Genomic DNA, 115,343 nt, shown 5'->3' on the forward strand with positions numbered 1-115,343 from the left:
AAGTAAATCACAGAAAGTATGAAGGGATCAAGCATTCTATTTATGCAAAATCACCATCAGAAGAACTTCCGAGAGTATGGGTTGGAGGAGAACAATGTACACAGCCTTATCATGCTTCTTTATTTAACATCTCAGCAATGAGTTTCGGGGCCTTGAGTGACAGAGCACAGATTTCACTGAATAGAGGCGCAAAAAAAGGAAACTTCTATCATAATACAGGGGAAGGAGGGATTTCACCTTATCACCTGGAAGGAGGAGATCTTTGCTGGCAGATCGGAACAGGGTATTTCGGATGTCGAGACGGCGAGGGAAAATTCAATCCTGAATTATTTACAAAATATTCCACTCTTCCTAATGTGAAAATGATTGAAATCAAATTATCACAGGGAGCAAAACCAGGACATGGGGGAGTGCTTCCGGGAGTAAAAAATACACCGGAAATTGCAGCGATTCGTCATGTCACACCGGGAATGACTGTTATTTCACCACCCTCACACAGCGCTTTTTCTGATGCAGCCGGATTGTTGAGGTTTGTACAGCAATTAAGAGACCTTTCCGGAGGAAAGCCGGTTGGTTTTAAACTTTGTATCGGTGATACCAAAGAATTTGAAGATATCTGTGTACAGATGAATGTTCTGAAAATTTATCCTGACTTTATTACTATAGACGGAGCAGAAGGAGGAACAGGAGCTGCACCACCGGAGTTTTCAGATGGAGTAGGGATGCCATTGGAGCCTGCTCTGATATTTGTGAACAGAACCCTTAATAATTATAACCTGAGAAGCAAATTAAGAGTGATTGCCAGCGGTAAAGTTCTTACCAGTCTTGATATTCTGAGAGCCATTGCTATGGGAGCAGATATGTGTAACAATGCCAGAGGGTTTATGTTCTCTTTAGGATGCATCCAGGCCTTGAGATGTAACTCCAACAATTGCCCTACAGGAGTTGCTACACAGGATAAAATGCTTATTAAAGGATTGGATGTAACAGATAAGGCAGAAAGAGTATATCACTTCCACAAAAATACACTCCATACCTGTAATGAATTAATTGCTGCTGCAGGAAGAAGCTCTTATGAAGAAGTAGATGCCACCATGTTTATGAGAGGCGATGAGTTTGATCACCTTGCAGACCTTTATTTCCCTGATATCTTAGGAAATGTAAAACAGAAAGCAAGACCGTAATTACAGTTTACATCATAAAAAAACACCGTTTGAATAACGGTGTTTTTTTATATAATTATTTTTTATTTTATTGCTGTTGTTCCTGTGTTTGTTTGTCATCACTTGGTCTGTCCTCTCGTCCATAAATCTGAAAGTTGAATACAAAAGATTTATTTCTGTAAGAGGTATTTAAATATGGATAATGGGGGTTTCTTGCAAAAGCAGCTCTGGAAGGAACAATGATTACTCCTTGTAAGTTATAAGGAGTCTCATTTTTCAGATTATTAAATGCTTTAAATTTCTGTAAAGCTTCTCTGAACCCAGGGATTTGATAATATTTTGCTTTTTTTGCAGCATCAGTAGTACCAGCTTCCAGTATTGATCTTTTTACATAATAATATGTAGGATCAATAACAGGAACACCTGTTCCGTCAATAGTATTTAAGAAAGCAGCTTTTGATGTAAATGAAGTGTTTCCGTCAGAATTAACTGCCAGGTAAGAGTATGCTCTTCCCATGATTTTAATAATATCAGTATCTCCGATGGTTTTTGCAGAATCAGCAGGTGTAGGCTGAGCTCCGCTTCTGACAATGTAAATGGTTCCTGAAGGTAGTGTTATGGGACTCAGTTCAGAAAGCTTCTTTTCAGTATCATCCGCAGTATCTGTAGAACTGAAAGCTTTTATATTACCCTGTGCATCCAGATAATTCTCATCCATGAATTTCTTAATGGCCTGATCATCATACGTATTTTGCGTAGCAACATCTTCCGGCTCTACATAGGTTGATACATCATCATCTTTCTTACAAGCAGAAAAACACAAAGATCCTGCAAGGATATATAAAAATATTTTTTTCATTTCAAAAAACTTTAATTACTTTACAAATAATATAACGGCAAAAGTATAAAAAAATATGAGAATAGATAAATTTTTATGGAGCATTCGTTTTTATAAGACGAGAAGTATTGCAGCAGAGGAGATTAAAAAGAACAGAGTTTCTATAGGAACGTCTGCCGTAAAGTCGTCTAAAGAGGTAAAAGAAGGAGATACGATCAAAATCCGTAAGAATCAGATTGATTATAAAATAAAGGTAATTCAGATTCCTAAAAGCAGAATTGGAGCCAAGCTGGTGCCTCTTCACATTCAGGACGTCACAGATAAAGAGCAATACGAATTGCTGAAACTTCGTAAAATGTCACAGGACTATTACAGAAACAAAGGAGAGGGAAGACCTACCAAAAAAGACAGAAGAGAAATGGATGAATATGTAGGCAATGATATCGACTCCGATTTTACAGACTGGGATGATTTCTTTGGTGAGACCGGAGGTGAAGGTGAGGATGAAGATTAGTATAAAAATAAAAAAGCTCTAGAGATAGAGCTTTTCTATTATTTCGTTAACGATGTCTTCCGGTTCTCTGGAATCTGTCCCGACAGTGAATTGTGCTTTGCTGTAAAACTGATTTCTTTCAAATAAATGTTTGGCAATAAATTCCGGCAGGTCTTCATCTGATATATTGGCAATCAGCGGCCTTTTTTCTTTCTGTTTTGAAAGTCTTTCCACCAGTGTTCCCACTCCGGTTCTTAAAAAAACGCTCTTGGAGTTGTGATTAATGATCTCCATGTTATTATAATATACCGGGGTTCCTCCGCCCAGACTTAAAACTACATTTTCTTCAGAAGCCAATATCTCTTCAAGTGCCTCCCTTTCCAGTTTTCTAAAGTAAATCTCTCCCTTTTTCTCGAAAATTTCAGGGATGGTTAATTTATTTCTTCTGGAAATCTCTTTATCGAGGTCAATTAATTTAAAATCGATTTTTTCGCTTAATATTTTGGAAATGTGCGATTTGCCACTTCCCATGTATCCGATCAATGAAATTACCATGAATTTTTTTTAAACAAATTTGCGAAAAAGTTTTGAGATAAAGAAAAAAGTCATATCTTTGCACCACTTAAAACAAGGGACATTACTTAAATGAAAACTTGTTGCACAAGTGGCCGACTCGGTAGCTCAGCTGGTAGAGCAATACACTTTTAATGTATGGGTCCTGGGTTCGAATCCCAGCCGGGTCACTAGCAATAATAATTACTTAATTTGTGATTTTATTGCCTGCGTGGTGGAATTGGTAGACACGCCATCTTGAGGGGGTGGTTTCCTAAGGATGTGCTGGTTCGAGTCCAGTCGCAGGCACTGCAAAGAAAATTTTATAATTAATATTGAAATTTATTTCATTTTAATTGTGGCCGACTCGGTAGCTCAGCTGGTAGAGCAATACACTTTTAATGTATGGGTCCTGGGTTCGAATCCCAGCCGGGTCACAAGTTTACTGAAAAGTAAATTTTTTTCATATTAATATTTTGTGATTTGGTGTTTCAAAGGCTTCCTTCAGGAGGCCTTTGATTTTTGTATGAATCAAGGTTGTGAATGGTGTTAGCCTTACTTTATTCAATAAAAAAATCCCCAACTAAGTCAGGGATCTGATATTTAAATCCGGAAAGATTAATCCAGATGCATATTGTCAATTAATCTTACACCATCTACTACCACTACAATAAATGCTCTGAAGCTTCTGTCTTTATAGAAAAAATCAGTCTCCTGTAATGTTTTTTCATCAGCAATCAGGAAATATTCCAGTTTCATTCCCTGCTGGTCATCAAAAATATCAGCTACTCTTTCCTTGATTTCCGGAATCGTAACAGTTCTGAACCAGTCGTTTACTTTTTTTAAAGTCTCATAAATTACTTTAGAAGCTTCTCTCCGGTCTTCATGAAGCCTTTGATTTCTTGAGCTTAGCGCCAGTCCGTTTTCTGCCCTGTAAATAGGAACTCCGGTTATTTTAACTGGAAGATGCTTTTTCTCTACCATTTTTTTAATAATAGCAAGCTGCTGGAAATCTTTTTCACCAAAATAAGCATTATCAGGCTTTACCTGTCTGAAAAGTTCTTCTACAACAGTTCCTACACCATCAAAATGGCCCGGTCTTGATTTTCCTTCCATCTCATTTTCCAGTCCGTCAAAATCATATCGCTGGCTTTCTGCTTTCTCAGGGTAAATATCTGCTACCTCCGGAATATACACTGCATCTACAAGACCAGAATTCTGAAGAATAAGTATATCTCTGTTGACGTCTCTTGGATATTTTTCAAGATCTTCAGGATTGTTAAATTGAGTTGGATTTACAAAAATCGAAGAAATAACAAGATCATTTTCCTTTCTTGCCTCTTCATACAGAGAAAGATGGCCTTTGTGCAGGGCACCCATGGTAGGGGCAAAGCCAATTCTTTTTCCCATTTCTTTCTGTCTTTCAATGAAATCCTGAAGGACTTTTCTGTTTTTTAGAACTTCCATAGTTTATTTTAATACTATTTCAAAAATACTAAAAATATCGCATAATAATATGTGGTTTTAATAATTTGAAAAGGGAATTTTCGTAAAAAAATGTTAATTAAAATAATGTTGGATGTTTTTTTGTAATTTTGCACATTAAAGCATTTTTACAAAAATTAGATAGAAAGTTTATGCCGAATCAAAAAATACTGTACATTACTACAGAGATGTATCCATATCAGGAAGATACAAATATGGCTGCAGTGGTAAACAAAATGGCACTTAAGATGCACCAAGAAGGCAATGATGTAAGAGTTTTTATGCCAAGATTTGGACAAATAAGTGAGAGAAAATTCCAGCTTCATGAAGTAATCCGTCTTTCAGGGATGAATATTATTATCAATGATCTGGACCAGCCTCTGATCATTAAAGTAGCGTCTCTTCCGGGGGAAAGACTTCAGGTTTACTTTATTGACAATGAAGAATACTTCAAAAGAAAACAATATTATTTCGACGATGAAGGAAACCCTTTTGAAGACAATGACGAAAGAGCTATTTTCTTTGCAAGAGGAGTTATTGAAACCATTAAGAAACTAAACTGGGTGCCGGATGTTATCCATTTAAATGGATGGATGTCTTCTTTTGTTCCAATTTATCTTAAAACGTACTACGAATCAGATACGTATTTCAAAGACGCGAAAATCATACTTTCTCTTTACAACGAGAAAGATGCCGACCTGGATAAAAAGATTGACGAAAAACTGCAGTTTGATAATATTTCAGGATTAAAAGCGTTAGATAACCCAACGATTAAAAGTTTTGTTATCGAAAGTATGAACTATGTAGATGCCGTTGTGAAAGGTGACGAGTTTCTGGATGAAGACCTGGATAAGGCTTTCAATGAAACTGCTACCCAAAAATCAGAGTATCTGGACATAGATTCAATAAATCAACTTTATTAAAAAACACATTTTTAATGACTCATAATCTTAAAAGGACCTTCGCCATACTTTTGATGGCGTTTTTCGGAAGTACATTCCTTCATAACTGTGAACCGGACCCGGATTCTCTTGGCGAGCAGTTGTTTAATGATGATGCAGCACAAGGTAATGAAATTGCATATCCCGTTATCGCATACAATTATAGTAACAACGATTCAATCAGAAGTGATGCTGCCAGATTGATCAGTGCGGTAAGCGAATCTGGTGCGGCTTCCTATGTAGGTGTTCTTGGAGCATTTACTGAAAGCCAGTTTGGAATGCAGAAAGCTTCTTATGTTACTCAGCTGAGAATGCCGGTGGATAATTATGACTTTAACGGAGCCAATCCAAAAGTAGATTCTGTAGTTCTTGTAGTGAGACCACCTGCTAATACTGCTGCGAATACCTACTTCTTTGAAGGCGATTCATTAAAAACAAAAACACTTGAGAAAACTGATTTCCCGGTAGATGGAGTTGCTACAGCAGTTTCCATTGAAAAGAAAACGTATCCTGTTCGTAAATACGGTAAAACAACAGGTTCAAAATCGATGAAAATCAATGTACATGAAGTAACCACGTTCATCGATGCAAATGATGACAGTTTCAAACGTTCCAATAAAACAATAAGTACTGGTGAACTGTTAGGATCAGGAGTATTTGACGGTACTATAAGTTCTACATCTATCACTAAAAAATCTGACAACTCAGTTGTATTTACCGGAAACTTAGGATTCAGAATGAAGCTGAGTAATACGGATTTTTTCCAGACTCATATTCTTGATAAAAAAGGTAAGCCTGAACTTCAGGATGCTTCCAACTTCATCAGATATTTTAAAGGAATAAAAATTTCTGTGGATGAAACGGATAAATATCTTTACCAGTTCTCTCCTAATGATTTGCAGCTTATCATGTATTATAAATATGATAAAACAGAGAACGGAACAACAACAAGGCCACAGACAACCCTTAATTTCAACTTAGGAGGTTCTAATGCTCACCTCGGTCTGTATGAATATAGCAGATCCGGATCATCTTTTGCGGCTGCATTAGCTGCAAGTAACCCTGCTGAAGGAGATGAAAGACTTTTTGTTCAGGGAATGGGAGGACCTTCTGTGGTAGTTAAGATTAAAGATGAGACGATTGCAAAGCTTAAGGATATTTTTGTTAAAGATAAAGCAGGTATTGTAAGTGCTAAAATCAGAATCTATCTTGATGCTGCAACGTGGAAAAATACAGGTTCTACTGAAGACCGCAGATTTTCACTTTTAACCAATACATTAGATGCTGGTGGTAAAATTGATTACAAAAAACTGGCGTTTACTTCAGATCTTACCAACGGGCTTGGATTATATTATTTTAAAGATAAACCTGAGCCAGGTTATTATGATTTTGTTGTAACAAAAACAGTTAAGGATCTTGTAGAAGGTAAGAAAGAAACAGTAGATGGAACTGAACAGCTGGTTGTTAATAAACCTTTAATAATCAGTGCAGGAACATTTGCTGCCAATGCTACAGGAACCCTTTTAGGAGTTCGTAATACAACAAGAGCATTTGATATGAACAGAATTATTCTTACAGGAGTAGATAAAACCAATACGAATCCGAAGAGAATCCAGTTATTGGTGACTTACGGAACGAAAAAATAGAACAACAAACAACACTATACAAAATAAAATATGTGCGGAATAGTAGGATATACAGGATTTCAAGACGCTTATGAAATTGTAATTAATGGTCTTAGAAGATTGGAATATAGAGGGTATGACAGTGCCGGAATTGTTTTAGAAGGTTCAGATAACAAGCTGGAAGTAGAAAAAACAAAAGGCAAAGTGGAGGATTTGGTGAATATTTCCAAAGAGCTAAAAGGAAAGTCTAAAATTGGAATGGGACACACCCGTTGGGCAACCCATGGAGTTCCAAGTGACAGAAACTCCCATCCGCACTTGTCAAACAACGGGAAAATCGCAATTGTACACAATGGTATTATTGAAAACTATGATACCATTAAAACAATGCTTACTGAAAAAGGATTCACTTTCAAATCAGAGACAGATACTGAAGTATTGGTAAACCTTATCCAGTATTTTATGGATCTTAATCCTGAAATTGATTTCCCTACAGCAGTGAGATATGCATTGAATGAAGTATATGGAGCATATGCCATTACTGTACTTCATGAAGATTATCCGGGGGTATTGGTCGTAGGAAGATTAGGTTCTCCTCTTGCAATCGGAATCGGTGATAAAGAATATTTTATCGCTTCTGATGCTTCTCCATTCGTAGAATTTACAAAAGAAGCTATTTATCTTGAAGAAGGACATATGGCAACGATCTCTCTTGAAAACGGAGTAGATATCAGAACCATCAATGAAAACTCTAAAATTGAGCCTGAAATTCAGGAGCTTAAATTAAGCCTTGAACAGATTGAAAAAGGAGGATACGAGCATTTCATGCTTAAAGAAATTTTCGAGCAGCCTAAATCTGTACACGATACAATGAGAGGTAGACTTCTTGTAGATGAAGGAGTTATTAAAATGGCAGGAATCTGGGATCATGTTGAGAAATTCAAAAATGCCAACAGGATTATTATCATTGCCTGTGGTACTTCATGGCATGCAGGTCTTATCGGAGAATATCTGATTGAAGAATATGCAAGAATCCCTGTTGAAGTAGAATATGCATCAGAGTTCAGATACAGAAACCCGATCATTACAGATAAAGATGTGGTAATTGCTATTTCTCAGTCCGGAGAAACTGCTGATACAATGGCTGCCTTAAAATTAGCAAAAGAAAAAGGTGCATTTATATATGGTATATGTAATGTTGTAGATTCTTCAATTGCAAGAATTACAGATGCTGGTTCTTATACCCATGCTGGTCCGGAAATCGGGGTTGCTTCTACCAAAGCATTTACAGCACAGCTTACCATTCTTACTTTAATTGCCTTTAAATTAGGAAAACACAACGGAAACCTGGGAAATGCAGAATTTATGAGCTTAATTGCTGAGCTTGATGCTATTCCTAAGAAAATTGAAGATGTGCTCAATACCACTCACGAGCTTACGCAGAATATTGCAAAAGATTTTGTGAAAGCTACCAATTTCCTTTACCTGGGAAGAGGATACAATTATCCTGCAGCCCTGGAAGGAGCATTAAAATTAAAAGAAATTTCTTATATCCATGCAGAAGGATACCCGGCTGCAGAAATGAAGCACGGTCCGATTGCCCTGATCGACGAAAACATGCCGATTGTAATTATAGCGCCTAGAAAAGGCCACTATGATAAAATTGTGAGTAACGTTCAGGAAATTAAAGCGAGAAAAGGTAAAATTATCGCTGTAGTAAATAAAGGAGACCGTCAGGTGAGCGAAATGGCAGATTATGTTATCGAAATCCCTGAAACTTCAGAATGTTTCTCTCCAATCGTTGCTTCCGTACCTCTTCAACTGCTTGCTTATTATATTGCAGTATATAGAGGAGCCAACGTAGATCAACCGAGAAACCTTGCAAAATCTGTTACCGTGGAATAAAAAGTTGTTGTAAATAAAATAAATTTAGATTTCTTCCGTTATTTCAAAAAAAATCTTAAAAGTTTCTTAAAAAAATTATATATTTACGGCTTAATTATAAAAATTAACATGAAAAGGATATTTCTTTTATTATTGTCTGCGTCGGTAGCATCGGTATCTTGTTCAGGTGGTGGCAGCTCTTCTGTAGGGAAGCCAGGAACAAAAGGAGAATTGATACCAAGAGAAAAAACTAAATCATTTGTTGCGGAAAGACCATACGGAATGGTTGCAATTCCTGCAGGTTCGTTTGTTGCTGGTTTAGCAGACCAGGATCCGACAAATACGCCTGAAAAAGCATCATTGAAGACAGTTACTGTTTCTTCTTTCTTCATGGATGAAGCAGAAACTACCAATGCGGAGTACAGAGTATTTATCAATTATGTAAGAGACTCTATCGCAAGAACTTTACTAGCTGAAGCTGCCGGAGAAGGTGGTGATGAAGGCGGACGTAAAGGAGCAAGCATAGGAGATTACGCATACCTTGCTAAAAAAGAAGAAAATTTAACACCTTATCAAGAATATATGGAAGGCCAGGGAGGCCGTGAAGATGGAAGCTATGATGCCAGCAAAAGATTAGATTGGAAAATCCCTTTACACTGGAGCACATCAAAATATCCGGATGTAGAATACGCAGAAGTTTTAGAATCTATGTATCTGCCTTCTTCTTCAAGAATTGGAAACGAAAGAATTTTAGATGTTAGTAAGCTGAAATATACTTACCGTTGGGGAGATATGGACGCTGCTGTTGCAGATAACGAAAGAGGAGCTAACTACCTGAAAAGTGAAAGTATCGCAATCTATCCTGATACTACAGTTTGGGTAAAAGATTTCCACTTTGCTTACAATGAGCCATTGTTTGAACAGTATTTCTGGCATAAGGCTTATAAAGACTATCCTGTTGTCGGGGTTACCTGGGATCAGGCAAGGGCTTATTGTAACTTCAGATCTAAATTGAAATCAGATTACAACGAAAGTTTAAAAAGAAAAAAACAAAAACCATTAGTATTCCGTCTTCCAACAGAAACTGAATGGGAATATGCTGCCAGAGGTGGTATGCAAAATGCTACTTACCCTTGGGGTGGTCCATATTTAATGGATGACAGAGGTTGCTACCTTGCGAACTTCAAGCCTAAGAGAGGTAACTACATGGAAGACGAGAAAAAAGGTACTTATACATATACAGCTCCAGTTAAGAAATTTAAGAAAAATGGGTTTGGGTTATTTGATATGGCTGGAAACGTTTCTGAATGGACATTATCTTCTTTTAACAACTCTTCAGCTGGATTCACTTCTACATTAAATCCTTCTACTAAGGATAAAAAGGATACGAAGAAATCCGTAAGAGGTGGATCTTGGAAAGATATAGGATATGCACTGATGACAGGTGCCAGAGATTGGGAAAGAAAAGATTCCGCAAGAAGCTATATCGGATTCAGAACTGTACAGGACATTCCTGAAGCAGCCGTTAAACCAAGAAGAGTTAACAGATAACGAATCAGACAATTATTTTTCAATAACAATTTTATTTAACATTAAAAAAACTAACTCAATATGTTTAAGACTAAAGATGCTTGGATGAATTTCTTTTATTCATTCGGTGCTGCAATTGTAATTCTTGGAGCTTGGCTTAAAATTACTCACATTACCTTAGGACCTATTAACGGTAACATGGCTCTTACTGTAGGACTTATTACTGAGGCTATTATCTTTATCATCTTTGCATTTGACCCTCCAAAAACTGAAGAGTCTTATGCCTGGGAAAATGTTTATCCTGAGTTATTAGATAAACATGCGAATCCAAATCCTTTACATTCTAATGTAACAACTAAAAATACAAGCGCTCAATTTGCTGAATTGGAAAATTCTCTTTCCAGCAAATTGGATAAAATGCTTGAAGATGCCAGATTAGACGTTCAATTATTTGAAAGATTAAGAACAGGAATTGATAAATTCTCAAACTCTGTTGATCAGATCAATCAGACTGTTGACGTATCTGCTTCTACTCATAAATATAACGACCAGTTGAATAAAGCAGCTCAGCATATGGAAAGTATGAATGCACTTTATGCAATGCAGCTTGAAAGCGGTAAGAGACAATCTGAATTTGCTAACAAGTATGTTGCTGATATGCAGAAATCTGCAGAGCAGTCTGAAAAATTCAACCAAGAGCTACAAGGTTTAACATCTAATCTTAATAACTTAAATAGAGTTTATGGTGGTATGCTAACTGCTATGAAGTCTTAATTCCTAACCATTTCTAAATTAACTACTTAATCAAAAAAACAAAGAAAAGAGAATGGCACAAGGAAAACAGACCCCTCGTCAGAAGATGATCAACCTGATGTATTTGGTGTTCATCGCGATGATGGCCCTAAATATTGATGCAGAAATCATCAGATCATACTATGACTCTACCAGAGCATTGAATGAAACCAGAACTTTAACAGAAAGAAAGAACGAGAAGATCTTTGAAAGAACGTTGGAAGCTAAAGCTCAGCAAGTTCCTGATACCTACGCACAGCCTTGGGCTCAGTACAAAGTACTGAAAACCAAAATTGATGCATTGGTGAAATCTGCTCAGGATGTTAAAGATTTGTTGAAAAAACAATCTGAGTTTCACGATAAAGATCCCCAAACAGGAAAAGATATTGATGTAAGTGAAAACTTTGCTGCACTTAACAATAATGAAGCGACTACTGAATATTTCTTTAAGGAAGGAGATGAAAATACTCCATCAAAGAATGCACTGGATCTGAAAGCTAAAATTGATGATGTAAGAAACTACATCAACGCTACTTTCGGAAGCAATGCCCAGTTACAGGATTTAGTAGCCAGAGCCAATAAGTCTCTTATTGCGGAGTATCCTAAAGGAACATCTCCCAATGAGAAGACCTGGTTCCAGAATAAATTTTACCATCAGCCGCTAATCGCTGCAATATCTAATTTGGAAATTATCCAAAATGATGCCAGAAATGTTCAGTCTGATGCATTGGCACTTTTACTTCAGGAAAAAGTAGATGCGAATATCAAATTCTCAAGCTATGAGCCTATTGTTTCAGGTCCGGTAGATATCCAGGCAGGAAAACAGGCTGAAGTAAAAGTAATGTTGGGAACTTATTCTAACAGTAACAAGATCAGCATCTCTGGAGTAAGCAGAGTAGAAAACGGTAAAGGTGTTATGCAAATTTCAGGTTCTGGAATTGGTGAACATAAATTAGGTGGTACGATTACATTAACAGATGCTTCAGGGAAACCTCAGTCTTTCCCTTGGACACATACTTATAATGTAATTGCAGGACCAAGAGAAGTAAAACTTGAAAAAGGATTATTGCTTTCTGCCGATAAAATGAACGTTATGTATAGAGGACTTGAGAACCCTGTTTCAGGATCAATCTTAGGTGCTGACAATTCTAAACTTTCATTATCTGCAGCAGGAGCTACTGTGAAGAGTACAGGTCAGGGTAAATGGAATGTTACTCCTACAACAGGAAATGTAGTGAAGTTGACATTATCAGGAACAGATCCATATGGTAAAACAGTTTCTCAGGTATTTGAATACAGAATTAAGAATATCCCTAGACCACAAGGTCAGATCAGAGGTAAAGCTGTAAACTTTATGCCGGTAGGTTCTATTCCTAACCAGATTGTTTCTGCTACTTTACCAGACTTTGACTTCCCTGTTTCATTCACTGTTAACAGCTTTATTATTAAGCTTCCAGGAAAAGCAGGTACTCTGATTCAAGGTAGCTCACTATCAGGAGCAGAAGGTATGCTTAGAAACCTTAGACCTGGTGATGTAGTTCAGATTTATGATATTCAGGCTACGGCTACAGGATTGGGTAACCAGAGACTTAAGGAAATTTCACCTGTAATTATTAATGTTCAATAAGGTTAATTTGTAAAATCATATTATGAAAAAATATATTAGCACCCTTTTAGTTTTAGTTTCGGGATTCGCTTTTTCCCAGACTATTCTGAATGCTGCTTCTCCTGAGGAATTCAGACAAATGAGAGCTGAATCAATGAGAAAAGCAGGGGATACTGTTATCAGCAATAAAGTAAAGCCTCTTGAATATGGTTTCGTTGATGACAAGGATATTTACAAAAGTATGTTTGTTTGGGAAATCATTGATATGAATGATAAGATCAACCAGCCGTTTTATTATGACAATCCGGATGGTCTTCTTTCTAGCTCTACAAGATCATTATATCAATTATTACTTGATGGGGCCCTTAAAGGTGACATCAAAGAAGTTTATGATGACGAAAACTTCGTTACCAGACTTTCACCGGAAGCCATTCAGAAAAGATTGGAAAGTGTAAGACTTGACGAAGAAGCTATCGATATCCTTAACTCTGGAAGAACACTTACAGAAGACGAGAAGAAAAGATTAACAGATATCATCAGAACAACTACTGATAAAGTAAAAGTTCTTAAAGTGATGGGTATGTGGTTTATCGATAAAAGAGATGGTCAGATGAAATACAGACCGCTTGGTATCGCAGCTATGGGTCCGGATCCGACATCTGTTGGAAGAATTGGTCCTGATGGTCAGCCTTTAGCTGGTGCTGATGAACTGATCGATTTGTTCTGGATTTACTATCCAAGTGCTCGTGATATTTTAGCAAACAACTATGTTTTCAATAGAAAAAATTCTTCTGCTGACTTATCTTTCGATGATGTTATCAATGCAAGAAGATTCTCTTCTATTATCTACAAATCTTCAAGCGGTTTAGGAGATGGTACTATTAAAGACTATATTCCTAGAAACGCTGAAGAGCAGCTGGAAGAAAGCGACAGAATCAAAGCACAGATTCTTGACATGGAAAATGATATGTGGAATTACTAGATTTCACTTGATATTTATAGAAAACCTGAGTATTTTTACTCAGGTTTTTTTATGATGAAATCGCCCTTTGTTTATTACCGATCAATAATCAGTGGCATAGGCGATTACATATGACCTTTAAACAAATGAAATTTCTCATATGAAAAATGTAGATTATATTATTGTAGGAGACGGATATGCAGGACTTTTTCTGGCTCACCAGTTAATTAAAAATAATAAATCCTTTGTCATCTTTACGGAAGGAAGAAAAAGTGCTTCCCAGGTTTCAGCAGGTATTATCAATCCTGTGGTCCTGAAGAAGTTTACCACATTCTGGAAAGCGCAGGAACAAATAGATTTTCTAAAAGACAGTCTTAAAGAAATAGAATCATATACCGGGGAAAATTATCTGATCAATGCTCCTATTCACAGAATTTTTCATGATGAGAATGAACAGAACTTATGGTTAAAAAAATCAGCAAATGAAGAATTGTCGAATTTTCTTGATCAGAATTTTGATCGTTTAGAGGTGGTAAAAAACGACTTTCTTACCGGAAAGGTGAATCAATCTGCAAGATTAAATGTTAATGGATTTTTTAATGGTTTATTCAATTATTTTGAAAAAAATGATCAATTGATAAAGGAAAAATTCGATTATTCAAAATTAAATCCATCAGAATCCACTTATAAAGATTATACCTTCAAAAATATTATTTTCTGTGAAGGAATGGGTGTGAAAGACAATCCCTATTTTTCAGAGATCACTGTGAATCCCAACAAAGGCCACCACATCAGGGTGAAACTTTCCCAGCCAATTCCTGAAAACATAACCATTAAGAAGAAACATTTCTTATTTCCAACCGGAAACGGACTGTATTTTTATGGTGGAACTTATGACAGAGAGCAGCTTCACCATCACATTGATGAATCAGCAGTTGACCAATTGATGAAGGGACTTTCAGAATTTTATCCTTATGATTTTGAAGTGGAAGAAGTACATTTTGGATTCCGCCCCACAGTAAAAGATAGAAGACCCATCATTGGAAGACATGAAACATTCGGTAATCTGTACGTTTTTAATGGGCTAGGTGCCCGTGGTATCCTTAACGGTTGCTATTTTGCAAGAGATTTATTCCATTTTATTGAACAGGATATTCCATTACATGAAGAAGTTTCATTGAAAAGATTTCAATAGTGTATCTTAGTATCAATTTCCAAACTGAAGATCTATGGATGAAAATATATTAGGTATCGTTGCCGGAGTTCTCACTTCCATTTCAATGATTCCACAGCTTGTCAAAGTAATCAGAGAAAAAAATGTGGAAGATATTTCCTTACTCATGCTGCTGGTTCTTATTTCAGGGCTTTCTTTGTGGGTATGGTATGGCTTTGCAAAAGATGAACTTCCCATAATTTTGTCAAACGCATTTGCTGTTCTGGTCAATGTCAGCCTTCTGGTATGCTATATTATCTACAATAAAAGAAAATAAAAAAAATACGCCTCATCATGATGAAGCGTATTTTTTTTATGTAAGTGAAATTTAATTATTGAAGAACAAATTTAGCTAAAGGAGCCATTCTTGCTTTGTTTAAAGTAAGGGTATTTCCGTTTACAGAGTAATTATCTGCTGCCAGGATTGCTTTCGTAAATTGATTTTCAATATCAAGATCTTCACAAGCCATCATGGTAGACATTCCCTGATTGAACTTAATTCTCATTACTTCTGGTTTGATCTCAAATGTTCCTCCCAAGCCATTACATCCGGCATGCCCCTGATATCTCATTCCATCCATTTCAAGTTTGAAATAAGGATTGTTTTTAGGATTTTTCAGTTCAATCGGTTTCCCGTTAAGCTCTGTCAGTTTCCACGTTTTTCCTGTAATATCAGTCGTCGCTTTTTGAGCATTTTGTGTTTTACACGAAACAACTAAAAATGTTGCGATAATAAGTGCCGAAAAATAATAATATAAACTTTTCATAATGTTTATTTTTTTAATTAGAATTGCTAATCCCTATGCTAATACGATGCCATTTTTGCAGGACCAGACTCTTTTTTTGCCTGTTTAAGATGAAACAGAACCATATCTACATTCTTTTTCAGGAAAGTGATATTGCCTTTAATATCAGAATATTGATACTCTTCATTAGAGGCTGTATATTCAGGTAAGGCATCACTTTTTTTAAGGTCAAAAGTTTTACCGTTTAAATGTATTGTTGCTGTATTTTTGGTATTGTTGATGGTCACTTCTATTTTTTCTCCATAACTGTCAACATACACATTTTTTGAAATGTCATCTGTATTTTCTGGGGCAGCAGCGGTAATGGTTTCAGCTTCTTTTCCGGGATGCTTACACGCTGTTAGGGAAATAAGGGTCAATCCGAAAAGGATTGGTACTAATAAATTTTTCATAGTGATAAGTGATTTTAAAGTGTTTCATGAATTATGATATTAATGCTATATAAATTTACAAATATTTTTAATAAATATGTGTTAATTTTTCATAAACTAACAGAAAATTAAAATATTAGCTCATTTAACTCACAGTTTTTTGAAACAGAATTCACGAAACAGAAGGTAATAATTATTGTGGAAAATTTAGGATAAACCTTGTTAATTCAGGATTTTTAAAAGGACTTGTTTCGAGGAGGATAGTGTAGTTTTTCTTCATTTTTCATTTGTTGTGTTAATTTTTGGCAAAAATAATTCAAAAAGAAGAGAAGAACAATAAGTTAATGTTAATAATCTGAAATTATGACAAAGTTTAGGTTGGAAAAGAGATGGGCTATAATAGAATACGGGGATACCCGAAAATGTTCAAAAAAGCAACAGCATTAAAATTAAAATTTCCTTAAATCATAAAAAGTGGCTTAATATTTGAAATTTTAAATGAGCACAGATGAAAGATTAGAATTGCTTGAATTATGCTTAAATAAAGGAAATGTTAAATACTTTTCAGTGTTTTATTTTCAGGTATTTTAAAGGAGAGTTAAATTTTGTTAATCTGCTATGATAGTATCATAATCTGGGTGTACATTTGCAACTTCAAAATGAGAAACTTTATAGTATACTTTTTAACCGGTCTTTTTCTGCTCTTTGTAGTGGAAAGCAGACTCAACGTTAAAACGCTTCGAAATGACTATTCCGGTCATGTTTCTCATCATATGCCAAAAAGAGCCAACCGCCTGAATCAGACTTTTGAAAAACTCTCTATTCAGCAAATGGCAGATAATGTAGACAATTCCACTTTAGAACTTACCGAAAATGATTTCCAGCTGTCCGATGTATGGCAGGCTATTGTCGTTTTTGCCGGAGTTTTCAGTCTTGTTTATATTTTTGGATTAAAAAGTTGTAAGCGGTCAAAACCGGATATTCATGGTTTTGTTCTTGGCTTATCCACCAAAAGATTCATTCTTATCCGTTCCATTAGAATTTAAGAATTTCCCGTTTTATTGATTTTCTGCCTGATTCCGGGTAGAAATACTTTGCGCTGTGTATGCCGGTAATCATCACACCGTACCCTTTTATTACCGTTTTTATTTCTATCAAAACATTAACGATTTATATAAACTCTAGAATTATGATAAAGAGAGTTGTTTCGGGAATTGCGCTGAGTGTCCTTCTGCTGGCAGTTGGCTGCAATAAGAAAAAAGAAGAAAAAGAAGAAGTTACCGTATATCCGGTGACATCCCCTGTGGTAATGGATACCGTAATCAATAAAGAATACGTAGCCCAGATTCAATCTGTAAAAAACATTGAAGTGAGAGCTCAGGAAAAAGGTTTCCTGGAAAAAATCTTTGTAGATGAAGGACAGTACGTACAGGCCGGACAAACATTGTTCCGGATCATGCCTAAATTGTATCAGGCAGAATTATTAAAAGCAAAAGCAGAAGTGGAGCAGGCTTCCATTGAGCTGAAAAATGCAAGTACACTTGCAGGAAACAACATCGTTTCTAAAAATGAAAGAGCAATGGCAAAAGCCAAGCTGGATGCTGCCAACGCAGAAATGAAACTGGCTCAGATCCATCTTTCCTTTACTGACATCAAAGCACCGTTTTCCGGTATTATCAACAGAATTCCTCTGAAGTTGGGAAGTCTTGTAGATGAAGGCGATCTGTTGACTTCGTTGTCAGACAATACAAGTATCTACACCTATTTCAATGTCTCCGAACCTGAATATCTGAGCTATCAGACTCATGCTGCAGACCGTGGCAGCAATCAGGTTTCTCTGATTACGGCAAACGGAGAAATGTATACACAAAAAGGAGAAATTCAGACCATTGAAGGAGAATTTGATAATGAAACAGGAAATATTGCTTTCCGTGCCAAATTCCCTAATCCTGATAAACTTCTGAGAAACGGAGAAACCGGAAAAGTACAGATGTCAATGCCGGTTCATAATGCATTGATCATTCCACAGAAAGCAACCTATGAAATTCAGGATCAGAAATATGTATTTGTGATTGATAAAAATGGAGTAGCTAAATCCAGAAATATCAAAGTAGCCTATGAACTTCCGGATTTGTATGTGGTAGGCTCAGGAATTTCAAAAGGCGATCAGATTCTTCTGGAAGGCGTTCAGAAAGTAAAGGATGATCAGAAAGTGAAAACAAAATTCCAGGATCCTAAGAAAGTTCTTCAATCACTGAAACTAAAAGCAGAGTAGTGGTCTCTAAAACGAAACAGTATGTTTAAGAAATTCATTCGCAGACCAGTTCTGTCCATAGTAATCTCATTGATTATTGTATTTATGGGAATATTGTCATTGGTAAAACTTCCGGTGACACAGTTTCCATCCATCTCTCCGCCTAAAGTAAATATCACCGCAGAATATCCGGGAGCTAACAACGAATTGTTGATTAAATCCGTAGTAATCCCCTTAGAAAGAGGATTAAATGGAGTTCCCGGTATGAAATATATGACCTCAGATGCCGGAAATGACGGGGAAGCTTCTATTCAGATTGTATTTGATCTGGGTACGGATCCCAATGTAGCTGCAGTAAACGTTCAGAACCGTGTATCTTCAGTGGTCAATAAACTTCCGCCTCTGGTAGTACGTGAAGGAGTAAAGATCACGCGTGAAGAACCCAACATGTTGATGTATATTAACCTGTACAGTGATGATCCTAAAGCTGACCAGAAATTCCTTTTCAACTATGCAGATATCAATGTAATGTCCGAATTGAGAAGGGTAAGCGGTGTAGGTTTTGCCGATATCCTGGGAACCCGTGAATATGCCATGCGTATCTGGCTTAAACCGGATAGATTAACAGCTTATAATATTTCGGCAGATGAAGTAATGGAATCTCTGAATGAGCAGAGTTTGGAAGCTTCTCCCGGAAAAACAGGGGAAAGCTCCGGAAAACGTTCACAGTCTTTCGAATATGTATTAAAATATCCCGGACGTTTTAATAACGAAAAAGATTATGGAAACATTATTTTAAAAGCCAAACCGAACGGAGAATCTGTAAGGCTGAAAGATGTTGCCGATATTGAGTTTGGAAGTTCCATGTATGATATTTATTCTACACTGAACGGAAAACCTTCCGCAGCGATCACCGTAAAACAATCCTACGGATCCAATGCAAGTGACGTTATCAAAAATGTAAAAGCACTGATGAAGGATCTTGAAAAAAATAACTTCCCTAAGGGAATGCATTACGATATCAGTTATGACGTTTCAAGATTCCTGGATGCATCCATGGAAAAAGTTATTCATACTTTATTTGAGGCTTTCGTTTTGGTTGCCATCGTGGTATTCTTATTCCTTGGAGACTGGCGATCAACATTGATTCCGGCATTAGCTGTTCCGGTTTCATTGGTGGGAACATTTGCTGTCATGTCTGCTTTCGGAATTACCCTGAACATGATTTCCCTCTTTGCCCTGGTAATGGCCATCGGGGTTGTGGTAGATGACGCGATTGTAGTTATTGAAGCTGTTCACGCCAAGATGGAAGAAAAACATCTTTCCCCATTGAAGGCTACCGAAGAAGCAATGCATGAGATCAGTGGAGCAATTATCGCAATTACACTTGTAATGGCATCGGTATTCATTCCGATTGCATTTATGTCCGGACCGGTTGGGGTATTTTACCGCCAGTTCTCCATTACAATGGCTTCATCCATTATTTTATCAGGGGTAGTGGCACTTACTTTGACACCGGCTTTATGTGCTTTGATTTTAAGAAATAATCATGGAAAAGCGAAGAAGAAAACTCCGGTTACTATTTTCCTTGATAAATTCAATAACCTGTTTACAAAAGGAGCCGGAAGATATGAGAAGCTACTGAATAAAACAGTGACAAAAAAGACAATAACCTTACCATTGTTATTGGCATTTTGTGCCTGCACATTCTTCCTGAGCAATTCTTTACCTTCAGGATTTATTCCGGCCGAGGATCAGGGGATGATCTATGCTATTATTCAGACGCCTCCGGGTTCTACATTGGAAAGAACCAATCAGATTGCCAGAGAGCTTTTGAGGGAATCTGAAGATATTGATGGAGTACAATCCGTTTCTTCTCTTGCAGGATATGAGATTTTGACTGAAGGTACCGGATCCAATTCAGGAACCTGTCTGATCAACCTTAAAAGCTGGGAAGAACGTAAAGAATCAGCTGCAGAAATTATTGAAAAGCTTGAGGAAAAAGCCAAGAATATTCCGGGAGCCAATATAGAATTCTTCCAGCCGCCTTCCGTTCCGGGATATGGAGCTGCAGGAGGTTTCGAGCTTCGTCTGCTGGATAAAGCAGGAAGTGGAGATTATCATAAAATGGAGCAGGTAAGTAATGACTTTGTGAAGGAGCTTAAAAAGCGTCCGGAGCTTGGTTCGGCATTTACATTCTATTCTGCGAGTTTCCCGCAATATATGCTTAGGATAGATAATGATCTTGCGGAGCAAAAAGGAGTAACCATTGAAAAAGCAATGGATAACCTGTCTACATTGATCGGTTCCAACTATGAAACGAGTTTCATCCGCTTTGACAGGCCGTATAAGGTCATTGTTCAGGCTGGCCCTCAATATCGTGCACTTCCAACCGACCTGTTGAAGCTGTATGTTAAAAATGATAAAGACCAGATGGTTCCTTACTCAGATTTTATGAGGCTTGAAAAAGTATACGGACTATCGGAGATTACAAGACACAATATGTACAACTCTGCAGAAGTAAGCGGAACGCCTGCTCCCGGATACAGTAGTGGCCAGGCGATCAAAGCGATTCAGGAAGTTGCAGATAAAACACTTCCAAGAGGTTTTGGTATCGACTGGGCGGGGATCTCTAAAGACGAAGTAAGCCGTGGTAATGAAGCCATATTTATCTTCCTGGTTTGTTTAGGATTTGTCTACCTGATTCTTTCCGCACAGTATGAAAGTTTCATCCTTCCGCTTCCTGTTATTTTATCTCTGCCTACAGGTATTTTTGGAGCCTTTTTATGCTTAAAGCTTTTAGGACTTGAGAATAACATTTATGCACAGGTGGCAATGGTCATGCTGATCGGACTTTTGGGTAAAAATGCAGTGTTGATCGTTGAATTTGCCGTACAGAAGAAAGCCGAAGAAGGAATCCCTGTGGCAAAAGCAGCTATTGAAGGAGCTGCCATCCGTTTCCGTCCGATTTTGATGACCTCATTTGCTTTCATTGCCGGTTTAATTCCATTGGTGATTGCAACGGGGCCGGGAGCAATTGGTAACAGAACCATTGGTACAGCGGCAGCAGGAGGAATGCTAATCGGAACTATTTTCGGATTGATGATTATCCCCGGATTGTATTATATCTTCGGAACCATTGCTGATAAGTCACGATTGGCGAGATATGAAGAAGAAAATCCTTTAACAGAACAAACTGAACCTTATGAACATGATGGAAAATTCGAAGACTAAAAATATAATCACAGCCATTGCCTTATCGCTTGTACTCGTAAGCTGTAAGGCGCCGATGGCGACTGTCATAAAAGACGAGGTAAAAGAAAATATTCCTCAGAACTTTAATCAGGAAGAGCAGCAGGATGCTAACAATAATAGCGGAACAACACCGTGGAGACAGTTTTTTACGGATCCAAACCTGGTAACCCTTATTGAAACTGCTTTAAAAAATAATCAGGAGCTGTTGATCACTCTTCAGGAGATTGAGATTGCTAAAAGTGGTGTTTTAGCTAAAAAAGGAAGATTGAGTCCAACTGTTTCTGCAGGAGTAGGAGCCGGTCTGAAAAAATCCGGTCGCTATACCAGCGAAGGAGCCGGAGATGCTACCACAGAAATAGAGCCGGGTAAGGAAATGCCGGATCCGCTTGGAAATTTTGAAGCGGGCTTAAATGCGAGCTGGGAGATTGACATCTGGAAAAAGCTCAGAACGGAAAAAGAATCTGCCGTAGCCCATTATCTTTCTACAGTAGAAGGGAAAAACTTTGTTTTATCTAATCTTATTGAAGAAGTTGCAGATAATTATTATGAATTGCTGGCACTTGATAACCAGTTGGATATTATACAACAGTATATCAAGCTTCAGCAAAGAGCATTGGAAATTTCCAAAATCCAGAAAGAAGCCGCTGCTGCAACGGAACTGGCTGTGAAAAAATTTGAAGCAGAACTGGCGAAATCCAAAGCTGCAGAATATACCATCCGCCAGCAGATTACTGAAAAAGAAAATGAAATCAATGCTTTGCTGGGAAGATATCCACAACCAATTGTTAGAACGAAGGAAAACTTTATGTCTACCATTCCTCCGAGAGTCTATACCGGAATTCCATCTCAGTTATTAGCCAACCGTCCTGATATCAAACAGGCCGAGCTGGAATTGAAAGCTTCAAAACTGGATGTAGAAGCAGCAAGAAAAGAATTTTATCCTTCTCTGGAAATTTCGGCAACATTAGGCCTGGAGGCTTTCAAACCTTCGTACCTTGTTAAAATGCCGGAATCAATAGCTTACAATCTTGTAGGTGAACTGGCAGGGCCATTAATTAACAAAAGTGCGATAAAGGCTAATTTTCAGACAGCAGATGCCAAACAGGTTCAGGCGTTGTACGAATACGATAAAACTATTCTGAATGCCTATCTGGATGTTGCCAATCTGATGTCAAAGGTTAAAAATATAGATCAGTATTATCAACTGAAATCTCAGGAAACGAAAGCCCTGGATCAGTCTATAGATATTGCCAATCAGCTATTTCGTAATTCCAGAGCAGATTATCTTGAAGTTCTTTTAAACCAAAGAGATGCTTTGGATGCTAAAATGGAACTTATTGAGGCAAAACAGAAACAGCTCAGCACAGTAGTTGACATCTATAAAAGTTTAGGTGGAGGCTGGAAATAAAACATCATAATTCTATCAATAAACAGTTAATGTTTTTTGGAAGGGTCAATTCTTTTGAGTTGGCCCTTTTTTATTTTTATGCGACATGCTTTGAAGTTGTGGCCGCGCCAGTTGGAGGATCATGTTAAATGAAACAGGTCATCTCAGAATATTTTAATTTCCTAACTTTGTAATATTCAATAAAAATCAAAACAAAACGATGTCAATCACCAACGAAGATCAGATGCTTGGAATGCAAAAAGTAAGTGAAGCTGTTGCCTATACGCTGAAGAAGATGATGGATTACGCCGAACCCGGTATGACTACCAAAGATCTGGACGAATATGGAGCCAAAATACTGGAGGGTTTCGGGGCAAAATCAGCACCTTATCTGACGTATGGATTTCCAGGCTGGACATGTATCAGTGTGGACAATGAATTCTGCCATGGGATTCCAACAGATCAAAGGATTTTGAAAGAAGGCGATCTGATCAATATTGATGTTTCTGCAGAATTAGATGGATATTGGGCAGACAACGGTGGTTACTTCGTGATTGGAGAAGATATTCACGGACATCAGAAACTGGTGGAGGCCTCCAAAGATATTTTAAGAAAAGCTATCGACAATATCAAAGGTGGTGTGAAAATAGCAGATATAGGGCATTTAATGGAAACAGAGGCGAAGAAAAGAGATTTTAAAGTTATTAAAAATCTTGCAGGCCATGGAGTAGGGAGAAGCTTACACGAACAGCCTGACGAATTGCTGAACTACAAAAACCGCTATGATTCCAGACGTTTTAAGAAAAACTCTGTCGTGGCGATTGAAACATTCATCTCCACCGATTCCAATATTGCTGTAGAATTAAAAGACGGATGGACTATGGTAGGCAATAAAGGCGGTTACATGGCCCAGCACGAGCATACCATCATAATCACTGATGGAAAACCTATCATTTTAACCAAAATGAACGAAATCCTGAATTAAAAGAAACCGCAACGGTGTGAAAAACGATTGCCTTAATATATATCAGTAATAAAAAACTTTGCGCCCTTGCGTTAAAGAAAAATACAAAGTACTAGAAAGCCTCAAAGCTTCATCAATCAACTTGCTGATTGCAGCTTTGCTTATATTCAGTTTTAGGAATAGAAAACTTTGCGTTTTTACTATAAAGCACTCCGTTATCTATACTTCGAAGAATCTGCTGTAAATATTCCATTGATGAAAAAGCCAGGCTTTAAATTGTTGGGCATAAAATACTTTGTTATATTTATAGAATAAAATCACCTCACAAACTATTCACTATGAAAAAATTTCTTTTAATCCTTTTGGGAATCATAGTCATTCTGGCTGCTGTAGTATTAATTAAAACCTATACTTATCCGTTTAAGAAAAATAATATCGGAGCAGGTGAAGGCTGGAAACCGGTAAAAAATGATTCTGCAGTCATGAGACTTTCAGGAGGAATAAAAGTGGCTACTGTTTCTACAGGGAGTTTGGGTGAATTCGACTATGCACCGTTTGAACAGTTCAAAACCTATTTAAAAACCTCTTATCCTTTGGTCTATCAGAACACAGAAAATGTTGAGGTCAACCAGTATGGACTGGTGTTCAGGCTTAAAGGAAGCAATCCTGCTCTGGAACCCATTTTATTCCTTTCCCATATGGATGTTGTTCCGCCGGGAGATGCCGATGTTAAAAATAACGAAGAAAACATATTCCGTCCGGATGATAAACCATTAGAGCCTGTTTCAAAAGTTGCCGAAGACTGGGATTTTGCTCCTTTTTCAGGAGCGGTAGCCAATGGAAGAATCTACGGAAGAGGAGCGATAGATATGAAAGGAATGCTTTTCTCGTTGATGGAATCCATGAATTCTATGATTAAAAACAAACAGATTCCACAGCGTGATATTTATCTGGCTTTCGGTTTTGATGAAGAAGTGGGCGGGCAAAAAGGAGCGATTCAGATTGCCGGTTATTTTAAGAAAAGAGGATTAAAATTCGATGCTGTTTATGACGAAGGAGGTTTGATTATGCGAAAAGGAAATGTAGCAGGAATTGATACAGATGTTGCCGTGGTAGGATGTGCAGAAAAAGGTTTTCTTTCTGCAAAGATAAAAGTTAAAGGACTGGGCGGGCATTCCTCAATGCCACCAATGGAAAGTGCTATCGGGAAAGCAGCTGTTATCATGCAGCGTCTGGAAGATGATCAGATGAAGCCTGTTATTACCCCTTTAATCAAAGAATTTTTTAATAATATTGGAGGTGAAATGCCTTTTGCCACAAGAATGGCACTGGCGAATCAATGGCTTTTAAAACCGGTACTGATTTCCCAGCTTACCAAAAACAATACAACCAATGCTTTGGTGAGAACCACAACAGCTTTAACGATGATGAAAGGAAGTGATGGTACCAATGTACTTTCTCCCGAAGTGGAATTTGTTGTTAATTTCAGATTACTTCCCGGAAACTCGGTGAAAGATGTAAAAGATCATATTGCTAAAGCGACTGAAGGCTTTGATGTAGAAGTAGAAGAAATTGACAATACAAGAGAAGCTTCTGCTATTTCTCCAACCAATACAAGAGCTTTTAAAATGATAGAAGCCGGAGTGAAAGAAATTCATCCCGGAGCCATTGTTACGCCTTATCTTACTATGGCTGGAACCGATGCCGGTAAATATGAAATTGTAAGCAAAAATGTCTACAGGTTCATGCCGATCAAGATCAACAGTGCCGAGCAGCAGAGTATTCACAGCACCAATGAATACCTTAGCATTGAAAACTATCTGAAAATGATTCACTACTTTGAGTACATTATGAAGAATTATGACAGGTAATGTCAATAGTAAATGGTCAATTCGCTGTACTTGTGAATTTTAATAAGCTCACATATTATTAAACGCAGTGTTCGCAAAGCTTCTGTGAGGTTTAATTTTTTTTCGATCGCAGAGGCGTTTCACTCAGCAATGTTAAGGCGTATATCCTGGCTGAACGAAGTGCCTTTGTGAGCCAGTAAAATCTGCATATTGATAAACCTTGCGAACCTTAGCGTTAATAATGATTGACGATTGACTTTGCGAAGCAAAAATTGACCATTGACAAAAATTTTTTTACAAAAAAATATATTGCGTCAAGTTTTGTCGCATTACACATATAGCTTTGTCATATCAAAATTACAGAGCTATGGAATTGCCATTTTACTTAAACTTTAACGACTTTGAAAGTAATTATTACGATAACCTTGAGAAATGGTTTGAAGAATATCATAATACCAGCGAAACAGATTATCTGGAAGCGCTTGCTGAGCTTTACAGGCCCTATGTGTATTATAACTTTGCAGATGATATGCTAAAGCCGGATGCTTCCATTGAAGTGAAAGACTGCTTTTTTCCTTATCATGAAAAAATAGGAATCTCTTTCTGTATTGATTGTGAAAATGAAACTTCTCCATCCAATGGAATGAACCAGGTATTTGAATTTAAAAATATTTCCATGATGGAGTATGCCCAGCATATTCTGGATAAGATCAATAAATTTTGTTCAAAAAATGCTCATGCTCTGGATGGCAGTAAAAATATTCAGGATTATATTAATAACTATACTATTGTTACCTCCATGGAGGGAGTAGGGTATTGTATCAGCTACAACCGTCATCAGAAAGCCATTCCTTTTTTAAAGGCATACCTTCCATACTATGGTCAGACGGTAAACATGGCGCTATACAGAGATTTCCTTTGTTCTGTTGTTCAGATTGCAGAATTTATAGATCAGAAATTAAAAACAGTACACGCTTTTAAACAGACTATCTATGCACGCTCAAGAGCGGAAGCTAAATTCAATGTGCAGCTGAGCCGTCAGTTTCTGACTTTGTGCAACTAAAATTTTACACCAAACATTCATACTTAATTATATTGCGGAAAACTTATGTTTTTCAACCAAAAATCCCGGTCAGTAATGATCGGGATTTTGTATTAATAGCTTATTTAGTATTATCTGTTTTTATTATACGGAATATTCCATACCAGATCGGCCGCCAGATAATGGACACCTCCATGATGAATACTTCTGCTGCCTCTGATCAGATCATCCATATATCCTATATCTACGGTAAAAGGGGAATTGGGAATCGTAAATATATAATAAGCTGCAATACGCATTTCACGATATCCAAACGAACTCCATTCAGAATCCGGCTCATTGAGATGGCTTATAGAAAACAGGGCTTCTGCGCTCAAGGCCAGTTTCTGATTATTTTTGGGAGATATATTATAGGTGAGCTGACTCTTGATCCGTGTTCTCAACTGAAAATCCTCTTCGACTTGATGAAAGTCTGCATCGAAAAACTTCCTGAATTCCTGACGGACGGTACTTTTAAGTTTCCATTTCCTGCCGAAATCAAAAGTATAGGCATATCTTCCGTAAATTCTGAATTCCTGTTCTGTATTTTCCTTAGCATAAGGAGCCGTGTTTTCATATTGTGGCTGACGTCTGTAACTTAATGCATAACTATACTGCTGGTGTGGAGCAAAAGAATGATAAACTTCATGATTTAAAACAATGATCGCTTGCTTCGAAAATAAGTTATGATTTTCCGGACTGCTTTTTCTTCCGATGGCGACATAGCTCAAAGCCTGCTTTTTTCCCAGGGAATCAAGTTGCCGCTTCACCCCGAAGGCTCCCCAGAACGCATTGTTGGCATCTCCTAATCCAGGTGGACTGATCTGCGCTTTGATCGATGTTCCTATACATCCCACTAAAAATAATGCTGCAAAAAATTTCTTCATGCTCAATAATTTGGATACCTGTTTTAGGGGTAATTTTAAATAACTGCGAAACCATATGACTGATGAGAATACTGTTGATACGCAGAGAGAATCTTTCGTGATAGCAAAATTAGAGGCTTTGTTCATAGAGTGTTTATTCAAAATCTTGTAATACTGTTTAAAAACAAGACAAAGTAAAGACCTGATTTAGGATAGAATTAGGAATAAGACTTCTAATGGAAAAACTGGATGTTTCAATAATATTTTAATTGTGGATAAAATGTGAGTAACTTGTTAGTAGTTTGTGGGAAAGTACTGTGGTATTTATTGGTTTACTATATAATTGTTTGATTTTGTATGGTATATAAAGTAAATTGCCACAATATAAATACTGTGGCAAATTGGTTTATGGACTGGTTTATTTACTGTTAATTCTGTCTTACTCCGCACATAGCATCCCATGTTGTCCAGAAATGGGCATTAATAGCTCCGATAGGCGGATTGGTACTGTCTGCAACAATTCCTACCATAGAAGCACAGTTGGAATTACAGCCTATTTCATTATGACTTCCAGCCTGAGGAGGAATCTGGCGCCATGTACCTGTTGAACCGCTTAATAATTCTACTCTGATTTCAAAGATCCCGGAAAGATTGGGAGTCTGAATCTGTTTGGTAGGATTTTCACTTGAGATGAAGTCGCTCCAGTCTCCCTGTGAAAAAGTTACACGCCATGTAGAAATCATTTTAGAGGTATCGTTTTGTGGGGAAAGATACACCCAGAATTGAGCTCCGTTTCCAAGTACTAACTGACCTGAAGAATTTGCATTTACACTTGTTGATGTCATTTTGGTTTGGTTTTTAGTTTGTTAGATTGTATTTCAAAGTAACGAAGAACAAGGCACTTGCAGTAGCGTATAAATGACCAATTATTAAACTGAGTATAAATACTTATAGGAATGCATGTAAAATAATCCGGAAATCTTGATCATAAAAAAAGCCTGTGCTATTCTTAGCACAGGCTTTGGTTTCTTGCAGAAAGGAAGGGATTCGAACCCTCGATACAGTTACCCGTATACTACCTTTCCAGGGTAGCTCCTTCAACCACTCGGACACCTTTCTTTTTGAGATTGCAAAAATAGTGTATTTTCTGGAATATCCAAATTATTCTTACAAATTAATCTGTAATTTCTCCACAAAGGCTTCTGGTGAAATTATCAGCAAAGCTTCCGGAGTAGTTAGGGTTATCTATTAAGTGCATGGCTTTGGTAATCGCTGTTTCCGCTGTCATGTCTCTTCCGCTGATCGCTCCGATTCTGGAGAAAATATTACTGTTTTCATACTTTCCGAATGAGATGCCTCCTGAAATACACTGACTTACCACTACGATTTCAGTTCCGTTATCCCGGATTTCCTGAAGCGTTTCCTGCGTTTTTGCACTGCTGAAAATGGTTCCCGAACCAAAAACCTGAAGAATAAGAACCTTCATTTTAGGAATTTCCCTGAAGTGACTCAGATGCATTCCCGGAAAAATTCTCCAGAATAAAATATCTTCGGAAATATGTTCATCCACATGAAATTCTACGGTCGGATCACAACGGAACAGATTATCTTTAATAATATTCAAATGAACTCCGGACTGCCCGAGAATAGGATAATTCGGGCTTGCGTAAGCATCAAAATATTCTGCGGAATATTTCAGCGTTCTGTTTCCTCTTAATAATTTGTATTCAAAATAAATAGCAACCTCCTGAATGACTGCTTCGTCATTTTCATAAAGGCTGGCATAATAAAGGCTGGTCAGAAGGTTTTCCTTGGCGTCTGTTCTCAGGTCTCCAATCGGAAGCTGGGAGCCGGTCATGATGACAGGCTTTCTTAATCCTTTCAACATGAAACTAAGCGCAGATGCCGTATAGGACATGGTATCCGTTCCGTGAAGAATCAGGAAACCATCGTAGTCGTTATAATTTTTTTGAATATAATTGGCGATCACTCTCCATTCCTCAGGTCCCATATCTGAAGAGTCCAGCGGTTTGGCAAAAGGATGAACAAAGACTTCGCATTCCATAAGCCTCATTTCAGGCATCTTTTCGAATATATTTCCAAAATCAAAGGCGCGGAGACTTCCGGTTTCATAATCTTTTTCCATTCCGATGGTTCCACCGGTATAGATGAGCAGGACTTTTCGCTTCATGTACTAATTTTATTAAGAATTGGAGCCCGATTAGGGTTCATAGGTCAAAATTACGTTAATTTGCAAAGATTTGAAAATGAATGAAACGTTTATCATGAAATTTTATAAAAATAGGATGAGAAATGAAAAGGTTTCATAGGGGCTATTGAAAAAAATAACGAAATGCAGATGAGTGATTTATCGCAAACTTTTGAATATTTAAAACAGTTTTTAACGGAAGAAAGACTGACGAAAATTGAACATTTCTCGCAGGAAAGTTCAGACTTTGTACTTCCGGTTGTAGAAGATGTCTACCAGTTCAGAAATGCAGCTGCAATTGTACGCTCTGTGGAGGCCTGCGGTTTCCATAAAGTAGTGGCATTGCAGGAAGAATACAGCTTCGAACCCAATCTTCGCGTAACAAAAGGGGCGGATACGTGGGTTGAAGTAGAAAAGCTTCCCAGAAATATGGAATCTTTTCAGAATATTAAAGACAGAGGATATAAAATAGTGGCTGTTTCATTGGAAAAAAATGCTAAAATGCTGCCTGAATATGAAGTGACGGAACCTATTGCTTTGGTTTTCGGAACTGAAATGGAAGGGGTTTCCCAGGAGATTTTAGATTTTGCCGACGAGACACTGGCTATTCCAATGTATGGATTTACGAGAAGTTTTAACGTTTCTGTCGCAGCTTCAATCTGTATGTATGAGTTAAAGCAAAAATTGATAAAGTCTGATATTGATTATAAATTAAATGAGGAAAAGCTTCTGAGAATGAAAATCCTTTGGGCTGTCAATTCAATCAGAAGCGGACAGCAGATTTTTGAAAAATATCTGAGAGAAAATAATATTGACTGGAAATAGTAATCTGAAATAAAAATGAGAAGGTTTTGTGCCTTCTCGTTTTGTATTTATATCATATTGTAATAATTCCATGCGGCCACAAAAACTCCCGCCGTTTCCGTTCTCAGTCTTTGATTTCCTAGAGAAACTGCTCTTACTTTGTTTTCTGCCAGAAATGCAATCTCCTTTTCAGAAAAATCACCTTCAGGGCCTATTAAAAAAGTAAGATGCTTCAGCTGAGGAATATTTTTAAGATCAATTCTTTCCAGATTTTGATGACAGTGCGCTACAAAGGTATGTTCCGGATCAATATTTTTCAGAAAATCCGTCAGTTTTACAGCATCATTGATAACCGGAAAATGAAATCTCAGGCTCTGCTTGGATGCTGCAACAGCCTGTTTCCTGATTTTATCGATGTTAATGTTTTTACGCTCCGTTTTTTCAGTGATAATAATGCTTATTTCTGAAATCCCCATTTCCACCGCTTTTTCCACAAAAAATTCAATTCTGTCAATATTCTTGGTGGGTGCAATCGCAATATGAAGTTGAGGATTGAATTCCGGCAGATTTTCTTTGATCTCAGAAACTTCAATCCCCGCTTTCTTGCCTTCTATAATCAGTTTTCCGGAAGACAGGTTTCCTTTTCCGTCTGTCACGTGAATCGTTTCACCATCTCTCATGCGAAGAACTTTTACAATATGCTGCTGTTCTTCGTCGTTGATTATAACTTTATTTCTGTTGATGTCTCCGTAGAATAGTTTCATATATCCTGGTTTATAAATGCTACTCCTGTTTTGATGGTTGTATATATATCTGTATCACATTCCCGGTAAGAACACATGTATATTTCTTCTATCCATACATTATTAATGAAAATCAGATTTAAATATTCCTGTTTTCTCAAATTATTTTTGATGGATAAATAATCTCCTTCTTTTGGAGTATAGGGAAAACTAAAAAGATGTTCAGAATTAATTAATTGTAAAACTTCTTCTTTGATATCCTGAATATATCCTGTCTCAGAACTTTCTCCGTTAAACTCTGAAAAAGTTTCTGAGCCCTCATGTCTTCCTGTGATAGTTTCTAATACCCAGTAATATTTTGAGTTCTTTTTAGAATGTGTTCCCAGTACTTTTTCTTCTAAGAGTATTTTCATAAATCGTATTTTGCCGTTGCGGAAGTTCTCAGATCGGTAAATTCTCCACGTTCAAACTTCAGTTTTGCTACCATGGCAATCATGGCTGCATTATCTGTAGTATATTCGAATTTGGGAATATAAATACTCCATCCCAGTCTTTCTTTGTTGTCTTCCATTGCTTTTCTAAGTGCGGAATTGGCAGATACACCTCCTGCAATAGCGACCTGATTTACATTGAGATCTTTGGCTGCTTTTTCAAGCTTATTCATCAGAATTTCAATAATTGATTTTTGTACGGAAGCACAAAGGTCATTAAGATTTTCCTTAATGAAATCCGGGTTTTTTCTGACTTCTTTCTGAACGAAATACAACACAGAAGTTTTAATACCGCTGAAAGAATAATCGTAGTTTTCAAGCTTCGGTTTGTTGAATGTAAAAGCATCAGGATTCCCTTCCTTGGCCAGTCTGTCGATGATAGGGCCTGCGGGGTAATCGAGGTCAAAAATCTTTCCGATTTTGTCAAAAGCTTCTCCTGCTGCATCATCAATAGTTTTGCCGATGATTTCCATATCAAAATAGTCTTTTACCAATACAATCATGGTATGTCCGCCACTTACAGTAAGGCATAAAAAAGGAAAGGTAGGCGGCACAGGATTTGCATCTTCGATGAAATGGGCCAGAATGTGGGCTTGAAGGTGATTTACTTCAATCAAAGGTACATTCAGGCTCATCGCCAAAGACTTAGCAAATGATGTTCCTACAAGAAGAGATCCTAAAAGTCCCGGTCCGCGAGTAAATCCTATAGCAGAGATAGCATTTTGTTGTATATTTGCTTTAGAAAAAGATTTTTCAACAACGGGGATAATATTTTGCTGATGGGCTCGTGAAGCCAATTCAGGGACAACGCCGCCATATTCTTTGTGGATGGCCTGGTTCGCGGCAATGTTTGAAAGAATAGAATTTCCCTTGATGATAGCTGCTGAGGTGTCGTCACAGGACGATTCAATACCTAAAATTATAGAGTCGCTCATAATAATGGCAAAGTTAGAGAATAATAACGAGAATGAGAATAAAAAATCAGTAGCTGAAAACCTAGGGGATCAGGTACAGAAAACTGTTGAAAATGTAGAGGGAAAAGTACGGGAAACAGTGAAAGAAGCATCTGAGCTTGCTTCGGATGCGATACATCATCCTGTAGAAACAGCTGAAGAGTTTGGGAAACAGGCTGTAAAGGATGTTACCAGCTATACCTGGTGGGCAAAGCTTCTCTTGATTCTCTTTTGGCTGGGAATTTTCCTTGTAGGTGGAGTTCTTATTGCCATCAACCTTCCGGTTACGAAAAGATGGGCCGCTGATCAGGCGCTGAAGCTTGTTAATAATGATTTTAAATCTGATTTTTCTACAGAAAGTGTAGATGTCAATTACTTCGGTGATGTAACCATTAAAGGTTTAAAAGTAAAAGATTATAAAGGTTTTGATTTTATTACAGCCCGTGAATTTCGTGCAGACTCAGACTGGATGTCTCTGGCAGTAAATGCCATCTCAGGAAACAGCAATTCTTTGAGTTTTAACTCTCTGGCTCTTGTGAATGCCGATGTAAAAGTAATTACTTATAAAGGAGACAGTATATCCAATTTTGTAAGGTTTGTAGAACTCTTTGACAACGGTAAGAAAAGAGATCCCAAGAAACCTCCTTTTCAGCTGAATTCCAGAATTCAGATCATTGATTCTAAGGTTTCCATCGTTAATGAAAATTCTCCCGGAGATCAGGGGAAATGGCTGACAGCCACAAAGTTCAATTTAAAAGCACCCAATGTAAAAGTCAACGGACCGAATGTTTCGGCGTTGATTAATAATATGTCATTTGTAACTTCAAGGTGGGGGAAATCTCACTTTGTGGATACCTTTTCAACAGAACTGTCTCTAACGAAGCAGTTTTTGTCGTTAAAAGACCTTACCCTGAATACAGATCATACCTTACTTCAGGGAGATATCAAATTTAATCTTCACGACGGATCCTGGGCAGATTTTGCAGACAAAGTACGCTGGGACATGAATATTAAACAAGGAAGCCAGCTAAGCGGATATGATATCAGCTATTTTGTAACCAACTGGGATAATATTAAACCTTTTAATCTTTCAGGGGTAATGACTGGGCCATTGAATAAATTCCACCTGGAAAACTTTCTGATCAGAAATCCTGACGTCAATATTGCTACCAAAACGATGAAGGTTGACAATCTGCTGAAAGGAAATTTTGCTATTGAAACAAAAGATCTTTCCACAGATTTTACCTACAAGGATTTAAAAGCTATGATGCCTTCATTCATCTCCAAAAAGATGAAGAACTTTGCAGATGATTTCGGAAAACTGAAATATAACGGAACTGCAAAAGTGAATCCGGATCAGATTTATGTGGATAATGGTAACTTAATGACAGGAATCGGGCAGGCGAAAATTTCCAAACTTACCTTGACTGGCTACAGTACTGCTATGCCGAAATATTCCGGTTATCTTGATGTAAAAGATCTGAATACCTCAGTCATCACAAAGAATAAAGCAGTAGGTTTAATTTCCGGTAAATTTGATCTTAACGGACAAAGTTTTGATGTCAATACCATGCGTCTGACAACGAAATCTCAGATTGCCAGTATTGAAATTATGGATAAAACGATCAATAATCTGTATCTGGATGGTTTATTGGATCATAAAAAATATAACGGACTCATCACTGTTAATGATGAGCAGGCTAAAGCTACGGTCAAAGGATTGATCGATTTCAGTACTTCAAGGATTGCTATGGACGTTAATGCAGACGTTACTTACCTGAACATGAATTACTTTACCAACAAGCCCGGCACTCAGGTGGTAAGTGGTCAGGTTGAAGGGAAAATGGCCATGTCTTCTATCAACGATCTTACTTTAGATGTAAATGCCAATAACCTTCACTTTGCTTCAGCTACTCAAAAATATAATATTCCGAATGCCAGGTTAAAAACGTTTGTTGAAGCAGGAGGTCGTGTCATTGATGTAGATGCTACGGGAGCAGCGACAGGTAAAATTTCAGGAAAATATAACCTTGCAGATCTTGCAGGAATGGTAGAAAATGGAGTAGGGAAAATATTAGTGGGACCGCCGCCAAGAAAATTATACCGTGGACAGAATTTTGCGTTGAAGTTTGATGTCCAGCAGGGCCTTGTTAATTATTTCTTACCCGAATTGAGATTACCACAGGGAGCTCTTGTAGAAGGGGAATATGATGGGAATTCCAACAACCTGATCCTGAATCTTGATGCGGCATCTTTAAAATATATAATGACCAAGGAAGAGGAGATTACAGATGCTGACCAGGCGCTGGCATCTTCAAATCCTGATTATAAAATTAATGACCGAAAAAATCTCAGCAGAGACAGTGCAATGGTGGATAGTGTTAAAGTGAGAATTAACACAGGTGACCTGAACCAGCAATTGTATGCTAAGATCAACAGAGTCATTTATAATAAAAATGTAATTAAAGATTTTGAGCTTAAAGGGAATAATGAAAATGGAAATACACTTCATTTAGCAACCGTGTTCAAGCATGGAAGTCCTGATGATGAGCTTAACGAAAAGCTTAAGGAATACGCCATCAACGTAGATCAGTCTACTGATGCAGCAGGTGATTATGTATTCAGGTTTGAACCTACCGAGGTAAAATTCAATGAAGTTACCTGGGCTATAGATACAAGTCCTGAGCTGAATCACTCTATTACCTACAGAAAGAAAACCGGAGATTTTGATATCAGGAATCTGAGGGTATATTCCGATAAAAGTGCTTTGTTTATTAAAGAAGCCCAGTTTAAGTCTGCGAAAGACTTTTATGTAGATGCAGATATCAACGATTTTGCGGTAGAAAAGCTGCTGGAAATGCAGTCCGGAGGAAACACCATGGACATTAAAGGTCTCGCCAATGGAAGTGTTAAGATCAAAATGGATAAAAGTACCCTTCAGCCACTGGTAGATCTTAATATTGATGATATCAAGATGAATGGCAATGATATGGGAGATATCTCTATTTCTGCCACCAATGGATTCTCACTGAATGTATATGATATTGATGTGAAAGTTCACTCTGCCGGCGTACTTGGAAACAACAGCCTTAATCTGACAGGAACAGTTAATAATAATACTTCTTCCCCGATTATTGATCTTACTGCAGAAATGCGTGATTTTGACCTCGCGTTTACCCAGCAGTTTGTGCAGACGGTTTTCGGAAATCTTCGAGGAAAAGCTACAGGAGATCTTAAAATCAATGGAAAGCTTAACAATCTTGATTATAGCGGAGATATTGCATTAAAAGATTTTGGATTAAAACTATTGTTTACCGGGGTAGATTATTCATTTGATGATACTGTGATTCAGCTTTCCAGAGGACTTGCTATCCTCAACAATATTGAAGTACACGACGGAAGAACCAATTCCAAAGGGAATATCTCCGGAGCGATTCAGTTTGAAACCCTTTCTTCCATGGGGGTATCTCTCGTAATGAGAGCAGACAACCTGTTGATGCTGAATACCACGCAAAAAGATTTTGACCTGTTCTGGGGAAGAGTGTACGGACAGGGAGATCTGTACGTGGACGGACCTGTTTCAGGATTAAGTATAACCACTCCTAATATGAAGGCGCTTAACGGAAGTACCTTTACCTTTAATTCCAGCTCAACGTCCAATGTAGAAGAATTTAAAATGCTGAGGTTCCTGAAAGAAGGAAAAGATGGTCTGATTACGCTTGAAGAAAAGAAGAAAACAGGAGCCAATATGAATATTGACTTCAATCTCGCGGTAGATAAAGGAACCACCGTAAATGTACTGGTAGGAGACGATGTGGGAAATATTACGGTAAAAGGATCAGCCGATCCGTTGAGATTCCATATGAACAGACAGGGGAATATTGCGATGAGCGGTACCTATAAAGTAGATAACGGAACATTTGTCTCTAAGGCCATTCTTAATAAAACATTCCAGATCGAAAGAAACAGCAGTATAAGGTGGGATGGTGATGCGATGAAACCTATGCTGGATATTAATGCCAATTACATCAGAATGGTTTCCAATGCGGGAGAATATCTTAGTATGGGGAAACTGCAGCCTATCAGTATTCTGCTGCAGGCCCATATCACCCAGTCGTTGGTAGACCCTCAGATTGATCTTAATGTGACTGCAATGGATGTGTCCAGTCAGGTAAGAGAAACACTAGCTGCGAAAATGAGCCAGGAAGGAGAGAAGGTTCTCCAGTTCGGATCTGTATTGCTATTGAGTACCTTTAACGTATCCAATACAGGTGGATTCGATGTAAATGTAGGAAATGTAGCGGAATCCTCAGGATATAATATACTTCTGAAGCAGTTGGGATCTGTTCTTAATACGATGAGTAACGAATTTCAGATTGACCTTAATTATGTGAAAGGAGATCAGAACTCGAACTATGGAGACAGGGCTAATGCGGGAGTAAGTGTAGCCCTTTCCCCGAGAGTTAATATCAAGACTGGTTTGGGTATTCCGTTATCAAAAACGGATGGTGCACAAAACAATTATCTGTCCACGGAAGGATCTGTAGAATATGATCTGTCTAAAAAGAATGATGGCTCATTGGTGATACGTGCGTATTCCAAGCCTACAAACATCGGAATGGTGAGTACAAACGGTTCTGCTAATCAAGCTTATGGAGGAGGGGTAGTGTGGAGTAAAAGCTTCAATTCTTTGTTTAAAAAGAAGAAAAAAGACAAAAAAACTTCAGACGCAAAAGGTGAAATAAAAACAGATTCTATAAAATCGAATGGTAAATAATTAGAATATTTTAATGATTTTTATCATCTGTGTTAATTATTGTTAATATTTGATATATATTTTTTAGTTAAATTATTTTTCGTAAATTTGCAAAAAATACATAGATTTTTTAAAGAAATTGTAATTTAACTAATATGAACTATCAACTGGACGAAATAGACAAGAAGATTCTTGATTTCTTAGTAGAAAACACAAGAATGCCTTTTACTGAAATTGCAAAGCAGATGGATGTTTCTGCTGGAACAATTCACGTAAGAGTGAAAAAGATGGAAGATGCAGGTATTATTTTGGGATCATCTCTTAACATCGATTATGGTAAGCTGGATTATCACTTTACAGCTTTCATAGGTATCCTTTTGACAAAATCAAACCGTACTCAGGAAGTATTGAAAGAATTGTCAACTATTCCTAACGTAATCGAGGCTAGCGTTATTTCAGGAAAATATAATATTTTCTGTAAAGTAAGAGCTAAGAATACTGATGATGCCAAAAGAATTATTTACCAGATCGACGACATTCAGGATGTAATGAGAACTGAAAGTATGATCTCTATGGAGGAATTCTTAAGTGACAAAAACAGACTGATCAACGCAATCTCTGTGTAAGTCAAATTTTAAACGAATAATTATAAAAGAACTTATGAAATCTCTCATAAGTTCTTTATTTTTGTAGATATGGAAGAATACAGCTATTTTGACGAAGACCCAAAGAAAGGATGGGGATTTATTTTGGCGTTTGCAGCCTTGATGTTGTTTACTATTATGGGACTTGGTATCGATGTGGATGAATATCTGCAGCATGAATACCTTCAGATTCCGAGGTGGTACTTCTATGTGATTTTTTCTATTGACATACTGATGATGATAGGGCTGGTGCTGATGTTCTTCTACAAAAAGGCAGGAATCTTTATGTTTCCGGCTTTACTGGTGCTGCATTTCTTTATGCACAATTACTATCTGTCTACATTTTTGTATACGGACGTCACCAATCTTTTTCTGTTTACAGGATTCGGAATGCTTGCCATTATCCCGAAATGGAAGTTTTTTAAATAAAATTTAATCAATACGATAAAATAACAAACCGCTTTTAAATTAGATTTAAAAGCGGTTTTCAATTAACAAGGATTATGAAAAAAATTATCTGAGTACCAGGGAATTAAAAATTTCTTGTTTTAAAGGATTTTTTGACCAGTCATCCCAAGCGCCCGTATAAGGATTATAGCCACATTTCAGAGGTTTTGATATATTCAGGCCTTCTTTGTTTTTTAATGTGTTTTCAGTATATGCCCTGCAGTCTGTACAGACATAACGGAATTCACAGTCTTTGCATATTTCAATTTGATCTTTGGTGAGGTTCCAGTATTTTGTGAATTCAGGTTGATTGATAGCTTCTTCAAGAATCTTGTTATCAACGTTCCCAAAACTTTCATTCATCAGTGGACAATTTTTGATGTCACCTTTTCTATCGATACCTACCTTTTTATACAGGCAGGAATTGTGGTTCACTGCTTCTATAACTTTAGTGATATTGGTATTGAAGTATTTCAGTTCCACTTTTCCACAGGCAGATATTTTCAGATCATCTTTCAGAAAATTCAGTGAGAATCTATATTCATCTTTAACTTTGAAAGGAGCTTCCAGACAATTGTAAAAAATGAGACTGTATATTCTGACCGTATTTTTTTGAAGAGCCTTTATAAACGAGAGGTTGACTTCCTGGTGAAACGGTGAGAAAATTTCTATTCCTGATAACACTGAGGTTTTAAAAATTTCATCAATTTCTATACAATCTTTTAAGGGTAAAGGTTTTAAGCTGTAAATAACCAAATGCTTAATCCCAAGATTTTCTATTGACGGAAATATCTTCTTTATGATCCCGATATCTTCTATTTCGATAAAGAGATTGGTGATAGCGCTGGGCTCATGATGTTCAAAAGAAAGAGGAGGAAAATTTCTGTCCCAATCACTCTTTGTAATAAATCCATATTCTTTTTCCAATAGAAGATTGATGTATTGCTGAATAATTACTTTGGATTCCTGATCATAATCTTTCAGCAGGTCTTCAACAGAACTGTTTTTCAGCCCTTCTATAATTTCATACAACTCCAGCGGATACAGTTCCGATACATTTCTCTGTAGATCTGAAATGAGAATTCTGGTGGCTCCTTTGGTGATGAGGATGTTTGAGAATAAATTGAAGTATTTCATAGTAGCCGGTTCAATGATTTGATAGGTCTTTCTCTTATATAATAATTCGTCTGATATTTTTTGCACTCTAAAACATAGACGACATCATTAGGCTTTTTAAGTTTCTGATCATTGAATGGCTCTATATGTTTGAAGGTAAGTGGAAGCTTATTTTTTTCTTTAACTTTAATTTTCATAAGTAATCTGCTATTTCTTTGTCCAACGAATAGTTACAGGTATGAGACAATCCCAGAAACTGCCCAATAGTATTGACTTCTAAAAAATAAAATTTACCATCTTTTCCTTTGATAAAATCTAATGATCCGCAATTAAGATCTAATGCATGCATCAGAAGGTGTATTTTTTCTTCAATGTCAAATGTTAATTTGTAAGGAATAGTTCTATTGGGTTTTTCTAAATTATATTTTCTGAAATCTGTTTGGGTCTGTTTATCATTTTGAGAAAAAATAGCCATTGAATAGCATTTTCCATTGAGATAAAATGTTCTGATTTCAAATTCTTTATCAATCTTATCCTGAAAGAATGTAATGAAAAACTTTGCTTTCTCTCTTTTGTGTACCGTTGAGGTATACATGATACCATTTAAATCTTTATCAATGTCATCCAAAATAGGATTTCCACCAATGGTTTTTATAATAGTTTTATTCAGGGAAACCTGATCCGTATTATCTGCCAGGTAATATTCAGGAATTTCTAACCCTTTTTTTTTAGCTTCTTCCAATACCAGGAGTTTATTAATATCACTATTGCTTTCTTTGTTGATATGTTTTTTGGACTCCAGTACCGCTCTTACATAATCTTCCAGCCAATGCTGTACTTCATTCATGTGAGCATTTACAGAAGGGTTTTCATACCTTAAGCGTTTGATTTTTAATCTGCCTCTCCTGTACCACACACTTGCGATCTCATCCAGAAAAAAAGAACTTCTGCTACTCCTTAACAGTATTTTTTTGTTCTCCACTGCAATTTCAAAAATTTCATCTTCATGGATACGGATGAATTGCTTTTTCATTTCAAGAAGCCATTTTATAATTTTATTAGTGGTTCTTTCATTGTTGTTGGAAATAATAAGAATCATTTTTTGAAGTAATCTTTGGTGATTTTAGAAGAATGTTTAATACTGGGTATACCTATTTTTTTTCTTTCCTGATTGGCTTTTATTGTATCCACAATAGCATCATAACTTAGGTAAATACCATATAGGGTTCCTTCCTTGCTGATTTGCAGATTGTGGCGGTCGACCATATTAGCATAGTCTTTTGGGATGCAGTCTCCTGATTTTATATATTCCAGCATTTTTGCTTTTAAATAAGGATATTCTTTTTCATCTACCATATGACTGAACAAGGGATGCATGGGCATAAATATACCGTCATTTCCGATAAGTCCGATTTTTTGTACTGAAGGATAACCATAGTTTTCAAAGGTCCATTTCAAGAGTTGTGCATTTATTCTGTCATTTTTTTCCATGAGCTGAAAGTTTTCCCTATTTTCAGCCTGATCACGGACAAATGCCACGCTGAAAGAATCTACGAGCCGTCTATTTAAACCTTTTTTCCAGTTTGCAATTCTTTTTCTCACCTCAGTACTATCGATACCGTATTTTTGAAACAGACCGAAATAGCTTTTTTCCGAACCTTCATAGGGAGCTATTAGAGGGATAAGCTTATATAGACTTTTCTTTCCACCGAAATTCTTTTGATGTTGATCAGCCAGCTTAATATATGTCTCATATTCTTTAATACGTTCCTGATTTTTAGGGCTGTATTTTTTGAATAATTTCTTATACTGTTTTATTGCTTCTTCGGGTTGGTTAGCTATCCGGTAAAGACTGTCAATTTCATTTACTTTGTTATAATAAATGATATAATCCTTGCTTTTGCAGGAAAGAATAATGAAAAGAGTAATGAGGAGGAATATTAAAATTGAATTTCGTTTCATTAGGTGATCAGTATTTATTGTATTAACGATACTCTTATTGGTAAAAAGGGAGGAATTATTTTCCTCCCCAGACAATATATTAACACTCTTATTGATCTTAGCAGACATATAAAGTTGAATCAAGTTTATGATCAATCCATGTTTCTTTATCATAACAGTCTCCGCTATTTGTAGCAACATAATTGACAGCCGAGGATTCCATTAAACCTCCTTTGATCACCTTTAAATCATTTAACTTTTTGTTTTCCAAAGAAGAGAAGCCACTCTTCATTCCATTTAATTTTTTCATGTGTGTAATTTTTAATTGTTTTTATATAAATCATTTGTGTCAAATTAACCCTTGACTTTGGGTGAATAATTCTTCCTATTTATTATACACTGTACACTTGTATTGTCAATCTGAAGAATACATTTTGTCAACGTTGATGGGATAAAACTATAAATATTTAGATCACTTTATAGGGATAAAATGTGTAAATGATTTGTATTTTGCTTTGTGTACAAATGCAAATTTTACTCTGAATAGGAGCTGGGCTTTGGTGAAATATTTGAAATTCGAAAAAGTATAAATTACATACCGGCTATAAAAAGAAAGCTACTGACTTTAACAATAGTTTGTACGGTAATATTTTCTATTGTACAATACCGGAAAATAAGTGATGTAAGCCTGGAAATAAGATGTTGAATAACTTGTTTTTGGGTACTATTTGTATGCTTCTTGTGATTTGTTTTATATAAAATCAACTTTTTTAGCACCAAAAACCATGTAAGTATCCCCTCAGTTTTTATAGAAAACCTCTGATTTTAAAACTTTGGATATTAACAAATGAATTTTAAGTATAAAAAAGCTTTTCAATCTCAGGATGAAAAGCTTTCAGTTTAGTATAAAGTAAAATATATATTGTTACTCAGAAAACACCCCCTGGAAAAAAGATTCTAAAGCGGTATCATGATCCAGACCGAACTTCTTTTTCAGACGGTATTTGGTCATTCTTACACTTTTGGGTTCTACATTGAGGAGGTTGCCAATTTGTTTGGTGTCCATTCCCAGATAGAGGTAAGCACAGTATTTCAAATCCAGTGCTGTAAGTTTTTGTTTAGCTTTTTCATTGATATTTTTGAAGAAATCAGGATGCAGTTCCTGAATGGTGAATCTGATTTTTTCAAAATCATTGTCAACCCGATTTTCTCCTTTTACCACCTGATGAATATTAATATCCGTATCGGAAAGCTGGGTCTGAAGCTGCTGCAGAACCTCATTCTTATGCTGAATATGAAGCTGGCTCGCCAGTACCTCACTTTGAAGTTTTTGCTGCTGAAGGGTAAGTAGTTCCTGTTCTGCCCTTAATCTGGCCTGCTCTTCCTCCTGAAGTTTGACCTGCATTTCTGCTTCATGCTTTTCTGTATCAAGCTTATTTTCCCTTTCTATAGAATACCGCAGTTTAAAATGATAAGAACGGAACATAAAGAAGGCTCCAATCAATCCTATGATTCCCAGTATAATATAAAGAAGTTTTTCCTTTTTCAGACTGGCCGTTTTTTCGGTGAGAGATCTGAGTTCAGATTCTTTTTTCTGCGATTGATACTGAGCTTCCAATCTTTTTGCAGTTTCAGCCTGGCCTTCATCAAAGAGAAGATTGCTGTATTCTGTTACTTTTGTCTCATACTCATAAGCTTTCCGGTAATTTTTCTGTTTTGCATAAAGCTCTGCAAGATTTTTTACCACATTGATCATCACGTGATAATAAACCGGTTGCTGGGTAAGCAGAATCTGTTCAGCTTTCAAAAGGTATTGCTCTGATAAAGCATCATTCTGATCCCGTGAAGCAAGATTGCTTAAAATACCAAGCGCACCTGCCTGCATACTCTGATTAAGAGTGGTGTGCTGGGTAAGGGTCAGGATTTCGTGGGCATTATTCTGAATTTCCTCACGGATTTCGGGAGTCATAACCGGATAGCTCAGATAATAGTTGGTAAGATTCAGCAGTGCCATTGCATGCACATGGGCTGAGACATGACCGGGAAATTGATGGTACAGGCCAACAGCTTTCTTACACATCTCTATGACGGGTTTAAGATCTTTTAAGTTTCCGCTTTTCTCATATTGAAAGGAGTAGCAGACAGCCAGCGCTGAATAGGTAGAGCTGAGTAAATTTTTGTTTCCCGCCTTTTCAGCAAGCTCTATGGATTTTTTGGCATATCTGGTGGCATTGTCAGCATCGTTCCATTCCGTATAAATTCCATAAAGGAGATAATTGAGCTTTGCATTTAATAAGATTTCAGAAGGTTGTTTTTCAACGGTGGGAAGAACTTTCTGAACAAGCTTGATGGTACTTTCAAGTTCGCCAAGTGCATTTCTATAATAGATATTCAGATAGTTGGCATATAATTCAGCCGTTTTGTTATGACTCTTTTGAACAATTGCATTCGCAGCATCCAGAATAGGTGGAATCTTATCATATTCAGACTGATTAAGTTTGATGATTCCCTTTTGAGTAAGCGCTTTTACTTCTTCAGCATAATCATTTTCTTTTTTAGCAAGATCAATTTGCTGCTGAACATATTTCTCAGCTGTAGCATATTGATCGCTGACTCTGTAATATTCGGTGAGCTCATTGTAAATTCTGAATCTTTCTGCAGTAGAAATATGACCTTCATTCAACTGGGTCTTAAGACCATCAATAAATGTATTCTGTGCGGGATATAAAGTGCAGATAAAAAGTATACAGTATAAAAGTAAGTACTTTAATTTCATAAGGTGAAAGTACAAAAATTGTAGACACCTGTCAATTTCCTGTCTGAAAAAGTAGAACTATGTTTCGCTTTTAATTTATTGATTATTAGTTGTTTAATTGTTTTTGTAGACATTTTGTAGTCATCTGTAATCAGCATTGAAGATGTTTTGTAGTTGCTGAAAAGAAGTCTGAGATCTTTTTCTTCTGCAATTTTGGGCCAGAAAAAATCAAAGAATATTAATTAAAAATTTTACAGCTATGGACAACAAAACCTTATCAATTGTTTCTTACATTACGCTTTTCGGATGGCTGATATCCTTCTTTATCGGAAAAGAAAAGTCGAACAGCCTTTTAAAATACCATCTGAAACAATCATTGGGATTAATTCTTTTTTCTATTTTTTTATCTATCATTCTCAATATTGTATTGATGGTTACTAAAATCGGAATTCTGGGAATATTGGGTTTGATTCCTTTGGTGTTAATGATTATCGGGATTATTAATGCAGCCAACGATGTTGAAAAACCTTTACCCTTGATCGGAAAAATGTTTGAAGATAAGTTTTCTTTCATTAGATAATATCTGATGATTAACAGGGTACAAAAGACCATTTTGAAAATAATAAAATCAGACAGCCAAAAAATGGTAAAAATAGGATAGCTATAATCATGAAACTGGCTGGTCTTATAACGAATATAATGTGCTGATTTGACAGGATAAAGGTAATTTTAGCGCCCATTTTAAAAAAGAAAGGAAGTATGGATTTTGAAATTTTGAAACAGCAAATTGAAGACGCTGCAAGGAAAGCTTTTTTAGAAGTGTATGAAAAGCATGGAGCAGAAGGTATTTACAGTTTTGCTTTGTACAGTGATGAGGGAGCAATGACGGTTTGCCCTGCTGCCAATACATTGAAAGCTATGGAGAATACAGATGACGAAGATGCTCTTTATTATAAATATGAACCGGCAGAATGGACCTATGAAATGGAAGGAGCCAATAAAGAATTTGATGAGCTTTGTACCCAATTGAGGGCAGAGCTTACTAAACATGACGACGATGGTCATTGGTTTGAAGGTTTTCAGATGAAGTTGTATTCTACCTGTATTGAAGTACTGGAAAAACTTAAAAAAGAGAACTTTTTCACAAAGATCACGGGCAAAGAGATTTTCCTGATTTTCACGGTCTCAGACTATGAGTTTGAGAAGGAAAAGCTAAAAGATCTTATCGTCAGACTTAACGATAATGAATACAAAATTGAATATCTGAACTGGATGGCTGCCTGGGGCAATTAAAAATATGATGCATAAAAAAACACTTTAAATATATACATATGAAGCCGATAAAAATAATTGTCTCAGAAGCCCTCTTATACAATAATAACAGAAGAATCTCATCCAAAATATAAAGAACAATTACATTACTTATGAACAACTACCAATTTTATAAACAGGAAGGAAACCAATATATTTTTAAAAACCAGCCGGTATTTGTATCCGTGCTCTGTATTATTTTCCTGATTGTAGCAGCATTACTCTTTAATAGCGTAAGAACTTTCAGTTATGTTATTATTGCTGTAGTAGTACTTATTATGATCAATTTCTTTACCAAGAAATTTATTATTGATATGGACCGGAAAACGATTACCGGAAAACACTCCATTTTTGTTCCGGTAAAAACCTATCCCATAGAGAATTTCAGAAATTTTCATGTGGTGGCCACAAAATATATGGGTTTTATCATCACAAATGTAATGCTGTCTATGTACTTTGAAGTAGATGGAAAAGAAAAACAGCTTACCATAGGCCAGGCTCTTACTCAGAAAGGAATTCAGAAAATGGTCAATGAGACGGAAGATATAATGAACCTTAATAATCCTGAGAATGGATATCAGAGACCGCTATAGATTTGAAGAAAACGGAAGTGAAATAAGCTTTATGCCGAATTACAGTTTCCTGCGCACTCTGGTATGGTGGCTGGGACTGGGAGTGATTGCACTTCCTGTTATTGTGTATTATTTTAGGGATAAGATGTCTGGCGACCAGTTTAAAATAGCAATGGGCTTATGGAGTATTTATATGATTTATTTCCTGTTTGACCTTCTTTTCAGAATTCCTGTGAAATATATTTTTGATAAATCAGAAAAGTGTATTTACAGAAAACTGTTACTTTCCAAAAAGTTGATGAACTTTGATGAAATGACCTATTTTATTAACGATGAAAGAGGTGGATATTATTATTCCATCGGGAAGAAAAGAAATCAGTTTGTGAAAAACTACAGAATCAGCAATTACTTTTCCGGATCTAAAGCTTCTGACAGAAGAGAAGATGAATACATCAAAGAAATTTTATGTCCCGTTCTCGTGGCTGTTGGAATTCCTTTGAATCAACCGGAACAATAATAATCAGGGTAAAAACTAATACAATGAAGAATGGTGTATAACCATTCCCTTCCTCCGGAGGGTGGCAAAAATTCAAAGAATTTTTGATGGGGTGGTTGATGCATCACAAAAAACAGATTTTCACAAATCAAATCTGCCAACAAAAAACTCCGGCGGTTTCGAAGAAACCGCCGGAGTTTGCCTATATAATATCTTATTTTAAGCTAAAATTCTCTTTACAGCTTCTTTTACTGCAGCCGCATCAATTTGATACTTTTTCATCAATTCTGCTGGTGTTGCAGACTCTCCGAAAGTATCATTTACCGCTACAAATTCCTGTTTTGTAGGTCTTCTTCTTGCAAGCATACCTGCAACAGATTCTCCTAAACCTCCAAGATAGTTGTGCTCTTCAGCCGTTACAATTTTACCTGTTTTTTCTACAGATTTTAAAATGATCTCTTCATCAAGAGGCTTGATCGTGTGAATATTGATCACCTCACAGGAAATACCTTCTTTCTCAAGTTCATCAGCCGCTACAAGAGATTCCCATACAAGGTGTCCTGTTGCAACAATCGTTACATCAGTACCTTCCTGAAGCATGATTCCTTTTCCGATTTCGAAAGGCATATCTTCAGGGATGAATACAGGAACCACAGGTCTTCCGAATCTTAAATATACAGGACCTTCAAAATCTGCAATCGCCAGGGTAGCAGCTTTAGTCTGGTTGTAATCACAAGTGTTGATCACGGTCATTCCGGGAAGCATTTTCATCATACCGATATCTTCAAGAACCTGGTGAGTAGCTCCGTCTTCTCCTAAAGTAAGACCTGCGTGAGATGCACAGATTTTTACATTTTTATCAGAATAAGCAATAGACTGACGGATCTGATCATATACTCTTGAAGTAGAGAAGTTGGCGAAAGTTCCTGTAAAAGGAATTTTTCCTGTAATACTAAGACCTGCAGCAATTCCCATCATGTTCGCTTCTGCAATACCAATCTGAAAGAATCTTTCAGGAGCCTTTTCAATGAATTTCTCCATCTTCAGAGAACCGATAAGGTCTGCACAAAGTGCTACTACATTAGGATTTTTGTCCGCTAATTCTGCTAATCCTGCTCCGAATCCTGAACGAGTGTCCTTTTTTTCTGTATATGTATATTTCATTTTTTACTAAAGTTTTTGATCATTGATAAATGATGAGTGATTAATCATATTATAAAGTTCCAGAAGCATCATTTATCAATAATAATTTATCATTTATAATTAATAATCAGCCGGAGCTTCCAGGTACAATTGCTTGAATGCCGTGTCTAACTGCTCATCATTAGGAGCTTTACCATGCCACGCATGAGATCCCATCATATAATCAACTCCGTATCCCATTTCTGTATGAAGAAGGATGGCTACAGGTTTTCCTTTTCCGGTTTCTGTTTTTGCTTTCTCAAGAATTGCAATGACCGCTTCAAGATCATTACCGTTCTTTTCTTCCAAAACAGTCCATCCGAATGCTTCCAGTTTTGCATGAAGATTTCCTAAGCTTAATACATCATCGGTATCTCCGTCAATCTGGCGCCCGTTGTAATCAATAGTAGAAATGATGTTATCTACTTTTTTAGCAGAAGCATACATCAATGCCTCCCAGATCTGACCTTCCTGAAGCTCACCATCCCCGTGAAGAGAGTAAACAAGAGACTGATCACCATCTAATTTTTTACCCTGAGCTACTCCAAGTGCTACAGAAAGCCCCTGTCCAAGAGAACCCGAAGCGATTCTGATTCCCGGAAGACCTTCGTGAGTTGTTGGGTGTCCCTGTAATCTTGAATCTAATTTTCTGAAAGTGCTCAGTTCTTCAACAGGGAAGAAACCAAATCTTGCTAAAGTAGAATAGAATACCGGAGAAATATGTCCGTTTGATAGATAAAAATGATCTTCATTTTTGCCTTCCATTGTGAAAGGAAGTTTATAGTTCATCACTTTACCATAAAGGGCTGTAAAGAATTCTGTACAACCTAAGCTTCCACCCGGGTGTCCTGAATTAACAGCGTGAACCATTCTTAAAATGTCTCTTCTGATCTGCGTAGTAAGAGTCTTTAACTCCTCAATACTTTTACTCATTATATCTGATTTATTTGTATGCGAATTTACAATTTTTTACCGGCTTACGGAAATGCAAAAGCCCGGAGATAAAACCCCGATCGTTGTATGATTTTAATATTTTTCCGCTTTTAACAGCCTTCATTAAGGTAAACGGAGATTTCGGTCACTATATTATTAACAAATTTAAAGCTTAACAGCGTTCCTGCCTGGCTGTCTTCAAGATTAAAATAACCGGTGTCTTTAATCGGTTTGCCATTAGAGTCCCAATCCGGGCGTACACTAAAGTTGGGGTAATTTCTGTAGGCATTGATCAGGTCGTCGCGGGTGCTTCCAACTCCGATTCCGCTTTTGGTTTTGAACTTTTTACTAGTTGTTGTCATATAGGTAATCGAAGGAACACTTGGATTGGCCTCATTAATGTAATTATCAAAAAGATCAATCTGTATGGTTTCTCCATTATACTTTACCATGTTTTTTTTCTCTCCACCCGCGTTAACCAGCTTTGTTCCTGCAATTTTTTCAGCCTCAGCTTTCGGCATAAAGACTTTAAACGGCCCGATTCTTAATGTTGATAGTTCAAAATTGTCCTGAGCGCTCATAAAGCTGAATGTTAATAGGAAAGCGAAAAATGAGATAATTTTTTTCATGGTTTTTAGGGTTGTATTTTTTTATTTTGATTAATTTTTAATTCTGTTTATTTTATACATTTCAAAGATATTAAAATAGTAAAAGTAACTGTGTAAATAAAAGAAAAATTATAATTAATTTATTTTAGCTTAATGCCTTTATACAGGCGGATTTTTACATTTTCTATAGGTTTGTGTTTGATTTTTTATTTTTTGTATGTAATAATCTGATTAATTTAATTAATTTTATAATTCCAGATTATTTGAATTATTATTCCTTGGTTAATTATCTTTTAGCTTTGGCCTTATCATTTGAATGAATAAAAATTACAAACCATTATATATGAAAATTAAACAATTATTTTATCTGGGGATATTTATAATATCCGTTTCCTCCGGGAAAGCACAGGATTTTTTTACAGTAATAAGTGAAAGATCCATTAAAGCAGACCCTAAAAACAGAACAGTGCAGCCGGAAAAGGCACTGACGTACACACTGGATGTAGCCGGAATGAAAAGTTATTTTAATTCCGTTCCGGAGTTAAAAGACAGCGATCGTAAAGACAATGCTCCTATTATTGTTCTGCCAATGCCTGACGGCACCAAAGCAAAATTCAGAATCTGGAAATCTTCAGTGATGGCTCCCGGGTTAACCAGCCAGTTTCCTCAGATTGTTACTTTTACAGGACAGGGAATTGACGACAAGTACGCCACCATAAAACTGGATTTTACAGAACTGGGATTCCATGCACAGATAAAATCTATAGTAGCCGGAGATTCTTATATTGATCCCTATGCAAAACAGGATATCAGCAATTATATCATTTATAAAAAAAGTGATTTGATTGATAAAAATCCAAGGTCTTGTGGAGTAAAGGATGAGGGCGAGTCTCCCTTGGGAAAAAAAAACGCTCAAAAGACCGTAGCACCAAGCGTAGGAAATCAAATTAGAGTTTTCAGGCTTGCGGTGGCTTGTACTGGAGAATATGCTGTAGCAGCAACGGGTACCGCCACACCTACTGTAGCACAGACACTTTCAGCTATAGTAACCTCCGTAAACAGGGTGAATGGAGTTTACGAACAGGAAGTTGCTTCAAGATTGGTGCTGGTGGATAATGAAGCCAATGTGGTCTTTACAAATGCCACTACAGATCCGTTTAACGGAAATAACAATGCCAGTACGTTAATTAATGAGAGCCAGACTCAGATTGATTTATTGATAGGAAATGCAAATTATGATATCGGACACACCTTCAGTACAGGTGGCGGAGGATTAGCCGGATTGGGAGTAATCTGTAATGCAACCAATAAAGGTAGAGGGATCACCGGTTCACCTAATCCTGTTGGAGATCCTTATGATATTGATTATGTAGCCCATGAAGTAGGGCATCAGTTTGGCGGGCCGCATACATTTAATGCCATTACAGGGAGTTGTAATGGTAACCGGAGTGCATCTAATGCCGTAGAACCTGGAAGCGGAATTACCATAATGGCTTACGCCGGAATTTGTGGAAGTACCAATAACCTGGCTCCTAACAGTATTCCGACTTTCCATACCAAATCATATCAGTCTATCACAACAAAAGTTCAGTCAACAACATGTCAGGTTACGCTTCCTGTTAATAATTTTGCTCCAACAGTAAACGCCGGAGGCGATTATACCATCCCGAAGAGTACACCATTCAGATTGGAAGGTTCTGCGACAGATATCGATAATAATCCGCTTACGTACAGCTGGGAGCAGAATGATGTAGGCCCGGCAGGCGACTGGAATGCTCCTACCGGAAATGCACCTCTGTTCAGATCATATGTACCTGTAACCGTTCCTTACCGATATTTCCCAAAACTTACAGATGTAATCAATGGTACGGTTTCCAAAGGAGAAGTTAGACCATCTTATGCAAGAACGATGGAGTTCAGACTTACCGTAAGAGATAATAATGCGGGTTGTGCAGGGGTAGCCAATGATGATGCTGTTATTACCGTTGATGGAAATTCCGGACCTTTCAATGTAACTGCACCTGCTACAGCGGTAAGCTGGGCTGGTAATTCCACTCAGACGGTAACATGGGATGTCGCCAATACAACGGCATTTCCTGTGAATGCTGCTACTGTGAATATTTATCTTTCAACAGACGGCGGTCTTACCTATCCTACACTGATCCTTGCTTCTACTCCGAATGATGGTTCTGAAGCTGTTACTATTCCTAACGTAAATACAACACAGGCAAGAATTATGGTTGCTGCAGAAACAAATGTTTTCTACAACATTAACCCTGTCAACTTCACCATTACCCAGACATTAGGTGTGAACGAGACTGCTGCCAATAAAGACGTATTTGTCGTATATCCTAATCCAAGTAAAGGATTACTGAATGTGAAATTTACTAATTCAAATGAAGTATATGATATTACTGTATACGATGTAAGCGGAAAATTAGTGTTCACTCAGGCTGCTAACAAATTGAATCATGATAAAACAGGTACTTTTGACTTGTCGCACCTTGTCCAGGGAGACTATCTGATCAAGGTTAAATCTAAGAACTTAGAGAAAACAATCAAGTGGATTAAAGAATAATCTATTTCATTGATTCCAATAAAAGAAAAAGGCTGTCTTCATTGAAAACAGCCTTTTTTATGTTTTTATAAGTGTTAAACGACTTTTAAGTGCTGCTTGTTTTTTACCAGCCACAGACCAATGAAAGTCAGCAATCCGTTAAGAACAATCAGTTCTACACCGATTCTGTAATCAGTATACGTGGTAACAGCAAGATTGATTAAATAGGTCAGGATAGGGGCAAAAATAGTTACCGCAAGAATTGAATATTTTCTTGAAATCTGGAACCTGGTGAAAATTCCAAAGGCGAAAAGTCCTAAAAGCGGTCCATAGGTATATCCTGCAATTTCCATGATCAGGTACACAATGGATTTATCATTTAATGCCTTGAAAACCATGATCAGAATAAAGAAAACGACAGTGAAAGTTAAATGCACTTTCATACGAAGACGTTTCTTCTCTTTTTCAGTTTTGGTTTTATCCTCATTAAGGTTTAATAAATCTACACAATATGAGCTTGTTACAGCTGTTAAAGCACCGTCTGCAGAAGGAAATAAGGCTGAAATTAATCCGATGATGAAAATAACAGAAATAGCCATAGGAAAATATCCCTGAAGCGATAAAGCCGGGAAAAGATCGTCTCCCATTACGTTTTTAATGTTTCCTGCCGGATCTTTAAATCCGAAAATATTCGTTACCGTTTCACCGTTTATAGTCCCATATTCCGCTCCATGCTGCAGCGCAAAAAGGTATAGCAACCCTCCCAGGAATAAGAATGCAAGGTTCACGATAAGAAGTGTTCCGGCGAAGGTCAGCATATTTTTCTTTGAATTCTTAAGGTTATCTACAGAAATATTCTTCTGCATCATTTCCTGATCCAGTCCCGTCATGGCAATGGTAATGAAAATTCCTCCCAGAATGGTTTTCAGGAAAAAGGTTTTGGAATTAGGATCAAAATTGATGAAATGAGTATAGTTTTTCTGTTCCAGAATCGTATAAGCTTCACCGAATGATAAATTCAGGTTGGATAAAATATAAACAATACAAGCTACAAGACTGATGATCATGAAAGAAGTCTGCAGGGTATCTGTAATAACAATCGTTTTTACACCGCCTTCAAAAGTGTACAGAAGTACCATCAGCAGAAGTATAAGGGAAGTTACCCAAAACGGAACTCCCAACCCTTCAAGTAAAAATATCTGTAAAACATTTACTACCAGGTATAATCTTGCGGTAGCTCCAATTGCTCTTGAAATAATAAAAAAGATAGAACCGATTTTATGCGCCTCCACATTGAATCTTTTCCCCAGATAGGTATATATAGAGGTCAGATTCATCTTGTAATAAAGTGGTAAAAGTATCGCTGCTACAATAAAATATCCGATGAAGAACCCGATCACCATCATATAGTACTCAAAACCTCCGTAAATATATTCGGAGCCGGTCATTTTTCCGACGGTTCCCGGAACGGAAATAAAAGTAACCCCACTTAAACTGGTTCCTATCATCCCGAATGCTACGAGCCACCATTTACTCTTTTTGTTACCGATAAAAAAAGACTGGTTATCAGAATTCCGGCTGGTGAAATAAGAAATCACCAAAAGACCGATAAAATAGACGAAAACAAATAACAAAAGGATAGTTCCTGGATTCATTCTTGATTTTTAAATTTTAGCAAATATATAAAAAAGATCAGTCGTGAATCATGAATTTAGTTCAGACACAATTTTTATATAATTACTTTTTTGAAAGTAATCCAGGCTTGGGATAAAACCAGTATTTTCAGAAAGGTCTGAAGCCTGGAGCTGGAAGTTATAAAGCTCATAAAAGAAATGATCCTCTATATTTTCATCTTTTTATAGTGATATCGGTAAAAAGTAACTTTACTTTTTCTGTCTTAAAGCCGGATACTGTTTTCTGAGTTAATAGAAACAGTTTGCTTCATCAAACCAATTAAAAATTGATTCACTCTTTGCCTGCTTAAAATTTAATATAATTCAAAATAAACTTTGCGTTAACAGAGATCTTGTATTGAGAATAAAATAACTGCATAAAAAAACCTTTCAGAGCGATCTCTGAAAGGTTTGTATGGTAAGGGTGTAATACAGTGACTAATTCACTAAAACATCCTGAAGTTCCTCACTTTTCTGGAAACTTGCCTTAGCGAAAGGGCAGAGGGGAATAATCTTCTTGTCATTTTTTCTGGCAAAATCTACGGCTGCCAGAAGCATTTCCTTGCCTACGCCTTTTCCGTTGTAAGCTTCTTCCACCTCGGTGTGGTCTATAATAAATCTTTCTTCTCCTGCCCAGGTATACGTCATCATTCCTGCGCGTCTTCCATCTATGAAAGCTTCAAAACTTCCGTGTTTTTCGTCGTTGTTTTGTTTTACTTCGATCATATTACGAGAATTTAGTTAGTATTTCTATGTCGTTGGTTAATATTTTGTGAACAGGGCATGCGTCTGCAATAGTGTGCAGCCTTTTACGCTGCTCATCATCCAGAATACCTTCAAAGCTGATCTCTCTTTTGAAAACTGCTCTTTTTGTTAATGGGAAATTTTCAAGCTCTACTTCTACATTGATGTTTTCCACATCCCATTCTTTTCTTTCAATATACATTCTCAATGTAGCTGCAGTACAGCTTGCCAATGACGTAGCCAGAATTTCCAGCGGATTGAAACCCTTGTTCTGTCCGCCTTTATCAATCGGTTCATCCGTAATGATTGTGTTTTCGCCGGCTGTTACTTCTGTATAATATTTTGTTTTTCCTAAACTTGCTTTTACCGTTACCGCCATTATTTTTCTGTATTGAATTTATAACTTAATGCACCTGAAGGGCATAGGTCTATTTGATTTTTAAGTTCTTCAGGACTTGCGTTTTCTGCTTTTATCCAGGGTCTTTCTTTAGGATTATAGACTTTTGGAAGTGTTTTTACACATATGGCAGAGTGGATGCATTTCTTAGGCTGCCAGATGACAGTAATGTTTCCATTAGGATATTCGTGTGTTTCCATATCAATTTTCTTTTAATGTTTTTTCGATTCTTCTGTCCGGAATAAGCCATATAAGAGCAACGATATAATAAAAACCTATGGCAATATAAGGATAAAAAAATGAAGTAGCGATTCCCAGGACATAAAATACAATTGAGATATACTCTTTATATTTCGAATGGATGGCTTCTTTCAGTTTTGAATCTTCCCCTTCACAACGGATAATAACATGTTCCAGAATAGTATAGGCAATAGCCGACATAATGAGCCCGATACCATAGACTGCAACGGGATTTTTTGCAAAATTTGTTGTTCCGATCCATTCCGTGGCAATTGGCATCAGAGAAAGCCAGAACAGAAGATGAAGGTTGGCCCAAAGAATGCTGCCATTTACTTTCTTTACTGTCTGGAACAAATGATGGTGATTGTTCCAGTAGATTCCTACATATATAAAACTGAAAATATAAGCCAGAAACTTAGGAAGAAGAGGTTTGACACTGGCCCAGCTATTTCCTTCAGGTACTTTCAGTTCAAGTACCATAATGGTGATAATAATAGCAAGGACACCATCACTGAACGCCTCCAGTCTTCCTTTGTTCATTTACTTTATCTGATTTTTAAAGTTTTGTATTTTACCTTTCAGATCATTCAGCATATCAGGATTGATGACACCGCTTTCCAGATCAAAATTTTCATAGAATTTTGGCAATGAAAAAGTATCCTTAATGTCTGCCGCAAACTGTGGGAAAAATGTTTTTGCCGTATTCATCACATTTCCGCCGCCATAGCCTCCTGGAGAAGTACTCATCAGAAGCATAGGTTTATTCTGAAATACTTTTACGTTAATTCTTGAAGCCCAGTCAAAAACATTTTTAAAAGCTGCACTGTAAGAACGGTTGTGCTCAGCAAGAGAGCAGATGATCACATCACATTCCTCAATCGCTTTTAAAAACTGATGCGCTTCATCCGGAAAACCTTTCTTTTCAAGATCTACAGAGAATACGGGCATTGTAAAATCGTTAAGGTCAATCAGATTGATTTCCTCATCCTGAAAATCTTTCAGAACAAATTTTACCAGTTCCCTGTTGATAGACGTGGAAGATGTACTTCCGGCAAATGCTAATATTTTCATAGTTAATAATCTGAATTGAAATTATTTTCGGTTTAAAATAGCCTTAGGAAGCGGCACGTATTCATTTTCGTCACCTGGAACCAGGGGAAATGCTTCGTGATTCTGATCATTCCAGTTTACTTTTGCCTGTTCAATTAATTCTTTATCAGAGTTAACAAAATTCCAGAATATAAAACGCTCCTCGTCGAATGGCTCACCACCGAAAAGATAAACCGTTCCGTTTTCACTCATCTCGAATTCGCAAAGCTTGGTATCTTTAGCAATCATCAGCTGTTTGGAACCATAAGAATTTCCATCGGTAGTTACTGTTCCATCCAGAACATACATGGCCGCTTCTCCATAAAGATCTTTTCCTATGCTGATCTTTCTGGCTTCTTTTGTTTTAATTTCAAGAAAAAATAATTTGCTGTGTACCGGAACTGCAGATGTTCTTCCGAATGCTTCACCGGCAATTAATTTATACTGAATACCATCTTCTTCCCAAGCCGGAATTTCATCCGCTTCAATATGATGAAAAGTAGGCTCAGACTGCTCAAGATGCTTTGGAAGACCTACCCAGATCTGAAATCCGTGAAGCCTTTTATCACTGTGTCTTAGATATTCAGGCGTTCTTTCCGAATGTACCACTCCTTTTCCGGCAGTCATCCAGTTAACGGCACCCGGTTTTATTTCTATAGAACTTCCAATGCTGTCTCTGTGGAAAATAGACCCTTCCAACAGGTAAGTTAAGGTAGATAATCCGATATGCGGATGTGGCGGAACATCAAGATTCTGATAATCTTTTAATTCTGAAGGCCCCATGTGGTCAATAAAAACAAAAGGTCCAACGGCTCTCTTCTCACGGAAAGGAAGAAGTCTGCCTACCAGGAAATTTCCGATATCTGCTGCTTTTTCTTCAATGATAAGTCCAATATTTGACATAATGATGTGATACTTTTTAAAATGTTATTTAAATAAATTGATGAGTTCTGATGAAGGTTTACAGTTTGTCATAGCCTTCAAATCTGTCATCCACGATACGTTTCCATTCAGGGTGTTTCTTAATAAAGGCGAAAACATAAGGACAGAAGGGAAGAAGTTTTTTTCCGCTTTCCTCAATAAAATTCAAAGTTTTTTCTACTACCGCAGCAGCTGCGCCGGTTCCTGCCAGTTCCGGTTCTGCCTCTGTATGTATCAAAGAAATCTGGTGCATGGTTTCACGGTAATCGATGAATGCATAATGTCCGTTGAACTCTATTTCAAATCTTTTTTCCGCTTTTACAAGAGGTATATTTTCAAATTCTGGTTTCATAATATTTGTACTAAGGGTGCTGCATTTCCTATAAATGCAGGAAATTGCGTGTTAAGACAATTAAACCTTATAGGTTTTAAAACCTATAAGGTTTGCCATTATATAAAGTTAATAAAAAAGGAATAATCAAAGATTAAGATAAATTTAATTCTTTTAATCTTCCAGGTATCCGAATTTTCCGGTATTAAAATCCTCGAAAGCCTGCATGATTTCTTCTCTGGAATTCATTACGAAAGGACCATGAGGGTAAATAGGTTCATTGATAGGCTCACCGCTGATGATTAAAACAACAGCATCTTCCTTTGCTTCGATGGTAAATGTTTCACCTTCATTTTTAAACAATACAAAATGATCGGATTTAACGCTCTCTTCTCCATTAATAATAATACTTCCTTCAATCACCAAAGCCGCAGTATTGAAATGAGCAGGGAAATTAAATTCCGCTTTTCCTCCTGATTTAAGCTTTGCGTTCATCATATGGACCGGAGTGAAAGTGCTTGCAGGTCCTTTATGACCGTCATAGTCTCCGGCAATCACTTCTATAAAACCATTATCCCCGAGATCAACTCTTTCCATTGTAGAGTTTTCAATAGCCTGGTATTTTGGGCAGCTCATTTTATCTTTTGCAGGGAGATTCACCCAAAGCTGAACCATCTGGAAAATTCCTCCTTCTTTTGCCCACTCCGTTTCATGATATTCTTTGTGAAGAACTCCTTTGGCAGCAGTCATCCACTGAACATCACCTTCTCCGATAACACCGCCGCCGCCGGCACTGTCATGGTGTTCTACTTTTCCGCTATATGCTATGGTTACGGTTTCAAAACCCCTGTGCGGATGCACCCCGACACCTCTCGGTCTGTCTGATCCGTTGAAATGAAATTTTGAATTATAATCCAGCATAATGAACGGATCCATTCTTTTCATATCCAATCCAGGAACTCCCGGAATGAAATTGTGAACCCTGAATCCATCCCCTACAAAGTGCGCAGGTTTTGGAGATACTACGATTTCTATTTTTTTAGTTGCCATCACATTGTTGATTTATGTAAACAAAATTACCATACATATATGCGAAAAGCATTGATCTGTGTTAAGTTCGTAGAAGGGTAGAATACAGAATACAAATTGGCGGAACCGCGTAGTAATCCGCCATAGATGCATTATTTTTATAATTTTACTTTTTTCCTGATTATTCCTCCTTAGACTGCATGTTCTTCCCATCCGAAATATGGAGTCTTCTGAATACCAATCCGGATAGAATTGTTAATATTCCTACTGTGAGAAAGGTTAACCGGAAAGCATTGTGGATTTCTCCTTTGATCAGATCTGTATTTTCGAACAGCTTTAAAACAATCAGTCCGAAAGCAATTCCGAAACCGATGGCTAACTGTTGATTGACAGAGAGTAATGAGTTTCCGCTGCTGGTCTGGAAATTTCGGAGATCGGCAATGGAAATAGTGTTCATGGAAGTGAACTGTATAGAGTTGAAAAAGCCCAGTACCGCAATGATGGGAACAAACCAATATAGAGAAGTGTGAATGTCAGGAATAGCAAGCAGGCAGATCAGCGTTCCGATAATAAAGGTATTCACCATTAAGGTCTGACGATAGCCATATTTATCTAAAATCTTTATAACAGAGGATTTTCCGAATATAGCTGTTAAAGCCATAGGAGCAATGATCCAGCCGGAAGTTACCGCAGATTGTTTATAGGCAATCTGAATCATTAGCGGAAGTAATAACGGAACGGAGCTGATTCCCAATCTGGTCGCCAGATTGCCCACAATACCCACACGGAAAGTTCTTACCTGAAACAGATTTAATGGGAAAATAGGATTTCCGCCTCTTTTTGCATGTTTATAATAATAGTACAGGAACAAAAATCCCATGATAAATACCAATAAGACAGGTGTGATATTCTGAATGTCTCCGAAAAGTTCCAGTGAAACAGAAAGCAGGAGAGAGGCTGCGGCAAAAATCAGGAACCCTTTTAAATCAAAATCTACATCATCAGATTTGTAATTGGGCATGAATTTTAATCCTAAAAGAATTCCCAGCACCCCAATCGGAATATTGATCAGGAATATCCAGTGCCATGAAAGATAGTCTACCATATAACCTCCCACTAAAGGCCCGAGTACAGGCCCGATAAGTGCTGGAATAATGGCAAAGTTCATGGCTTTGAGCAGTTCGTTTTTGTCAAATGTTTTGATGAGTGCCAGTTTTCCGACAGGAGTCATCAGGCTTCCTCCAACTCCCTGAACAACCCTAGAAATAACAAGATGGGTGAGGTTTTGAGACAAAGAACAAAATAGCGAACCCAGACTGAACAATACCAGAGAAAATATAAATACCTTTTTGGTCCCGAACCGGTCTGCAAGAAATCCGCTGGCTGGCATAAAAACAGCAAGGGTTAGAACATAACTGATAATAGCATTCTGCATATTGAGCGGAGATTCATTCAGATCTTTTGCAATAGCAGGCAGGGAAGTATTCAGGATCGTGGAATCCAGCATTTGCATGAAAATAGCAGTGGCCAGAATTAAGGGAAGTATTTTTTTTACGGAGGTCTGTTGTGTATTTGCTTCTGTCATTTTGTACCGGCTGGGTTATAAAAAAATCCCCAGACTTATTTGATTTGAAGAACCGCTTACTCTAAGCGTTTTGATTCTTAGATAAAGAAATCCATATAAAATTAAAAAAGTCCTGTGAAATTTCACAGGACTTTTTGATTTATTTTCTAGGTTTTTCTACTCCTTTCCATTCATCACCGGCTTTTCTGTACTGGCTTAAAGTGAAAGTTTTGAAATCCTTGGTTTTGTATTCGATGTTATCAGTATTCTGTTCAAAAGGCATGATATAATAATATTCGATATCCGTTTTGTCAGACTTGTTCCCTTTTTTTACAGTAGGAACATATTTTGAGAATTTATAGCTTGGAAGATATTGTCTTAATCTGGTATAAAAAGCTTTATCTTCTTTTTCGCTAGGAATGATATCTACAATATTAAGATCATCTTTTTTCTTGTCAATCCAGAGATAATAGGTTTTTTCTTCTCCTATATTTCTGTTGAATGAGTTGAAAGCAAATAATTCCTTGGGTACAAGCTCTTTGATTTTTTCCGGATCAACCTTAGTATAATATTGCCCTTTTGACGGATCTACATACGTTTCAAGGTTATACATTAAAACAGAATTGTTTTCAAATTTTTTATTTTTAAAATATTGATTTAATGATAATTCTGCAGTTGCTCTCAGTTCTTTGCCTCTTGCATCCAGTTTTTTGGTTGGATTCTGAGGGTTTACATATTTTACAAATTCATATAAAACGACAGGTTTTATATCTTTAAGGTGAGGATAAGTTTTCAGTTGCTCTGCTTTTACCAGCCAGTAGAATTGTTGATAGTAGTCGTCCTTATCCTGGTCTTTCACACTCTTGTAAGCCAAAGCAAGCTTCTTTGAATTCAGATATTTGCCGTATTTCCCTTGTCCAAAAGCAAAACTAATCGCTAATAAGGCAAATAAAACAGTAAGGTTTCTTCTCATTTTTTTATAATTGATATTTTCGTTTTCCAAATATAATTATTTATTAGATATTATTTTGGATTGTGAGTTAAATTATGCCATATTGTTATTGTTAATTCAAGAAAAAATCCTGTATTGCTACAGGATTGATAAATTATAACAGAGAGAGTTATATGTTTGAATAAAAAAAATATATATTTTAATTAGTGAATTAATATTATTGGCAAGGTTAAATAAACGCTATGGTCGCAAGGTTTATATTTTAATCCCATATATTTCGTTCGCAAGGGCACTTCGTTCAGCGAGGATATCAGTTTGTCTGTTGCTAAGTGAAACGCCTTTGCGATCGTTCTTAAACACTAATGGAAATATCTTAGCGTACTCTGCGTTAAAATATCCCGAATCCCGTAACCCGAATCCCGCAACAAATTCACAAGCGCAGCGGATTGACCATTGACGATTCATCAATCGATTTTCTAATATGACGTTTCATGCACTTTCACTGCTCTTCCGCTTGGATCGTTCATTTTTTTGAACGCTTCATCCCATTCCAAAGCAATAGGAGTAGAGCAAGCTACGGATGGAACCGATGGAACAGTAGCTGCAGCGGTTTCACTTGGGAAATGTTCTTCAAAAATCGTTCTGTATCGGTATTCTTCTTTGTTCTGAGGGGTGTTTAGCGGGAATCTGAATCTTGCATTCGCCATCATTTCATCCGTTACTTCTTTTTCAGCTACTTCTTTTAATGTGTCGATCCATGAATAGCCTACACCATCCGAGAACTGTTCTTTTTGTCTCCATGCAATAGAATCAGGAAGCAGATCCTCGAAAGCTTTTCTCAATACCCATTTTTCAATTTTTCCTTCAGCAGTATTGATCATTTTATCTTTAGGGTTAAGCGTCATCGCAATATCCATAAATTCTTTATCAAGGAAAGGTACTCTTCCTTCAATTCCCCAGCTCATCAACGCTTTGTTGGCTCTTAAACAATCATAAAGGTGAAGTTTGCCCAGTTTTCTCACCGTTTCATCGTGGAATTCTTTTGCATCAGGAGCTTTGTGGAAGTACAAATAACCTCCGAACAATTCATCTGAACCTTCTCCTGAGAGAACCATTTTAATCCCCATAGATTTGATCACTCTTGCTAAAAGGTACATTGGGGTGGATGCCCTGATGGTGGTTACATCATAGGTTTCAAGGTGGTAAATAACGTCACGTACAGCGTCCAGTCCTTCCTGTACGGTAAAGTTAACCTCATGGTGTACAGATCCGATGTGTTCTGCAGCTTTCTGAGCTGCTGCCAGATCGGGAGAACCAACCAATCCTACGGCGAAACTGTGAAGTCTCGGATACCACGCTTCCTGTGTATCGCCGCTTTCAATTCTCTGGCGGGCAAATTTTGCAGTAATTGCGGAAATAACAGATGAATCTAAACCTCCTGATAGAAGTACTCCATAAGGAACATCACTCATCAGTTGTCTGTGAACGGCATCTTCTAGACCTTTTCTCAGTTTTGAAATATCCGTTTCATTGTCTTTTACATGATCAAAGCTGTCCCAGTCTCTTGTGTACCATTGCTGAAGCTCAGCACCATCTTTGCTGTAAACGAAATGACCGGGCAGGAATGTTTCTATTTTTTTACATACCCCTTCAAGAGCTTTTAATTCTGAAGCGACATAATAGTTTCCGTTTTTGTCCCAACCCTGATAAAGCGGGCAGATTCCCATATGATCGCGGGCAATAAGATAAACATCATTTTCAGTATCATATAAAGCGAAGGCAAAAATTCCGTTGAGTTTCTCTACGAAATCTTTTCCGTATTTTCTGTACAGTGCAAGGATCACCTCACAGTCCGACTGAGTCTGAAATTCATAATCAGGAAATTCTTCTTTTAATTCTCTATGGTTGTAGATTTCACCGTTTACGGCTAATACTACTTTTCCGTCTTTCGTAAATAAAGGTTGTTTTCCGGAAGTTGGATCTACAATGGCAAGTCTTTCATGAGAAAAAATTACTTTCTCATCCTGGAAAACTCCACTCCAATCCGGTCCTCTGTGACGGATTTTTTTTGACATTTCCAATACCTGAGGTCTTAATACTTCGGTTTTTTGCTTGGCGTCAAATAAACATACAATTCCACACATAATTTTTTATTATTTATGGAACAAAAGTAAAAGTGATGTTTATAAATAACAATTAAAAATGTTTAAATGAGAAAATTTTTAATCAATTAATATTTTTAAGTTAAAAATTTTAACTATTTATTGGAATTAAGATGTTTTTGATTAATTTTTTTCGTTGGGACTAAAATTGCCAAATCTCTATACGAAATAAAAATGACATATTTATTAATCTATGGTAAGTAATTATATAAATTTTACCCCTTACTTTGTGGCTCGAAATAATTTTTTTTCATCATTTGTGTTTTTACCTTCTTGCAATTCTCATGCAAGAAGGTTTTGTTTTTATTGAACCCCCAGTAATACGCCGGAAACATTCCATGAACTGAAGCTTGTTCCTTCCGTAGGACCTTGTGGAATTTTTACCTGAATCGTATGTTTTCCTGCTTTCAAATCTCCAAGAGGAATGAATTCAGGATTGGTAACCGTTCCCGGACACCAGTTTGATCTGCTGAGGTCTGATGACGAAAGACCATCCTGGAAATTTCCGGAGGCCGGATTGTATAAACGGTATGAACCACAGTCTGTTCTCCACGGTACAAATGAAAAAACGGGTTTTCCATCCACAAATATAGAATTGGCTTTTGGAACAAATTCATCACCATTTTCCCAACCGCCATGTCCTGTTGAGGTATATCTTAGCTGAGCATTTTTCAGATCTTTATCCAAAGTGAAATCAACAAGTAGACCTTTGTCCTGACTGAACATGGTAGAATAGTCCTGTCCTGCCATTTCCATAATGTTTAAAGTGTTGAATAACGGGATGGCTACATTATTTTTATTAACGTTTTGATCGCTTTTATGAATCGTAATATCAAGACTTACTTTGTGTCCTCCTTTATCATAATTTCCAATAAAAGTGCCTATCCAAAGCTCTTTTCCGGATAAAGCAGGCTTTAATTCTGTAATATCCTGCCGGTAAGGGCTGATGGTCTGCCACTCTTTTCCCTTAAGCTGAATATGATTAAACTTCTGAATGCCAAAAGCGGTAAAAAACCGCATCATTTCCATAGCAGGGCTGTAGCTGCCGGTAGCCGTTACCCCGTAATATTGTTTTCCGTTTCCATTGTCATAGACAGGAAGGGTTTTTGCTCCGTTTTCCAAGCCGTCAAAAAACGACTTTTCTTTATCCTGCGGAATAAAAAATACAGTTCCGGTTCTGTCATACGCATCTCCGTTCGACTGCTGTTTTAGTTCTGCAAAAATAGTCTCTCCCTCTGTAATAGCAGGAAATTTTACTTTTTTAAGGATAATAGTTCCCTTGGCGTATCTTTTTATCTGGCCGTCAGATTTTGAGGCATCAGAGAAGTTGATGATTTCGTTTTCAAAAACATTCAGCGTGGTAAATCTGCTTTTCCATAGAAGGTCTTTATATCCCAACTGATCAGTTGTCTGTATTTCTCCTTTTATGATACTTTCAATTCCGGCATTCTTTATTTTTTTGATTGAAGCGGCAGTCGTTAAAGAGTTTTTATTTCTTTCCACCTCCAGGACCAATCCTAAATTCTGCCCCAATACAGATGGGCCGCCTTTCAGCTTCAGGTCATTCGTATACCAGACTTCAATGGTATTTGAATTGACTTTCGTAACCGCTTTTTTACAGTTGTACCCTAAGATCTTTTTCGTTTCATTGGTCAGTTCAAAATCCTGTTTTCCTACAGATTCAGCATCTGAGGTTGAGATGATTGAGCCGGGTTTTAAAAAGGCATAAGAAACTATAGTATTGGATGGCTTTTCCACCTTAGTGATTTCATAAGGATAGCTGCTTTTTTGTTCTTTGATCGTGCTGTTAAGAATGAAATTTTCTTTTTCATTGACCCAGATAATTGTAGAAGGCTGATCAGTTAATGCTTTTCCGTTATAAGAACTGGAGTACTGAATTTCATAGGTCTGTGCAGAAAACAGACAGTATAAAAAAACAGCCAGAAAATTGAAAACAATTCTTGTATGCATAAATAAATGAGTTTGCTGCAAAGTTACTGTTAACTTCTCACAGCGTCAAACCGGTTTAATCTATACAGTTAGTAGAAAACGTACTGTAAATGTTACAAAAAATGTTACATTTTTTTAAATTAACAGAATATTGAGTTTGAAATAAATTGATCTATATTGCGTTCAATCAAAAAAACAATACCATTGAATAAGTTAATTCTTTTTTTTATATTTCTTGTGTCATTAAACTTTATAGAAGCACATAAACCGAAAGTTAGGATAGAAAACTTCGGAAATATAAAAACTTATTTTGTTTCAGGGTTTAATTTTGACCAAAAAACAATTGAATCAGAGGAGTTAAAGATGCAGGTTGTTGGAAGATTATCTAAACTTATTGCTGAAAAATTAGGCTGTTCTGATACGATTATGATTGAAAGAAAGACATACTATTCTCATGATCCTAAGCAAGAGTTTTTTATTTTAGAAAATAATAACTCTCAATATAAATTAGCAGTTCTTGATGAAGGTATTTTATTGAAAAGTAATAATAAAGGTTTATCTGTGAGGATTTTAAGTGGAAATATAAATGTGGTTGATGTTTTGAAACTTGTTGAATATTCCATTCTGAATCGGAAAAAACTTAATCGGAAACATATTGTTACCGCTTATTATTATGGAGAAGAAAAGTTGAAAATATTAGTTAATTCTGAGAATTTTATTAGAAAAATCTGCAAAATCCAATCCAAATTAGTTTCTGAAGTTATCAATAATAATATTGAATTATTGAACAATGGATTTTTAAGAACTAAAATTTCATGGAAAAGTGGAAAATTTATTTTTGGAATTGATCATAAACCTCCGGCAGGTGGTAATTATCTGGAGCCTTTAACGAATGATTTTAAGATTGAAGATTTCAGATATTATTTAGATTCTAATCATTCAAACTTCTTTCTGATTTTTCATAATTCAAACGAGTTTACATACTTCGATGGTAAAAATGAAAATACATCGGCTAAAATAGAAGTAAAAAATAGTTCGTGGTATCCGTTTCAGCTTTCAAAAGATAGATTCAGAGATAAAATAGTTTTATTTGATAATTATAGCTATTTCTATGTCTATAATTTCAAAAAAAAACTACTCCAAAAAATAGAGTAGTTTAAATATCGTTTAGAGGATTTGGATTAAGAAACTCTCTCAATCAAAGCCATGTAGAACCCGTCATATCCTTCGCTAGGCATTACTTTTTCATCTTTAATCATCTTGAATCCAGGATTGTTTTTGATAAATTCTTCTACCTGAAGATTGTTTTCAGACGGAAGGATAGAACAGGTAGCATATACCATTTTTCCTCCTTTTTTAAGCATTTTAGAATAGTCCTGAAGGATTTGTTGCTGCTCCTTTTTAATTCTGTCAATAAAGTCCTGGTCAATTTTCCACTTACTGTCCGGGTTTCTTTTCAAAACACCAAGACCTGAACAAGGTGCATCAATCAGAAGTCTGTCAGCCTTTTCATGAAGACGTTTGATCACCTTGTTATCAGAAATCATACGGGTTTCAATGTTGTGGGCTCCGGCTCTTTTGGCACGACGCTTCAGTTCTGCAAGCTTCCATTCAAAGATGTCTAATGCTACGATCTGACCTTTGTTTTTCATTAATGCAGCTAAGTGCAATGTTTTTCCTCCCGCACCTGCACAGGCATCTACCACTCTTTGTCCTTCTTTTACATCAAGGAAATACCCGATTTTCTGAGAAGAAGCATCCTGAACTTCAAATAATCCTTCTTTGAAAGCTGTGGTAAGGAAAACATTTTTCTTTTCTTCCAGCTGAACAGCGTCAGGATAACCTTTAACAGGATAAGAAACAACACCCTCATCTGAAAGATCAGAGATAAGCTCTTTGGTGGTTGTTCTTAAAGAATTGGCTCTTAAAACCGTAGGAGCCTGCTCGTTCAAAGCAATCATTTCTCTTTCCCAGCTGGCACCCAGTTCTTTTTCAAGAGTTTCAGCAAGCCATTCAGGAATAGAGTGTTCTATCGCTTTTGTAGGAACAGTGTTCTTTTTAAGTTTGGTAAGAATATCGGCGATTTTAATTCCGTCAAATTCTTCAAATTTTTTATAATTGGTTTTACTCCAAAGTAAGTACGCAATAATCAGTTTGTAGATATTGTTGGGTTTTACACCTTCACCCATATAGTATTCAAGGCGTTTCTTCCAACGGATAATATTGTAAAAAATTTCAGAAACAACGGCTCTGTCCTGGCTTCCCCATTTTCTGTTGGCTTTCAAAAGTCTTTCAATAACTTTATCGGCATATTTGTTTTTCTCAAAAAATGTCTCCTGTAGGGCATCGTGAATTCCGATTGCCAAGTTTCTGTGAATAAGTTCCATAAATTTGCTTCGCTGTTTGAATCTGCAAAAATACGACTTTTAATTGAGAGTTTGGAATTTGGGTGGGGAGATTGAGAATAGGAGAGGTAAAGGGGATCGTTGATGGTGAATGGTGAATCCGCTTCGCTTGTGAATTTTCGTGTTTCCTGTTGAGAGGTTATGAGTAATTATATTAATATTGTACAGATCAGTTTTCTAATGAAAGGTTGCGCATTCACGATTCAATTTGCAAAGTAAAAATTGACTACTGACAATCTGAGATTCAGTAGTGAATGGCCTGTGTGTTTATTAATTTTTTGCATAGTAGAAATAAATTTTAATGCTGAATTTGTAAAGATTTTCCGATTATTTGTATTTTTTATTTGTCGAAGATAGCCTTTTACTATAAGACGAATAAACCTGTGTTTTTGCTTAATGAAAAATATTTGTTAACAAAATATACACTGTTCATTACTATACTTTATTTTCTTTGCAGCAAGTTTATTTAATTTGTATTAATTCACCTGTCTGTGTAAAATTAACAGGCGCTTATGATCTACTATACTGAGCTTTATCTATTGACTTCAACCTCTAAAAAGTTCTACCTTTGCAAAAAATAAAAATATGAGTGACACAGTAATTTGTCCAAAATGCAGCTCTGAGTTTACCTACCCGAGCGATAATATGATGGTATGTTCCCAGTGTTTCTACGAGTGGGATCCGGCAGAAGCCGCTGCCGAAGCCGCAAATGAAGGAAAAATCCTGGATTCCAATGGAAATGAACTTCAGGATGGAGATTCTGTAGTGGTAATAAAAGATCTACCTGTAAAGGGAGCACCAAAACCGGTAAAAGCCGGAACTAAAGTGAAAAATATCCGTCTGAGACCGGGAAGTGATCACAATATTGACTGTAAAATTGATGGTTTCGGAGCAATGGCTCTTAAGTCAGAATTTGTTAAGAAAGCATAAGAAAACTTTGTTTTTCTATGCCCTGAAAATAAAGAAAAGGAAAAAATTGGACAGTGTAATCTTTCAACAGACTTAATTGCAAGATTGCTAATGTCCGTCTGGAAGGCAGAAAGAGAATTAACCAAAAATTTCCTTATACTTTAGAAGTACAAATGTAAGAAAAAGTTTTAAAACAGCTTCTTACGTCTGTGCTTTTTTTATTGATAAGTATAAGTGAATGTATAAGTTATGTGCAATTTGGTTTTTCGCTTACATAAACGAAATACAGATCGTTCCTGATATTTTCTCATCCGTATACACAACAAGCTCCTTTTCTTTTGCTCTTAATTTATTCCAGTAATAATTTCCTGCAAATCTGCTTTCAAGAACTTCGGCTTCAAGACCGGTTTCTGTGATTTTGATTTCTTTGGGATAATAAGAGAATTTGGTAAGCTGGAAATTTTCAGCTTCTGCTTCACTGAAAATATTCACTTCCCCGAATAGCTTAGCAACATAAGAATTGTAAGGATGTCTGTAGGTTTCCTCCGGACTGTCATTCTGAATCAGTCTTCCGTCCTGCAGAATGACAATCTGGTCCAGCCATGGCATAATATCCTGAAGTTCATGCGTGGAAATAATCAGAGAAACTTCATGCTGTTTTACATATCTGAAAAGTCTTTCCCTCAGTTCAATTTTTCTAGGAAAATCCAGATTACTGAAGGGTTCATCTAAAATAAGAAGTTTTGGAAGTACAGATAATGCTCTTGCAATAGCCACTCTCTGCTGTTGTCCGCCACTTAAGAATTTAGGAAGTACGTTGGCAAATTCCTGAAGTCCCACTACCTCAAGAAGTTCCGTTACGGTTTCTTTTTTCTGTTTTAAATTGATATTAGAAATAAATTTTCCTACGTTTTCAGCCACCGTAGCGTAAGGCATAAGATCAAAATTCTGGGCTACGAATTTCATTTCTGGTTCTCCGGGAACAAGATTTCCTTTCGGTCCCAAAAGCTTTGCTCCGTTAAAAATGATCTCTCCTTTTTCCCAATCCAAAAGACCATAGATAAGGTTAAGAAGAGTAGATTTTCCACATCCGCTTTCACCGGCCAGCGCTATAATCCTGTTTTCTTCAAACCTTAGATTAAGGTTCTGAAACAGGGGATTTTCTTTGTTATGAGAGAAAAATAAATTGTTTATTTCTAATAGCATATTACAAATGTAAGGTTTTTATGAAAACATAATTTTTTTTATTATATTAGCGGAACTAATAAAAATAAATCAAAAATGAGAAAAAAACTGTTTTCGTTAGCTATTCCTGCATTATTTATTGCTGCTGTAATGGTTTCTTGTAAAAAAGACAAACCACTTACGAGTGAAAGTAATGAGGTGACAACTACCAAAGAAGGTAGCCAGTTCACTTTGGATACGCTAAACAGTAAGGTTGAATGGAAGGGATATAAAGTATTTAAATCTGAGAATACAAGCCATTTTGGAACCATCAGGTTTGAAAGCGGAGATGTGACGGTGAAAGACGGAAAACTGGAAAGCGGAAAATTCGTTGCTGATATGAACTCTTTAACTTCTGTGGACTTGAAAGACAGCCCGGAAGATTTAGGGAAATTAAATGGCCACCTGAAAAGCGGAGATTTCTTTGAAGTTGAAAAATTCCCGACAGCTTCTTATGAGATTACAAAGGTTACTCCGGCTACAGAAGGGGATTATAATACTCTTTTAGATGGTAATTTAACGATTAAAGGAATTACAAAGCCTGTTCAGTTTAAAGCTAATGTTTCTGTGAAAGATGGAGAAGTAAGTGTAGCTACTGAGCCGAAAGATATCAAGAGGGAAGAGTTTGGAGTAAAGTTCCAGGCTCCTGCTGAAAACGGTGTAATCAAAGACGAGGTAACTCTTCAGATCAGCGTTAAAGCTTTAGAAAAGAAATAATTTTTTTATTTAAGTGAAATAAGTGATTGAAGTCTGCCTCCCGAAAAAGAGGCAGATTTTTTTTTGACGGACTTATTATTCAACTTAAAATCGTATTTTTGCAAAACATTTTGAAAGGGTAAAATAATGATAGAAAAGATAGAAGAACTACTGGTCGAAGTAAACGGCTTCAATGCTACCTCTAAGGAAGAGATCGAAAACTTCCGAATCAAGTACAACGGTAAAAAAGGGGTTCTGAATGATTTTTTTGAAAAATTTAAAGAAGTTCCTAACGACCAAAAGAAAGAATTCGGACAGAAAATCAATACTTTGAAGCAGGCAGTGGCTGTAAAACTGGAGGATTTGAAAAATGCTTCCGCATCGTCTGTTGTGATTGAAAAGGAAGATCTTACAAGACCTGCTTTTCCATTGGAATTAGGTTCAAGACATCCGATCAATCTGGTAAAAAACAGAATTATTGAAATCTTCAAATCTATCGGTTTTGCAGTAGCAGACGGACCAGAGATTGAAGATGACTGGCATAACTTTACAGCGCTTAACCTTCCGGAATATCACCCGGCAAGAGATATGCAGGATACATTCTTCATTGAGCAGAATCCGGATATTCTTTTGAGAACGCATACTTCTTCTGTACAAACGCGTTATATGGAAGAAAACCAGCCGCCTATCAGAATTTTATCTCCGGGAAGAGTGTTCAGAAACGAAGCAATCTCTTCACGTTCTCACTGTATTTTCCATCAGATTGAAGGATTATATATTGACGAAAATGTAAGCTTTGCAGACCTGAAGCAAACAATCCAGTTCTTTACGACTGAGCTTTTCGGAAAATCTAAAATCAGAATGAGACCTTCTTTCTTCCCTTTCACAGAGCCAAGTGCTGAAATTGATGTGTATTGGGGATTAAACTCAGAAACAGATTACAGGATCACAAAAGGTACAGGATGGCTGGAAATTATGGGATGCGGAATGGTAGACCCTGCCGTATTGAAAAATGTGAATATCGATGCTGAGAAATATTCAGGATATGCATTCGGAATGGGTATTGAAAGAATCACGATGCTTCTTTACCAGATGAGTGACATCAGAATGTTCTTCGAAAATGATATCAGAACACTTGAACAATTCAAAACGCTATAAAAAATCAAACCTCCGGAGCTCCGGAGGTTTTTTGTTTTTAATTACTGACCTAAGAAACAAAACGTAATTAAAAACTGATCTTATTGAAAAATTTACACGTGTCTGTTTCTTATGCCCATACTTCGGTTCGGAACCGCCAGGTACCTCAAATGAAGTATTGACATGCTGCAGCTCTTTGTCTGCCTCTATTATAAAGACAATCAATATTAATATTCTATTACATTGAACATACAAAAGCCTGTCTCAAAAGTGTCATTCTGAACGAAATGAAAGGGAATGAAGAATCTCAGGTTATTAATTATCGATGAGATTCTTCCTTCGTCAGAATGACAAAAATCAAATTATTTGACTTTTGAGACAGGTTTTATCTTTAAAACTGATGATTGTTATTTAGTGAACTTTAAAGGGTACTTCACATTTTTATAATCATCAATACTCGCTTTCAGTGATCCTACTGCAAGTTCAGCTTTCAACAGCATAGGAATGTGGTTGGAATCATTGGAAACCCACATGGTTACACCTTCTTTTTCCTTAAACACTCTTCCGCTTTTTACAGAAGGAATAATTTTTAAACAGTTAATAGTTCCAAATTTGGTTTTTAAATTTTCTGTTCCTGTTACTTTCAGCTGGAAAGGAAACATTTCATCATCAATCCACACATTCATATTGATAACTGTTCCTACTTTCAATTCATCGGGACTTTTACTTCTTAAATAATAAAAGCATGAAAGCATATCCTGAACACCTTTTACTGATTTCAGAACTTTAGAACCATTAGCTGGTGTCTTTTTATCTGTTAAAATTAAAGTGCTGTTATCGTGATTAAAAACGGTTTCAAAATGCTGGCGGTAACTTCCTTCACGTACATTTCTAACATAAAAGCTTGGTAATCCCGTTTGTGTATTGATGAAACTTTCGTATAAATCTTCTACTTTGAAGAATGCTTTTACGGCACCTGTAGTCTGTCCTGTCCCTTTTACATAAAGATGAGGAACTCCTTTGTAGGTAGTTTGTTTGGTCGTAAGATTGGCAGTTCCTGCATTAAGGAAACCATAGTGGATTCTAAGAGTAATAGATTCGCCATCTGCAATATTATCAATCTGGGCAGAGCCTAAAAAGAATATAAATACAGCAAAAAGGTTCAAAAGTTTATTCATAACAAGACATTTACAAAAATATTGCCAAATTTAAAATCTTAAAAGATAGATATTTGACAAATCTCAGGTTTTTATTTAGAATCAATTAAATATGCTTCGCATTAAAATTAGTAAATTTGCAGTTACATGTATAATTAAATTATCTTAAAGATTATGATAACCACTGATATATTGATCATAGGTGCGGGACCTACAGGACTTTTTGCAGTTTTTGAAGCTGGTTTATTAAAAATGAAGTGTCATATTATTGATGCACTTCCACAGCCGGGAGGGCAATTGGCTGAACTTTATCCTAAAAAACCTATTTTCGATATCCCTGGTTATCCTTCTGTGAATGCCGGAGAATTGGTGGATAATCTGATGGAGCAGATCAAGCAGTTCCAGCCTGGATTTACCTTAGGGGAAACCGCTGTTTCTTATACAAAAATAGATGATGAATGGTTTGAGGTGATTACCAACAAAGGAACCGTTCACAGATGCAAAGCGATTGCCATCGCAGGAGGTTTAGGGACTTTTGAGCCAAGAAAACCTACTTTTGAAAATATCGCTGACTATGAAGAAAAAGGTCTTGAATATTTCGTTAAAGAACCTGAACACTTCAGAAATAAAAAAGTGGTGATTGCTGGTGGAGGAGACTCTGCATTAGACTGGAGTATTTTCCTTTCTAACGTTGCAAGTGAAGTAACTTTGATTCACAGAAGAAATGAATTCAGAGGAGCTTTGGATTCTGTAGAGAAAGTTCAGGATCTGAAAAATCAGGGGAAAATTAAATTAATTACACCTGCCGAAGTTACCGGTATTAAAGGTGACGGAAAAGTAGAAGCAATCACTGTAGAAGTAGAAGGACAGGAAGCTTACGATATTGAAACAGATTATTTCATTCCTTTATTCGGATTGACACCAAAATTGGGTGAGATTGGAAACTGGGGACTGAATATCGAGAAAAATGCAATCGTTGTAAACAATGCTCTTGATTATCAAACTAATATTGATGGTATCTACGCTATCGGAGATATCAATACATACCCTGGAAAACTGAAGTTGATCCTTTGTGGTTTCCACGAAGCTACTTTAATGTGCCAGAGTGTATACAACAGACTAAATCCTGGTAAAAAATTCGTATTAAAATATACAACGGTAAGTGGTGTAGACGGATTTGACGGAAGCCGTAAAGAAGCAGAGAAGGCAGTTGTGAAAAAAATTGACTAATTTTGCAGAATTATGTCAGACGTTAATATTAAAATCACCGACAGAGAAGGGGTAACCCACGATGTCGTAGCTCCTACGGATATGTCCATGAACTTAATGGAAATTATCCGTTCCTATGAATTGGCAGAAGAAGGTACTATTGGGGTATGCGGAGGAATGGCGATGTGTGCTTCATGCCAGGTATATGTAATCAATGATCCGGGTCTGGAACCGATGGGAGATGAAGAGGACGCCATGCTGGCTGAGGCTTTCCATGTGAAAGACAACAGCAGATTGGGATGCCAGTTGCATATTGCCGATGCCATGGAAGGGCTCGAAGTGGAAATTGCTCCTTATCCTTAGAAAATATTTTTTAATCTTAATAAGAAACCCGTCCGGATTTTCCGGACGGGTTTTGTTTTCATATTTATTTCTGAGAACATATATACTCGTGTCTGATTAGCGTGTCTTCTTTAATGATTTCTAAATAACTTTCACCTTCATTCTTTATAAAGTAATCTCCCGGTTCTATTTCATCTTTATAGGAAATCCACCATTGGCCGTTGTCATAACATTCACAAGGTTGAATGCTTTCAGGAATAGTTCCCTTTAATTTAATAGATTTTATACCTTCAATGCTTTCGACTCTAATTTTACATTTTTGCTTCTTAACTCTTTCCATAGAAGTCTTGCAATCTTCCATAAAATAAGAAGAAAGAGCAGGAACAATAACGAATATAGTTACAAATACTGTGGCAACTCCGAGCATTTCTTTATTAACGTTGTAGCTATTCATGTGAAAGACTATAAAACTTAAATTTCCTCCTTAGAAATCCATTTCCCAACTGTAGGCGCCTGATAATTTCTCATCTTTTTCAGCAGATCATCAATGGTACTGCAGATCAGCATCATATCTCTGTTGATTTGCTTTAAAAATCCTTTGTCCACCATGGTTTGAACCAGATTGATCAGATCATCATAAAATCCGTCAATATTCAGAATTCCGATCGGTTTTTTGTGAAGCCCGAGCTGTGCCCAGGTGATCATCTCGAAAAACTCTTCCAGCGTTCCATAACCGCCGGGTAGAACGATAACGCCGTCACAAAGTTCATTCATTTTGGTTTTTCTTTCGTGCATGGTTTCCACGATGATAAGTTCTGTCAAGTTCTTGTGAGCAATTTCTTTGGATTGCAGAAAGTGGGGAAGGACTCCAATAACCTTGCCTCCTTCGGCTAATGCTCCGTCTGCTATCGTTCCCATCAAACCCACATCAGCACCGCCATAAATAAGCTGTATACCTTGTTGAGCTAGAGTTTGTCCCAATAAAAATGCCTGTTCTTTGTAAATGTCATGCGAGCCAAAACTTGAGCCGCAGAATACGGTGATACTTTTCATTGTATTAGATTTGTTTTTTATGCTATTGTTGAGATGCTTCGACAAGCTCAGCATGACATCTCTAATACTAACTGCTTTTTTAGAGATAAATTTTTAGCAGCGTCATGCTGAGCCTGTCGAAGCACTTTTTATTTTCAATTAAATAAATATATTCAGATTAAAACTAAAAATATCCAAAATCATAAGACTTTGGATATTAATATCGTTATTTTAATGTTCTATTTCTGAGGAATATTGGCTAAAATATCTTTCAGGAAGCTCCAGAATTTCTGAGTTGAAGGAATATTCGCTCTTTCATCAGGAGAGTGCGCTCCTCTGATCGTTGGTCCAAAGCTTACCATTTCCATTTCAGGATAGTTGGCTCCGATGATTCCACACTCAAGACCAGCGTGGCAAGCTACTACATGAGGTTTTTCGCTGAACTTTTCAGTATAAAGCTTCTCCATCAATTGTACAATTTCTGAACCTGGTTTTGGCTTCCATCCCGGATATGATCCGCTGAACTCAACATTCATTCCAGCCAGTTCCGCAACCGATTTCAATTGTTCTGCCACTGAATATTTAGAAGAATCTACAGAAGATCTTGTAAGATTTAAAATCTTAAGTTCTCCACCTTTCAGTTCTACTCTTGCCACGTTGTTGGAAGCTTCTACAAGATCAGCCACATCAGGGCTCATTCTGTATACTCCGTTGTGAAGCGCTTTTAAAGTAAGGATCACTTTTTTAGAATCTGCTTCTGAAATAGCTTTATCGGAAGACGTAGAGTTTTCAATATTGATCTGAAGTCCCGGTTCTACAGTGGCAAATTCTTCTAAGATCTCTTTTTTAAGAACCGTTACATTTTCAATAAATTCCTGGGCATTTCTCACTGAAATTACAGCAACTCCTTCTCTTGGGATAGCATTTCTCAACCCTCCGCTGTCGATAGAGATCAATTCAATATTCTGGCTTTCCAGTCCGGTGTAAAGAAGTCTTCCCAAAATGATATTGGCATTTCCGAAACCTTTATGGATATCCATTCCGGAGTGACCTCCCTGAAGACCTTTTACTTCAAGTCTTACAATTTGTCCTTTTGAAGCTTCTGCAGCATAGGTTTGGGTGATTGTCACATCTACACCTCCTGCACAGCCGATATCAATTTCATCGTCTTCTTCAGTATCAAGGTTCAATAGAATTTGTCCTGTCAATTGCCCTGGTTTTAATCCTAAAGCACCTGTCATTCCAGTCTCTTCATCAATCGTGAAAAGAGCTTCCAATGCAGGGTGTGGAATATCTGAACTCTCAAGGATAGACATGATGGTAGCTACTCCTAAACCATTATCAGCGCCCAAAGTAGTTCCTTTTGCTTTTACCCAGTCACCGTCAATTTCCATTTTGATTCCTTCGGTTTCAAAATCGAAATTCACATCATTGTTTTTTTGGCAAACCATATCAAGGTGCGATTGAAGCACAATAGATTTACGGTTTTCCATTCCTGCCGTGGCTGGCTTTTTAATAATAACGTTTCCTACTTCATCTACCGTAGTTTCCAGTCCTAAATCTTCACCAAATCCTTTGATAAAAGCTATTACTTTTTCCTCTTTTTTTGAAGGTCTTGGAACAGCATTTAATCTGGAGAAATTTTTCCATATAATCTGCGGTTCTATATTAGATAATTCCATTGAAATTTATTTTTCTCAAATTTACGAAATAAAAAATGCTTCCGTGAGATACAGAAGCATTTTTGTAGGATTTCGCTTTATTAACATCCGCATTCTCCATAGATCGGAGTGGTAAATGTAGTTCCGTCCGGTTTCTCTATAGTCAGAGTTCCTTCAAACAGTAAAGCCTCTTCGCCCTTTATTTTTTTACCTTTTACAGAAATTTTGTAATCATCATTTTCTATTTCCTTGGTAAGCAATTCATCTACTTCCATGTCACTTGATGAAATGAGATTCATCGCCAGTCTTTTACCGTCAAGCATCATGTATGCTGTTTTTCCGGCATCATCCGCGTAGATATATCTTTCATTTTCAAAATCAGATTTGCTGGCTGCAAAATAGCAGGAACATTCTTTGATTTCTTTTGGAAACGGAATGGTTCCCACCAGAATATTTCCTGAAGAAGGTCCGATAGAAGCAGTATCTTTAGTGATATGTAAAGAATCAGCAGGAGCAGAACCCGACACAGTTTCTTTTTCCTTTTTACAGGCTACCAATAGAAATGCGGAAAATACAATGATTACATATTTCATGTCTTTGTGGTTTTATTATTTGTTTATCCTCTTGCTCTTTCAAGAAGTGTCATCATCAATAAAGAAAGGATTACCAGGCTTTCTTCCTCATCATCAATATCGATCAGTCTGTCCAGCTGGAATCTTCTTCCGAAGAATGAAGGCATTTTTTTCAGTTTAAAATAAGCCTTTCCGTCAATACCCGTTACGGTGTAAGATGGATTAAGGAAATACCCTGTAAACATCCCGATGATAGGAAGTTCTCCTACAAAGCTGTCCCAGAATCTTACCCATGCACTGTCTTCCTGAATTTTAAACTTAGGCTGATCGTGTGCATCCAGAATATCATAACTTGCTTTCCAGATAGAACGCATTCCTTTTCTCGCCAGTCTGCCAAAATTTTTATTATCGATAAGATCATTCAAAGAATACGAAGCATTGAAATCAATCCATTGATTTGCCCTGATTCTGAAAAGTTCCTTAGACTTGCTTTCATCATTAAAAACAATAACATCTTCTTTTAACTTGAACATTTTCTGACGAACATATGCCACATAATTTCCGTTTTTGTCAGTAATGTTGAAGTCACTTGCTAAAGTAGTGATTTTGAATTTGAAATCCAGTGGATAATTAAGATTGTTAAGTACCATGTCAGTTTATTTTTTTCATATTTAATTTAAGCCGCAAATATAAAGGTTTTTTAGTGTTCTCAGAAACAAGGGAAATATAAAATATCATAATGGGACATTAATCTCGTGGTCAATAGTCAATTTTTGCTGCGCAAAGTCAATAGTCAATAATCACTTTATACAAATTCACAAACGAAGTGAATTGACCATTAACGATTCACTATCAATTATCAACTTTAATCCTTATTTTTGTACCTATGGATTACCCTAGTAAAGTATTGGCAAAAGCAGTAGATGAGATTTCGGGATTGCCTGGGATTGGAAGAAAAACGGCTTTGAGGTTAGCACTCCATTTGTTGAAGCAGCCCAATTCAAGAGCTGTAAACCTTGGCAACTCCCTGATTAACCTTGTCAATGAAATAAAGTATTGTAAAGAATGTCATAATTTTTCAGATTTTGACATTTGTGAAATATGCAGCAATGAAAAGAGAAACGGTGAACTGATCTGTATTGTAGAAGATGTAAGAGATGTGATTGCGATTGAAAATACAGGAAAGTATACAGGAAAATATCTGATTCTCGGTGGGAAAATTTCTCCCATGGAAGGAGTAGGGCCAGGCCAGCTGAATATTCCAAGCATAGAAAAGAAACTGAATGACGGACAGGTAAAGGAATTTATTTTCGCACTGAGTGCTACGATGGAAGGAGATACAACGGCTTATTATATTTACAAGAAATTTAAAAGTTTCAATGTGAATTTTTCCAGCATTGCAAGAGGAATTTCTGTAGGGGATGAACTGGAATATGCAGATGAAATTTCTTTGGGGAGATCTATTATCAATAGATTGCCTTACAACGAAAAGGATTAATATGAAGTTGTCCGTTATTATTGTTAATTATAATGTTACCCAATTGCTTAGAAGCTGCCTCCTGTCGCTCCGGAAGTATGTACAGGATATAGATTATGAGGTGATTGTCATTGATAATGCTTCTGCAGATAGCTCATGGCGAGATCTTATTTCTGAATTTCCCAACGTACATTTTATATCATCTTCAACAAATGGTGGTTTTGCAAAAGCAAATAACCAGGCTGTCCGGAAGGCAAAAGGAGAATATATTTTGCTTTTGAATCCCGATACGGAATTTGAAGGGTTTTATATGAAAGAACTGCTGGATTTTGCAGATGCACAGCCTTCATTCGGATGTCTGGGGGTAAGAATGCATGATGCCGGAGGAAATTTTCTTCCTGAAAGCAAGCGATCGGTTCCGGATATGTTCAATTCATTTGAAAAGCTGTTTACCAATTTTAAAAAGAACAACTCGAAATCCTATTACAGAAACGATATAGAAGAAAATGCTATTGCTGAAGTGGAAGTAATCACCGGAGCATTTTTATTGGCTAAAAAAGAGGTCTATGAAAAAATAGGAGGATTGGATGAAGCTTATTTTATGTATGGAGAAGATATTGATCTCTGTTATACTTTTTTAAGAAACGGATATCAAAACTTCTATTATGGGAAAGTTTCAATTCTTCATCACAAAGGGGAAAGTACCATTAAAGATGAAGTATACCTCAACAGATTCTACGGAGCCATGCAAATCTTTATTGATAAATATTATAAAGAATCAAAACCTGTACAGTATTCATTTTTAAAGGCAGGATTAAAGCTTCGGCATCAGATTGAAAAGATCAGGTTAAAATAAAAAAGCAACTCAATTTGAGTTGCTTTTGTTGTATGTAAGATGATATTCTTCTTATTTTGCCGGTGCAGGAGTCTGTGCCGGAGTGGTTGTAGAAGAAGCAGGAGCTGACTGTTTTGCCGGAGCTTCTTTCTTAGCAGGCTGTTGTGCAGGAAGTGCCTGAGAAGGCTTACCTGTAATAACAACGCTTAAAAGGATAAGAACGATGATAGTTCCGCCCAGAGTCCATGTTGCTTTTTCCATGAAATCATTGGTTCTCTGTACCCCGAACTGTGCAGATGATGCACCTCCGAATGTACTGGAAAGGCCTCCTCCTTTTGGATTTTGTGCCATAACAATAATTACCAATAAGACACTGGCAATCATAATAAGAACCATCAATAGTGTAAATATAGTATCCATTAATTCTGATATCTTTTTGAATGGGCAAATTTAATCTTTTTTTACTGAATTACAAAAAAAGATATCGCCAAATGTTGATAAAAATAAAAACGGCAACATTTGTTGCCGTTTTTTCTATAAAAATAGGATGTTATTATTTAAAATCAGCATCTGTAGCCTTATTGATCTCATAAGACTTTACATTCATGGTCATATCCATTCCCATCTGGCTTACAGAGATCGTGAAAGGCATTTTTACGCCTTCTACATCTTTGTAATTAGAGTAGGTTGTCGGAATGGTCATTTCCTGACCTTTAGCTTTTATTTTTTTAGTCTCTCCGGTTTTTAATCCCGTTGCCACACTGTAGTAATAGGTTGTATTTCCACCTTTAATAGCATAAGAGTCTTCCCCGCCAATTTTCTCAATTCCTCCTAATTTATAGTCGGGAGATTTTGCAAATCCCAATTCTTCGAAAATCTCAGGATTTTTTTGTTTTTCGGCAATTTCCTCCGGTGTGATGTCAACCTTTTGTCCCATTTGCATAGAATAGCCGGTTTTCCCGTCGAATACCTGCTTCTGAACAACCTGTCCCATTGCCGTTACCGTGGTAAGCTCTTTTCCGCCTTGTGCTTTAACGATTTTAAAATCGATGTTTTGTCCTTGCATAGACATTGAGGCGTTGGTTGTATAAGATGTGATTTTCGCCAGATTAGCTTTTCCTCCGATAGCATTGATGTATTTGTCAACAACAGATGCAACGGTTACATTGGCATCCACTTTTTGTACAGTTGGTTTTGCAACGGGGTTGGCTTCTTTATCGAAATATTTTACAGGATAACCCAGTTTTTCCAATCCTTCAGAAATATCAGATGCCTTACCAGCGATGAAAATTCTGCTCTGGTTGGGCAAAATTGTAGCTTTTACAGCATTGGAAACATCTGCTGCAGTTACCTTATCAATAGATTTTAAGTAATTGGTATAAAAATCAGCAGGTAAATCCTGAACCTTCAGGTTTAAAGCAAATCTTGCGATATTGGCAGGTTGTTCCAGGGCAAGAATGAAAGCTCCTTTTAATTTAGCTTTAGCGTTCGCTAATTCTTCTGGTTTTATGGTAGAGATCGCATTAAGTTCATTCATGAATTCCTTAACAGCTTTGTCTGTAACCTCATTTCTTACACTTGCACTCGCAGAGAATTGTGGAGAATACTTGCTGGCCACCATTTCTGAGTAAGCCCCATAGGTAAATCCGTTTTTCTCACGAAGGTTCATGAAAAGTCTGGCTTCACCGCCACCACCAAGGATGTAATTGGCGATTGTAGCAGGGAAGTAGTTGGCATCTTTCATTTTCAGGGTGTTCAGGTTGTTTAAAGAAACAACAGACTGTACTGCAGAAGGAACATCTACTACGTTGATCTCTGTTTTAGCAACATTAGAAGCAGGTTCCAATGGTGTAATAGGAGTGTTTGCTTTTTTCCAGCCACTGAAAGCTTTTTCGATCAAAGGTTTTACCTGGTCAAACTTTACGTCTCCTACAATTACTAAATAAGCATTATCCGGAGCGTAGTATTTTTTATAAACATTTTGTACGTCAGCAAGCTGGATTTTGTTGATAGATTCAACCGTTTCAAACTCACCTCTTGACGTATTCTTCCCATACATCAAAGCGTTGGATACTCTTTCAGCAATAGAAGAAGCATTTTTTTCATCAGCTTTTAATCCTTCAATCGTTCTCTCCTTAGAGTTTTGAATTTCTTCAGCAGAAAATTTAGGATTAATAATGGCATCAGCCATTAAACCTAAAACTTCAGGGAAATATTTTGAAAGTGAATTGGCAGAAGCACCCCCCGAAGAGAAATTAAGGTTTGCTCCAAGATAATCTACTTTTTTGTTGAAGTCGTCTTTGCTGATATTGGTAGTTCCGTTTTCGAACTGCTCAGCCATAATTCCGCTTACTCCGGTTACTGCTCCTTCGTTGTATGGAGGTCTGTCCATAGAAAGGCTGGCACTTACTCTTGGTAATTTGTTGTTCTCAACCACCATTACCGTAAGGCCGTTGCTTAGCTGGAAAGTTTTTGGCTTCGCAATGTTAATCGCAGGAGTAGGTCCCGGTTTCGGCATTGCATTAAGATCTATTTTTTGTGCTGAAACCATTCCTGTAAAGAAAAATGCTGCAGCTATATATGTTAATTGCTTTTTCATTTGTAAAAATTTAATTTTTAATAATCATATTATCTCCTAAGAAGCTGAATAATTACTTTTTCTCAGGAACGTAATTGATGATTATTCTTTGGTTGGAATTAAGATACTTTTTAGCAGCATTTTGAAGATCCTGTCTTGTGATAGATCTGTAAATGTCGATTTCTTTGTTGATCAGATTCGTATCACCCATCAATACATGGTTGGTTGCCAGTGAAGCGGCAATTCCCTGAATGCTTGAATTGGCATTTACAAACTGGTTTTCATACTGGTTTTGAAGTTTTTGATAATCTTCTTCAGAAATTAAAGTAGTCTGAAGCTTTTTGATTTCAGCATCAATGTCAGTCTGTAACGCCTGTTTTGTAGTTTGTCCCATTGGAATCGCGAAGAATGCGAAAATACTGTAATCTTCAAGTCCCTGGTTGAAAGCAGCCACCTGAAGTGCCTTTTTGTCCTGGTCTACTAATTTTTTATATAAAACCGAAGATTTACCGCTGCTTAAATAAGAAGAAAGCATATCTAAAACATAAGCATCTTTCTCTTTGTTAGCCGGAGTTCTGTATGCGAACACATAAGCCGGAAGCTGGATGTTGGGATCTGTAGCAGTTACTTCTTTTTCCTGAGTGATAGGCATTTCTTTCGGGAAATCTTTGGGATAAAGTGTACCTTTTGGAATTCCTCCGTAATATGTTTCAATCCATTTCTTGGTTTGCTCAGGTTTGATATCTCCGGCAACTACTAAGGTAGCATTATTCGGAACGTAATATTTTTTATAAAATGCCTGGAATTCCTCTAGCTTAGCAGAGTTCAGATCTTCCATAGAACCAATTGTCGGCCAGTTGTATGGATGGTTTGTGAATAAATTTTTCTGAATAGTCGTGAAAAGATTCCCATAAGGCTGGTTATCCATTCTTAATCTTTTCTCTTCTTTTACAACCTCTCTCTGGGTATCTACACCAATCTGGTTGATAACAGCGTGACGCATTCTTTCTGCCTCCATCCAAAGACCAAGCTGTTCGTTGTTGGAAGGGAATGTTTCATAGTAATACGTTCTGTCATTGGTCGTGTTGGCGTTGTTCTGCCCTCCGTTTGAAGAAACGATTTTAAACCAGTCTCCTCTCTTGATGTTAGGAGTTCCTTCGAATAAAAGGTGTTCAAAGAAGTGAGCAAAACCTGTTCTGCCTTTTACTTCATCTTTTGCACCTACATGATACATTACACCTGTTGTTACCACCGGTGCCGAGTTATCCTGATGAAGAATTACATGCAGACCATTGGGAAGGTCATACTCTTCGAATTTGATTTGCTGTGCATTCAGCATGAGCCCGAAGAAAGCTACGGCAGCAGCAGAAAGAAGTCGCTTTTTCATAAAATTTAGAAATTGTTTACCAATTAGTATGAAAAGTGAATTAAATGTTACAGAATGTGTATAAATATAAAGGTGACGGTGAATAGTGAATGATGAATTCGCTTCGCTTGTCAATTGGTTACGTGATTCGGGTTGCGGGATTTGAGACCAAGAATAATCATTCACAATTCACTTGCGAAGCAAAATTGACCATTGACAAATACTATCTGAGTACTTCGAATTCCTAACTTCTCTATGAAAGTTTGAATTCTCCTCCGAATACCTTAATTTTGTGTTCCCAAAATTTTTTGCTGTATGGACTATTTGAAAGGACTCAACGAATCACAATATGAAGCCGTTACCTCTTTACAGGGACCTCTGATGGTGCTTGCCGGAGCTGGTTCAGGTAAAACGCGTGTACTGACCATGCGTATTGCCCATTTGATACACAACGGAATAGACCCTTTCAATATTCTGGCTCTTACCTTTACCAATAAAGCAGCACGTGAGATGAAAGAACGTATTGCAAAAGTAGTAGGGGACAGCAATGCAAGAAGCCTTTGGATGGGAACCTTTCACTCGGTTTTTGCAAGAATTTTAAGAATTGAAGCCCATTATCTCGGGTATCCTTCCAATTTTACCATTTATGATCAGCAGGATGCCCTGAACGTGATTAAAAAGGTGCTGAAGGATATGAATATTGATGCTGATCTTTATAAACCTAAAAAAGTTCAGGCAAGAATTTCAACCTATAAAAATAACCTGATTACGGTAAAAGCTTATTTCAACAATCCGGAACTGATGGAAGCGGATGAAAAAGCGAATATGAAATTCATCGGGCAGATTTATCAGAAATACGTAGATCAGTGTTTCAGAAACGGATCTATGGATTTTGATGATCTTTTATTGAAAACCAATGAACTATTGACCCGTTTCCCGGAAGTACTGGCAAAATACCAGGACAGATTCAGATACATCATGGTAGATGAGTATCAGGATACCAACCACTCGCAGTATCTTATCGTAAAAGCTCTGGCTTCGAAATTTGAAAATATCTGTGTGGTAGGAGATGATGCACAGTCTATTTACTCTTTCCGTGGAGCGAATATCTACAATATCTTAAACTTTAAAAAAGATTATCCGGATGCTATAACGGTATCTCTGGAGCAGAATTACCGCTCTACACAGAATATTGTAAACGCTGCTAATGTGGTCATCGCTAAAAACCTGCAGCAGTTTAAGAAAAATGTCTTCAGTGATAATGAAGAGGGAGATAAGATCAAAATATACCGATCTCTTTCCGATGCTGATGAAGCCAATTTCGTGGCAGGAAATATCTGGGAACTTCGTAACCGTGACCAGAGAAAATACAGCGATTTTGCTATTTTATACAGAACCAACTCTCAGACGCGTGCTTTTGAAGATGCCCTGAGACGTAAAAATATTCCGTACAAAGTATATGGAGGACTTTCTTTCTACCAAAGAAAAGAAGTAAAAGACCTTATTGGATACCTTCGTCTGCTGATCAATGAAAATGATTCTGAAGCATTGATGAGGATTATTAATTATCCTGCAAGAGGAATCGGAGAAACGACCCAGAATAAACTGATTGTTTTTGCTGATGCCCACAATATTGCTGTTTCAAAAGTATTGGAGAATCTTCCGATGTATGCACCGCAATTAGGTTTGAACAATGGAGTTTTAAACAAACTGAATGACTTCTGGTCCATGATCAAAGCTTTTCAGGTATTGCTGAAAACAGAAACAGCGTATAGTGTTGCTATGGAAGTGGCAAAGCGAAGCGGTTTAATCAAGTTTTTAAAAGATGATCAGACTCCTGAAGGAATTTCCAGAGTAGAAAACGTACAGGAATTGATGAACTCTATGCAGGGGTTCATTGAAGAACAGATGCAGCTTGAAGATGGAGATCCGAGTCTTTCCAATTTCCTTGAAAATATTGCCCTTTCTGCAGATACTCAGGATAAAGAACTGGAAGATGATATGGTTTCTCTGATGACGATTCACCTTTCAAAAGGACTGGAATTCCCGGTGGTTCACTTAGTGGGACTTGAAGAAAACCTTTTCCCTAGCTTTATGAGCTCTGCAACCAGAGAAGACCTGGAAGAGGAGAGAAGATTATTCTATGTGGCATTGACAAGAGCAGAAAAACAAGCCTTCTTCTCCTATGCTGTTTCCCGTTTTCAATGGGGGAAAATTACGGATGCTGAGCCTTCAAGATTCTTAAGTGAAATTGATGATGAATATATTGAATTCCTTAATCCTGCCCTGGAAAAAAGGTTTATCAATAATTCAGGCGTGAAATCCAATATCTTTGATGAGCATCCATCTGAAATGAGATCTTTCAAAAAGGTTGAGAAAAAGACCATCGACAGGGGAGATACTTCCAAACCTGCTCCTGAAGTCAGAAAGCTGAAACCGGTAAGCACGGCTAAAATTATCAATCCAAGCGGAGCTTCTTCTCAGGATATTGAAGTAGGAGATAAAGTGAGACACGACCGTTTCGGAATTGGGGAAGTGACTTTCCTGGACGGAACAGATCCTCAGAATATCAAAGCAAAAGTAGTTTTCATGCATGAAGGAGAGAAAAATCTGATCCTGAAATATGCTAAACTGACTAAGATTTAATTTCAAAATAAAATAAAGGAAACGGATTCAATTTTTGGATCCGTTTTTATTTTTAAACACAAAGTTCGCAATGTGATTATTGGATCTGCTATTTTTTGTTCGCAAAGGCGTTTCACTTAGCTAAGACAAGCCCTCTGCTGAACGAAGTGCCGTTGCGACCGAAAGAATAATCAATAAGCAATTTGTCTCTTTGCGTGTTTAGCGTTTTTTTCAAAATTTATTTTACTGTTAACTTTCTATAAAACAATGTTTTTTTACGAATGTTTCCTTAATTTATCATAACTTTAAATGAGGGATAGAAAGAAACGATAATAGTTTTTAACAAAAACAAAGTCTATCTGTTTTGTAGACTAATAAATAAATTTTACATTTGCACCTTGTAAAAACATAAATGTTAATCAAATTCTAAACTATGAATAATAAGAAAACTATTCTTTCGGCCTCTGTTTTATTTTTCCTCGGCGTATTTACTTATGGACAGGAAAAAGACAGTATAAAAACAAATAAAGACAGCATAAAAACCAATACTGTAGAAGAAGTAGTTGTACTGGGTTCAAGAGCCGGTGCCAGATCTAAAGTAGACAGTCCGGTTCCTGTAGATGTATTCAATGTAAAAGAATCTTCTATTATCCTTCCACAAACCAATATCGGACAAATTCTGAATGCGGTTGCCCCTTCATTTACTTCCACGATTCAGACCAATTCAGATGGAACAGATCACCTGGATCCAGCTCAGCTGAGAGGCTTGGGACCTGATCAGGTGTTGGTTCTGGTGAATGGAAAAAGAAGACATACTTCAGCATTGGTGAACGTCAACGGAACACCCGGAAGAGGAACTGTTGGTACAGATTTGAATGCCATTCCTTCTTTTGCTTTAAACAGAATTGAAGTACTAAGAGACGGAGCGGCCGCACAATACGGATCTGATGCCATTGCCGGTGTTATTAACCTGGACCTTAAAAGAGATACAGGAAAACTGGCAGGTCAGATCAGTTATGGAGGAAACCTTACGCCAACGGCTAATGATCATACCGGAGATTTTGACGGACAGAATATCCAGCTGGATTTGAACTATGGAAATAAAATCGGAACCAAAGGAGGTTTCTTTAATATTACCTGGTCTTCACAATTCAGAAATCCAACGTATAGAGCAGGAACAGAAAGTGGTCCTATTTACAACGCTTACAATGCCATTGAACAGCGTGCATTGAATGACGGAGTGAACCTTTCTTCTCTTTTTACCAATATTAATAATACACCCAATTCACAGCAGCTTGTGAATTACATTCATCAATATGCACAGAATGTAAGCTATTTCTCTCAGGATCTGCAAAATTCAATCCAGGGAGCGAATACCATTTCTGCGCTACAGAATGTTTTGAAATCTGCCAATTTTACCAGAGATCAGCTTAATTATATTACAGATCAGGAACTGGCTTACAGAGGTCAGACAAGAAAGGACTTTAATATGCAGGTAGGACAATCGAAGCTTAACAATCACCAGCTTTTTGTGAATGCAGAAATCCCTGTAAGTGACAACTGGAAAGTATATACTTTTGGTGGCTATAGCATAAGACACGGAACTTCCGGAGGTTTTTACAGAAGACCAAGTGAAAGCAGAACGTTTACAGGATTATATCCTAATGGTTATCTTCCACAGATCGGAACAGATATTCAGGATATCTCATTGGCAGCTGGAATTAAAGGAAAATGGGAAGGATGGAATATTGATTTCAGTAATACATACGGACAGAATTCATTTACCTATAACATCCAGAATACAGGAAATACCTCTTTGCGTTTTGCTTCACCAAGAGAGTTTAATGCGGGTGGATTAAGATTTTCTCAAAATACCATCAATTTAGATTTCTCTAAAAAATATGATGTATGGGAAGGAATCAACGTAGCGTTTGGAGCAGAACACCGTTATGAGAATTTTAAAATTACTCAGGGAGAAGAAGCATCTTATGCAACCTATGATGTTTCTGGAAATGTTTGGAACGGAAATTCTGTAAGACCTACAGATTTTTTCGGAGCATCGCTTCCGGGAGGTTCTCAGGTATTCAACGGGTTTAAACCTGGAAATGCAGTGGATAAAAACAGACAGTCGGTAGCTGCTTATGCGGATGTTGAATTCAACTTTACCAACTGGTTGTTGGTAGATGCAGCGGCCAGATATGAAAATTACTCTGATTTCGGATCTACATTCAATTATAAACTGGCTTCAAGAATCAAAGTAGCGCCTGATTTCAATGTGAGATTTGCGGGATCTACAGGATTTAGAGCGCCATCAATCCACCAGATTTATTATAATGTAACCTCTACGTTGTTCACCAATAATCAACTATTGGAAGTAGGAACTTTCAGTAATGATTCTCAGCTGGCAGGGCTTTTGGATATGCCAAAACTGAAGCAGGAAACATCCAAATCGGCAAGTGTAGGATTTACCTACAGAATTCCTTCGGCTAGTCTTACCTTTACAGCAGACGGATACTTCACGAGAATTGATAACCGTATTATTCTTACAGACCAGTTCTTAAAAGCAAGCGTTCCTCAGAAAGCACAGGAGGCATATGATCAGTTAGGAATTAATGCTGCGCAATTCTTTACGAATGCCATTGATACGGAAACAAAAGGAGTGGACGTTGTAATTTCCCATAATGTGAGATTTTCAGGAATAAAACTGGATAATAATTTTGCTATTAACCTTAATAAAACAAAACAGGTTGGGGATATTCATTCTGCAGGACTTCTGCAGTCGCCACAATTGGAGAAGGTATATTTCTCTGAAAAATCAAGAGTATATCTGGAAGAAGCCGTACCTAGAGTGAAAGCCAGTCTTTCTCATACGCTTTCATGGAAGAATGCGAGTCTTTATCTGAGAAATACCTATTTCGGAAAAGTAACAGGTGCTGATATTATTGATGTGAACGGAGACGGAATCATTGATTTTAATGAACACCAGCAGATCGGAGATAAGATCATTACGGATTTATCTGCTGCCTATCAGTTTACTAAAAATGTAGGATTGACTTTAGGAGTAAACAATTTGTTTGATATCTATCCGACGAAAAACCTTACAGCTTCTACCAATAATGACCAATTCATCTATTCAAGATCTACTTCACAGTTTGGGCAGAATGGAAGATATGTTTTTGCAAGATTGAATTTCAATTTTTAAATAACACAAAAGATAATGCTTAAAAAAACAGTTCAGAAATCCTGAACTGTTTTTTCTGTATAAAATTTGAATTTTATCTTTCTACCAGTTCTTTCACTGGTTCACCATAATGGTCAATTTCAGTTGTTTTGATTTGAAGCAGCTGGTACCACTTTCTGAAAGCTCCTGCAAATACAATAAGCATCAGAACCATGGCTGTCACCGCTAAAGCAGCCAGCAAATACTGTCCTTTAGGAATGTAAATGGCGGTCACCTGAATATAACCCGCCCAGAAGGTAATTCCAGCCATGAATACACCCGGAATAGCCGAGCATAAAGCATATTTTCCCCTGTTCATTCTGATCAGCATCGTTGTACAGACGATAAGCCCACAGGCTGCCAGCAATTGGTTACTGATTCCGAATAACGGCCAGATACTGTTTACATTTCCGGTATACACCAGATATCCCCAGGCAAAAGTGAAAAGAAGACTGCTGATAATGATTCCCGGAATCCAGTTTTTATCATTGAATTTTGGTACAACAGATCCCAGCATTTCCTGTAAAAAGAAGCGTCCGACTCTTGTTCCTGCATCAATGGCAGTCAGGATAAAGACAGCTTCAAACATGATCGCAAAATTATACCAATACGCGGTAAGCTGATCCATATACGGGATTTTATTAAAGATATGGGCCATTCCCACGGCCAGAGATACTGCACCTCCGGTTCTGCCATACAGATCAATACCTATTTTCTGGGAGTAATAATCAATATCTACCCCGTGCAGGGAAGGATGCGCTGCCAGAAATGAATCATAGGCTTCTTTGGGCGTGTTGATCGCAAAATAATCACCCGGCATCAAAGTACATGCTGCAATAAGCGCCATTAATGCAACAAATCCTTCTACCAGCATGGCTCCGTAACCTACAAAAAGGATTTCTCTTTCTTTATTCAGCATTTTGGGAGTGGTTCCCGTAGCAATCACCGCATGAAATCCGGAAATCGCTCCGCAGGCAATTACAATGAAGATAAAAGGAAGCACCGGACCGCCAATAATAGGGCCACCGCCATTCACAAATGCTGTGATAGCCGGCATCTGTATCGTTGGATGGATAACGATTACCCCTATAGCCAGCATGATAATCGTTCCGATCTTTAAATAAGTCGATAGATAATCCCTGGGAACCAAAAGAAGCCATACGGGTAATACCGAAGCAATAAATCCATACAGAGGAATGGCAATAGAAATGGTTTTAATATCCCAGGAAAATAAACCATTCATTGTAGGATTCTGCATTAGGGTGTGTCCTCCGATAATTCCTGCGACCAAAAGAATACCTCCCAAAATACTTGCAAACAGGACACTATTCTTTTTATAACGCATAATCAGACCCATAATAATGGCAATGGGCATGGTAATGAGAACGGTGAAGAGAGACCACGAAGCCTCATGCATGGCATTGATACAGGCCAGTGATAAACCCGCTAGGGTAAGAATCAATATGAAAAGGATTGCAAAACCAGCTACCGTACCCGTTGCCTTTCCAATTTCTTTGGAAGCAATCGTGGCTAGACTTTGCCCTTTATGTCTCACTGAAGCAAAAAGAACAATCATATCATGAACCCCACCTCCCAGTACACATCCTATCAATATCCATAAAGCTCCCGGAAGATATCCGAACTGTGCAGCAAGAACAGGTCCTACCAAAGGCCCGGCAGCAGCAATAGCCGCAAAATGATGCCCGAAAAGTACATTTTTATTGGTAGCCACATAATCTTTACCATCTGCAAATTCTACAGCAGGTGTTGTATTCCCGTCATTAAGCCGGAGAACTTTATTGGCAATGAAAATACCGTAAAAACGGTAAGCTATCGCAAAAAGAAGAACAGATACAAAGATGAGCGTAAGTGCATTGATATTGTTTAAAGATTCCATATTGCTTATTTTTGTTGATAAAAAATTAAGTTATTGGTGTTTTTATTGTTAATAATTTAAATAATAGCCAAGGTAATTAATTCTCAATGAAAAAGTATCAATATGTATATCAATCTAGCAAATTTGTACTCGTCTTTTATTTTATTGATTTGATTTGTCGTATTTTGTGTTGTGTTCTGATGGGTAAATGTATATCTTATTTCTTTTGTGAAAGAACAAACTCTACCATCTTATCTGTAAGCTGATCCAGATAAGCTTTATCAGTAGTGCCAAAGCCATGCACTCCGCCGTCAACGACGATCAGGGAGTTCTGTATTTTGGCTCTGTTTAATTTTCTGTGGAGCTTTTTAGACTGACTTAAAGGAACAATTTTATCATTATTCCCCTGGACAATTAAAGTTGGAACTCCTCCGGAAACAAAATAGACAGGGGAAATCGTTTTAAGATAATCAATAGCGCTGTCCTGATCTTTTCTGATATTATATCCGGAAATTCCTTTGACAAGATTTTCCTGTAAACCGACAATTTTTTTAGACATTAATCCGATCATTCCCACCGGAATTGTTCCTAATCTTGTATGGAAAAGTTTGTTGAGGTCTGCAGGGCCATAATGATCAATCACATAATTCACTTTAGCCGAATAAGAGGAAAGTTCAGGATTACCCAGATAAGTATTGTCTGGTGTATAGGCTGCCATCAGAGAAAGATGGGCTCCGGCTGAAGCCCCGAAAAGTCCGATATTGTTGGTGTCAAGGTTATATTTTTCAGCATTCTTTCTTACCCATCTTATGGCATCTTTGGTATCTTCCAAAGGCAGAGGAAAATGAATGCTGTCACTTAAAAGCGTATAATTGATACTGATCACCGCATACTGTTTGTCTATCAGTTTTTTTACAGTTGTTTCAAGATAATTATCTGAATTTACCACTTTGTCACCTTCTACCCATCCGCCTCCATGAACGTAGATCAATACCGGAAGTTTTTCAGTGGTGGCATTCTTGGGAGTATAGAGATCAAGAGCGAGAGGTTTGCCCTTTCTGTTTGTTTTGTATACGATATCTTCGGAAACTGTTGCAATTTCAGGGAGTAATGTACTTTTTACAGCAGCAGCTTTGTTTGGTCTTAATGGTAAGTCTTGTGAAAAAAATAAATTTGTAAAGCTCAAAAATAAATTAAAAAACAGGTTTGTGAAAAACCTGTATGTTGATATGTTGTTGATGTGTAATTTCATAATAAATTTTTAAGGAGTGTTATTTTACTAACTCCTCAAAAAGCTTACCAAAAGTGGCATTCAGGTCCTTTGATTTTCCCGGATGAGGTCTTGAGGTCTGTACGACAGAACTTCTTACCGCTGTTAGCCATCGGAAACGTTCCGGAATATCAAGAAAAGCAATAGGACCGCCATCTTTCTCACCGTTAGCAATTTTTTGAAAACTTTCCAGATTGTGGATGATATCATCGTAATCCAGTTTGCTGTGCATCAGTTTGAATTTGTCCGGACACAAATAGAATTCCACTCTAATGAATTTTTCCTTCTTGGAAAACATCACCAGTCCGATATTGAAAAATTCTTCTCTTTCAACTTTAGGTACTAGGCGTATTACCGCATATTCATATATTTTATCCTCTTGCATTTTTCGCTTCGTTTACAAAGATTTGAGAATTTTCTAATCTGGTTTTCATAAATTGAAAATAGATTTCACGAATTTCTTCTGGCGTTTCGTCAGCATCATTCCAGTGCAACCAGTCTTCAGGAATCATGTTGACAATGTCTCTGAAAAGAGTATCATTCAAAACTTCATGGGCAAATTTATCCGCTTCGTCAAGCATTTTGGCCTTAGGAAGAAGCACATGATCTTTCACATATTTGAAAGGCGTTTTGGCTGCTGCATCAAAATTCTGCCATGAGTGGTGGAAGTAGAACGAAGCACCATTGTCAATGATCCAAAGTTCTTTATGCCACATCAGCATATTCGTATTTTTAAAAGTACGGTCGATGTTGGTAATGAATGCATCCAGCCATACTATTTTTGAGGCCAGAAGCGGATCCACACTTACTCCCGGGTCATACGTAATAGAACCGGAAAGATAATGTAAACCGAGATTCAGCCCTTCAGAAAACTTCAGAAGATCCTGAATTTCCTCATCGGCTTCCGTTCTTCCGAAATCGGCGTCAAGATTAACGAAAACAAGTTCAGGAATTTTAAGTCCCAAAGCTTCGGTAATTTTCCCGCCCAAAAGTTCGGAGATCAGCATTTTTACCCCATGGCCTGCACCACGGAATTTTAATACATATTTGAAATCATCATCAGCTTCTGCCAGAGCCGGAAGAGATCCTCCTTCTCTCAGGGGCAGAATGTAACGCATCACGGTTACAGTTCTTAAATTCTGCATGCAGCAAAAATAAGCTTATTTTTTAATAATTTTTTTAGTGAATTCCTTTTCTCCTGTTTTATATTGCAGGAAATAAACTCCGCTGGTCAGATGCTGAAGTGAAATACTGCAGCCGGTGTCTGTTTTATTCAAATGATAAGGAATGATTTTTCCTGAGGCTTCTGTAAGGGAAATTACTTCAAATTTCTTTTTAGAAACAATGTTAATAAGGTTTTGAGAAGGATTTGGATAGATTTGAATTCCATTTTCTATAGTTGTTTCTGCTGTTTGTAATGTACTTACAACAACCAGTTTTGTTTTCGTTGTAGTTGCTCCGCAAGCATCTGTTGTAAGTTTTACATGATAACTTCCTCCCACAGTATAGTTGTGCGTCGGATTTTCCAGCGTAGAAGTCGTACCATCACCAAAATCCCATGAATAATTGGCTGCATTCTGGGTTGCATTCGTAAACTGAACGGTGCCTGCTCCGGTAAGCTGATAAGTAAATCTGCTGTGAACATCATTGTTGGTTACATACCATTGACCAGGCTGATTGTACACTTCTGTTTTCACAATTTCTTTGATCAGCTGGGCCTGTGCCGGAGTAAGATTTCCATTAAAAGGAATCTGCGTAGGATCTTTCTTGAATATAATAGTATAAAATGTATACGCAGCCGCCATAGAACCAATGTAGCTCGGGTGCGATTCATCCTGATCATACAATTCAATGGCCGGGTTTTGCTCTCTGATTGTTCTCCAGACTTTACCTACAGGAGAGACAATGCCTTCATTGTTCATTGCCATTTCCATATAACGGTTATAAATTTGAGTGTCCATTCCCTGATAGGTGCAGACTGTGGGAAGTCCCGGGCAATTGGCTGCATCACCATTTTTACGGCCCCAGGTCATATAGAAAATAACATTACCACAAGGATTTGATGCTTTAATTAAATTAGAAAGCTGAAGCGCATAAGGATACACCTGGTTTTGTACCTGGGAATCAGGAAACGAAGGAAGCTGGCTCTGTTCCTGCAATACCACGTAATCCCAGTTTCCCTGATTAATGTCTGTAGTGACATTCGGGTTATTGGCATGATCCTGCAGGGTAGCACCTCCCGGAGTCTGGCTGTGATGCTCGAATACATCACCATTAGATGCAGCAATGCTTTGAATAAGGCCAGGTAAATTGTTAACATAAGTATAACTGTTTCCAATAAAAAAGACCCTTTTGGTCGTCTGGCTCAGGATTAAAGAAAATGTAATTAAAGATAAAAGAAGTAGAGTTTTTTTCATAAATTTCAGTTTGAATTCATCCCATAAATATAAATAATATTAAATAAAACCCGTTTATTTTATGAATTTGATTATCGAAAAGAATATATATTTAGAAAATAAAGAAACAAAAGGCTTTCTTGCTGATATTTTTTATCCGGCTACTGAAAAAAAACTTCCCCTGATTATATTTGTTCATGGTTATAAAGGGTATAAAGATTGGGGCGCCTGGAACCTGATGGCCGAAAAGTTTGCGGAAGCAGGCTTTTTCTTTGTCAAGTTTAATTTTTCACATAACGGAACAACAACAGAAGATCCGTTTAATTTTGGAGACCTCGAAGCCTTTGGAAATAATAATTATTCTAAAGAACTTTCCGATCTTGGAGTAGTAATTGATCATTTCAGTAAAGATCCTCATGTGGATGATGAAAAGATTGTACTGATCGGACACAGCAGGGGAGGGGGAATATCCATTATCAAAACTGTTGAAGATGAAAGAATCAACGGTTTGATTACATTGGCCAGTGTTGACACATTAGATCGTTTTCCAAAAGGAGAAGCCTTTGAGAACTGGAAGAATAATGGAGTATATTATGCGCTGAACGGCCGTACAAAACAGGAAATGCCTCATTATTACCAGTTTTATGAAGATTTTGAAAAAGATATTCACCGTTTTGATGTAGAACGAGCTACAGAAATGGCTAAGGCTCATATGCTGATTATTCATGGAACAGAAGATGAAGCGGTAGAGGTGAAGCAGGCAGAACATCTTCATATTCTTCACCCCAATTCTGAATTGTTTCTGATTGAAAATGCCAACCATACTTTCGGGGCAAAAGAACCATGGGAAGGAAATGATTTACCAAAAGATCTCCATACTGTAACTGAAAAATGCATTGATTTTATCAAAGAAAAATTGAAATAAAACGTTTAAAACTACGTTATTATATAGTAACCACCATACAATATATTTATGAAAAAAATTATTGCAGGCGCACTTGCGCTTTCATTATGTGTTGTTTCATGTAAAAAAGAAACAAAAACAGAATCTTCTGTAAGCAGTGATACTTTGGCAGCCGTTATGCCTAAGGATTCCGTAACAACTCCAAAAACAGATTCAGCAGCAACTGCAGCTCCTTCTGCTCCTGCTCCGGATAATGTTATTACCAAAAACGTTGGAAAATATCCTCATGATATTAAATTCTTTGAAGATAAAGGTATTTCAGAAAGACTTAAAAAACTTACCGGTGCTCAGTATGATGAGATGGTAAAGAATTTCAATGTGGAAAGTCCTGTTGTATCAGAAAATGGAATCTACAAACTGACAGGATGCAAACAGCACGATTGTCCGGGATACGTGACAAGTATTTATTACGATGCTAAAAATGATAATCTGAACGTTTCCATAGATAAAAACGGTAAGGTAACAGAATTTGCTGAAAAAGGGAAAATTACGGTCTCAGAATCGCTGAAAGCAAAATAAGAAAGTAAGTGAGAAGCTGGAAGATAATAGTATTCGGTATCTATTGAAATCAAAATGGAATTATTTTCCAAAGGGTATTAATTGGGACAAAAATCTATTCATAAGACTTTATATACTTCCAGCTTCTTACTTCCAGCATAAAAAAATAAGCCTGAAATTTCAGGCTTATTTTTTTATTTAATAGTGAGCAAAACCCACGCTTCTTCCACTTTGCTTTCCAGAAGTAACTTCTGTGCGTCGAGATGAATGTTTTCATCAGCATGAAAGTCACCTTCAGGCAACACTTCCGTATTGGCAAGCATTCCAAGGTCATTTCCTGTAAATACTTTACTGTATTTGATAGAATCTGGCAGCAGATCAAAACCGATTCCTTTTGTTACCAAAGGTTTAGGTACTTCAAAAAGACTGTTTTCATTGCTTCTGGAATACCAGTTGCTGCCTAAACGGGCTACCATATCCAGTTTTTTCTGATCCAGATTTCCGGCTTCATTCAGATATTCTTCTCTGATATGAATTTTCTGAACTTCACAGATTACCAGATTTCCTGCGCCGCCCTGATCACCCAATGATTTTACCTCTAAAACCTTACATTCAAAATTAACCGGGCATTCTTCAATAAGTTTAGGTTGTACAAGATCTGCATCTTTCATGGTAAGACCGGATTTGATAAACTCATTCACTCCGGTTTCATATTCTGTAGAGGCTAAAGAAATCTGTTGTACAATCGGAAAATTGACTGTTCCGATGACCACTTCCGGAACTTCAAGAACATTTTCCAGCGTATGTTTTGTAGTATTGTCACGAACCCTTCTCGATGGTGAAAAAATCAAAATCGGAGGAACCGTACTGAACATATTAAAAAAACTGAACGGAGATAAGTTATTATTACCGTCTTTATCCACTGTAGAAGCCAATGCAATGGGCCGTGGTGAAACGGCGGTTTGCATGATGGTCTGTAGTTGTACGGAGGTTATCTCAGAGGGGATTACTGTTTTCATGTTTTTCTTTTTAACACTTAATTCAACTTAAGTATTCAAATGATATTAAAAGATGCTTCGACTCAGCTCAGCATGACACTCCTAATACTATCTGTTTAGCAGTATATTTCTAGCGATGTCATCCACCAAACCTTATAGGTTTTCAAAACCTATAAGGTTTAATAGTGGTATTGTGCAGAGTTAAAATTTAGATAAAAATTAAAGTGCTGGAATAATTTTACCGGAAACTTCACCGAAACCTACTCTCACACCGTCTTTTTCAGCCCAAGCCTTCATGGTAACCGTATCATTGTCTTCAATGAATTTTCTTTCTTCTCCGTTGCTTAATGATAAAGGATTTTGTCCTCTCCATGTCAGTTCAAGCATAGAACCGAAAGATTTCGGATCACTTCCTGAGATGGTACCGCTGGCATATAGGTCACCTACTTCCACATTACATCCGTTTACCGTATGATGTGCCAGTTGCTGGGTCATATTCCAGTACATATGTTTGTAGTTGCTTTCGCAGATCAGGTTTTGATCTCCGTTTTCAGGCTGGATATATACTTCAAGGTTGATATCGTAATTTTTATCACCTTCAAATTTTAAATAGTCTAAAACCTCAGGATCCTGGGTTGGAGAAGCGGTTCTGAATGGTTCCAGAGCTTCAAGGGTAACTACCCATGGAGAAATGGATGAACCGAAGTTTTTCGCAAGGAATGGCCCTAGCGGAACGTATTCCCAGGATTGGATATCTCTTGCAGACCAATCGTTGAAAACGACCATTCCGAAGATGGCATCTTCAGCGTCTTTAGTAGAAATACTTTCTCCCATCTCTGTATTTTTATTGATGATAAAAGCCATTTCAAGTTCGAAATCCAGTTGTTTAGATGGTCCGAAAACCGGTTTATCTGCATCTGCAGGCTTTGTCTGACCTTTCGGACGATTGATCTCCGTTCCGGAAACTACGATAGAGGATGCTCTTCCGTGGTAACCTACCGGTAGATGTTTCCAGTTGGGTAATAAAGCGTTTGCCGGATCACGGAACATTTTTCCTACGTTGGTAGCATGTTCGATGCTGCTGTAGAAATCGGTGTAATTCGGGATGTGAACAGGCATCATCATTTTTACTTTATCCAGATCATAGAAAGCTTCTTCAATAGTTTTCTGATCTTTTGATAAAGTGGATCCTTCCTGCAATAAGGTTTGGATTTTAGTACGAACAGCATTGGTAACAGGCTTACCCAGCTCGATAAATTCGTTGATGGTATACGCTTCAAAAACATTGTCGTCTAATCCTTCAATATCTTCAAAATATCCAAGATCGTACAAGGTAGCAAGATCAATGACCTGATCTCCGATTCTTGTACAGCATCCGATATATTCTTTGTTAAAAACTGCGACTCCGAAAGGAATATTGTGTATAGAAAAATCCGAATTTGAGGAATAGTCTACAAATGATTTCATAAGTTTAGATTTTAGTTAGATTCAATATCATCCGGAGAATTCCCCGGAACATTTATTTGGTCTTTTTTAAGTAAGAGGCTTCATCAATCCATCTGTCTCTGGTATTGACATCGATAAGGTACAAAATATTGTCCTGTTGTGTCAGCAATAAAGTTTTCGTGACAGGCATTGGGATTTTTTTGTTTTCAAGCATGTCTGCCCGTAAAGAAATAATATTTTTTTTCCTGATGATATCACCGGTAAAAACATTGGAACTGCTTTCTCCAGTTGCTTTATCATCGAAAACTTCTACATACGTGGCATTATTTCCTTTGATGATAATAAAGTCCCGTTCCGTATGATCGGCTTCATCTTTGATGAAAACAAACTTTTTGTTATCAATATTCACATTTTCAAGATTTTGATTGATGCCTTTTCTTTGTTCAAGTCGGTTAAGGATTTCATTCAAAGTTCCATATTGAGCTTTAAGCCCTAAGGTTCCCAGAAGAAAAATCCCGATAAAAAGTTTTCTCATATACTGTGTTTTATAAAAAAGTTTTGCCAGAATACAGTATTCTGACAAAACTTATATTTTATTGTAAAATTTAAAGATTACCTCTTCTTTCCTGTTCTCTTTCTAATGCTTCGAATAACGCCTTGAAATTTCCGGCACCAAAACTTTGCGCACCGTGTCTTTCAATAATTTCGAAGAATAGAGTAGGGCGGTCTTCTACAGGCTTCGTAAAGATCTGTAATAAATACCCTTCTTCATCATGATCAATAAGTATACCTAACTCCTGAAGTTTTTTAAGATCTTCATCAATATGACCTACTCTTTCAGGAACCATGTCGTAATAAGCTTCCGGTGGAGCAGAAAGGAATTCAACACCACGTTTCTTCAATTCAGTTACGGTGTGGATGATATCTTTCGTTGCTACAGCAATGTGCTGTACCCCTTCACCTTCGTAGAAATCAAGATATTCTTCTACCTGAGATTTCTTTTTACCTTCTGCAGGCTCGTTGATCGGGAATTTTGCATATCCGTTTCCGTTTGACATTACTTTAGACATCAGTGCAGAATATTCTGTATTGATCTGCTTATCATCAAAAGAAAGGATGTTTACAAATCCCATTACTTTTTCATACCATTCTACGGTTGGGATCATTCTGTTCCAGTCAACATTTCCTACACAGTGGTCTACATATAATAACCCTGCTTCTTCAGGCTTATAATCACTGTCCCACTTTTCATAACCAGGCATGAAAGCTCCGTTATAATTTTTTCTTTCCACAAACATGTGAACGGTTTCTCCATAGGTGTAGATACCGGACATTCTTACCTCACCCTGCTCATCAGTTAACGTTACAGGCTCTAAATAAGGTTTTCCTCCTCTTTTAGTTGTTTCTTCGAAAGCTGCATAAGCGTCATCTACCCAAAGTGCCAAAATTTTTACTCCGTCACCATGTTTTTTTACGTGCTCACTGATAGGAGAGTCAGATTTAAGTCCCGTTGTTAATACCAATCTGATTTTTCCCTGTTGAAGCACATAAGATGCACGGTCTCTTACTCCTGTTTCAGGACCCGCATAAGCTACAGACTGAAAACCGAAAGCGGTTTTGTAATAATGGGCAGCCTGTTTTGCATTTCCTACATAAAACTCAATATAATCTGTACCATTAATTGGTAAGAAATTTTCTGCTTGAGCTATTTTCTCGGCAAATGTAAGTGTTGACATATTTTCTCTTTTACTTTTATTTTATTGGTATGCAAATTACAAAATTCTTAGACATTGCGAAAATATTCCCCTGGATTCATTGAATATATTTAACATAACGTTAAAGAAGAGTTTACTTAAGTATATTTAAGTTTCATAAGTCTAAAATCATCTGCCTACATTTGTTATACAAAAGACAAGTGAAAAAAAATATTTCGAAACATGAAAGCCGTAGATTTCTCTGCGGCTTCTTATTTTAGATTGTTTCAATTTTTCGGTTGAGCATTCCTGCGTCGGGATTATAATTATCCCATATCTTCCAGGAATCATTTATTTTTCGGATAAAATAGATCTGGGTACTGAGTTGATTTACGAAATGTTCTTCGCCGGTTTCTCCAACTTTAAACAGAAGATTCCAGAACTCCTGAGACTCCAGGATTTTTTTGTCCGGTTCGTCTGTGACAACGTGAATATCAAATACTTCGTAATTGGATCTGTTGTTTTTTGTAATCAGGTGAAAATCTTTATCGCACAATTCTTTACTAAACTGTGAAGCTCTTTCCAGAAAAGGAGAATCGTCAAAGACCAGACCTTTTAAAAGTTCGGTATTGTGAGTCGGAAACTGCTTATAAAATTCAAAAACGGCAGCACAGTAATCATATACCATCTGTGTAAGATAGGATTGGTCATCGGCTTGCTCATCATGCTCTTTTCTGTATCTTACCGTAAGAATATAATCATTAAGGTCTTTATATCCCAGGAAGATGCAAATCTTATCCAGTGTTTTTAAAAACCTGAGGTCACTATGGGTTTTATCCTGATAATCGTTTTCAAAAAAGCGTTGAAGGGTAACATGGGAAATGGTATTTCCGATTTCAAATTTTTTTCCTCCCTTCAGTTCTTCAGCCTCAGAGAGTTCATCTTTGATAATTTCGGAAAGAATAATATAATGGCTTCTCTTCCATTCATTCACATTCCCCAAAACAGAATTCCTTACCTTGGAATGTTTTACAATTTCGTCTCGTATCGAATTATATATAGTTTTCAATTTCCTTGTTTTTGAATGAATTTTATCAAATATACTGCCAAAAAATTAATATTTTCATATGATTCTATGATGTTAAATTCAAAATTTGTTTTAATTTTTATAGCAAAATAGTTTTGAAAACTTTATAGTTTGATTATCAATGTTTAAATCTTTCAAAAGCAGCTCTTTCCAGCATTTCTCTGTCATCCGGATGGGCAATGCTGATAAGTTCCTGCGCTCTCTGGCGAAGATTTTTTCCGTACAGATAAGCTGTCCCGTATTCAGTTACTACATAATGAATATGTCCTCTTGTAGTAACTACACCAGCGCCTTGCTTAAGAAAGGGAACGATTCTGGAAATTCCTTTTTTAGTTCTTGCGGTAATGGCTATGATAGGTTTTCCGTCATCACTTAAAGCAGCACCGCGCATAAAATCCATTTGTCCTCCGATTCCACTATACTGGAGCGTTCCGATAGAGTCGGCACATACCTGTCCTGTAAGGTCTATTTCAATAGCAGAATTGATGGCAACCATCTTTTTGTTTCTCATGATATTGATTGGAAAATTAACCTCGCTTACGTCTCTGAAGGCAAACACGGTATTGTCATCCACATAGTCATAAAGTTTCCGGGTTCCGAAACAGAAACTTGTAATGGTTTTATTATCGTTGTAGCCTTTGTATTTGTTGTTGATCACATCATCCTGAATAAGGTCAATAACACCGTCGCTCAGCATTTCTGTGTGAATTCCCAGATCTTTGTGATTGGTAAGGCATTTCAGAACCGCATCAGGAATGGTTCCGATCCCCATCTGAAGGGTGGATCTGTCTTCAATAAGCTCCGCAACATTTTTTCCTACCAGCATTTCTTCAGGACCTACTTTGGAACCATAATCTACTGTTGGGAGTTCTTCTTCATGCCATACCAGCTTGTGAATTCTGCTGATGTGGATCATTCCGTCTCCATGGGTTCTTGGCATTCTTGGATTAACGATGGCTACAATGATTTTTGCCGTATCTACAGCAGCTCTCGCAATATCGACTGAAGTTCCCAACGTACAAAAACCATGTTGATCTGGTGGAGAAACGGTGACGATCGCCACATCCAGTGGCAGTATATTTTTTCTGAATAAAATAGGAATTTCACTTAAGAAAACGGGAACAAAGTCTCCGCGGTCAGAATTCACAGCATCACGCACAGGTGTGGAAACAAATAAAGAATTGATGAAAAAGCTGTCTTTGTATTGTGGTTTTGCAATTTCCACATTTCCCTGCTGGGTAATGGAAACCATTTCCACATTTTGCAACCGGCCGGACTGTCTTGCCAGCTCATCAATCAAATAATTCGGTGTACAGGCACTGCCGTGAAAAAACACACGGTTTCCGCTTTTTATCGTATATATTGCTTCTTCTGCGCTGATGTAATTATTCATATTTTGTTTTTTTAAAATGTGTTCAACGTATTTTAAATCTCATAAAATACCGCTCTCCTTTCAAAGATAATCTTTATAATTTTATATTCATATAAATATTTTGAGGATATTGAACAGATTTTTGTCATATGAATAAACCTATTTTGATTTAAAATAAGAAGGACCAAATGCATTGGCATTCAGTCCTTTCGTTTTATTTTCTGTTTTGATGTAAATCTTAATTAGCAGTTTCTACAGTTGTTTTCTGTTTCATGCTTCCGGTTTCTGCAAATCGTAGATGCCAGCTGAAGGCTTCCTGTAATAAATGAGGAGTATGACCTCCTTTTTCGCAGGCTCTGTCGAAATAAGATTGTAATTCTTCTTTATAATCCGGGTGAACACAGTTGTCAATGATTTTCTGTGCTCTTTCTCTTGGCGCAAGCCCTCTTAAGTCAGCTAATCCAACATCTGTTACCAGAATATCAACATCATGTTCCGTATGATCGGTATGAGAAACCATTGGAAGCACGTGAGAAATATTGTTGCCTTTTGAAGCAGCCTGAGTTACGAAAATACTTAAATAAGCATTTCTTGCGAAGTCTCCGGAACCTCCGATTCCGTTCATGATTTTGGTTCCTCCGATATGAGTGGAGTTTACATTTCCATAGATATCGAATTCAATGGCGGTATTGATGGCAATCACTCCCAGTCTTCGGATCAGTCCTGGAGTATTGGAAATATTCTGAGGTCTTAAAACAAACTTGTCTTTATATTTTGAAAGGTTTCCTAAAACCCTTTCATAGCATTCCTGAGAAACGGTAATGGAAGATGCTGAGGCAAAGCTTAGCTTACCGGAGTCGATCAGGTCGAAAGTACTGTCCTGAAGCACTTCCGAAAACATCGTCAGGTCATAAAAATTACTGTCTTTGAAACCTGTCAGAACAGCGTTGGCCACTTTACCGATACCTGCCTGAAGAGGAAGTAGTCTGTCGGTAAGCCGTCCCAAAAGAACTTCATTTTCAAAGAAAGCAAGAAGATGTTTGGCGATTGCTGTTGTTTTTTCGTCAGGTTCTGCAATATCTGCCGGACTGTCTTTACGGTTGGTAAATACAATAGCTTCAATCTTTTCAGGATCTACAGGAATGCTTTTTCTCCCGATTTTATTCCATGGTGCTACGATTGGAATAACATTTCTGTAAGGATAATCTTCAGCCTGGTAAATATCGTGGATTCCGTAAACTTCTTCTGGAACTTCGGTATTGATTTCAATAATCACTTTTTTAGCCAAAGCAGCAAATGTTACTGAATTTCCTACAGAAGTGGTAGGAACAATACTTCCGTCTCTTTCAATATAGGCCGCCTCAATAATAGCTACGTCAATACTCTGAAGATTTTTGGTGTGAAGAAGCTCTGCACTTTCACTTAAATGCTGGTCGATGAAGAGAATTTCGCCATTGTTGATTTTATTTCTTAAGACAGGATCTACCTGGAAAGGCATCCTTTTCTTCAGTACATTGGCTTCAGCCAGCTTTCCATCCGTACCGTGGCCTAGTGAAGCTCCCGTCATTAAAGTGACTTTAAGGTCTTCGGTTTTTCCTCTTTCTGCCAGTGCCGGTAAAATGGCTTTGCTGTCACCTGCTTTCGTAAAGCCGCTGGACCCGATGGTCATACCGTCTTTAATGATTTTTACTGCGTTTTCCGCAGTAGTTACTTTCTCGTGTAGACTTTCTAATCTGATTCTTTCTAACATGTAATATTGATTTTGTTTTAAACCACCATTACTTAGGATGCGTCATGAAAAATAATGATGGCCAATATGGTAACCATACCTCACAAATTTACGAAAAAAGACACTTTAAATAAAGGATTTAAAGCGTCTTTTGTATGTATTCAGTAATACTTTTTAATATGAACTTAATAGACTTTTTTAATATTAAATAAATCTATTTGAATTTTAACCAAAAAAGTCACAAAGCTTGGTTAAATACTCTTGTTTAATGAAAAAGCCAATATTAATACTGCATAAAGTTCACATTAGAGGAAAATCTTCGATTTTCAAAACTTTTGTGTTCTTTATAATTAATAAAGATTCACCTATAAACCTTTAGTGTTTATATCTTTTGTGACTTTTGTGGTTGATAGTAAAGTTTAAAACTGTTTTAATTCTTTGTAGACTATTCCAGCCATGAAGTTTTATAAGATGGATCTTCCACTTTTAAAGCTTCTTCAGTAATTTTCAAAGGGCGGAAAGGGTCTACCATTACGGCATATTCTTCCGTGAATTTTTTTCCGATACTTCTTTCCATAGCACCTGGATGCGGACCGTGTACAATTCCTCCCGGGTGAAGGGTGAAGTCCATCAGGTCAATATGATTACGGCTCATAAAATCACCTTCGGTGTAGAACAGTACCTCATCAGAGTCAATATTGGAGTGGTTGTAAGGTGCAGGAATCGCCTGTGGGTGATAATCATACATTCTTGCACAGAATGAGCAGACTACGAAATTGTGTCCCTCAAAATTCTGGTGAACCGGTGGTGGTTGGTGAATTCTTCCTGTAATCGGTTCGAAGTTTTTAATATTGAATTTATAAGGATAAAAATATCCGTCCCAGCCTACTACATCAAACGGGTGAGTAGCGTAGATGAAGTCGGTAATCTGGTTTTCTTTTTTTACTTTAATTAAGAACTCTCCTTTTTCATCGATGGGTTCTCTGTAGGCAGGAGCTATTATATCTCTTTCGCAGAATGGAGAATGTTCCAAAAGCTGTCCGAATTCATTTCTGTATCTTTTCGGAGTGTAAATCGGAGAGTGGCTTTCCAATACGAAAAATACCGTATCATCAGACTTCAGTTCCACCTGATAAATTGTTCCCCTTGGAATAATAAGATAATCTCCGGTAACGAATTCAAGATCTCCTACAAATGTTTTTAAAATTCCCGTTCCGTTATGAACATACAAAAGCTCATCACATTCTGCATTTTTGTAGAAGTAATCCATCGATTTCCTTGGCTTGGCCAACCCCATTTTCAGGTCGTTGTTCATCAAAAGGATCTTTCGGCTGTCCATAAAGTCATCTTCAGGAGTGACGTTCATTCCTTTAAACATTCTTGGAGCAACATTCTTTTCCACAGCAATTTTGGGAGTAACATCTTTCGGCTCACCGATAGATTTGATCTGTGTAGGGCGGTGGATATGATATAACAGAGAAGAAATACCATGGAAGCCTTCTGTCCCGAAAAGCTGCTCATAGTAAAATTTATCTTCAGGAGACTTAAAGATCGTGTGTCTTTTTGGTGGGATATTTCCCGATTGATGATATCTCATTTTACTTTCATATGTAGTTTCTCAAATTTAATCATTTTTCATGAATTCAATCCATCTATATTTTTTTGAAGAAGTTTTGTATTTAAAAAATAATTGTTAGATTTGTCTAACAATTTTAATTTCATGAAGCGAATATTATTTTCTATTACTTTTTTATCTAGCTATTGCTTTGCGCAGGAGACGGACAGTTTGAGTTTACAGCAGTCTAAAAGTCAGGATTCTGCAAAAGTTATGAAGAGGGAATTCAAGACCAGTAACATTGAAGATGTAGTGGTTACCGGAACCATAAAACCGATGAGCAGGTCCAAAAGTCCTGTCGCTGTAGAGATTTATAGTCAGAAATTTTTCCAGAAAAATCCTACTCCCAGTATTTTTGAGGCCATTGCCATGGTGAATGGAGTAAAACCTCAGCTGAACTGTTCTGTTTGTAATACTGGCGATATTCACATCAACGGATTAGAAGGGCCATATACCATGATTCTGATTGACGGAATGCCGATTGTAAGTTCACTTTCCACCGTATATGGATTAAGCGGAATCCCCAATAGTCTGGTAGACAGAATTGAAGTTGTAAAAGGTCCTGCATCTTCTATTTATGGTTCTGAAGCCATGGGAGGTGTCATTAATATTATTACCAAAAATGCTTTGACTGCTCCTAAATTAAGTGTTGACCTGATGACTTCAAGCTGGTTTGAAAATAATCTGGATCTTTCCACCAAATTCAACGTAGGAAAGAAAGCTGCTTCTTTATTAAGTTTAAATTATTTCAGTTTTCAGGAAAGAATAGATCAGAATAAAGATAATTTCACCGATGCTACTTTACAAAGCAGAATTTCAGTTTTCAATAAGTGGAATTTTAAAAGAAAGGAAAACAGACAGGCAAGTTTTGCCATGAGATATCTGTATGAAGACCGCTTTGGCGGTGAAATGCAGTGGAATAAATCTTTCCGTGGCAGTGATGAGGTGTACGGAGAAAGTATCTATACCAACAGGGCAGAGATTTTTGGTTTGTATGAATGGCCTATGAAAGAACATATTGTAACTCAGTTTTCTTATAATTACCATGATCAGAATTCATTTTATGGTTCCAACCCATTCAATGCGACACAAAAAGTGGCATTCGTGCAGACGTATTGGGACAGAAGTTTCGGGAAACATGATATCACGGCCGGACTTACTTTCAAAAGAACTTTTTACGATGATAATACTCCGGGAACATTAGCTGCGGATGGTATCACTAATGCACCGATGAAATCACCGATCTGGGGAGCTTTTATCCAGGATCAGTGGGAAATCAATGATAAAAATACCTTACTGCTTGGATACAGATATGATTATGATAAAGTGCACCATTCCGTACATTCACCGAGGTTGGCATGGAAATTTAATCCTAATCCATACCATACCTTGCGTTTCAACTTTGGAACAGGCTTCCGGGTGGTGAATTTGTTTACGGAAGATCATGCTGCTTTGACAGGTTCAAGGGAAGTGGTGGTGAAATCTGACCTGAAGCCGGAAAGATCCATCAACGGAAACCTGAATTATATCTGGAAAATTCCTGTAGGCAGTCGAATGGTGAATCTTGATGCTTCTGCATTTTATACGTATTTCAGTAATAAAATCGTGGGAGATTTTGATTCCGATCCTAATAAAATTATTTATGACAATCTTCATGGGTACGGAATTTCACGGGGAGCTTCTTTGAATGTCGATTTCAGTTTTCAGTTTCCTCTGAGTGTCAATCTTGGTGTTACTTATCTGGATGTCTATCAGAAATTTGATAATGAAAATCAAAAAACACAGCAATTGCATGCTCCGAAATGGAGTGGTACTTATAATCTGACGTATAAGTTCGCCAATAACCTGACCATCGATTTTACAGGACAGTTCTACGGCCCCATGAGGCTTCCTGTTCTTGTGAACGATTTCCGCCCTGAATATTCGCCCTTTTATTCTCTGGCCAATATTCAGGTGTCCAAGAGTTTCAAATCCGGATTTGAAGTGTATTGCGGGATGAAAAACCTATTCAATTTCAGACCTAAAGATCCTTTGATGAGACCCTTTGACCCGTTTGATAAATATGTTGATGATCCTGTCAACAACCCTAATCACTATACTTTTGATACGGCGTACGGTTACGCCCCAATGCAGGGAATCAGAGGTTTCCTGGGAGTAAAATATACTTTAAAATGAAAAAAATAGCTTTATTTTTAATGTTAGTGCCCTGTTTTTATCTGTCTCAGATGAAGACAGGCACTTTTTCTGATCTTGAAGTTCAGCAGAAAGAAAACCCTAAACCGGTTGTGATCCATCTATATACAGATTGGTGTGCGGTCTGTAAGATTGAGTCTTTCCGTATGAATAAAGATCAGGAGCTGGTGAATATGGTCAATGATCACTTTTATTTTATCAACTTTGAGGCAGAGAAAACGAAGGAGAAAATTCATTTCCAGAATCAGGATTTTGAATATCTGCAGAATGGAAATTCGGGAATTCATGCGCTGGCGCTGGCATTGTCAAAAAATAAAAATCAGCCTGTTTATCCTTTGTGGATATTCCTGGATAAGCATCAGAATCTGGTGTATTATCAGGAAGGGCAGATGACGACTAAAAAAATGAAGCAGAAACTGCTGGAGATTTCTGCTTTGTAATTGAATGTTGTTTATATATCATTTCTCACAGATTACACGAATTACACAGATGCTTGCGGAAAATATGAGTGCGTTTTTTTATGTTTCTGAGTTTTTGTTGGAAAAACGCAAAGGCGTAAATTTTTTTCTTTCTTCTGTTTTAAGTCGCAAGGATTTTTTATCCGTTTTTAAGACGCGAGGATTTTATCTGCGATAAAATTATATATTTCTAATACTTTATAAATAATTCCTTACTGAAAATCTTTGATTTTCCTGCGCCTTAAAAACAATACATTATTTATTTTTCCTTGCGTCTTTGCGTTTTTCCAACAAATTAAATTTCTGCATCAATCAAAACCGCCAGCTGAATGCAAGGTTCATTAGACCGATTGCTCCAAGCATGATTCGTTCCTCTTTGAATGACGATGTCGCCCGGCTTCAGAAGCGTTTCTCCTTCTTCCATGATAAGGTAAAGCTCACCAGAAAGGATGATAATATAATCCAGTGTCGGAGTTTGATGCATCATTGGATGAGGTTCGTTCTTTTTCCATTCTACACCTAAATTTTTATCCGGAGGAACAACTACATACCGGAAGTAAGTACCATTTTCAGGTGTTTGCGGAAATCCGGTATTCGGAATTCTGTTTTCAAAATCCAGGCTGGCAGGCATGGTCTGAGTATTCCATACATCCGAAATGATAAGTCCCGGAAAATGTTCTACAGCGTTTTCTACCTGCTGGTCTTCTATAATAACGGATTTTCCGTCTTTAATTCCTGTTACGATTCGTCTTGGTATTTTGTTCATAGATTAATGTTTCATGATAAGTTTATGACCCTGAGTCTGATTATTTTTTAATAGAGAATGCGCCTTCAGAACAGTTTCTAAAGAAAGGTTTCCTATGATTTTATGTTGAGGAGGAAGGATCGTTTCGTTTTCAATGAGTCTTTTTATTTCTAATAAACTGTTTTTATAATACTCATATTTTTTAATCATTCCGTAAGTGTAATTGGAAATATTCATAATCAGAGTTCCTTTGTTGAACAGGATTTCATGAGCTTCTTTTGTTACCAAAGCCGTGACATCCACATACGTTCCGTTAATTTTCAAAACTTCTGCAGTCACTTCCGACATGTAGTTTCCCACCAGATCAATTCCATATTCGAAAGGCTGGTTGTTATTGGCTTTTACAATATTTTCAATCAGGTTTTCTTCTTTATAGTTGATGATCTGATGTTCTTTTAAACCCAGTTTAAGAAGGATCTGTCTGTTTTCCTCACTGCCCACTGTGGCTGTGATCTGCCGGATATTATGTGCTAATAAAAGTTTGATCAGAAATGAACCGACTCCTCCGGCTGCTCCTGTTACCAAAACTGTATTTTCGGGGTTTAATTTCAAACGGTTAAAGATCTGTAAAGAAGTAAGCCCTGCTGAAGGAATGGCAGCCGCCTGTTCAAAAGAAATATTTTTTGGTTTAAAGGAAACAATGGCTTCAGGAACAGCAATATATTCAGCGTAAGTGCCGTTGCTTCCCATGGAACCGCTGCCACAATAGACTTCATCTCCAATATTGAATTCTGTAACTCCTGAACCTTTATCCACCACAATTCCGGATAGTTCTCTTCCTAATATCGGGGAACTGATCAGTTTCCGTTCCAATTCATTTTCCAGCATCTGATAATCGATGGGATTGAAACCGCTTGCTTTAATATGGATTAAAACTTCATTGCTTTTGGGTTTTGGCTGTTCTGCAAATCCGTCTTCCAGCTTTCCGTTTTTATTTAAAATAACTGCTTTCATACTTTAAAATTTGATACACAAATGTAAAACGGGAATAGTTTATATTTGCTACTAGTTAACCAATGGTAACTAGTTACCTTCATGAAACTATTATGGCAAAAATCATTGAAAACGGCATCGAAAGAGAGGCCAGCTGCACAGAGGAATTGTTCGCGATGCGGGACAGTCTGGACGTTTTAGGAGGAAAATGGAAACTGATGATTTTACGATATCTGACGAACAGACCGGATCAGATGATTCATTTTAAGAAGCTGGAGCGAAGTATTGAAGGAATCTCCGCCAAAATGCTGAGCAAAGAATTAAAAGAACTGGAAACCAATCTCCTGATCACCAGAACCATTCAGGATACAAAACCGATCACAGTGACCTATGCAGTGACGGAATATGGGAAATCTGTATTTCCGGTGACAGAAACATTGGTGAATTGGGGGATCATTCATCGGGAAAAGATCAAAGAATCAATGGGATAATTATGAGATGTTGAAAAACGCAAAGACGCAAAAAATTTCCTTTAAATATACCTTGAGGCGCAAGGATTTTATCTATGATAAAATTTAATTCTGTTGAATTTTAACTGAAACAAACTTGCTGAAAATCTTTGATTTTCTTGCGCCTTTAAGCAGTATGTTATTAAATTTCTTTGCCCCTTTGCGATTACTAATCAATATTATTTCATAAAGAAAAGATCAAATAATCTATATTGATGAAAAAAATCCTCAGACCCGTTTAGAGTTGAGGATTTTAAATACTACCAAATTGTTTATTAATTTTTATCTAACCAAGACTGTATCAGTTCAGCGTGATCTTCCATCCATTCTTTGGCGGTGGCTTCTTTATTTGTACTCTGTTCCATTTTCATTAAAAGATCAGACATGTTTTCATCATCAAAATGAAGTTTTGAAAAGAATCTGGCCAGCTCAGGATGATCTTTTGCAAAGCTTTTTCTGGAGTAAGTTTTAATCTGTTCTGCTTCACCATATATCTGTTGAGGATCATTAAGAAATTTAAGCTTCATTTTTCCAAACATCCAGTGAGGCTGCCATCCGGTTACTACAATCCATTCTTTACGCTGTATGGCATTCTGTAATTCGGTGATCATGGCAATCGTAGAGGAATTGATCTGTTGGTAATCCAGTTTATAATCAACAATAGCTTTATCCGTTCCGGTGGTTAATCCGGCTCCTTTTTCAATTCCAATAATTCTTTGATTGAACTGATTTTTATGCTGATTGAGCTCTTCGATGGAGTTAACAGGTACGTAATCAGGAACAACCAATCCTATACGGCCGTTGTCGTAATTGGTTCCAAGATGAGTCAGTCCCGGAAATTTAGCCAGCTTTTTAGCATGGGTGTAAGGAAGCCAGACTCCCATGAAAAGGTCTGTATCTTCATTATTCATCGAAGCCAGGATCATATCCGTAGAAGCTTTTTGAGTAATCACATGATAACCTTCTTTATCCAGAATGGCTTTAGCAACATGCGTCATCGCAACATCTTCTGCCCAGCCATCTACCATTCCTATGGTAATGTATTTTGAGTTTTTTATGTTTTCACACGAACTTAATGCTGTAAATAGTAACATTAAAACGGGTAAAAACAGATATTTAAATTGTTTCATCTTATTGCTTTTTCTTTACAAATCCCTGGGTAATACGGTCGAGGATAATGGCTAAAATCACAACGGATAAACCACTTTCAAATCCTAATCCGATATCCAGATTATTAATTCCTTCCAGTACTTTTTCTCCCAAACCGCCTGCAGCAATCATTCCTGCAATAACGACCATGGATAAGGATAACAATATGGTTTGATTAATTCCCGTTAAAATCGTTTTCATCGCTAAAGGGAGCTCTACTTTGAACAGGATCTGACGGTTGGTGGCTCCAAAAGCTCTGGCAGCTTCCACAATATCTTTCGGAACAGCTTCAATTCCCAATGTTGTTAATCGTACAGCGGGCGGCATGGCAAAAATAATCGTTGCAAAAGCACCCGGTACTTTACCGATACTGAAAAATAGTACAGCCGGGATCAGGTAGACAAATGCGGGCATGGTCTGCATCAGATCCAGTAAAGGACGAATGATTTTGTCAGCTATTTTGCTTTTCGCTGCAAAAATTCCAAGCGGAATAGAAAGAATAAGAGCGGTAATGGTGGAAACAAAAATAAGTGCAAGCGTTTCCATGGTTTCTTTCCATAGTCCCATCAGAAATATTAAGCTTAGTCCGGCAGCCGTTACTACAGCAATGCCTTTTCCGGCTTTCCATAGTGCCAGCAGGGTAAAAAAGAGAATGATTACATAAAAAGGGGTGTTTGTTAAAACCCATTCAATCCCCATGATAGAGGCATTTCCTAAGTGTTTTATAACATCGAATACAGGTTTTCCGTTTTCTGTGAGCCAATTGATTGCAGTTTCTACATATTGACCTATATCTATAGTTTTATTCATCTTATTGGTTGTTTGCGATTTCTTTTAATTCAATAATCTCTTCTTCGTTAAACTTGGTCGCTTCTATGACCAGAGATAACTGGGTGACAAGACCTAAAAATTTATTGTCTTCATCAATAACAGCAATGGACGATTTATTTTCTGAGATCAACGGAAGCATTTCCTCTACAGTTACTTCAGGATACACCGAAGGAACATTACTGTTGATAATGGATTCTACCGTAGGTTCTTTCTTTCTGGCAATGCGGACAACATCGTTAAGCGTTACAAAACCAAGGAATTTGTTTTGAAAATCCACTACAGGTAAGTTTTCCAGACCCGTGGTTCTCATTTTTCTTAAAGCGCCTTCCGGCCCATCTTTTCTGAAACGTACCACTGTCGCTTTATCAAACATTAAAGATCTGGCAGTAATAATCGTTTTACGGTCTACTTTCTCTACGAACGCTTTTACATAATCGCTTGCCGGATTGGTCAGAATATCTTCAGCAGTTCCTATCTGTTCTATGACACCATCTTTCATGATGACGATACGGTCTCCGATTTTAATGGCTTCATCCAGATCGTGGGTAATAAAGACTATGGTTTTTTGCAATGTATTCTGCAGTTCAAGCATCTGATCCTGCATTTCAGATTTTATCAGCGGATCCAATGCAGAGAATGCTTCATCCATCAGCAAAACTTCAGGATCATTAGCCAACGCTCTTGCTAATCCTACTCTCTGCTGCATTCCTCCGGAAAGCTGGGAAGGATATTGATTTTCAAAACCGGTTAATCCAACGATATCCAGCGCTTTCTGTGCTTTTTTATCACGTGAAGCTTTGTCTTCTCCTCTGATTTCTAATCCGAAACCAGCATTGTCGAGAATTGTATGATGGGGCAGTAATCCAAATTTCTGGAAAACCATACTCATTTCCGTTCTCCTTACTTCCAGCAGTTCTTTGTTGTTTTTCCCGGTAATATCATCGTCATTGATGAATACTTTTCCTGATGTGGGTTCATTCAGTCTGTTCAAACAACGCAGTAAAGTTGATTTTCCACTTCCCGAAAGTCCCATGATCACAAAGAATTCTCCTTCATAGATTTCAAAACTGGCTTTGTTGATTCCTATGGTACAGCCTGTTTTTTCAAGAATTTCCTTTTTGGAAAAACCTTTGTCCAGAAGTTCCTGTGCCTTTTCTTTGTTTTTACCAAAGATGATCGTCAGGTCTTCCACTTTAAGTTTTACTTTTCGAGTGTTTTCATTTTTTTCCATATTCAGAATTTTTCAATTAATAATTTGATATAAAAAATTGTACACCAATTCATTATATACATTTAGCTTTCGTTGTTCTGATGTTGATGATAGGATAAAATAATTTGCCAAGCCTTTGGTGATAAAAGCTTTAAACAAAAAAATAATAGCATAGAGACCTGCTGGCCTTATGTTTATTTTAAATATTTCAATAGATTATACTCTAGAAAAAGAGTGTATTATGTAAAAAGAAACTGATCTTTTACATAGATTCTACAATTAAATTACTGATGAGGTAATTACAGATATGTATACTGAACAACTTGAATGGCTACATTTCATCAAAATGCTTGCCAGCATCAAAAAACTGTCTATCAA

103 protein-coding genes and 4 tRNA genes (1 of these 107 only partly in view) are annotated in these 115,343 nt (G+C 37.1%); 45 read left to right on the forward strand and 62 right to left on the reverse strand.

The window, feature by feature from the left end; genetic code table 11:
* Positions 1-1,184, forward strand: the 3' portion of a protein-coding gene (locus AC5YGI_RS06595; RefSeq protein ID WP_330745363.1) for an FMN-binding glutamate synthase family protein. The gene continues 334 nt to the left of window position 1, outside the view; the window shows 1,184 of its 1,518 coding nt (coding positions 335-1,518); its start codon lies off the left edge, out of view; the stop codon is at positions 1,182-1,184.
* Between the two features lie 67 nt (positions 1,185-1,251).
* On the opposite strand, the gene AC5YGI_RS06600 is transcribed toward AC5YGI_RS06595, so the two are convergent.
* Positions 1,252-2,022 carry a hypothetical protein gene (locus AC5YGI_RS06600; protein WP_330745364.1) on the reverse strand — a complete coding sequence of 257 codons (771 nt, stop codon included), beginning with the start codon at positions 2,020-2,022 and terminating at the stop codon, positions 1,252-1,254.
* Positions 2,023-2,077: 55 nt separating this feature from the next.
* Between AC5YGI_RS06600 and AC5YGI_RS06605 the strand changes: the two genes are divergently transcribed.
* Positions 2,078-2,515 (forward strand): RNA-binding S4 domain-containing protein, encoded by a 438-nt coding sequence (locus AC5YGI_RS06605; protein ID WP_202843448.1) that lies wholly within the window; start codon positions 2,078-2,080, stop codon positions 2,513-2,515.
* An 18-nt stretch (positions 2,516-2,533) separates the two neighbouring features.
* On the opposite strand, the gene AC5YGI_RS06610 is transcribed toward AC5YGI_RS06605, so the two are convergent.
* The gene (locus AC5YGI_RS06610) at positions 2,534-3,049 is read right to left on the reverse strand and encodes a shikimate kinase (protein WP_047428102.1); all 516 of its coding nucleotides are present in this window, start codon (positions 3,047-3,049) and stop codon (positions 2,534-2,536) included.
* Positions 3,050-3,164: 115 nt separating this feature from the next.
* Here AC5YGI_RS06610 and AC5YGI_RS06615 point away from each other — a divergent pair.
* From AC5YGI_RS06615 to AC5YGI_RS06625, 3 genes are all read left to right on the forward strand, one after another.
* Positions 3,165-3,237, forward strand: a tRNA-Lys gene (locus AC5YGI_RS06615).
* A gap of 35 nt (positions 3,238-3,272) precedes the next feature.
* Positions 3,273-3,355, forward strand: a tRNA-Leu gene (locus AC5YGI_RS06620).
* A 55-nt stretch (positions 3,356-3,410) separates the two neighbouring features.
* Positions 3,411-3,483: transfer RNA gene (locus AC5YGI_RS06625), tRNA-Lys, on the forward strand.
* Positions 3,484-3,664: 181 nt separating this feature from the next.
* Here the strand turns inward: AC5YGI_RS06625 and panC are convergent.
* Positions 3,665-4,513: a pantoate--beta-alanine ligase gene (gene panC / locus AC5YGI_RS06630; RefSeq protein ID WP_330745365.1), complete on the reverse strand. Its 849-nt coding sequence runs from the start codon at positions 4,511-4,513 to the stop codon at positions 3,665-3,667.
* A 170-nt stretch (positions 4,514-4,683) separates the two neighbouring features.
* Here panC and AC5YGI_RS06635 point away from each other — a divergent pair, with 170 nt between their 5' ends.
* The 9 genes from AC5YGI_RS06635 (at position 4,684) to AC5YGI_RS06675 (ending at position 15,360) form a co-directional block, all read left to right on the forward strand.
* Positions 4,684-5,454, forward strand: a complete 771-nt coding sequence (locus AC5YGI_RS06635) for a glycogen/starch synthase (RefSeq protein ID WP_110009514.1) — start codon at positions 4,684-4,686, stop codon at positions 5,452-5,454.
* Between the two features lie 14 nt (positions 5,455-5,468).
* Entirely contained in the window at positions 5,469-7,118 is a 1,650-nt protein-coding gene (locus AC5YGI_RS06640; protein ID WP_330745366.1) for a DUF4270 family protein, read from the forward strand.
* 30 nt (positions 7,119-7,148) lie between these two features.
* Positions 7,149-9,002 (forward strand): glutamine--fructose-6-phosphate transaminase (isomerizing), encoded by a 1,854-nt coding sequence (glmS, locus tag AC5YGI_RS06645; protein ID WP_110009512.1) that lies wholly within the window; start codon positions 7,149-7,151, stop codon positions 9,000-9,002.
* Positions 9,003-9,110: 108 nt separating this feature from the next.
* Positions 9,111-10,532: a T9SS ring complex lipoprotein PorK/GldK gene (porK, locus tag AC5YGI_RS06650; protein ID WP_110009511.1), complete on the forward strand. Its 1,422-nt coding sequence runs from the start codon at positions 9,111-9,113 to the stop codon at positions 10,530-10,532.
* A gap of 60 nt (positions 10,533-10,592) precedes the next feature.
* Complete coding sequence (gene porL / locus AC5YGI_RS06655; RefSeq protein ID WP_137904895.1) at positions 10,593-11,285, forward strand: type IX secretion system motor protein PorL/GldL; 693 nt, start codon at positions 10,593-10,595, stop codon at positions 11,283-11,285.
* Positions 11,286-11,337: 52 nt separating this feature from the next.
* Entirely contained in the window at positions 11,338-12,930 is a 1,593-nt protein-coding gene (porM, locus tag AC5YGI_RS06660; RefSeq protein WP_110009509.1) for a type IX secretion system motor protein PorM/GldM, read from the forward strand.
* A 22-nt stretch (positions 12,931-12,952) separates the two neighbouring features.
* The gene (gene porN, locus AC5YGI_RS06665) at positions 12,953-13,891 is read left to right on the forward strand and encodes a type IX secretion system ring subunit PorN/GldN (RefSeq protein ID WP_110009508.1); all 939 of its coding nucleotides are present in this window, start codon (positions 12,953-12,955) and stop codon (positions 13,889-13,891) included.
* A 139-nt stretch (positions 13,892-14,030) separates the two neighbouring features.
* On the forward strand, positions 14,031-15,065 hold the full coding sequence (locus AC5YGI_RS06670; RefSeq protein ID WP_496167851.1) for an NAD(P)/FAD-dependent oxidoreductase: 1,035 nt from the start codon (positions 14,031-14,033) through the stop codon (positions 15,063-15,065).
* Positions 15,066-15,099: 34 nt separating this feature from the next.
* Positions 15,100-15,360 carry a SemiSWEET transporter gene (locus AC5YGI_RS06675; RefSeq protein ID WP_330745369.1) on the forward strand — a complete coding sequence of 87 codons (261 nt, stop codon included), beginning with the start codon at positions 15,100-15,102 and terminating at the stop codon, positions 15,358-15,360.
* Positions 15,361-15,415: 55 nt separating this feature from the next.
* Here AC5YGI_RS06675 and AC5YGI_RS06680 read toward each other — a convergent pair whose 3' ends face one another.
* Both AC5YGI_RS06680 and AC5YGI_RS06685 read right to left on the reverse strand, forming a co-directional pair.
* Positions 15,416-15,850 (reverse strand): META domain-containing protein, encoded by a 435-nt coding sequence (locus tag AC5YGI_RS06680; protein WP_330745370.1) that lies wholly within the window; start codon positions 15,848-15,850, stop codon positions 15,416-15,418.
* Between the two features lie 38 nt (positions 15,851-15,888).
* Positions 15,889-16,281: a multicopper oxidase domain-containing protein gene (locus AC5YGI_RS06685; protein ID WP_120233455.1), complete on the reverse strand. Its 393-nt coding sequence runs from the start codon at positions 16,279-16,281 to the stop codon at positions 15,889-15,891.
* A 638-nt stretch (positions 16,282-16,919) separates the two neighbouring features.
* Here AC5YGI_RS06685 and AC5YGI_RS06690 point away from each other — a divergent pair.
* The 7 genes from AC5YGI_RS06690 (at position 16,920) to AC5YGI_RS06720 (ending at position 27,033) form a co-directional block, all read left to right on the forward strand.
* Positions 16,920-17,306, forward strand: a complete 387-nt coding sequence (locus AC5YGI_RS06690; protein WP_110009503.1) for a hypothetical protein — start codon at positions 16,920-16,922, stop codon at positions 17,304-17,306.
* Between the two features lie 146 nt (positions 17,307-17,452).
* Positions 17,453-18,535, forward strand: coding sequence for an efflux RND transporter periplasmic adaptor subunit (locus AC5YGI_RS06695; RefSeq protein ID WP_395974907.1), 1,083 nt, complete (start codon positions 17,453-17,455; stop codon positions 18,533-18,535).
* A 21-nt stretch (positions 18,536-18,556) separates the two neighbouring features.
* On the forward strand, positions 18,557-21,748 hold the full coding sequence (locus AC5YGI_RS06700) for an efflux RND transporter permease subunit (RefSeq protein ID WP_330745372.1): 3,192 nt from the start codon (positions 18,557-18,559) through the stop codon (positions 21,746-21,748).
* Entirely contained in the window at positions 21,720-23,177 is a 1,458-nt protein-coding gene (locus AC5YGI_RS06705) for a TolC family protein (protein WP_496167853.1), read from the forward strand. The genes AC5YGI_RS06700 and AC5YGI_RS06705 overlap by 29 nt, the downstream gene beginning before the upstream one ends.
* Before the next feature lie 199 nt (positions 23,178-23,376).
* On the forward strand, positions 23,377-24,141 hold the full coding sequence (gene map / locus AC5YGI_RS06710) for a type I methionyl aminopeptidase (RefSeq protein WP_496167854.1): 765 nt from the start codon (positions 23,377-23,379) through the stop codon (positions 24,139-24,141).
* A 317-nt stretch (positions 24,142-24,458) separates the two neighbouring features.
* Positions 24,459-25,991, forward strand: coding sequence for a M20/M25/M40 family metallo-hydrolase (locus AC5YGI_RS06715; RefSeq protein WP_330745375.1), 1,533 nt, complete (start codon positions 24,459-24,461; stop codon positions 25,989-25,991).
* Between the two features lie 346 nt (positions 25,992-26,337).
* Positions 26,338-27,033 carry a hypothetical protein gene (locus tag AC5YGI_RS06720; RefSeq protein ID WP_330745376.1) on the forward strand — a complete coding sequence of 232 codons (696 nt, stop codon included), beginning with the start codon at positions 26,338-26,340 and terminating at the stop codon, positions 27,031-27,033.
* 110 nt (positions 27,034-27,143) lie between these two features.
* Here the strand turns inward: AC5YGI_RS06720 and AC5YGI_RS06725 are convergent, their stop codons facing one another.
* The 4 genes from AC5YGI_RS06725 to AC5YGI_RS06740 all read right to left on the reverse strand — a co-directional run bounded on the left by AC5YGI_RS06725 (position 27,144) and on the right by AC5YGI_RS06740 (position 30,108).
* Complete coding sequence (locus AC5YGI_RS06725; protein ID WP_330745377.1) at positions 27,144-27,938, reverse strand: DUF2490 domain-containing protein; 795 nt, start codon at positions 27,936-27,938, stop codon at positions 27,144-27,146.
* A 407-nt stretch (positions 27,939-28,345) separates the two neighbouring features.
* Positions 28,346-28,762 carry a hypothetical protein gene (locus AC5YGI_RS06730; RefSeq protein WP_047428034.1) on the reverse strand — a complete coding sequence of 139 codons (417 nt, stop codon included), beginning with the start codon at positions 28,760-28,762 and terminating at the stop codon, positions 28,346-28,348.
* A gap of 187 nt (positions 28,763-28,949) precedes the next feature.
* Positions 28,950-29,036: transfer RNA gene (locus AC5YGI_RS06735), tRNA-Ser, on the reverse strand.
* Between the two features lie 55 nt (positions 29,037-29,091).
* Positions 29,092-30,108 (reverse strand): asparaginase, encoded by a 1,017-nt coding sequence (locus AC5YGI_RS06740; protein ID WP_110010834.1) that lies wholly within the window; start codon positions 30,106-30,108, stop codon positions 29,092-29,094.
* Between the two features lie 162 nt (positions 30,109-30,270).
* On the opposite strand from AC5YGI_RS06740, the gene AC5YGI_RS06745 reads away from it, so the two are divergent.
* Positions 30,271-30,951, forward strand: a complete 681-nt coding sequence (locus AC5YGI_RS06745) for a TrmH family RNA methyltransferase (RefSeq protein WP_110010835.1) — start codon at positions 30,271-30,273, stop codon at positions 30,949-30,951.
* Between the two features lie 47 nt (positions 30,952-30,998).
* On the opposite strand, the gene AC5YGI_RS06750 is transcribed toward AC5YGI_RS06745, so the two are convergent.
* The 3 genes from AC5YGI_RS06750 to tsaD are packed head-to-tail and all read right to left on the reverse strand — an operon-like array spanning position 30,999 to position 33,099.
* The gene (locus AC5YGI_RS06750) at positions 30,999-31,694 is read right to left on the reverse strand and encodes an RsmE family RNA methyltransferase (RefSeq protein WP_330745378.1); all 696 of its coding nucleotides are present in this window, start codon (positions 31,692-31,694) and stop codon (positions 30,999-31,001) included.
* Complete coding sequence (locus AC5YGI_RS06755) at positions 31,691-32,086, reverse strand: hypothetical protein (RefSeq protein WP_137905125.1); 396 nt, start codon at positions 32,084-32,086, stop codon at positions 31,691-31,693. The genes AC5YGI_RS06750 and AC5YGI_RS06755 overlap by 4 nt, the downstream gene beginning before the upstream one ends.
* A complete protein-coding gene (gene tsaD, locus AC5YGI_RS06760; RefSeq protein ID WP_330745379.1) occupies positions 32,083-33,099 on the reverse strand; it encodes a tRNA (adenosine(37)-N6)-threonylcarbamoyltransferase complex transferase subunit TsaD in 1,017 nt (338 codons plus the stop codon). Before tsaD ends, AC5YGI_RS06755 begins: the two co-directional genes overlap by 4 nt.
* 4 nt (positions 33,100-33,103) lie before the next feature.
* Between tsaD and AC5YGI_RS06765 the strand changes: the two genes are divergently transcribed.
* The 3 genes from AC5YGI_RS06765 to AC5YGI_RS06775 all read left to right on the forward strand — a co-directional run bounded on the left by AC5YGI_RS06765 (position 33,104) and on the right by AC5YGI_RS06775 (position 38,946).
* Complete coding sequence (locus AC5YGI_RS06765) at positions 33,104-37,894, forward strand: translocation/assembly module TamB domain-containing protein (protein WP_330745380.1); 4,791 nt, start codon at positions 33,104-33,106, stop codon at positions 37,892-37,894.
* A gap of 134 nt (positions 37,895-38,028) precedes the next feature.
* A complete protein-coding gene (locus AC5YGI_RS06770; RefSeq protein WP_002984446.1) occupies positions 38,029-38,499 on the forward strand; it encodes an Lrp/AsnC family transcriptional regulator in 471 nt (156 codons plus the stop codon).
* A 69-nt stretch (positions 38,500-38,568) separates the two neighbouring features.
* Positions 38,569-38,946, forward strand: coding sequence for a hypothetical protein (locus AC5YGI_RS06775; RefSeq protein WP_202843392.1), 378 nt, complete (start codon positions 38,569-38,571; stop codon positions 38,944-38,946).
* Between the two features lie 84 nt (positions 38,947-39,030).
* Here AC5YGI_RS06775 and gwsS read toward each other — a convergent pair whose 3' ends face one another.
* The 5 genes from gwsS to AC5YGI_RS06800 form a co-directional block, all read right to left on the reverse strand.
* A complete protein-coding gene (gene gwsS, locus AC5YGI_RS06780; RefSeq protein ID WP_496167855.1) occupies positions 39,031-40,101 on the reverse strand; it encodes a grasp-with-spasm system SPASM domain peptide maturase in 1,071 nt (356 codons plus the stop codon).
* Positions 40,102-40,273: 172 nt separating this feature from the next.
* Positions 40,274-41,179 (reverse strand): grasp-with-spasm system ATP-grasp peptide maturase, encoded by a 906-nt coding sequence (gene gwsG, locus AC5YGI_RS06785; RefSeq protein ID WP_330745382.1) that lies wholly within the window; start codon positions 41,177-41,179, stop codon positions 40,274-40,276.
* Positions 41,176-42,042, reverse strand: a complete 867-nt coding sequence (locus AC5YGI_RS06790) for a hypothetical protein (protein WP_330745383.1) — start codon at positions 42,040-42,042, stop codon at positions 41,176-41,178. Before AC5YGI_RS06790 ends, gwsG begins: the two co-directional genes overlap by 4 nt.
* 97 nt (positions 42,043-42,139) lie before the next feature.
* Entirely contained in the window at positions 42,140-42,331 is a 192-nt protein-coding gene (locus AC5YGI_RS06795; RefSeq protein WP_330745384.1) for a TIGR04139 family peptide modification target, read from the reverse strand.
* Positions 42,332-42,946: 615 nt separating this feature from the next.
* Complete coding sequence (locus AC5YGI_RS06800) at positions 42,947-44,797, reverse strand: helix-turn-helix transcriptional regulator (protein ID WP_496167857.1); 1,851 nt, start codon at positions 44,795-44,797, stop codon at positions 42,947-42,949.
* A 238-nt stretch (positions 44,798-45,035) separates the two neighbouring features.
* Here AC5YGI_RS06800 and AC5YGI_RS06805 point away from each other — a divergent pair, with 238 nt between their 5' ends.
* From AC5YGI_RS06805 to AC5YGI_RS06820, 4 genes are all read left to right on the forward strand, one after another.
* Complete coding sequence (locus AC5YGI_RS06805) at positions 45,036-45,356, forward strand: magnetosome magnetite crystal formation protein family (RefSeq protein ID WP_227944253.1); 321 nt, start codon at positions 45,036-45,038, stop codon at positions 45,354-45,356.
* A gap of 179 nt (positions 45,357-45,535) precedes the next feature.
* A complete protein-coding gene (locus AC5YGI_RS06810) occupies positions 45,536-46,069 on the forward strand; it encodes a DUF4303 domain-containing protein (RefSeq protein WP_496167858.1) in 534 nt (177 codons plus the stop codon).
* 131 nt (positions 46,070-46,200) lie between these two features.
* Complete coding sequence (locus AC5YGI_RS06815) at positions 46,201-46,680, forward strand: hypothetical protein (protein WP_496167860.1); 480 nt, start codon at positions 46,201-46,203, stop codon at positions 46,678-46,680.
* Positions 46,658-47,176 carry a hypothetical protein gene (locus AC5YGI_RS06820; RefSeq protein ID WP_446106647.1) on the forward strand — a complete coding sequence of 173 codons (519 nt, stop codon included), beginning with the start codon at positions 46,658-46,660 and terminating at the stop codon, positions 47,174-47,176. Before AC5YGI_RS06815 ends, AC5YGI_RS06820 begins: the two co-directional genes overlap by 23 nt.
* Before the next feature lie 198 nt (positions 47,177-47,374).
* On the opposite strand, the gene AC5YGI_RS06825 is transcribed toward AC5YGI_RS06820, so the two are convergent.
* The 3 genes from AC5YGI_RS06825 to AC5YGI_RS06835 all read right to left on the reverse strand — a co-directional run bounded on the left by AC5YGI_RS06825 (position 47,375) and on the right by AC5YGI_RS06835 (position 49,899).
* Entirely contained in the window at positions 47,375-48,319 is a 945-nt protein-coding gene (locus AC5YGI_RS06825) for a transketolase family protein (RefSeq protein ID WP_110010857.1), read from the reverse strand.
* Positions 48,320-48,418: 99 nt separating this feature from the next.
* Entirely contained in the window at positions 48,419-49,303 is an 885-nt protein-coding gene (locus AC5YGI_RS06830) for a transketolase (protein WP_228406544.1), read from the reverse strand.
* A 77-nt stretch (positions 49,304-49,380) separates the two neighbouring features.
* Positions 49,381-49,899, reverse strand: coding sequence for a hypothetical protein (locus AC5YGI_RS06835; protein WP_330745389.1), 519 nt, complete (start codon positions 49,897-49,899; stop codon positions 49,381-49,383).
* A gap of 322 nt (positions 49,900-50,221) precedes the next feature.
* On the opposite strand from AC5YGI_RS06835, the gene AC5YGI_RS06840 reads away from it, so the two are divergent.
* Positions 50,222-52,456: a reprolysin-like metallopeptidase gene (locus AC5YGI_RS06840; RefSeq protein WP_496167861.1), complete on the forward strand. Its 2,235-nt coding sequence runs from the start codon at positions 50,222-50,224 to the stop codon at positions 52,454-52,456.
* A gap of 74 nt (positions 52,457-52,530) precedes the next feature.
* Here AC5YGI_RS06840 and AC5YGI_RS06845 read toward each other — a convergent pair whose 3' ends face one another.
* The 13 genes from AC5YGI_RS06845 to AC5YGI_RS06905 form a co-directional block, all read right to left on the reverse strand.
* The gene (locus tag AC5YGI_RS06845; protein ID WP_496167862.1) at positions 52,531-54,090 is read right to left on the reverse strand and encodes a sodium:solute symporter; all 1,560 of its coding nucleotides are present in this window, start codon (positions 54,088-54,090) and stop codon (positions 52,531-52,533) included.
* 456 nt (positions 54,091-54,546) lie between these two features.
* Positions 54,547-54,834: a GNAT family N-acetyltransferase gene (locus AC5YGI_RS06850; RefSeq protein ID WP_171006298.1), complete on the reverse strand. Its 288-nt coding sequence runs from the start codon at positions 54,832-54,834 to the stop codon at positions 54,547-54,549.
* Between the two features lies 1 nt (position 54,835).
* Positions 54,836-55,231, reverse strand: a complete 396-nt coding sequence (locus AC5YGI_RS06855) for an OsmC family protein (protein ID WP_446106644.1) — start codon at positions 55,229-55,231, stop codon at positions 54,836-54,838.
* Positions 55,231-55,449 (reverse strand): (4Fe-4S)-binding protein, encoded by a 219-nt coding sequence (locus tag AC5YGI_RS06860; RefSeq protein WP_110010863.1) that lies wholly within the window; start codon positions 55,447-55,449, stop codon positions 55,231-55,233. The genes AC5YGI_RS06855 and AC5YGI_RS06860 overlap by 1 nt, the downstream gene beginning before the upstream one ends.
* 1 nt (position 55,450) lies before the next feature.
* The gene (locus tag AC5YGI_RS06865) at positions 55,451-56,029 is read right to left on the reverse strand and encodes a TMEM175 family protein (protein ID WP_062675413.1); all 579 of its coding nucleotides are present in this window, start codon (positions 56,027-56,029) and stop codon (positions 55,451-55,453) included.
* Positions 56,030-56,560, reverse strand: coding sequence for an NADPH-dependent FMN reductase (locus AC5YGI_RS06870; RefSeq protein WP_202843361.1), 531 nt, complete (start codon positions 56,558-56,560; stop codon positions 56,030-56,032).
* 21 nt (positions 56,561-56,581) lie between these two features.
* A complete protein-coding gene (locus AC5YGI_RS06875) occupies positions 56,582-57,481 on the reverse strand; it encodes a pirin family protein (protein ID WP_496167863.1) in 900 nt (299 codons plus the stop codon).
* Positions 57,482-57,539: 58 nt separating this feature from the next.
* Positions 57,540-57,851 carry a GNAT family N-acetyltransferase gene (locus AC5YGI_RS06880; protein WP_496167864.1) on the reverse strand — a complete coding sequence of 104 codons (312 nt, stop codon included), beginning with the start codon at positions 57,849-57,851 and terminating at the stop codon, positions 57,540-57,542.
* A 153-nt stretch (positions 57,852-58,004) separates the two neighbouring features.
* On the reverse strand, positions 58,005-58,880 hold the full coding sequence (locus tag AC5YGI_RS06885; protein ID WP_496167865.1) for a pirin family protein: 876 nt from the start codon (positions 58,878-58,880) through the stop codon (positions 58,005-58,007).
* 160 nt (positions 58,881-59,040) lie between these two features.
* Positions 59,041-60,444: an MFS transporter gene (locus AC5YGI_RS06890; protein WP_330745396.1), complete on the reverse strand. Its 1,404-nt coding sequence runs from the start codon at positions 60,442-60,444 to the stop codon at positions 59,041-59,043.
* 139 nt (positions 60,445-60,583) lie between these two features.
* On the reverse strand, positions 60,584-61,426 hold the full coding sequence (locus AC5YGI_RS06895) for a hypothetical protein (protein WP_227944262.1): 843 nt from the start codon (positions 61,424-61,426) through the stop codon (positions 60,584-60,586).
* A 425-nt stretch (positions 61,427-61,851) separates the two neighbouring features.
* Positions 61,852-63,519, reverse strand: a complete 1,668-nt coding sequence (gene asnB, locus AC5YGI_RS06900; protein ID WP_110010871.1) for an asparagine synthase B — start codon at positions 63,517-63,519, stop codon at positions 61,852-61,854.
* A gap of 321 nt (positions 63,520-63,840) precedes the next feature.
* The gene (locus tag AC5YGI_RS06905; RefSeq protein ID WP_330745397.1) at positions 63,841-65,508 is read right to left on the reverse strand and encodes a GLPGLI family protein; all 1,668 of its coding nucleotides are present in this window, start codon (positions 65,506-65,508) and stop codon (positions 63,841-63,843) included.
* Between the two features lie 183 nt (positions 65,509-65,691).
* Between AC5YGI_RS06905 and AC5YGI_RS06910 the strand changes: the two genes are divergently transcribed.
* Positions 65,692-66,642 (forward strand): hypothetical protein, encoded by a 951-nt coding sequence (locus AC5YGI_RS06910; RefSeq protein WP_330745398.1) that lies wholly within the window; start codon positions 65,692-65,694, stop codon positions 66,640-66,642.
* A 26-nt stretch (positions 66,643-66,668) separates the two neighbouring features.
* Here the strand turns inward: AC5YGI_RS06910 and AC5YGI_RS06915 are convergent, their stop codons facing one another.
* Complete coding sequence (locus AC5YGI_RS06915) at positions 66,669-67,874, reverse strand: RsmB/NOP family class I SAM-dependent RNA methyltransferase (protein ID WP_227943664.1); 1,206 nt, start codon at positions 67,872-67,874, stop codon at positions 66,669-66,671.
* A 603-nt stretch (positions 67,875-68,477) separates the two neighbouring features.
* Here AC5YGI_RS06915 and AC5YGI_RS06920 point away from each other — a divergent pair.
* Positions 68,478-68,822, forward strand: a complete 345-nt coding sequence (locus AC5YGI_RS06920; RefSeq protein ID WP_062675403.1) for a zinc ribbon domain-containing protein YjdM — start codon at positions 68,478-68,480, stop codon at positions 68,820-68,822.
* Between the two features lie 249 nt (positions 68,823-69,071).
* Here AC5YGI_RS06920 and AC5YGI_RS06925 read toward each other — a convergent pair whose 3' ends face one another.
* Entirely contained in the window at positions 69,072-70,007 is a 936-nt protein-coding gene (locus AC5YGI_RS06925; RefSeq protein ID WP_330745399.1) for a sulfate/molybdate ABC transporter ATP-binding protein, read from the reverse strand.
* A 75-nt stretch (positions 70,008-70,082) separates the two neighbouring features.
* Here AC5YGI_RS06925 and AC5YGI_RS06930 point away from each other — a divergent pair, with 75 nt between their 5' ends.
* Together AC5YGI_RS06930 and pheS are read left to right on the forward strand one after the other, a co-directional pair.
* Complete coding sequence (locus AC5YGI_RS06930; protein ID WP_034697022.1) at positions 70,083-70,742, forward strand: YceI family protein; 660 nt, start codon at positions 70,083-70,085, stop codon at positions 70,740-70,742.
* 126 nt (positions 70,743-70,868) lie between these two features.
* Complete coding sequence (pheS, locus tag AC5YGI_RS06935) at positions 70,869-71,879, forward strand: phenylalanine--tRNA ligase subunit alpha (RefSeq protein ID WP_110010876.1); 1,011 nt, start codon at positions 70,869-70,871, stop codon at positions 71,877-71,879.
* Positions 71,880-72,265: 386 nt separating this feature from the next.
* Here the strand turns inward: pheS and AC5YGI_RS06940 are convergent, their stop codons facing one another.
* Entirely contained in the window at positions 72,266-73,036 is a 771-nt protein-coding gene (locus AC5YGI_RS06940) for a DUF3108 domain-containing protein (protein WP_330745400.1), read from the reverse strand.
* A 153-nt stretch (positions 73,037-73,189) separates the two neighbouring features.
* On the opposite strand from AC5YGI_RS06940, the gene AC5YGI_RS06945 reads away from it, so the two are divergent.
* Positions 73,190-74,245, forward strand: coding sequence for an NAD(P)/FAD-dependent oxidoreductase (locus tag AC5YGI_RS06945; protein ID WP_062675398.1), 1,056 nt, complete (start codon positions 73,190-73,192; stop codon positions 74,243-74,245).
* Between the two features lie 12 nt (positions 74,246-74,257).
* Complete coding sequence (locus AC5YGI_RS06950; protein ID WP_034697026.1) at positions 74,258-74,587, forward strand: 2Fe-2S iron-sulfur cluster-binding family protein; 330 nt, start codon at positions 74,258-74,260, stop codon at positions 74,585-74,587.
* A 64-nt stretch (positions 74,588-74,651) separates the two neighbouring features.
* Here AC5YGI_RS06950 and AC5YGI_RS06955 read toward each other — a convergent pair whose 3' ends face one another.
* From AC5YGI_RS06955 to AC5YGI_RS06975, 5 genes are all read right to left on the reverse strand, one after another.
* Entirely contained in the window at positions 74,652-75,020 is a 369-nt protein-coding gene (locus tag AC5YGI_RS06955) for a hypothetical protein (RefSeq protein ID WP_330745401.1), read from the reverse strand.
* Positions 75,021-75,037: 17 nt separating this feature from the next.
* Positions 75,038-75,619 carry an LOG family protein gene (locus AC5YGI_RS06960; protein WP_330745402.1) on the reverse strand — a complete coding sequence of 194 codons (582 nt, stop codon included), beginning with the start codon at positions 75,617-75,619 and terminating at the stop codon, positions 75,038-75,040.
* A gap of 218 nt (positions 75,620-75,837) precedes the next feature.
* Positions 75,838-77,280: an aminoacyl-histidine dipeptidase gene (locus tag AC5YGI_RS06965; protein WP_330745403.1), complete on the reverse strand. Its 1,443-nt coding sequence runs from the start codon at positions 77,278-77,280 to the stop codon at positions 75,838-75,840.
* Between the two features lie 80 nt (positions 77,281-77,360).
* Complete coding sequence (locus tag AC5YGI_RS06970; protein ID WP_110010882.1) at positions 77,361-77,852, reverse strand: hypothetical protein; 492 nt, start codon at positions 77,850-77,852, stop codon at positions 77,361-77,363.
* 23 nt (positions 77,853-77,875) lie between these two features.
* The gene (locus AC5YGI_RS06975) at positions 77,876-78,481 is read right to left on the reverse strand and encodes an LURP-one-related/scramblase family protein (RefSeq protein ID WP_076596213.1); all 606 of its coding nucleotides are present in this window, start codon (positions 78,479-78,481) and stop codon (positions 77,876-77,878) included.
* Positions 78,482-78,717: 236 nt separating this feature from the next.
* On the opposite strand from AC5YGI_RS06975, the gene recR reads away from it, so the two are divergent.
* Both recR and AC5YGI_RS06985 read left to right on the forward strand, forming a co-directional pair.
* Positions 78,718-79,329 (forward strand): recombination mediator RecR, encoded by a 612-nt coding sequence (gene recR / locus AC5YGI_RS06980; protein ID WP_330745405.1) that lies wholly within the window; start codon positions 78,718-78,720, stop codon positions 79,327-79,329.
* On the forward strand, positions 79,325-80,164 hold the full coding sequence (locus AC5YGI_RS06985) for a glycosyltransferase family 2 protein (RefSeq protein ID WP_330747731.1): 840 nt from the start codon (positions 79,325-79,327) through the stop codon (positions 80,162-80,164). The genes recR and AC5YGI_RS06985 overlap by 5 nt, the downstream gene beginning before the upstream one ends.
* Before the next feature lie 51 nt (positions 80,165-80,215).
* On the opposite strand, the gene secG is transcribed toward AC5YGI_RS06985, so the two are convergent.
* From secG to AC5YGI_RS07000, 3 genes are all read right to left on the reverse strand, one after another.
* Positions 80,216-80,563 carry a preprotein translocase subunit SecG gene (secG, locus tag AC5YGI_RS06990; RefSeq protein ID WP_330745406.1) on the reverse strand — a complete coding sequence of 116 codons (348 nt, stop codon included), beginning with the start codon at positions 80,561-80,563 and terminating at the stop codon, positions 80,216-80,218.
* Between the two features lie 133 nt (positions 80,564-80,696).
* The gene (locus AC5YGI_RS06995; RefSeq protein ID WP_330745407.1) at positions 80,697-82,742 is read right to left on the reverse strand and encodes a M16 family metallopeptidase; all 2,046 of its coding nucleotides are present in this window, start codon (positions 82,740-82,742) and stop codon (positions 80,697-80,699) included.
* A 52-nt stretch (positions 82,743-82,794) separates the two neighbouring features.
* A complete protein-coding gene (locus tag AC5YGI_RS07000; RefSeq protein ID WP_330745408.1) occupies positions 82,795-84,108 on the reverse strand; it encodes a M16 family metallopeptidase in 1,314 nt (437 codons plus the stop codon).
* A 294-nt stretch (positions 84,109-84,402) separates the two neighbouring features.
* Here AC5YGI_RS07000 and AC5YGI_RS07005 point away from each other — a divergent pair, with 294 nt between their 5' ends.
* Together AC5YGI_RS07005 and AC5YGI_RS07010 are read left to right on the forward strand one after the other, a co-directional pair.
* Positions 84,403-86,733, forward strand: a complete 2,331-nt coding sequence (locus AC5YGI_RS07005; RefSeq protein WP_110010888.1) for an ATP-dependent helicase — start codon at positions 84,403-84,405, stop codon at positions 86,731-86,733.
* Between the two features lie 412 nt (positions 86,734-87,145).
* A complete protein-coding gene (locus tag AC5YGI_RS07010; RefSeq protein ID WP_496167868.1) occupies positions 87,146-89,914 on the forward strand; it encodes a TonB-dependent receptor plug domain-containing protein in 2,769 nt (922 codons plus the stop codon).
* Positions 89,915-89,987: 73 nt separating this feature from the next.
* Here the strand turns inward: AC5YGI_RS07010 and AC5YGI_RS07015 are convergent, their stop codons facing one another.
* From AC5YGI_RS07015 to AC5YGI_RS07035, 5 genes are all read right to left on the reverse strand, one after another.
* Complete coding sequence (locus AC5YGI_RS07015; RefSeq protein ID WP_496167869.1) at positions 89,988-91,829, reverse strand: carbon starvation CstA family protein; 1,842 nt, start codon at positions 91,827-91,829, stop codon at positions 89,988-89,990.
* A gap of 196 nt (positions 91,830-92,025) precedes the next feature.
* Positions 92,026-93,060: an alpha/beta hydrolase fold domain-containing protein gene (locus tag AC5YGI_RS07020; RefSeq protein WP_496167870.1), complete on the reverse strand. Its 1,035-nt coding sequence runs from the start codon at positions 93,058-93,060 to the stop codon at positions 92,026-92,028.
* A gap of 19 nt (positions 93,061-93,079) precedes the next feature.
* A complete protein-coding gene (locus AC5YGI_RS07025; RefSeq protein ID WP_110010891.1) occupies positions 93,080-93,463 on the reverse strand; it encodes a DUF3037 domain-containing protein in 384 nt (127 codons plus the stop codon).
* Positions 93,450-94,223, reverse strand: coding sequence for a HipA family kinase (locus AC5YGI_RS07030; protein WP_330745412.1), 774 nt, complete (start codon positions 94,221-94,223; stop codon positions 93,450-93,452). The genes AC5YGI_RS07025 and AC5YGI_RS07030 overlap by 14 nt, the downstream gene beginning before the upstream one ends.
* 15 nt (positions 94,224-94,238) lie before the next feature.
* The gene (locus AC5YGI_RS07035) at positions 94,239-95,495 is read right to left on the reverse strand and encodes a T9SS type A sorting domain-containing protein (protein ID WP_330745413.1); all 1,257 of its coding nucleotides are present in this window, start codon (positions 95,493-95,495) and stop codon (positions 94,239-94,241) included.
* 61 nt (positions 95,496-95,556) lie between these two features.
* Between AC5YGI_RS07035 and AC5YGI_RS07040 the strand changes: the two genes are divergently transcribed.
* Positions 95,557-96,399 carry an alpha/beta hydrolase family protein gene (locus AC5YGI_RS07040; RefSeq protein WP_330745414.1) on the forward strand — a complete coding sequence of 281 codons (843 nt, stop codon included), beginning with the start codon at positions 95,557-95,559 and terminating at the stop codon, positions 96,397-96,399.
* 48 nt (positions 96,400-96,447) lie between these two features.
* Entirely contained in the window at positions 96,448-96,957 is a 510-nt protein-coding gene (locus tag AC5YGI_RS07045) for an Ivy family c-type lysozyme inhibitor (RefSeq protein ID WP_496167871.1), read from the forward strand.
* A 173-nt stretch (positions 96,958-97,130) separates the two neighbouring features.
* On the opposite strand, the gene AC5YGI_RS07050 is transcribed toward AC5YGI_RS07045, so the two are convergent.
* The 8 genes from AC5YGI_RS07050 to AC5YGI_RS07085 form a co-directional block, all read right to left on the reverse strand.
* Positions 97,131-97,955, reverse strand: coding sequence for a flavin reductase family protein (locus tag AC5YGI_RS07050; protein ID WP_411414283.1), 825 nt, complete (start codon positions 97,953-97,955; stop codon positions 97,131-97,133).
* Between the two features lie 198 nt (positions 97,956-98,153).
* Complete coding sequence (gene fahA / locus AC5YGI_RS07055) at positions 98,154-99,401, reverse strand: fumarylacetoacetase (RefSeq protein WP_496167872.1); 1,248 nt, start codon at positions 99,399-99,401, stop codon at positions 98,154-98,156.
* A gap of 52 nt (positions 99,402-99,453) precedes the next feature.
* Complete coding sequence (locus AC5YGI_RS07060; protein WP_496167873.1) at positions 99,454-99,915, reverse strand: hypothetical protein; 462 nt, start codon at positions 99,913-99,915, stop codon at positions 99,454-99,456.
* A gap of 70 nt (positions 99,916-99,985) precedes the next feature.
* Entirely contained in the window at positions 99,986-101,116 is a 1,131-nt protein-coding gene (hppD, locus tag AC5YGI_RS07065) for a 4-hydroxyphenylpyruvate dioxygenase (protein ID WP_330745419.1), read from the reverse strand.
* A gap of 235 nt (positions 101,117-101,351) precedes the next feature.
* Positions 101,352-102,143, reverse strand: coding sequence for a hypothetical protein (locus tag AC5YGI_RS07070; protein WP_454512015.1), 792 nt, complete (start codon positions 102,141-102,143; stop codon positions 101,352-101,354).
* A gap of 136 nt (positions 102,144-102,279) precedes the next feature.
* Positions 102,280-103,554, reverse strand: coding sequence for an acetyl-CoA hydrolase/transferase family protein (locus AC5YGI_RS07075; protein ID WP_110010900.1), 1,275 nt, complete (start codon positions 103,552-103,554; stop codon positions 102,280-102,282).
* 217 nt (positions 103,555-103,771) lie between these two features.
* The gene (gene scpC / locus AC5YGI_RS07080) at positions 103,772-105,283 is read right to left on the reverse strand and encodes a succinyl-CoA:acetate CoA-transferase ScpC (RefSeq protein ID WP_496167874.1); all 1,512 of its coding nucleotides are present in this window, start codon (positions 105,281-105,283) and stop codon (positions 103,772-103,774) included.
* Positions 105,284-105,707: 424 nt separating this feature from the next.
* Positions 105,708-106,859: a homogentisate 1,2-dioxygenase gene (locus tag AC5YGI_RS07085; RefSeq protein WP_330745422.1), complete on the reverse strand. Its 1,152-nt coding sequence runs from the start codon at positions 106,857-106,859 to the stop codon at positions 105,708-105,710.
* Positions 106,860-106,982: 123 nt separating this feature from the next.
* Between AC5YGI_RS07085 and AC5YGI_RS07090 the strand changes: the two genes are divergently transcribed.
* Entirely contained in the window at positions 106,983-109,052 is a 2,070-nt protein-coding gene (locus tag AC5YGI_RS07090; RefSeq protein ID WP_496167875.1) for a TonB-dependent receptor plug domain-containing protein, read from the forward strand.
* The gene (locus AC5YGI_RS07095) at positions 109,049-109,510 is read left to right on the forward strand and encodes a thioredoxin fold domain-containing protein (RefSeq protein ID WP_496167876.1); all 462 of its coding nucleotides are present in this window, start codon (positions 109,049-109,051) and stop codon (positions 109,508-109,510) included. Before AC5YGI_RS07090 ends, AC5YGI_RS07095 begins: the two co-directional genes overlap by 4 nt.
* A gap of 313 nt (positions 109,511-109,823) precedes the next feature.
* On the opposite strand, the gene AC5YGI_RS07100 is transcribed toward AC5YGI_RS07095, so the two are convergent.
* Positions 109,824-110,294 carry a cupin domain-containing protein gene (locus tag AC5YGI_RS07100; RefSeq protein WP_496167877.1) on the reverse strand — a complete coding sequence of 157 codons (471 nt, stop codon included), beginning with the start codon at positions 110,292-110,294 and terminating at the stop codon, positions 109,824-109,826.
* A 3-nt stretch (positions 110,295-110,297) separates the two neighbouring features.
* Entirely contained in the window at positions 110,298-111,287 is a 990-nt protein-coding gene (locus AC5YGI_RS07105; RefSeq protein WP_496167878.1) for an NADP-dependent oxidoreductase, read from the reverse strand.
* Between the two features lie 92 nt (positions 111,288-111,379).
* On the opposite strand from AC5YGI_RS07105, the gene AC5YGI_RS07110 reads away from it, so the two are divergent.
* On the forward strand, positions 111,380-111,757 hold the full coding sequence (locus AC5YGI_RS07110) for a winged helix-turn-helix transcriptional regulator (protein ID WP_034697438.1): 378 nt from the start codon (positions 111,380-111,382) through the stop codon (positions 111,755-111,757).
* 293 nt (positions 111,758-112,050) lie between these two features.
* Here the strand turns inward: AC5YGI_RS07110 and AC5YGI_RS07115 are convergent, their stop codons facing one another.
* From AC5YGI_RS07115 to AC5YGI_RS07125, 3 genes are read right to left on the reverse strand one after another with little or no spacing between them, the layout of a single operon-like run.
* Positions 112,051-112,905 (reverse strand): glycine betaine ABC transporter substrate-binding protein, encoded by an 855-nt coding sequence (locus AC5YGI_RS07115; protein ID WP_496167879.1) that lies wholly within the window; start codon positions 112,903-112,905, stop codon positions 112,051-112,053.
* Between the two features lies 1 nt (position 112,906).
* Positions 112,907-113,734 (reverse strand): ABC transporter permease, encoded by an 828-nt coding sequence (locus AC5YGI_RS07120; protein WP_496167880.1) that lies wholly within the window; start codon positions 113,732-113,734, stop codon positions 112,907-112,909.
* A 1-nt stretch (position 113,735) separates the two neighbouring features.
* Positions 113,736-114,986, reverse strand: coding sequence for a quaternary amine ABC transporter ATP-binding protein (locus AC5YGI_RS07125; RefSeq protein WP_496167881.1), 1,251 nt, complete (start codon positions 114,984-114,986; stop codon positions 113,736-113,738).
* Between the last annotated feature and the right edge of the window lie 357 nt (positions 114,987-115,343).

Source organism: Chryseobacterium sp. CS3K3.1 (assembly GCF_059515165.1).

Coding starts and splice junctions, on each gene's coding strand:
- AC5YGI_RS06600 (WP_330745364.1), bottom strand. CDS start 2,022: ATGAAAAAAATATTTTTATATATCCTTGCAGGATCTTTGTGTTTTTCT.
- AC5YGI_RS06605 (WP_202843448.1), top strand. CDS start 2,078: ATGAGAATAGATAAATTTTTATGGAGCATTCGTTTTTATAAGACGAGA.
- AC5YGI_RS06610 (WP_047428102.1), bottom strand. CDS start 3,049: ATGGTAATTTCATTGATCGGATACATGGGAAGTGGCAAATCGCACATT.
- panC (WP_330745365.1), bottom strand. CDS start 4,513: ATGGAAGTTCTAAAAAACAGAAAAGTCCTTCAGGATTTCATTGAAAGA.
- AC5YGI_RS06635 (WP_110009514.1), top strand. CDS start 4,684: ATGCCGAATCAAAAAATACTGTACATTACTACAGAGATGTATCCATAT.
- AC5YGI_RS06640 (WP_330745366.1), top strand. CDS start 5,469: ATGACTCATAATCTTAAAAGGACCTTCGCCATACTTTTGATGGCGTTT.
- glmS (WP_110009512.1), top strand. CDS start 7,149: ATGTGCGGAATAGTAGGATATACAGGATTTCAAGACGCTTATGAAATT.
- porK (WP_110009511.1), top strand. CDS start 9,111: ATGAAAAGGATATTTCTTTTATTATTGTCTGCGTCGGTAGCATCGGTA.
- porL (WP_137904895.1), top strand. CDS start 10,593: ATGTTTAAGACTAAAGATGCTTGGATGAATTTCTTTTATTCATTCGGT.
- porM (WP_110009509.1), top strand. CDS start 11,338: ATGGCACAAGGAAAACAGACCCCTCGTCAGAAGATGATCAACCTGATG.
- porN (WP_110009508.1), top strand. CDS start 12,953: ATGAAAAAATATATTAGCACCCTTTTAGTTTTAGTTTCGGGATTCGCT.
- AC5YGI_RS06670 (WP_496167851.1), top strand. CDS start 14,031: ATGAAAAATGTAGATTATATTATTGTAGGAGACGGATATGCAGGACTT.
- AC5YGI_RS06675 (WP_330745369.1), top strand. CDS start 15,100: ATGGATGAAAATATATTAGGTATCGTTGCCGGAGTTCTCACTTCCATT.
- AC5YGI_RS06680 (WP_330745370.1), bottom strand. CDS start 15,850: ATGAAAAGTTTATATTATTATTTTTCGGCACTTATTATCGCAACATTT.
- AC5YGI_RS06685 (WP_120233455.1), bottom strand. CDS start 16,281: ATGAAAAATTTATTAGTACCAATCCTTTTCGGATTGACCCTTATTTCC.
- AC5YGI_RS06690 (WP_110009503.1), top strand. CDS start 16,920: ATGAGAAACTTTATAGTATACTTTTTAACCGGTCTTTTTCTGCTCTTT.
- AC5YGI_RS06700 (WP_330745372.1), top strand. CDS start 18,557: ATGTTTAAGAAATTCATTCGCAGACCAGTTCTGTCCATAGTAATCTCA.
- AC5YGI_RS06705 (WP_496167853.1), top strand. CDS start 21,720: ATGAACATGATGGAAAATTCGAAGACTAAAAATATAATCACAGCCATT.
- map (WP_496167854.1), top strand. CDS start 23,377: ATGTCAATCACCAACGAAGATCAGATGCTTGGAATGCAAAAAGTAAGT.
- AC5YGI_RS06715 (WP_330745375.1), top strand. CDS start 24,459: ATGAAAAAATTTCTTTTAATCCTTTTGGGAATCATAGTCATTCTGGCT.
- AC5YGI_RS06720 (WP_330745376.1), top strand. CDS start 26,338: ATGGAATTGCCATTTTACTTAAACTTTAACGACTTTGAAAGTAATTAT.
- AC5YGI_RS06725 (WP_330745377.1), bottom strand. CDS start 27,938: ATGAAGAAATTTTTTGCAGCATTATTTTTAGTGGGATGTATAGGAACA.
- AC5YGI_RS06730 (WP_047428034.1), bottom strand. CDS start 28,762: ATGACATCAACAAGTGTAAATGCAAATTCTTCAGGTCAGTTAGTACTT.
- AC5YGI_RS06740 (WP_110010834.1), bottom strand. CDS start 30,108: ATGAAGCGAAAAGTCCTGCTCATCTATACCGGTGGAACCATCGGAATG.
- AC5YGI_RS06745 (WP_110010835.1), top strand. CDS start 30,271: ATGCAGATGAGTGATTTATCGCAAACTTTTGAATATTTAAAACAGTTT.
- AC5YGI_RS06750 (WP_330745378.1), bottom strand. CDS start 31,694: ATGAAACTATTCTACGGAGACATCAACAGAAATAAAGTTATAATCAAC.
- AC5YGI_RS06755 (WP_137905125.1), bottom strand. CDS start 32,086: ATGAAAATACTCTTAGAAGAAAAAGTACTGGGAACACATTCTAAAAAG.
- tsaD (WP_330745379.1), bottom strand. CDS start 33,099: ATGAGCGACTCTATAATTTTAGGTATTGAATCGTCCTGTGACGACACC.
- AC5YGI_RS06765 (WP_330745380.1), top strand. CDS start 33,104: ATGGCAAAGTTAGAGAATAATAACGAGAATGAGAATAAAAAATCAGTA.
- AC5YGI_RS06770 (WP_002984446.1), top strand. CDS start 38,029: ATGAACTATCAACTGGACGAAATAGACAAGAAGATTCTTGATTTCTTA.
- AC5YGI_RS06775 (WP_202843392.1), top strand. CDS start 38,569: ATGGAAGAATACAGCTATTTTGACGAAGACCCAAAGAAAGGATGGGGA.
- gwsS (WP_496167855.1), bottom strand. CDS start 40,101: ATGAAATACTTCAATTTATTCTCAAACATCCTCATCACCAAAGGAGCC.
- gwsG (WP_330745382.1), bottom strand. CDS start 41,179: ATGATTCTTATTATTTCCAACAACAATGAAAGAACCACTAATAAAATT.
- AC5YGI_RS06790 (WP_330745383.1), bottom strand. CDS start 42,042: ATGAAACGAAATTCAATTTTAATATTCCTCCTCATTACTCTTTTCATT.
- AC5YGI_RS06795 (WP_330745384.1), bottom strand. CDS start 42,331: ATGAAAAAATTAAATGGAATGAAGAGTGGCTTCTCTTCTTTGGAAAAC.
- AC5YGI_RS06800 (WP_496167857.1), bottom strand. CDS start 44,797: ATGAAATTAAAGTACTTACTTTTATACTGTATACTTTTTATCTGCACT.
- AC5YGI_RS06805 (WP_227944253.1), top strand. CDS start 45,036: ATGGACAACAAAACCTTATCAATTGTTTCTTACATTACGCTTTTCGGA.
- AC5YGI_RS06810 (WP_496167858.1), top strand. CDS start 45,536: ATGGATTTTGAAATTTTGAAACAGCAAATTGAAGACGCTGCAAGGAAA.
- AC5YGI_RS06815 (WP_496167860.1), top strand. CDS start 46,201: ATGAACAACTACCAATTTTATAAACAGGAAGGAAACCAATATATTTTT.
- AC5YGI_RS06820 (WP_446106647.1), top strand. CDS start 46,658: ATGGATATCAGAGACCGCTATAGATTTGAAGAAAACGGAAGTGAAATA.
- AC5YGI_RS06825 (WP_110010857.1), bottom strand. CDS start 48,319: ATGAAATATACATATACAGAAAAAAAGGACACTCGTTCAGGATTCGGA.
- AC5YGI_RS06835 (WP_330745389.1), bottom strand. CDS start 49,899: ATGAAAAAAATTATCTCATTTTTCGCTTTCCTATTAACATTCAGCTTT.
- AC5YGI_RS06840 (WP_496167861.1), top strand. CDS start 50,222: ATGAAAATTAAACAATTATTTTATCTGGGGATATTTATAATATCCGTT.
- AC5YGI_RS06845 (WP_496167862.1), bottom strand. CDS start 54,090: ATGAATCCAGGAACTATCCTTTTGTTATTTGTTTTCGTCTATTTTATC.
- AC5YGI_RS06850 (WP_171006298.1), bottom strand. CDS start 54,834: ATGATCGAAGTAAAACAAAACAACGACGAAAAACACGGAAGTTTTGAA.
- AC5YGI_RS06855 (WP_446106644.1), bottom strand. CDS start 55,231: ATGGCGGTAACGGTAAAAGCAAGTTTAGGAAAAACAAAATATTATACA.
- AC5YGI_RS06860 (WP_110010863.1), bottom strand. CDS start 55,449: ATGGAAACACACGAATATCCTAATGGAAACATTACTGTCATCTGGCAG.
- AC5YGI_RS06865 (WP_062675413.1), bottom strand. CDS start 56,029: ATGAACAAAGGAAGACTGGAGGCGTTCAGTGATGGTGTCCTTGCTATT.
- AC5YGI_RS06870 (WP_202843361.1), bottom strand. CDS start 56,560: ATGAAAATATTAGCATTTGCCGGAAGTACATCTTCCACGTCTATCAAC.
- AC5YGI_RS06875 (WP_496167863.1), bottom strand. CDS start 57,481: ATGTCAAATATTGGACTTATCATTGAAGAAAAAGCAGCAGATATCGGA.
- AC5YGI_RS06880 (WP_496167864.1), bottom strand. CDS start 57,851: ATGAAACCAGAATTTGAAAATATACCTCTTGTAAAAGCGGAAAAAAGA.
- AC5YGI_RS06885 (WP_496167865.1), bottom strand. CDS start 58,880: ATGGCAACTAAAAAAATAGAAATCGTAGTATCTCCAAAACCTGCGCAC.
- AC5YGI_RS06890 (WP_330745396.1), bottom strand. CDS start 60,444: ATGACAGAAGCAAATACACAACAGACCTCCGTAAAAAAAATACTTCCC.
- asnB (WP_110010871.1), bottom strand. CDS start 63,519: ATGTGTGGAATTGTATGTTTATTTGACGCCAAGCAAAAAACCGAAGTA.
- AC5YGI_RS06905 (WP_330745397.1), bottom strand. CDS start 65,508: ATGCATACAAGAATTGTTTTCAATTTTCTGGCTGTTTTTTTATACTGT.
- AC5YGI_RS06915 (WP_227943664.1), bottom strand. CDS start 67,874: ATGGAACTTATTCACAGAAACTTGGCAATCGGAATTCACGATGCCCTA.
- AC5YGI_RS06920 (WP_062675403.1), top strand. CDS start 68,478: ATGAGTGACACAGTAATTTGTCCAAAATGCAGCTCTGAGTTTACCTAC.
- AC5YGI_RS06925 (WP_330745399.1), bottom strand. CDS start 70,007: ATGCTATTAGAAATAAACAATTTATTTTTCTCTCATAACAAAGAAAAT.
- AC5YGI_RS06930 (WP_034697022.1), top strand. CDS start 70,083: ATGAGAAAAAAACTGTTTTCGTTAGCTATTCCTGCATTATTTATTGCT.
- pheS (WP_110010876.1), top strand. CDS start 70,869: ATGATAGAAAAGATAGAAGAACTACTGGTCGAAGTAAACGGCTTCAAT.
- AC5YGI_RS06940 (WP_330745400.1), bottom strand. CDS start 73,036: ATGAATAAACTTTTGAACCTTTTTGCTGTATTTATATTCTTTTTAGGC.
- AC5YGI_RS06945 (WP_062675398.1), top strand. CDS start 73,190: ATGATAACCACTGATATATTGATCATAGGTGCGGGACCTACAGGACTT.
- AC5YGI_RS06950 (WP_034697026.1), top strand. CDS start 74,258: ATGTCAGACGTTAATATTAAAATCACCGACAGAGAAGGGGTAACCCAC.
- AC5YGI_RS06955 (WP_330745401.1), bottom strand. CDS start 75,020: ATGAATAGCTACAACGTTAATAAAGAAATGCTCGGAGTTGCCACAGTA.
- AC5YGI_RS06960 (WP_330745402.1), bottom strand. CDS start 75,619: ATGAAAAGTATCACCGTATTCTGCGGCTCAAGTTTTGGCTCGCATGAC.
- AC5YGI_RS06965 (WP_330745403.1), bottom strand. CDS start 77,280: ATGGAATTATCTAATATAGAACCGCAGATTATATGGAAAAATTTCTCC.
- AC5YGI_RS06970 (WP_110010882.1), bottom strand. CDS start 77,852: ATGAAATATGTAATCATTGTATTTTCCGCATTTCTATTGGTAGCCTGT.
- AC5YGI_RS06975 (WP_076596213.1), bottom strand. CDS start 78,481: ATGGTACTTAACAATCTTAATTATCCACTGGATTTCAAATTCAAAATC.
- recR (WP_330745405.1), top strand. CDS start 78,718: ATGGATTACCCTAGTAAAGTATTGGCAAAAGCAGTAGATGAGATTTCG.
- secG (WP_330745406.1), bottom strand. CDS start 80,563: ATGGATACTATATTTACACTATTGATGGTTCTTATTATGATTGCCAGT.
- AC5YGI_RS06995 (WP_330745407.1), bottom strand. CDS start 82,742: ATGAAAAAGCAATTAACATATATAGCTGCAGCATTTTTCTTTACAGGA.
- AC5YGI_RS07000 (WP_330745408.1), bottom strand. CDS start 84,108: ATGAAAAAGCGACTTCTTTCTGCTGCTGCCGTAGCTTTCTTCGGGCTC.
- AC5YGI_RS07005 (WP_110010888.1), top strand. CDS start 84,403: ATGGACTATTTGAAAGGACTCAACGAATCACAATATGAAGCCGTTACC.
- AC5YGI_RS07010 (WP_496167868.1), top strand. CDS start 87,146: ATGAATAATAAGAAAACTATTCTTTCGGCCTCTGTTTTATTTTTCCTC.
- AC5YGI_RS07015 (WP_496167869.1), bottom strand. CDS start 91,829: ATGGAATCTTTAAACAATATCAATGCACTTACGCTCATCTTTGTATCT.
- AC5YGI_RS07020 (WP_496167870.1), bottom strand. CDS start 93,060: ATGAAATTACACATCAACAACATATCAACATACAGGTTTTTCACAAAC.
- AC5YGI_RS07025 (WP_110010891.1), bottom strand. CDS start 93,463: ATGCAAGAGGATAAAATATATGAATATGCGGTAATACGCCTAGTACCT.
- AC5YGI_RS07030 (WP_330745412.1), bottom strand. CDS start 94,223: ATGCAGAATTTAAGAACTGTAACCGTGATGCGTTACATTCTGCCCCTG.
- AC5YGI_RS07035 (WP_330745413.1), bottom strand. CDS start 95,495: ATGAAAAAAACTCTACTTCTTTTATCTTTAATTACATTTTCTTTAATC.
- AC5YGI_RS07040 (WP_330745414.1), top strand. CDS start 95,557: ATGAATTTGATTATCGAAAAGAATATATATTTAGAAAATAAAGAAACA.
- AC5YGI_RS07045 (WP_496167871.1), top strand. CDS start 96,448: ATGAAAAAAATTATTGCAGGCGCACTTGCGCTTTCATTATGTGTTGTT.
- AC5YGI_RS07050 (WP_411414283.1), bottom strand. CDS start 97,955: ATGAAAACAGTAATCCCCTCTGAGATAACCTCCGTACAACTACAGACC.
- fahA (WP_496167872.1), bottom strand. CDS start 99,401: ATGAAATCATTTGTAGACTATTCCTCAAATTCGGATTTTTCTATACAC.
- AC5YGI_RS07060 (WP_496167873.1), bottom strand. CDS start 99,915: ATGAGAAAACTTTTTATCGGGATTTTTCTTCTGGGAACCTTAGGGCTT.
- hppD (WP_330745419.1), bottom strand. CDS start 101,116: ATGTCAACACTTACATTTGCCGAGAAAATAGCTCAAGCAGAAAATTTC.
- AC5YGI_RS07075 (WP_110010900.1), bottom strand. CDS start 103,554: ATGAATAATTACATCAGCGCAGAAGAAGCAATATATACGATAAAAAGC.
- scpC (WP_496167874.1), bottom strand. CDS start 105,283: ATGTTAGAAAGAATCAGATTAGAAAGTCTACACGAGAAAGTAACTACT.
- AC5YGI_RS07085 (WP_330745422.1), bottom strand. CDS start 106,859: ATGAGATATCATCAATCGGGAAATATCCCACCAAAAAGACACACGATC.
- AC5YGI_RS07090 (WP_496167875.1), top strand. CDS start 106,983: ATGAAGCGAATATTATTTTCTATTACTTTTTTATCTAGCTATTGCTTT.
- AC5YGI_RS07095 (WP_496167876.1), top strand. CDS start 109,049: ATGAAAAAAATAGCTTTATTTTTAATGTTAGTGCCCTGTTTTTATCTG.
- AC5YGI_RS07100 (WP_496167877.1), bottom strand. CDS start 110,294: ATGAACAAAATACCAAGACGAATCGTAACAGGAATTAAAGACGGAAAA.
- AC5YGI_RS07105 (WP_496167878.1), bottom strand. CDS start 111,287: ATGAAAGCAGTTATTTTAAATAAAAACGGAAAGCTGGAAGACGGATTT.
- AC5YGI_RS07110 (WP_034697438.1), top strand. CDS start 111,380: ATGGCAAAAATCATTGAAAACGGCATCGAAAGAGAGGCCAGCTGCACA.
- AC5YGI_RS07115 (WP_496167879.1), bottom strand. CDS start 112,905: ATGAAACAATTTAAATATCTGTTTTTACCCGTTTTAATGTTACTATTT.
- AC5YGI_RS07120 (WP_496167880.1), bottom strand. CDS start 113,734: ATGAATAAAACTATAGATATAGGTCAATATGTAGAAACTGCAATCAAT.
- AC5YGI_RS07125 (WP_496167881.1), bottom strand. CDS start 114,986: ATGGAAAAAAATGAAAACACTCGAAAAGTAAAACTTAAAGTGGAAGAC.